At 73.0% G+C, this 110,419-nt stretch carries 110 protein-coding genes, 1 tRNA gene, 1 other RNA gene and 6 pseudogenes (2 of these 118 only partly in view); 39 read left to right on the top strand and 79 right to left on the bottom strand.

The annotated features are described in order from the left end of the window. On the bottom strand, positions 1-605 hold the 5' portion of the coding sequence (locus E4198_RS17510; RefSeq protein WP_136183987.1) for a helix-turn-helix transcriptional regulator. Its footprint begins 220 nt before the window's first position; the window shows 605 of its 825 coding nt (coding positions 1-605); its start codon is at positions 603-605; the stop codon falls past the left edge of the window. A gap of 82 nt (positions 606-687) precedes the next feature. Between E4198_RS17510 and E4198_RS17505 the strand changes: the two genes are divergently transcribed. The 9 genes from E4198_RS17505 (at position 688) to E4198_RS17465 (ending at position 9,796) form a co-directional block, all read left to right on the top strand. Continuing rightward, positions 688-1,113, top strand: coding sequence for an ATP-binding protein (locus E4198_RS17505; RefSeq protein ID WP_136183986.1), 426 nt, complete (start codon positions 688-690; stop codon positions 1,111-1,113). Positions 1,114-1,146: 33 nt separating this feature from the next. Beyond that, complete coding sequence (locus tag E4198_RS17500) at positions 1,147-1,386, top strand: ribbon-helix-helix protein, CopG family (RefSeq protein WP_136183985.1); 240 nt, start codon at positions 1,147-1,149, stop codon at positions 1,384-1,386. Next, on the top strand, positions 1,383-1,817 hold the full coding sequence (locus E4198_RS17495; protein WP_136183984.1) for a PIN domain-containing protein: 435 nt from the start codon (positions 1,383-1,385) through the stop codon (positions 1,815-1,817). The genes E4198_RS17500 and E4198_RS17495 overlap by 4 nt, the downstream gene beginning before the upstream one ends. 87 nt (positions 1,818-1,904) lie before the next feature. After that, a complete protein-coding gene (locus tag E4198_RS17490) occupies positions 1,905-2,180 on the top strand; it encodes a DUF6400 family protein (RefSeq protein ID WP_136183983.1) in 276 nt (91 codons plus the stop codon). Continuing rightward, positions 2,167-2,400: a hypothetical protein gene (locus tag E4198_RS17485; protein WP_136183982.1), complete on the top strand. Its 234-nt coding sequence runs from the start codon at positions 2,167-2,169 to the stop codon at positions 2,398-2,400. Before E4198_RS17490 ends, E4198_RS17485 begins: the two co-directional genes overlap by 14 nt. Before the next feature lie 176 nt (positions 2,401-2,576). After that, a complete protein-coding gene (lanKC, locus tag E4198_RS17480; RefSeq protein ID WP_136183981.1) occupies positions 2,577-5,264 on the top strand; it encodes a class III lanthionine synthetase LanKC in 2,688 nt (895 codons plus the stop codon). A 49-nt stretch (positions 5,265-5,313) separates the two neighbouring features. Continuing rightward, complete coding sequence (locus tag E4198_RS17475; RefSeq protein WP_023530017.1) at positions 5,314-5,448, top strand: SapB/AmfS family lanthipeptide; 135 nt, start codon at positions 5,314-5,316, stop codon at positions 5,446-5,448. Positions 5,449-5,607: 159 nt separating this feature from the next. Continuing rightward, positions 5,608-7,581, top strand: coding sequence for an ABC transporter ATP-binding protein (locus tag E4198_RS17470; RefSeq protein ID WP_136183980.1), 1,974 nt, complete (start codon positions 5,608-5,610; stop codon positions 7,579-7,581). Between the two features lie 292 nt (positions 7,582-7,873). Next, entirely contained in the window at positions 7,874-9,796 is a 1,923-nt protein-coding gene (locus tag E4198_RS17465; RefSeq protein WP_136183979.1) for an ABC transporter ATP-binding protein, read from the top strand. Between the two features lie 36 nt (positions 9,797-9,832). On the opposite strand, the gene E4198_RS17460 is transcribed toward E4198_RS17465, so the two are convergent. Next, complete coding sequence (locus tag E4198_RS17460; RefSeq protein ID WP_348771308.1) at positions 9,833-10,429, bottom strand: response regulator transcription factor; 597 nt, start codon at positions 10,427-10,429, stop codon at positions 9,833-9,835. A gap of 305 nt (positions 10,430-10,734) precedes the next feature. Here E4198_RS17460 and E4198_RS17455 point away from each other — a divergent pair, with 305 nt between their 5' ends. From E4198_RS17455 to E4198_RS17445, 3 genes are all read left to right on the top strand, one after another. Then, the gene (locus tag E4198_RS17455; RefSeq protein WP_136183978.1) at positions 10,735-11,565 is read left to right on the top strand and encodes a putative protein N(5)-glutamine methyltransferase; all 831 of its coding nucleotides are present in this window, start codon (positions 10,735-10,737) and stop codon (positions 11,563-11,565) included. A 59-nt stretch (positions 11,566-11,624) separates the two neighbouring features. After that, positions 11,625-12,248: a LysE family translocator gene (locus E4198_RS17450; RefSeq protein WP_136183977.1), complete on the top strand. Its 624-nt coding sequence runs from the start codon at positions 11,625-11,627 to the stop codon at positions 12,246-12,248. An 81-nt stretch (positions 12,249-12,329) separates the two neighbouring features. After that, positions 12,330-12,791 (top strand): ATP-binding protein, encoded by a 462-nt coding sequence (locus E4198_RS17445; RefSeq protein ID WP_247597721.1) that lies wholly within the window; start codon positions 12,330-12,332, stop codon positions 12,789-12,791. On the opposite strand, the gene E4198_RS17440 is transcribed toward E4198_RS17445, so the two are convergent. Beyond that, positions 12,765-13,694, bottom strand: coding sequence for a LysR family transcriptional regulator (locus E4198_RS17440; protein WP_136183976.1), 930 nt, complete (start codon positions 13,692-13,694; stop codon positions 12,765-12,767). The genes E4198_RS17445 and E4198_RS17440 overlap by 27 nt on opposite strands. 84 nt (positions 13,695-13,778) lie before the next feature. Here E4198_RS17440 and E4198_RS17435 point away from each other — a divergent pair, with 84 nt between their 5' ends. Together E4198_RS17435 and E4198_RS17430 are read left to right on the top strand one after the other, a co-directional pair. Further along, on the top strand, positions 13,779-14,474 hold the full coding sequence (locus tag E4198_RS17435; protein WP_247597720.1) for a nitroreductase family protein: 696 nt from the start codon (positions 13,779-13,781) through the stop codon (positions 14,472-14,474). 113 nt (positions 14,475-14,587) lie between these two features. Next, entirely contained in the window at positions 14,588-15,109 is a 522-nt protein-coding gene (locus E4198_RS17430) for a hemerythrin domain-containing protein (RefSeq protein WP_136183975.1), read from the top strand. A gap of 43 nt (positions 15,110-15,152) precedes the next feature. Here E4198_RS17430 and E4198_RS17425 read toward each other — a convergent pair whose 3' ends face one another. Both E4198_RS17425 and E4198_RS17420 read right to left on the bottom strand, forming a co-directional pair. Beyond that, a complete protein-coding gene (locus E4198_RS17425; protein WP_247597945.1) occupies positions 15,153-15,980 on the bottom strand; it encodes an amidohydrolase family protein in 828 nt (275 codons plus the stop codon). A gap of 197 nt (positions 15,981-16,177) precedes the next feature. Next, on the bottom strand, positions 16,178-16,771 hold the full coding sequence (locus tag E4198_RS17420; RefSeq protein WP_136183974.1) for a lytic polysaccharide monooxygenase auxiliary activity family 9 protein: 594 nt from the start codon (positions 16,769-16,771) through the stop codon (positions 16,178-16,180). Positions 16,772-17,009: 238 nt separating this feature from the next. Here E4198_RS17420 and E4198_RS17415 point away from each other — a divergent pair, with 238 nt between their 5' ends. Then, positions 17,010-19,016 (top strand): kelch motif-containing protein, encoded by a 2,007-nt coding sequence (locus E4198_RS17415; protein ID WP_136183973.1) that lies wholly within the window; start codon positions 17,010-17,012, stop codon positions 19,014-19,016. A gap of 28 nt (positions 19,017-19,044) precedes the next feature. On the opposite strand, the gene E4198_RS17410 is transcribed toward E4198_RS17415, so the two are convergent. The 4 genes from E4198_RS17410 to E4198_RS17395 all read right to left on the bottom strand — a co-directional run bounded on the left by E4198_RS17410 (position 19,045) and on the right by E4198_RS17395 (position 22,490). Continuing rightward, the gene (locus E4198_RS17410; protein ID WP_136183972.1) at positions 19,045-20,103 is read right to left on the bottom strand and encodes a glycoside hydrolase family 6 protein; all 1,059 of its coding nucleotides are present in this window, start codon (positions 20,101-20,103) and stop codon (positions 19,045-19,047) included. Further along, positions 20,090-20,794: a class F sortase gene (locus E4198_RS17405; protein WP_136183971.1), complete on the bottom strand. Its 705-nt coding sequence runs from the start codon at positions 20,792-20,794 to the stop codon at positions 20,090-20,092. Before E4198_RS17405 ends, E4198_RS17410 begins: the two co-directional genes overlap by 14 nt. A gap of 7 nt (positions 20,795-20,801) precedes the next feature. Beyond that, on the bottom strand, positions 20,802-21,584 hold the full coding sequence (locus E4198_RS24975) for a hypothetical protein (RefSeq protein WP_168711461.1): 783 nt from the start codon (positions 21,582-21,584) through the stop codon (positions 20,802-20,804). Between the two features lie 126 nt (positions 21,585-21,710). Then, a complete protein-coding gene (locus E4198_RS17395; RefSeq protein WP_027763502.1) occupies positions 21,711-22,490 on the bottom strand; it encodes an HAD-IIA family hydrolase in 780 nt (259 codons plus the stop codon). A 131-nt stretch (positions 22,491-22,621) separates the two neighbouring features. On the opposite strand from E4198_RS17395, the gene E4198_RS17390 reads away from it, so the two are divergent. Next, positions 22,622-23,692 (top strand): Gfo/Idh/MocA family oxidoreductase, encoded by a 1,071-nt coding sequence (locus E4198_RS17390; RefSeq protein ID WP_136183970.1) that lies wholly within the window; start codon positions 22,622-22,624, stop codon positions 23,690-23,692. 64 nt (positions 23,693-23,756) lie between these two features. On the opposite strand, the gene E4198_RS17385 is transcribed toward E4198_RS17390, so the two are convergent. Beyond that, positions 23,757-24,614: a fumarylacetoacetate hydrolase family protein gene (locus tag E4198_RS17385; RefSeq protein ID WP_136183969.1), complete on the bottom strand. Its 858-nt coding sequence runs from the start codon at positions 24,612-24,614 to the stop codon at positions 23,757-23,759. 190 nt (positions 24,615-24,804) lie between these two features. Beyond that, complete coding sequence (locus tag E4198_RS17380) at positions 24,805-26,088, bottom strand: DUF445 domain-containing protein (protein WP_247597719.1); 1,284 nt, start codon at positions 26,086-26,088, stop codon at positions 24,805-24,807. 227 nt (positions 26,089-26,315) lie between these two features. On the opposite strand from E4198_RS17380, the gene E4198_RS17375 reads away from it, so the two are divergent. Continuing rightward, entirely contained in the window at positions 26,316-27,635 is a 1,320-nt protein-coding gene (locus E4198_RS17375; protein WP_136183968.1) for an SGNH/GDSL hydrolase family protein, read from the top strand. Positions 27,636-27,695: 60 nt separating this feature from the next. On the opposite strand, the gene E4198_RS17370 is transcribed toward E4198_RS17375, so the two are convergent. The 3 genes from E4198_RS17370 to E4198_RS17360 are packed head-to-tail and all read right to left on the bottom strand — an operon-like array spanning position 27,696 to position 30,307. Beyond that, positions 27,696-28,658: an ATP-binding cassette domain-containing protein gene (locus E4198_RS17370; protein ID WP_136183967.1), complete on the bottom strand. Its 963-nt coding sequence runs from the start codon at positions 28,656-28,658 to the stop codon at positions 27,696-27,698. 16 nt (positions 28,659-28,674) lie between these two features. Further along, positions 28,675-29,439 (bottom strand): ABC transporter permease, encoded by a 765-nt coding sequence (locus E4198_RS17365; RefSeq protein ID WP_136185447.1) that lies wholly within the window; start codon positions 29,437-29,439, stop codon positions 28,675-28,677. Between the two features lie 55 nt (positions 29,440-29,494). Next, positions 29,495-30,307 (bottom strand): ABC-2 family transporter protein, encoded by an 813-nt coding sequence (locus E4198_RS17360; protein ID WP_136183966.1) that lies wholly within the window; start codon positions 30,305-30,307, stop codon positions 29,495-29,497. A 308-nt stretch (positions 30,308-30,615) separates the two neighbouring features. Here E4198_RS17360 and E4198_RS17355 point away from each other — a divergent pair, with 308 nt between their 5' ends. Together E4198_RS17355 and E4198_RS17350 are read left to right on the top strand one after the other, a co-directional pair. Beyond that, a complete protein-coding gene (locus tag E4198_RS17355) occupies positions 30,616-33,003 on the top strand; it encodes a transglycosylase domain-containing protein (protein WP_136183965.1) in 2,388 nt (795 codons plus the stop codon). Between the two features lie 145 nt (positions 33,004-33,148). After that, complete coding sequence (locus tag E4198_RS17350) at positions 33,149-33,469, top strand: multidrug efflux SMR transporter (protein ID WP_136183964.1); 321 nt, start codon at positions 33,149-33,151, stop codon at positions 33,467-33,469. Between the two features lie 91 nt (positions 33,470-33,560). Here the strand turns inward: E4198_RS17350 and E4198_RS17345 are convergent, their stop codons facing one another. After that, positions 33,561-33,863 carry a co-chaperone GroES gene (locus tag E4198_RS17345; protein ID WP_051308181.1) on the bottom strand — a complete coding sequence of 101 codons (303 nt, stop codon included), beginning with the start codon at positions 33,861-33,863 and terminating at the stop codon, positions 33,561-33,563. A 114-nt stretch (positions 33,864-33,977) separates the two neighbouring features. Then, on the bottom strand, positions 33,978-34,301 hold the full coding sequence (locus tag E4198_RS17340) for a DUF3618 domain-containing protein (protein WP_136183963.1): 324 nt from the start codon (positions 34,299-34,301) through the stop codon (positions 33,978-33,980). Positions 34,302-34,484: 183 nt separating this feature from the next. On the opposite strand from E4198_RS17340, the gene bcp reads away from it, so the two are divergent. The 5 genes from bcp (at position 34,485) to E4198_RS17315 (ending at position 37,196) form a co-directional block, all read left to right on the top strand. Next, positions 34,485-34,952 (top strand): thioredoxin-dependent thiol peroxidase, encoded by a 468-nt coding sequence (gene bcp, locus E4198_RS17335; RefSeq protein WP_136183962.1) that lies wholly within the window; start codon positions 34,485-34,487, stop codon positions 34,950-34,952. Positions 34,953-35,026: 74 nt separating this feature from the next. Then, positions 35,027-36,544, top strand: a complete 1,518-nt coding sequence (locus E4198_RS17330) for an MFS transporter (protein ID WP_136183961.1) — start codon at positions 35,027-35,029, stop codon at positions 36,542-36,544. A gap of 71 nt (positions 36,545-36,615) precedes the next feature. After that, on the top strand, positions 36,616-36,843 hold the full coding sequence (locus E4198_RS17325) for a hypothetical protein (RefSeq protein ID WP_136183960.1): 228 nt from the start codon (positions 36,616-36,618) through the stop codon (positions 36,841-36,843). Then, a complete protein-coding gene (locus E4198_RS17320) occupies positions 36,840-37,127 on the top strand; it encodes an HNH endonuclease signature motif containing protein (RefSeq protein ID WP_136183959.1) in 288 nt (95 codons plus the stop codon). Before E4198_RS17325 ends, E4198_RS17320 begins: the two co-directional genes overlap by 4 nt. Beyond that, positions 37,113-37,196: transfer RNA gene (locus E4198_RS17315), tRNA-Leu, on the top strand. Before E4198_RS17320 ends, E4198_RS17315 begins: the two co-directional genes overlap by 15 nt. A 48-nt stretch (positions 37,197-37,244) precedes the next feature. Here the strand turns inward: E4198_RS17315 and rdgB are convergent. The 5 genes and pseudogenes from rdgB to E4198_RS17290 form a co-directional block, all read right to left on the bottom strand. Further along, entirely contained in the window at positions 37,245-37,862 is a 618-nt protein-coding gene (rdgB, locus tag E4198_RS17310; protein ID WP_136183958.1) for an RdgB/HAM1 family non-canonical purine NTP pyrophosphatase, read from the bottom strand. A 55-nt stretch (positions 37,863-37,917) separates the two neighbouring features. Continuing rightward, positions 37,918-38,301, bottom strand: a complete 384-nt coding sequence (locus tag E4198_RS17305) for a hypothetical protein (RefSeq protein WP_136183957.1) — start codon at positions 38,299-38,301, stop codon at positions 37,918-37,920. A gap of 130 nt (positions 38,302-38,431) precedes the next feature. Further along, on the bottom strand, positions 38,432-39,175 hold the full coding sequence (gene rph, locus E4198_RS17300) for a ribonuclease PH (protein ID WP_136183956.1): 744 nt from the start codon (positions 39,173-39,175) through the stop codon (positions 38,432-38,434). Positions 39,176-39,286: 111 nt separating this feature from the next. Further along, positions 39,287-39,523 (bottom strand): annotated as a pseudogene (locus E4198_RS17295) (glucose PTS transporter subunit EIIB); the annotation flags it as partial. Between the two features lie 39 nt (positions 39,524-39,562). Continuing rightward, positions 39,563-40,324 (bottom strand): MBL fold metallo-hydrolase, encoded by a 762-nt coding sequence (locus E4198_RS17290; protein WP_136183954.1) that lies wholly within the window; start codon positions 40,322-40,324, stop codon positions 39,563-39,565. A gap of 188 nt (positions 40,325-40,512) precedes the next feature. Here E4198_RS17290 and E4198_RS24970 point away from each other — a divergent pair, with 188 nt between their 5' ends. Then, positions 40,513-40,671, top strand: a complete 159-nt coding sequence (locus E4198_RS24970; RefSeq protein ID WP_168711460.1) for a hypothetical protein — start codon at positions 40,513-40,515, stop codon at positions 40,669-40,671. Positions 40,672-40,675: 4 nt separating this feature from the next. On the opposite strand, the gene E4198_RS17285 is transcribed toward E4198_RS24970, so the two are convergent. From E4198_RS17285 to clpS, 7 genes are all read right to left on the bottom strand, one after another. Continuing rightward, entirely contained in the window at positions 40,676-41,626 is a 951-nt protein-coding gene (locus tag E4198_RS17285) for a cysteine synthase (RefSeq protein WP_136183953.1), read from the bottom strand. After that, complete coding sequence (locus E4198_RS17280) at positions 41,626-41,904, bottom strand: MoaD/ThiS family protein (RefSeq protein ID WP_027763483.1); 279 nt, start codon at positions 41,902-41,904, stop codon at positions 41,626-41,628. Before E4198_RS17280 ends, E4198_RS17285 begins: the two co-directional genes overlap by 1 nt. Before the next feature lie 137 nt (positions 41,905-42,041). Further along, entirely contained in the window at positions 42,042-42,152 is a 111-nt protein-coding gene (locus tag E4198_RS25820) for a putative leader peptide (protein WP_311671773.1), read from the bottom strand. An 85-nt stretch (positions 42,153-42,237) separates the two neighbouring features. Further along, complete coding sequence (locus tag E4198_RS17270; RefSeq protein ID WP_136183952.1) at positions 42,238-42,669, bottom strand: M67 family metallopeptidase; 432 nt, start codon at positions 42,667-42,669, stop codon at positions 42,238-42,240. Between the two features lie 98 nt (positions 42,670-42,767). Next, the gene (locus E4198_RS17265) at positions 42,768-44,354 is read right to left on the bottom strand and encodes an alanine/glycine:cation symporter family protein (protein WP_136183951.1); all 1,587 of its coding nucleotides are present in this window, start codon (positions 44,352-44,354) and stop codon (positions 42,768-42,770) included. A gap of 264 nt (positions 44,355-44,618) precedes the next feature. Beyond that, positions 44,619-45,224 (bottom strand): DUF2017 domain-containing protein, encoded by a 606-nt coding sequence (locus E4198_RS17260; RefSeq protein ID WP_136183950.1) that lies wholly within the window; start codon positions 45,222-45,224, stop codon positions 44,619-44,621. Continuing rightward, positions 45,224-45,535: an ATP-dependent Clp protease adapter ClpS gene (gene clpS, locus E4198_RS17255; RefSeq protein WP_136183949.1), complete on the bottom strand. Its 312-nt coding sequence runs from the start codon at positions 45,533-45,535 to the stop codon at positions 45,224-45,226. The genes E4198_RS17260 and clpS overlap by 1 nt, the downstream gene beginning before the upstream one ends. Positions 45,536-45,641: 106 nt before the next feature. On the opposite strand from clpS, the gene E4198_RS17250 reads away from it, so the two are divergent. Together E4198_RS17250 and E4198_RS17245 are read left to right on the top strand one after the other, a co-directional pair. Then, positions 45,642-46,970, top strand: coding sequence for a nicotinate phosphoribosyltransferase (locus tag E4198_RS17250; RefSeq protein ID WP_136183948.1), 1,329 nt, complete (start codon positions 45,642-45,644; stop codon positions 46,968-46,970). Between the two features lie 66 nt (positions 46,971-47,036). Beyond that, on the top strand, positions 47,037-47,633 hold the full coding sequence (locus E4198_RS17245; RefSeq protein ID WP_136183947.1) for an isochorismatase family protein: 597 nt from the start codon (positions 47,037-47,039) through the stop codon (positions 47,631-47,633). Positions 47,634-47,740: 107 nt separating this feature from the next. Here E4198_RS17245 and E4198_RS25550 read toward each other — a convergent pair. Both E4198_RS25550 and E4198_RS17235 read right to left on the bottom strand, forming a co-directional pair. Then, positions 47,741-47,962, bottom strand: a pseudogene (locus E4198_RS25550) (hypothetical protein); the annotation flags it as partial. A gap of 353 nt (positions 47,963-48,315) precedes the next feature. Continuing rightward, the gene (locus E4198_RS17235; RefSeq protein WP_168711459.1) at positions 48,316-50,676 is read right to left on the bottom strand and encodes an immune inhibitor A domain-containing protein; all 2,361 of its coding nucleotides are present in this window, start codon (positions 50,674-50,676) and stop codon (positions 48,316-48,318) included. Positions 50,677-50,998: 322 nt separating this feature from the next. Between E4198_RS17235 and E4198_RS17230 the strand changes: the two genes are divergently transcribed. After that, positions 50,999-51,283 carry a hypothetical protein gene (locus E4198_RS17230; protein ID WP_136183944.1) on the top strand — a complete coding sequence of 95 codons (285 nt, stop codon included), beginning with the start codon at positions 50,999-51,001 and terminating at the stop codon, positions 51,281-51,283. 21 nt (positions 51,284-51,304) lie between these two features. On the opposite strand, the gene E4198_RS17225 is transcribed toward E4198_RS17230, so the two are convergent. Together E4198_RS17225 and E4198_RS17220 are read right to left on the bottom strand one after the other, a co-directional pair. Beyond that, positions 51,305-51,976 carry an RDD family protein gene (locus E4198_RS17225; protein WP_136183943.1) on the bottom strand — a complete coding sequence of 224 codons (672 nt, stop codon included), beginning with the start codon at positions 51,974-51,976 and terminating at the stop codon, positions 51,305-51,307. A 132-nt stretch (positions 51,977-52,108) separates the two neighbouring features. Continuing rightward, complete coding sequence (locus tag E4198_RS17220) at positions 52,109-53,671, bottom strand: RDD family protein (RefSeq protein WP_136183942.1); 1,563 nt, start codon at positions 53,669-53,671, stop codon at positions 52,109-52,111. A 310-nt stretch (positions 53,672-53,981) separates the two neighbouring features. On the opposite strand from E4198_RS17220, the gene E4198_RS17215 reads away from it, so the two are divergent. After that, entirely contained in the window at positions 53,982-54,407 is a 426-nt protein-coding gene (locus E4198_RS17215) for an SsgA family sporulation/cell division regulator (RefSeq protein ID WP_210732840.1), read from the top strand. Positions 54,408-54,435: 28 nt separating this feature from the next. Here the strand turns inward: E4198_RS17215 and E4198_RS17210 are convergent, their stop codons facing one another. After that, on the bottom strand, positions 54,436-54,927 hold the full coding sequence (locus tag E4198_RS17210) for an Lrp/AsnC family transcriptional regulator (protein WP_136183941.1): 492 nt from the start codon (positions 54,925-54,927) through the stop codon (positions 54,436-54,438). A gap of 124 nt (positions 54,928-55,051) precedes the next feature. On the opposite strand from E4198_RS17210, the gene hppD reads away from it, so the two are divergent. Together hppD and E4198_RS17200 are read left to right on the top strand one after the other, a co-directional pair. Beyond that, a complete protein-coding gene (gene hppD / locus E4198_RS17205) occupies positions 55,052-56,197 on the top strand; it encodes a 4-hydroxyphenylpyruvate dioxygenase (RefSeq protein WP_136183940.1) in 1,146 nt (381 codons plus the stop codon). Between the two features lie 156 nt (positions 56,198-56,353). Further along, entirely contained in the window at positions 56,354-57,721 is a 1,368-nt protein-coding gene (locus tag E4198_RS17200) for an FAD-linked oxidase C-terminal domain-containing protein (protein WP_027763470.1), read from the top strand. A gap of 60 nt (positions 57,722-57,781) precedes the next feature. Here E4198_RS17200 and E4198_RS17195 read toward each other — a convergent pair whose 3' ends face one another. The 10 genes and pseudogenes from E4198_RS17195 to E4198_RS17150 all read right to left on the bottom strand — a co-directional run bounded on the left by E4198_RS17195 (position 57,782) and on the right by E4198_RS17150 (position 65,850). Beyond that, complete coding sequence (locus E4198_RS17195) at positions 57,782-58,588, bottom strand: S16 family serine protease (RefSeq protein WP_136183939.1); 807 nt, start codon at positions 58,586-58,588, stop codon at positions 57,782-57,784. Between the two features lie 88 nt (positions 58,589-58,676). Continuing rightward, positions 58,677-59,321 (bottom strand): helix-turn-helix domain-containing protein, encoded by a 645-nt coding sequence (locus E4198_RS17190; RefSeq protein WP_136183938.1) that lies wholly within the window; start codon positions 59,319-59,321, stop codon positions 58,677-58,679. Between the two features lie 353 nt (positions 59,322-59,674). Beyond that, positions 59,675-61,465, bottom strand: coding sequence for a DEAD/DEAH box helicase (locus E4198_RS17185; RefSeq protein ID WP_136183937.1), 1,791 nt, complete (start codon positions 61,463-61,465; stop codon positions 59,675-59,677). 195 nt (positions 61,466-61,660) lie between these two features. Next, positions 61,661-62,782 (bottom strand): putative sulfate exporter family transporter, encoded by a 1,122-nt coding sequence (locus tag E4198_RS17180; protein WP_136183936.1) that lies wholly within the window; start codon positions 62,780-62,782, stop codon positions 61,661-61,663. Further along, positions 62,782-63,370: pseudogene (locus E4198_RS17175) on the bottom strand (cysteine dioxygenase family protein). The gene E4198_RS17180 and the pseudogene E4198_RS17175 overlap by 1 nt, the downstream one beginning before the upstream one ends. Before the next feature lie 130 nt (positions 63,371-63,500). Further along, entirely contained in the window at positions 63,501-64,406 is a 906-nt protein-coding gene (locus tag E4198_RS17170; RefSeq protein WP_027763464.1) for a LysR family transcriptional regulator, read from the bottom strand. Between the two features lie 53 nt (positions 64,407-64,459). Further along, positions 64,460-64,837, bottom strand: coding sequence for a type II toxin-antitoxin system death-on-curing family toxin (locus E4198_RS17165; protein WP_136183934.1), 378 nt, complete (start codon positions 64,835-64,837; stop codon positions 64,460-64,462). Beyond that, entirely contained in the window at positions 64,834-65,034 is a 201-nt protein-coding gene (locus E4198_RS17160; protein ID WP_136183933.1) for a ribbon-helix-helix protein, CopG family, read from the bottom strand. The genes E4198_RS17165 and E4198_RS17160 overlap by 4 nt, the downstream gene beginning before the upstream one ends. Positions 65,035-65,125: 91 nt before the next feature. Next, on the bottom strand, positions 65,126-65,434 hold the full coding sequence (locus E4198_RS17155) for a YrhK family protein (protein WP_136183932.1): 309 nt from the start codon (positions 65,432-65,434) through the stop codon (positions 65,126-65,128). 20 nt (positions 65,435-65,454) lie between these two features. Next, entirely contained in the window at positions 65,455-65,850 is a 396-nt protein-coding gene (locus E4198_RS17150) for a DUF1992 domain-containing protein (RefSeq protein ID WP_136183931.1), read from the bottom strand. A gap of 231 nt (positions 65,851-66,081) precedes the next feature. Between E4198_RS17150 and E4198_RS17145 the strand changes: the two genes are divergently transcribed. Next, on the top strand, positions 66,082-66,315 hold the full coding sequence (locus E4198_RS17145) for a hypothetical protein (RefSeq protein WP_136183930.1): 234 nt from the start codon (positions 66,082-66,084) through the stop codon (positions 66,313-66,315). Positions 66,316-66,371: 56 nt separating this feature from the next. On the opposite strand, the gene E4198_RS17140 is transcribed toward E4198_RS17145, so the two are convergent. The 4 genes from E4198_RS17140 to E4198_RS17125 form a co-directional block, all read right to left on the bottom strand. Next, complete coding sequence (locus E4198_RS17140) at positions 66,372-67,130, bottom strand: hypothetical protein (protein WP_136183929.1); 759 nt, start codon at positions 67,128-67,130, stop codon at positions 66,372-66,374. A 156-nt stretch (positions 67,131-67,286) separates the two neighbouring features. Beyond that, a complete protein-coding gene (locus E4198_RS17135; protein WP_136183928.1) occupies positions 67,287-68,720 on the bottom strand; it encodes an FAD-binding oxidoreductase in 1,434 nt (477 codons plus the stop codon). A 301-nt stretch (positions 68,721-69,021) separates the two neighbouring features. Next, on the bottom strand, positions 69,022-69,531 hold the full coding sequence (locus E4198_RS17130; RefSeq protein ID WP_136183927.1) for an excalibur calcium-binding domain-containing protein: 510 nt from the start codon (positions 69,529-69,531) through the stop codon (positions 69,022-69,024). Positions 69,532-69,698: 167 nt separating this feature from the next. Beyond that, positions 69,699-70,046 (bottom strand): VOC family protein, encoded by a 348-nt coding sequence (locus tag E4198_RS17125; protein WP_136183926.1) that lies wholly within the window; start codon positions 70,044-70,046, stop codon positions 69,699-69,701. A gap of 195 nt (positions 70,047-70,241) precedes the next feature. Between E4198_RS17125 and E4198_RS24965 the strand changes: the two genes are divergently transcribed. Then, positions 70,242-70,385: a hypothetical protein gene (locus E4198_RS24965; protein WP_168711458.1), complete on the top strand. Its 144-nt coding sequence runs from the start codon at positions 70,242-70,244 to the stop codon at positions 70,383-70,385. 166 nt (positions 70,386-70,551) lie between these two features. Here the strand turns inward: E4198_RS24965 and E4198_RS17115 are convergent, their stop codons facing one another. Continuing rightward, positions 70,552-71,718: a helix-turn-helix domain-containing protein gene (locus E4198_RS17115; protein WP_136183924.1), complete on the bottom strand. Its 1,167-nt coding sequence runs from the start codon at positions 71,716-71,718 to the stop codon at positions 70,552-70,554. A 318-nt stretch (positions 71,719-72,036) separates the two neighbouring features. Between E4198_RS17115 and E4198_RS17110 the strand changes: the two genes are divergently transcribed. After that, positions 72,037-72,357, top strand: a complete 321-nt coding sequence (locus E4198_RS17110; protein ID WP_136183923.1) for a hypothetical protein — start codon at positions 72,037-72,039, stop codon at positions 72,355-72,357. Between the two features lie 60 nt (positions 72,358-72,417). Here the strand turns inward: E4198_RS17110 and E4198_RS17105 are convergent, their stop codons facing one another. The 9 genes from E4198_RS17105 to E4198_RS17065 form a co-directional block, all read right to left on the bottom strand. Beyond that, complete coding sequence (locus tag E4198_RS17105) at positions 72,418-74,757, bottom strand: molybdopterin cofactor-binding domain-containing protein (RefSeq protein ID WP_136183922.1); 2,340 nt, start codon at positions 74,755-74,757, stop codon at positions 72,418-72,420. A 94-nt stretch (positions 74,758-74,851) separates the two neighbouring features. Then, on the bottom strand, positions 74,852-77,605 hold the full coding sequence (locus tag E4198_RS25545) for a 2Fe-2S iron-sulfur cluster-binding protein (RefSeq protein ID WP_281727992.1): 2,754 nt from the start codon (positions 77,603-77,605) through the stop codon (positions 74,852-74,854). Next, the gene (locus E4198_RS17095) at positions 77,602-78,468 is read right to left on the bottom strand and encodes an FAD binding domain-containing protein (protein ID WP_247597943.1); all 867 of its coding nucleotides are present in this window, start codon (positions 78,466-78,468) and stop codon (positions 77,602-77,604) included. Before E4198_RS17095 ends, E4198_RS25545 begins: the two co-directional genes overlap by 4 nt. Before the next feature lie 341 nt (positions 78,469-78,809). Continuing rightward, complete coding sequence (locus E4198_RS17090) at positions 78,810-80,447, bottom strand: beta-N-acetylhexosaminidase (protein ID WP_281728012.1); 1,638 nt, start codon at positions 80,445-80,447, stop codon at positions 78,810-78,812. Positions 80,448-80,474: 27 nt separating this feature from the next. Next, positions 80,475-81,308, bottom strand: coding sequence for a carbohydrate ABC transporter permease (locus E4198_RS17085; protein ID WP_136185444.1), 834 nt, complete (start codon positions 81,306-81,308; stop codon positions 80,475-80,477). A gap of 92 nt (positions 81,309-81,400) precedes the next feature. Next, on the bottom strand, positions 81,401-82,303 hold the full coding sequence (locus E4198_RS17080) for a sugar ABC transporter permease (RefSeq protein WP_136183920.1): 903 nt from the start codon (positions 82,301-82,303) through the stop codon (positions 81,401-81,403). Further along, the gene (locus tag E4198_RS17075; protein WP_136183919.1) at positions 82,300-83,613 is read right to left on the bottom strand and encodes an extracellular solute-binding protein; all 1,314 of its coding nucleotides are present in this window, start codon (positions 83,611-83,613) and stop codon (positions 82,300-82,302) included. The genes E4198_RS17080 and E4198_RS17075 overlap by 4 nt, the downstream gene beginning before the upstream one ends. Positions 83,614-83,943: 330 nt before the next feature. Beyond that, entirely contained in the window at positions 83,944-84,240 is a 297-nt protein-coding gene (locus E4198_RS17070; protein ID WP_136183918.1) for a DUF3039 domain-containing protein, read from the bottom strand. Between the two features lie 11 nt (positions 84,241-84,251). Then, the gene (locus tag E4198_RS17065; protein ID WP_136183917.1) at positions 84,252-85,016 is read right to left on the bottom strand and encodes a YqgE/AlgH family protein; all 765 of its coding nucleotides are present in this window, start codon (positions 85,014-85,016) and stop codon (positions 84,252-84,254) included. A 260-nt stretch (positions 85,017-85,276) separates the two neighbouring features. Here E4198_RS17065 and murA point away from each other — a divergent pair, with 260 nt between their 5' ends. Continuing rightward, positions 85,277-86,602: a UDP-N-acetylglucosamine 1-carboxyvinyltransferase gene (gene murA / locus E4198_RS17060; protein WP_136183916.1), complete on the top strand. Its 1,326-nt coding sequence runs from the start codon at positions 85,277-85,279 to the stop codon at positions 86,600-86,602. Between the two features lie 107 nt (positions 86,603-86,709). On the opposite strand, the gene E4198_RS17055 is transcribed toward murA, so the two are convergent. Further along, complete coding sequence (locus E4198_RS17055) at positions 86,710-86,991, bottom strand: HU family DNA-binding protein (RefSeq protein ID WP_027763440.1); 282 nt, start codon at positions 86,989-86,991, stop codon at positions 86,710-86,712. Between the two features lie 271 nt (positions 86,992-87,262). After that, positions 87,263-88,717 carry an NAD-dependent malic enzyme gene (locus E4198_RS17045; RefSeq protein WP_136183915.1) on the bottom strand — a complete coding sequence of 485 codons (1,455 nt, stop codon included), beginning with the start codon at positions 88,715-88,717 and terminating at the stop codon, positions 87,263-87,265. Positions 88,718-89,013: 296 nt separating this feature from the next. Between E4198_RS17045 and E4198_RS17040 the strand changes: the two genes are divergently transcribed. After that, positions 89,014-89,220, top strand: coding sequence for a cold-shock protein (locus E4198_RS17040; RefSeq protein ID WP_136183914.1), 207 nt, complete (start codon positions 89,014-89,016; stop codon positions 89,218-89,220). Between the two features lie 309 nt (positions 89,221-89,529). Here the strand turns inward: E4198_RS17040 and E4198_RS17035 are convergent, their stop codons facing one another. The 9 genes and pseudogenes from E4198_RS17035 to E4198_RS16990 form a co-directional block, all read right to left on the bottom strand. Beyond that, positions 89,530-91,947 (bottom strand): UvrD-helicase domain-containing protein, encoded by a 2,418-nt coding sequence (locus E4198_RS17035; RefSeq protein ID WP_136183913.1) that lies wholly within the window; start codon positions 91,945-91,947, stop codon positions 89,530-89,532. 88 nt (positions 91,948-92,035) lie between these two features. Further along, positions 92,036-92,854 carry an anti-sigma factor gene (locus E4198_RS17030; protein WP_136183912.1) on the bottom strand — a complete coding sequence of 273 codons (819 nt, stop codon included), beginning with the start codon at positions 92,852-92,854 and terminating at the stop codon, positions 92,036-92,038. Beyond that, positions 92,851-93,390 carry a sigma-70 family RNA polymerase sigma factor gene (locus E4198_RS17025; RefSeq protein ID WP_281727991.1) on the bottom strand — a complete coding sequence of 180 codons (540 nt, stop codon included), beginning with the start codon at positions 93,388-93,390 and terminating at the stop codon, positions 92,851-92,853. The genes E4198_RS17030 and E4198_RS17025 overlap by 4 nt, the downstream gene beginning before the upstream one ends. 94 nt (positions 93,391-93,484) lie before the next feature. Then, complete coding sequence (locus tag E4198_RS17020) at positions 93,485-94,045, bottom strand: GNAT family N-acetyltransferase (RefSeq protein ID WP_136183911.1); 561 nt, start codon at positions 94,043-94,045, stop codon at positions 93,485-93,487. A gap of 124 nt (positions 94,046-94,169) precedes the next feature. Further along, positions 94,170-95,297, bottom strand: coding sequence for a uroporphyrinogen-III synthase (locus E4198_RS17015; protein ID WP_136183910.1), 1,128 nt, complete (start codon positions 95,295-95,297; stop codon positions 94,170-94,172). A 64-nt stretch (positions 95,298-95,361) separates the two neighbouring features. After that, positions 95,362-96,324: pseudogene (locus E4198_RS25535) on the bottom strand (MFS transporter); the annotation flags it as partial. A 189-nt stretch (positions 96,325-96,513) separates the two neighbouring features. Continuing rightward, complete coding sequence (locus E4198_RS17000) at positions 96,514-96,831, bottom strand: type II toxin-antitoxin system PemK/MazF family toxin (RefSeq protein ID WP_136183907.1); 318 nt, start codon at positions 96,829-96,831, stop codon at positions 96,514-96,516. Next, positions 96,828-97,028 carry a hypothetical protein gene (locus E4198_RS16995; RefSeq protein WP_136183906.1) on the bottom strand — a complete coding sequence of 67 codons (201 nt, stop codon included), beginning with the start codon at positions 97,026-97,028 and terminating at the stop codon, positions 96,828-96,830. The genes E4198_RS17000 and E4198_RS16995 overlap by 4 nt, the downstream gene beginning before the upstream one ends. A gap of 42 nt (positions 97,029-97,070) precedes the next feature. Then, positions 97,071-98,045, bottom strand: coding sequence for a LysR family transcriptional regulator (locus E4198_RS16990; RefSeq protein WP_136183905.1), 975 nt, complete (start codon positions 98,043-98,045; stop codon positions 97,071-97,073). Positions 98,046-98,047: 2 nt separating this feature from the next. On the opposite strand from E4198_RS16990, the gene E4198_RS16985 reads away from it, so the two are divergent. After that, positions 98,048-98,341, top strand: coding sequence for a M15 family metallopeptidase (locus E4198_RS16985; RefSeq protein WP_136183904.1), 294 nt, complete (start codon positions 98,048-98,050; stop codon positions 98,339-98,341). On the opposite strand, the pseudogene E4198_RS16980 reads toward E4198_RS16985, so the two are convergent. Then, positions 98,317-99,243: pseudogene (locus tag E4198_RS16980) on the bottom strand (virginiamycin B lyase). The gene E4198_RS16985 and the pseudogene E4198_RS16980 sit on opposite strands and share 25 nt — an antisense overlap. Before the next feature lie 277 nt (positions 99,244-99,520). Then, positions 99,521-99,673: pseudogene (locus E4198_RS25530) on the bottom strand (MerR family transcriptional regulator); the annotation flags it as partial. A gap of 230 nt (positions 99,674-99,903) precedes the next feature. Here E4198_RS25530 and E4198_RS16970 point away from each other — a divergent pair. Beyond that, positions 99,904-101,232 (top strand): MFS transporter, encoded by a 1,329-nt coding sequence (locus tag E4198_RS16970; protein WP_136183903.1) that lies wholly within the window; start codon positions 99,904-99,906, stop codon positions 101,230-101,232. Positions 101,233-101,273: 41 nt separating this feature from the next. Here the strand turns inward: E4198_RS16970 and E4198_RS16965 are convergent, their stop codons facing one another. The 6 genes from E4198_RS16965 to ftsE all read right to left on the bottom strand — a co-directional run bounded on the left by E4198_RS16965 (position 101,274) and on the right by ftsE (position 106,427). Next, positions 101,274-102,176, bottom strand: a complete 903-nt coding sequence (locus tag E4198_RS16965) for a glycoside hydrolase family 19 protein (RefSeq protein WP_281728011.1) — start codon at positions 102,174-102,176, stop codon at positions 101,274-101,276. Between the two features lie 222 nt (positions 102,177-102,398). Beyond that, positions 102,399-102,770, bottom strand: a transfer-messenger RNA (tmRNA) gene (gene ssrA / locus E4198_RS16960). 159 nt (positions 102,771-102,929) lie between these two features. Next, positions 102,930-103,439 (bottom strand): SsrA-binding protein SmpB, encoded by a 510-nt coding sequence (gene smpB, locus E4198_RS16955; RefSeq protein ID WP_027763427.1) that lies wholly within the window; start codon positions 103,437-103,439, stop codon positions 102,930-102,932. Positions 103,440-103,465: 26 nt separating this feature from the next. Then, positions 103,466-104,683: a S41 family peptidase gene (locus tag E4198_RS16950; RefSeq protein ID WP_136183902.1), complete on the bottom strand. Its 1,218-nt coding sequence runs from the start codon at positions 104,681-104,683 to the stop codon at positions 103,466-103,468. A gap of 68 nt (positions 104,684-104,751) precedes the next feature. Further along, a complete protein-coding gene (ftsX, locus tag E4198_RS16945) occupies positions 104,752-105,663 on the bottom strand; it encodes a permease-like cell division protein FtsX (protein ID WP_027763425.1) in 912 nt (303 codons plus the stop codon). A 74-nt stretch (positions 105,664-105,737) separates the two neighbouring features. Next, positions 105,738-106,427: a cell division ATP-binding protein FtsE gene (gene ftsE / locus E4198_RS16940; protein WP_027763424.1), complete on the bottom strand. Its 690-nt coding sequence runs from the start codon at positions 106,425-106,427 to the stop codon at positions 105,738-105,740. A 283-nt stretch (positions 106,428-106,710) separates the two neighbouring features. Between ftsE and E4198_RS16935 the strand changes: the two genes are divergently transcribed. Next, positions 106,711-106,905 carry a hypothetical protein gene (locus E4198_RS16935; protein ID WP_027763423.1) on the top strand — a complete coding sequence of 65 codons (195 nt, stop codon included), beginning with the start codon at positions 106,711-106,713 and terminating at the stop codon, positions 106,903-106,905. 151 nt (positions 106,906-107,056) lie between these two features. Here the strand turns inward: E4198_RS16935 and E4198_RS16930 are convergent, their stop codons facing one another. From E4198_RS16930 to prfB, 3 genes are all read right to left on the bottom strand, one after another. After that, the gene (locus E4198_RS16930; protein WP_136183901.1) at positions 107,057-107,815 is read right to left on the bottom strand and encodes a hypothetical protein; all 759 of its coding nucleotides are present in this window, start codon (positions 107,813-107,815) and stop codon (positions 107,057-107,059) included. Positions 107,816-108,051: 236 nt separating this feature from the next. After that, positions 108,052-110,007, bottom strand: a complete 1,956-nt coding sequence (locus E4198_RS16925) for an N-acetylmuramoyl-L-alanine amidase (RefSeq protein WP_136185440.1) — start codon at positions 110,005-110,007, stop codon at positions 108,052-108,054. Between the two features lie 290 nt (positions 110,008-110,297). After that, a protein-coding gene (prfB, locus tag E4198_RS16920; RefSeq protein ID WP_136183900.1) for a peptide chain release factor 2 crosses the window boundary here: on the bottom strand, positions 110,298-110,419 show its end. The gene runs 997 nt beyond the window's last position; the window shows 122 of its 1,119 coding nt (coding positions 998-1,119); the start codon falls outside the window, past its right edge; its stop codon occupies positions 110,298-110,300.

The raw sequence follows: 110,419 nt of genomic DNA, 5'->3' as shown, positions 1-110,419 counted from the left end.
TGCGCGCCCGCGCTGTACGGCAGGACCTGGACGACGACGCGGGGTGACTCGCGGTGGTCCAACAGACGGCGGAGTTGGGTCCGCATGACCTGCGGGCCGCCGACGGGGCGGCGGAGCGCGGCTTCGTCGAGGACCATCCACAGGCGGGGCGGGTTGGCGCCGCGCAGGATCTCCTGCCGCTTCATGCGGGCTTCGGTCAGGCCGTCCAGGTCCCCCGGGCGGGCGGGCCGCAGCACGGCGCGGGCGTACTCCTCGGTCTGGAGCAGGCCGTGCACGACCTGGGCCTGGTAGGTGCGGATGTCGACCGCGCGGGCCTCCAGTTCGGCGTAGTCCTGGAACCAGCTCGGCAGTCCGCTGCGGATGACGAGCGGCCACAGCCGCGTCAGCACGCCGGCGCCGCCGAGGGCGCCGTCGCAGCGGTCGGCGAAGTCGCGGCTGGGCGGGCGCTTCGCCATCTCGACCAGGCCGACGAGCGCTCCGGTGTAGTTGACGATCTCGCCCAGGCGCTCCTGGCTCAGACCGGCCTGGAGGCGGAGGCGGCGCAGTTCGCTGCCGAAGTAGTCCAGGGCCGAGGCCGAGGGGTCGAGTTCGCGGGGAGCCACCACGCGGCTACGCCTCCATCCGACTGCTTGCACGTTGGGTCACGGTCCATAGCCGAGGGTAGTTCCCGGCGTGCAGGCTGACCTCATGAACACCGAAATCCACGTGCTGGATCACCGGCCGCACCTGCTGGAGCCGTCGCACTACTACCGGATGCGGCTGACGCCCGGCGCTCACAGCGCGCGGCACGTGCGGCGCATCGTGCGCGCCTACCTCACAGCGTGGGGGATGGCGCCGGCGGCCGAGGTCGCCGAGCTGGGGGTGACCGAGCTGCTGGCGAACGTGGTGAAGCACGTGCCGGACACGGTCTGCACCATCATGCTGCGACGGCGCGCGGGCGGCGTGCGGGTGGAGGTGCACGACGCGGACCCGGCGCTGCCGACACGGCGGGAGGCGGGCGCACTGGACGAGGACGGGCGCGGCCTGGAACTGCTCGACCTGCTGACCGACGCCTGGGACGCGGAACGCACCGGCCCCTCCTCCAAGGTCGTCTGGTTCGACCTGAACGCATGACGCGCTCACATATGTCAGGGGTAGCATATGTGCATGACTCTCAAACGAACCATGGTCTACGCCGAAGCGGACGATCTGGCAGCTATCAAGGCCGCTGCGGCCCGGGAAGGCAGGAGCGAGGCGGAGATCATCCGGGAAGCCCTCCACCTGGCGGCACTCCGGGTCCGGCGCCGAGAGCGCCCCCTGGGACTGCGACGCTTCCACAGCGGAGACCCGACACTGGCAGACCGCACGGACGAGATCGTCAGGGAGTCCATGGGCGAGGACACGTGATCGTCATCGCCGACACATCCGCCACGCTGGCAGCGTTCGACACCGCTCACCCTCTCAGCGATCAGGCGTTCTCCGTCCTCGAGCAAGCCGGACTCGTCGTATTCTCACCGCTGGTGCTCGCGGAACTCGACCACGTCGGGCGTCGCGTACTGGGAACACGGCATGCCCGGGAGATGATCGAGGACATCACGGGCGCGGCGGAGCGGGGAGACTTCGCGATCGCTCACGTGGAGACCAGCCACCTGGTACGGGCACATCGCGTCCGGGCGACGTACGAGTCTCTGAAACTCGACCTGGCCGATGCGGTGAACGTCGCCCTGGCCGAGGAATACGAGACCGACACGATCCTCACGCTGGATCGCCGGGACTTCCGCGCCGTTCTGCCGCTTACCGAGCACGGCTGCTTCCGCGTACTGCCCGACGACCTCTGAGCCCGCTACGGGTGTGGGCCAGGACATACCGGGACGGGGCGGTCGTCTGATATGCACGGTGGGCACGAACCACCCCCGGAGCACGCCATGAGCCAGGACCACGGCCCGCGGAAGGCCGAGAAGGCCGAGAACGCCGACCACCACATATTCGCGCTGGACCTGACCGCGCACGAGGCGCAGCGCCGGGCCGAGGTGATGGCGGCGCTCGGTGACACCTGGGACCCGGTGGAGGCGCTGCGCGGCGAGGAAGAGGCGTACGCGGCCCTCTACTCCGGCCTGGACGAGGACCAGCAGCGCACGTACGACATGCTGCTGGCGTCCGGTGTGCTGCCGTCGCGGGAGCCGGGCCGTGCTGCCGATTGACCCGCACGCCGACAGGTCCCGCCGCGCGTGGGTGGACTGCCCGCGGTGTGCGGACAACCGCGGCTGCGTGCACTGCGCCGGGCCGCGCGCGTGCACCGAGCACTGGCGCTACCTGCTCGCGCACCGGGGCCGGCGCCTGCAGCTCCAGTGCCCCACGTGCGCGCACCTGTGGGAGCACGACACCGGCTTCGGCTACACCCCGCGCCGCCACCGGCGCTGATCCTCCGACGTACGCCGCCGACCAGCCCTTCTGACGCTCCACGGTCGCGCGTTCGGTGACTCTCCGCGTCGGAACATGTGCATTCTGCACGGGTGAGTCGTGACGCCTGCGACTGTTCCGTGCCCTTCCCTCGCTGACAGTCTCCATCCCGTCACCCGAACGCAACGGGAGGTGGGATGAGCAAGGGCTACGCCGTCTTCTGCGACGCAGACCGACGGTTCTACGACGCACCGCACCGTGTCACCGCCGGCCGTGCGGCCGCCGGTGAGCTGTACGCGGCGGCGCACCGTCCCGCTCCCGAGGGCTGGCAGCGGCACCGGTCCGGCGACTGGCTCGCCTACCGTCCGCTGGAGACGACGCTGCCGGCGCAGGGCTGGAAGATCCACGTCTCCGCCTGCCTGGACAACGCGGAAAGCGTCCTGGAGCGGGTGTGGGACTACTGCGTGGCGCGGTCGACGGCGTTCAAGTTCGTGCCCAGCCGCTACCTGCTGCACAACCGGAACGCCAAGTACGCCGACCGGGGCGCGAGCGGCAAGTTCATGACGGTCTACCCGCTGGACGACGCCGACTGCGAGCGGATCGCCGGCGACCTGGCCGCACTGCTGGACGGCGAACCCGGGCCGTACATCCTCAGCGACCTGCGCTGGGGTGCCGGGCCGGTGCACCTGCGGTACGGCGGCTTCACCGAGCGGAACGCCTACGACGACGACGGGAACCTCTGCCCGGCGATCGAGGAACCCGGCGGGCGGCTGGTCCCGGACCGGCGCGGGCCGGCCTTCCACCTGCCCGAGTGGCTGGACCTGCCGGACTTCCTGCGGCCGCACCTGGACGCACGGTCCGCCGCGACGTTCGAGGGCGTGCCGTACCGGGTCGAGCGGGCGCTGCACTTCTCCAACGGCGGCGGGGTGTACGCCGGGCGCGACACCCGCACCGACGAGGAGGTCGTGCTCAAAGAGGCACGCCCGCACGCCGGGCTGGCCGCGGACGGCGCGGACGCCGTGCAGCGGCTGGAACGCGAACGTGACGCGCTGGTACGCCTGTCCGGTGTGCCGCAGACCCCGGAGGTGCGCGACCACTTCACGGTCGGAGACCACCACTTCCTGGTGCTGGAGTACCTGCCGGGCAAGCCGCTGAACACCTTCTTCGCCCGCCGCCATCCGCTGATCGAGCCGGACCCGAGCGCCGAGACGCTCGCGGAGTACACCGACTGGGCGCTGCGCATCTACGGGCTGGTGGAGCAGGCCGTCGACGCGGTGCACGCGCGGGGCGTGGTCTTCAACGACCTGCATCTGTTCAACATCATGGTGTCCGAGGACGAGTCGTCGGTGGCGCTGCTGGACTTCGAGGCCGCCACCTCCGGCGCGGACGGACGCCGCCAGGTCATCGCGAACCCCGGGTTCGTGGCACCGGCCGACCGGCGGGGGTTCGCGGTCGACCGGTACGCACTGGCCTGCCTCAGACTGGCCCTGTTCCTGCCGCTGACCAGCTTGTTGGCGCTCGATCGGGGCAAGGCGGCGCATCTCGCGCAGATCGCCGCCGACCACTTCCCGGTGCCGCGCGCGTTCCTCGACGAGGCCGTCGCGGAGATCACCCGGGGTACGGAACCGGCCGCGGACACCGGCTCAGGCGGAAGCGGAAGAAGAAGCGGAAGCGGAACGGGCAGCGGAAGCTCCGGGACGTATCTGCCGGTGCAGCCGGCGGACTGGCCGCGCAGCCGCGACTCGATGATCCGCGCCCTGCTCGCCTCGGCCACACCGGACCGTGAGGACCGCTACTTCCCGGGCGACATCGCCCAGTTCGCCACCCCTTCCGGCGGCGCCACCTTCGGCTACGGCACGGCGGGCGTCCTGCACGCGCTCGCCGAGACCGGCGCCGACCGCGCGCCCGACGCGGAGGAATGGCTGCTGCGCCGGATGAAGGAGCCCGCCTCCGGCACCCCGCTCGGCTTCTACGACGGCCTCACCGGCATCGGCTGGGTCCTGCACCGCCTGGGCCACACCGACGAGGCCCTCGACCTGGCAGCCGTCGCCGCCGGGCACGACTGGCGGGTGCTGGGCTCCGACCTGCACAGCGGGCTGGCCGGCGTCGGACTCGCCCTCGACTCCCTCGCCGCCGGCACCGGCGACGCCGGACTCACGGACGCGGCCGCACGCTGCACCGCCCTGCTCGCCGACCGCGCCGCCGGACGCACGGCCACACCGGGTGCGTCACGCGGCGACGGCACCCCGCGCGCCGGGCTGCTGCGCGGCCGCACCGGAGAGGCGCTGTTCTTCGTGCGCCGCTACGAACGGACCGGCGACCCCGCGCTGCTCGACCTCGCCGCTGACGCGCTGCGGGCCGACCTGGACCAGTGCGTGCGCAGCGTCAGCGGGGCGCTCGCCGTCAACGAGGGCTGGCGCACCATGCCGTACCTCGGCGCCGGCAGCGTGGGCATCGGCATGGTGCTGGACGACTACCTGGCGCACCGCGACGACGCACGCTTCGCCGACGCACGGCGGGAGATCGTCCGCGCGGCGCAGGCGAAGTTCTACGCGCAGCCCGGCCTGTTCCGGGGGGCCGCGGGCATGGTGCTGTACCTGGCGCGGACCACCGCCGACGGGCCCGGCACCGACGCGGCGGACCTGCGGCGGCAGATCGACGCGCTGTCCTGGACCGCCATGCCCTACCGGGACGAACTCGCCTTCCCCGGCGAGCAGATGATGCGCCTCTCGATGGACCTGAGCACCGGCACCGCCGGCTGCCTGCTGGCGCTGAGCAGCGCGTACGGCGCCCCCCACCGGGACGAGGAGGGGCACGGTCGCACGACCGCGAGCCTCCCGTTCCTCCCGCCGCTGAAGCGGCGGCCTCAGAACCCGGTCCCGTGAGGGGCCGTGGAGAAATACCGTCCCTGAAACAGCTCAGAAAGGAAACGAGATGTCCCTTCTCGACCTGCAGACCATGGAGACGCCCAAGGACGAGGCCATCGGCGACCTCGAGACCGGTGGCGGCAGCCGCGCCAGCCTCCTGCTCTGCGGTGACAGCAGCCTGAGCCTGACCACCTGCAACTGAGGCTCGGCCCGCTCAGGGCGTGCCCCCGTCCGGTGCCCACCGGGCGGGGGCACGCCCCTGCCTGCTCGCCCCTGCAGACTCCCCCGCCTGCCTCGTCCCCCCGACCGGAGCAGGCGACGGAAACGGAACGAAACCGGGAACAGAACCGGAGGACCACGCATGGCCGCGCCGACGCGTGAGACCGTCCCTTCGCGCCTGTCACGCGGACGGGACGCGCAGGACAGGCCGCGAGCCGTCGGCCCCGTCCGGCTGCTGTGGCAGGCCGCCGCCGCGAGCAGGACCGGCACCGGCGTCCTACTCACGCTCGAACTCGCCGAGTCCGCCGTCGCCCTGACGCTGCCGGCCGTCCTCGGCCACACGCTGGACCGGCTGCTCGCCGGAGAACGGCCGGTCACCCTGCTCGCGCTCTGCGGGGTCCTGATCGCCGCCGAGATGCTGCTCGCCGCGGCGGGAGCGCTGCTCACCGGCGTGCTCGGCGCACGCGGCACCGCGTGGCTGCGAAGCCGCACGTTCACCCACCTGCTGGCCGTCGGGCCGCGCGGCGCCGCCCGGTTCACCCCCGGCGACCTGGTCACCCGCCTCGGCGCCAACGCCACCGACGCGGGCACCGCCCCGGCCGCCGGAGCTGCGGCAGTGGCGACCCTCGTCACGCCCGTCGGTGGACTCATCGCCCTCGCCGTCGTCGACCTCTGGCTGGCCGCCGTCTTCCTCGCGGGTGTACCGCTGCTCGTGCTGCTGCTCCGCGCCTTCGCCCGCAGCTCCTCCGAGAGCGTCGGGCGCTACCAGGAGACGCAGGGCCGGATCGCCGCGACGCTGGTCGAGACGCTGGGCGGCGCCGCGACCGTCGCAGCCGCCGGCACCGTCGGCCGTGAACAGGCGCGGGTGCTGCGTCCCCTGGCCGAACTCGGCGCCCACGGGCGGCGGATGTGGCACGTGTACGGGCGGGCCATGGTCGGCAGCGGCATCCTCGCGCCGCTGCTCACCACGGCGGTCCTCGCGACCGGCGGGCTGCGGCTGGCGGCGGACGCGGTCAGCGTCGGCGACCTGCTCGCCGCCGCGCGGTACTGCGCACTCGCCGCGGGCATCGGGGCGTTCGCCGGACGTCTGGACGCGCTGGTGCGCGGCCGCGCCGCCGCGACCCGCCTCACCGACGTGCTGGCCGTACCGGGGGTGCCGCACGGGAGGCGGCGGCTGCCGCCGACGCCCGGCGAGAGGCCGGAGCAGGGGCGTGCGCCGGGGAGGCTGGAGCTGCGGGACGTGGCGCTGACCCGGGACGGCCGGACGATCCTGGACGGCGTCGACCTGGTCGTGCCCGGGGGGACGACCATGGCCGTCGTCGGCCGGTCGGGCTCCGGCAAGTCGCTGCTCGCGGCCGTCGCCGGACGGCTGGAGGACCCGGAACGCGGCGAAGTGCTGCTGGACGGCGTGCCACTGCGCGACCTCGGCGCGGAGGAGCTGCGCGCGGAGGTGGGGTACGCGTTCGAGCGGCCTGCGCTCTTCGGGACGACGGTCGGCGACGCGGTCGGCTTCGGTCCCCACCCGCCGCCTCGCGACGAGGTCAGGGCTGCGGCACGTGCGGCGGGCGCCGACGGCTTCGTGCGGCGCCTCCCCGACGGGTACGACACGGCCGTGGCGACGGCGCCACTGTCCGGCGGCGAGCTGCAACGCCTGGGCCTGGCGCGGGCGTTCGCGCACGCCGGCCGCCTACTGGTACTGGACGACGCGACGTCCAGCCTGGACAGCGTCACCGAGATGCAGGTCGGCCGCGCCCTCGCGCACGAAGTCCGGCCCGGGACACGGCTGCTGGTCGCCCACCGCGTCTCCTCCGCAGCCCGTGCGGACGCCGTCGCCTGGCTCGACGCCGGAAGCATCCGGGCGGTCGGCCGCCACGCAGACCTGTGGCACGACCCGGTCTACCGCGCGGTCTTCGCCGCGGACGGCCCTTCCGGCGCCGCACCGGTCGACAACGGCCCCGCCGACACCGCGCCACCGAAGACCGGACCTGCGGAGACCGGGCCTGCGGAGACCCGTGCCGCGGAGACCGGTGCCGAGCCCTCGGCCCCCGCCTCGAGGGAGGCGCCGGGAACCCCGGCCGAGTCCGGCCCCGCCGGACAGAGCGGAGAGACGCGATGAGGATGCCGCAGCCCGGACGACCGTCGGAACGCCCACGAACCGGCGCGTGCCGAGGGCGGCGCACCGACGGCGCATCCCCTGCCCGCCGCCCGGTGAACGCAGGGGCCCTGCCGCCGTTCGGCCCGCGGCGCCGCCCCGCCCCGGCCCGCACCCACACCCGCACGGCCGAGCCGCACGACCGGCCCCGCCCCCGCACCGGCCACCGAGCCGCTCCGGGGGCTCGGGAGGCACGCGGTGCGGCGCCCGAGCCCCTCCGCTCCCCTGCCGCGCCCGACGAAGGGGAGGGCGGGCGATGAGTACCGACACGGAGACCAGGGCGCGCGACGAGGCCGAGGGCGCACGGACGACGCCCGGCGACCCGGCGGGCCCGCCGGCCGAAGCGCCCCTCGGCACGGGTGCCGCGGCCAACGACCTTCCGGGGCGGGGCGCGTGGCGGCGGGTCGCTCCGCAGGCGCGGACGTTCCTGCGGCGACGGCTGCGCCCGCTGGTGCGGCTCGGCGCGTGGTCGCTGCTGGAGTCCGGGCAGACGTTCCTCGGCGGGTACGGCGTGGCCCGCGCCATGGACGACGGCTTCCTCGCCGGCCGCACCGGTGTCGGCCTGGCCTGGCTCGCGGTCGGCGCACTGGCCGTGCTGGTCGGCGGTCTCGCCACCCGCGGCGTCTTCCGCCACCTGGCCGACCTGGTCGAGCCGTTGCGCGACGGCCTGGTGCGACGCGTGGTCGCCCGTACGCTGCACGTCGCCGTCGGCGCGCCCGCCCGGGTGGACACCACCGCGGTCTCCCGGCTCACCAGTCAGACAGAGATCGCCCGCGACGGCTTCGCCGGACTCGTCCTCGTCACCCGGTCGTTCGTCTTCACCGCGCTGGGCGCGCTGGTCGGCCTGGCCGCGCTCGCGCCGCTGCTGCTCCTCGTCGTGCTGCCGCCGCTGGCCCTGGGCATGGCGCTGTTCACCTGGACGCTCGCGCCGACCGCCGTACGCCAGCGGCAGTTCCTCGACGCGGACGAGGCGGTGTCCGGCCGCTTCGGGGCCGCGGCGGCGGGCCTGCGCGACGTCACCGCGTGCGGCGCGGAGGAGCGGATCGCGCGGGAGGCGGACGTGCTGATCGAGGACGGGCGGCGGGCGAGTACCGCCCTCGCCCGCTGGGCCGCCGCCCGCAACCTCGCCCTGGGCGTCGCCGGGCAACTCCCCGTAATGCTGCTGCTGGTGTGCACGCCGTGGCTGCTCGACGCGGGCGTCACCGCGGGCGAGCTGCTGGGGGCGCTCACGTTCCTCACCCAGTCGCTGCTTCCGGCACTCCACACGCTGATCAACGCGCTGGGGACGGCCGGTACGCGGCTGCTCGTCGTCCTCGACCGGCTCACCTTCACCGGAGACCGGCATCCGTCGGGCGGAGACCGGCGCCCCTCCGGCGCGTCGGGGGCACCGGCCGCGCCGCCCGCGAAGCCCGTGCCCACCCCCAACACGCACTCCCCCGACCCCGGCCCCGGCCCTCACGTCGCCCTGCGCGGGGTGACGTTCGCGTACGGGCCGAACGCGCGCCCCGTGCTCCAGGACCTCGAACTGGACGTGGAGCCGGGCCGGTTCCTCGCCGTCGTCGGACCGAGCGGCATCGGCAAGTCGACGCTCACCGGCCTGGTGGCCGGCCTGCTGGAGCCCGCGCGGGGAACGGTGCACGTGGACGGCGTGCCCGTGCGGCCCCCGCGCGGCCCGGAGGCATCGGGCGAACGGGTGCTGATCCCGCAGCAGGCGTACGTGTTCGGCGGTTCGCTGCGCGACAACCTCACCTACCTGTGCCCGGACGGCTCACTCAGCCACGACGCCGCCGTGCGGCGGTCCGCCGAGGCGGTCGGGCTCGGTGCACTGGTGGAGCAACTCGGCGGGTACGACGGGGAGGTCGATCCGGCGGCGCTGTCGCAGGGCGAGCGGCAGCTGATCGCGCTGGCGCGGGCGCACCTGTCACCCGCACCGCTGGTGCTGCTGGACGAGGCGACGTGCCACCTCGACCCCGTCGCCGAGGCCCGCGCGGAGCGGGCGTTCGCCGAGCGGCCGGGGACCGTGATCGTGGTGGCCCACCGCATCAGCTCCGCCCTGCGCGCGGACCGCGTGCTCGTCCTCGACGGAGACCGCGCGCTGTGCGGCACGCACGACGACCTGCTCGCCCGCTCCCCGCTCTACGCCGAACTCGTCGGCCACTGGCATCCGGCCCGGCCCTGAGCCGGGTTGTGAGCCGGGCAGCGTGAGGAACCCGGCTCAGAGCCAGCCCGCGGTCTGCGCGATTCGGATGGCGTCGACCTTGTTGCGCGCCCCTGTCTTGCGGACCGCCGCCGCCACGTAGTTGCGCACCGTGCCCTGCGAGAGGTGCAGGCGCGCGGCGGTGCCCGCGACGGACTCTCCGCTCGCCGCGATCTCCAGCACGCTCAGCTCACGCGGCGTCAACGGCATCTCGGCCGCCTCCAGAAATGAGAAGGCGAGCGACTCGTCCACGAATCGCTCGCCCCGGGAGACCCGACGGATGGCGTCGACTAAGCGCTGCGGGAGAGCGTGCTTGCTGACGTATCCCTGGGCGCGGGCGGCGAAGGCGCGGCGCAGCATGCCGGGCCGGTCCGGGTGCGCGAGCACCACGAGCCCCCGCTCCGGGCCGCCCACCTGCCCGGCGAGAGTGCCGCCCGGCGTCAGCCGGTCCACACCGGAACACTCCGCGTCCGCCAGGCACACCCGCGGGTCGGCCGACGTGAGGCCCTGCGCCGAGTCGTTCCACGAGGCCGAGGCGACGTCGAAGTCGCGTTCCGCCCCCAGGAGGGACGTGAGAGCCGACCTCATGAGGTGCGATTCGTGCAGCACCAGCACGCGTATCGCTCCTCCCCCCGGTGTGCGTGTCACAGTGTTACCTTCCGTTTGCGGAATGTGGCGGAAAGATGGTGACACGGAAACGATTCTGTCCCCAAGGGGGCGTACGAAGCACGCGGGTTGCGCGGTATGCGCCCCCTTGGGTGCGTCGGATAGTGTGGCGGGCACCAGCAGTGGACCGACCGAGGAGGTGAGCCCCATCCCCGCAGCAGCAGGCTGGGCGCTCCCTCCTCGCCGACGTGCCGGCAGCAGCCCGCACGGGTGAGGACGGGGCCCTCACCACGCGTCGAAAGGCCCCCACTTCGTTGCCCTCTCCGTCACCGCACTCCTCAGCACCATGCCCTCCCGGCCCCGCCTACCCCTCCGCCGTCGCCCGGCTCCGCGCCGCGGGCTGCGTCTACGCCGAGGACGAGGCGCGGCTCCTCCTCGATGCGGCGCCCACTCCCGACGACCTCGACCGCATGATCCGGCGGCGCGCGTCCGGCCTGCCACTCGAACACGTGCTGGGCTGGGCCGAGTTCTGCGGCGCACGGATCGCCGTCGACCCCGGCGTGTTCGTGCCGCGACGCCGCACCGAGTTCCTCGTCCGGCGCGCCGCCGACGGTGCGCCGGACGAAGCGGTGGTCGTCGACCTGTGCTGCGGCTCCGGCGCGCTCGGCGCCGCGCTGACGGCGGTCGCCGCCGCACGCGGCCGTGCCGTCGCCGCGGTGCACGCGGCCGACGTCGACCCCGCGGCCGTCGCCTGCGCCCGTCGCAACCTCGCCCCCTCCCGCGGACAGGTCCACTGCGGCGACCTGTTCGCCGCGCTGCCCTCCCGCCTGCGCGGGCGGGTGGACGTGCTGCTGGCGAACGTGCCGTACGTACCCACCGACGAGATCCCGCTGCTGCCCGCCGAGGCGCGGCTGCACGAGACGCGCACCGCACTGGACGGCGGCGCCGACGGCTTGGACGTGCTGCGCCGCGTGGCCGCCGGGGCGCCGTCCTGGCTGGCCCCGGGTGGGCGCCTGCTCTTCGAGACCGGCGAACGCCAGACCGGCACCGCCGCCGAAATCGTGGCGGCGGCCGGGCTGCGTCCGGAAGTCGCCGTCTGCGACGAGCTGTTCGCCACGGTGATCGAGGCTGTCGCACCCGCCTGAGAGGATGGCCGTCGGCGGGCGGACGCCCGCCGACGGCCATAGGGCGGGAGGCGGTGCGCATGGTCGGCGTCGAAGCACTGGTGGGGATCGCGGTCGTCGCGCTCGGACTGGTCCTCACACCCGGGCCCAACATGATCTACCTGGTGTCCCGTTCGGTCACCCAGGGCCGCAGGGCCGGGCTGGTGTCGCTGCTGGGCGTCGCCGCCGGGTTCCTGGTCTACCTCGTCGCGGCCGTGGCGGGCCTGACGACGCTCTTCACGCTCGTCCCCGGCGCGTACACGGCCGTCAAGCTGGCCGGCGCCGCCTACCTGGCCTACCTGGCCTGGCAGACCCTCCGGCCCGGCGGCGCCTCGGCGTTCGACCCGAAGCCGCTGCCGCCGGACCGGCCGCGGCGCCTCTTCACCATGGGCCTGGTCACGAACCTGCTCAACCCGAAGATCGCGATTTTGTACCTCTCCGTGCTGCCCCAGTTCGTGGACCCGGAACGCGGGTCGGTCGCCGCGCAGAGCCTGGTGCTCGGCCTCACCCAGATCACCATCGCGGTCACCGTCAACGCGCTGATCGCCCTCACCGCCGGATCCCTCTCGTCCTTCCTGCGCTCCCGCCCCCGCTGGCTCCGCGCGCAGCGCCGCGTCATGGGCACCGTCCTCGCCGGCCTCGCCGTCCACGTCGCGACGAGCTGACGACCGGCAACCAGCCACCAGTCACCAGTCACCAGTCACCACACGGTGAGTCACCAGGTGTCGCGGAGTGTAGTCTTCAGTGTGAGCGTCGCCAGGATGAACGCCGAGGTCCATGTGCTCGACTACGAGCCGCACATGGTCGCGCCGTCGCACTACTACCGGACGCGGCTCCGGCCAGGGGGCCACAGCGCGCGGCACGTACGGCGGATCGTGCGCGCGTACGTGACCGCGTGGGGGATGGCCCCGCTGACGGAGATCGCGGAGCTGGGCGTGACGGAGCTGCTGGCCAACGTCGTCAAGCACGTGCCGGACGGCACCTGCACGGTCATACTGCGGCGGCGCGCGCACGGCCTGCGGGTGGAGGTGCACGACAGCGATCCCGCACTGCCGCGCCCCGGCGATCCGGAAGGGCTGGCCGAGCAGGGTCGGGGGCTGGCGCTGCTGGACGCGCTCACCGACGCGTGGGACGCGGAGCGGACCGGGCCGGCCACCAAGATGGTGTGGTTCGAGCTGGTGTCACGGACGCCGGCCGGCGGGCCGTGACGACGCCGCGTCGGCCAGGGCGCCGAGGACGGCTCCGATCGCCGGGTGCCCGGCAGCGCCGCGCCGGACGACGGCCTCCACACTTCGCCCCACCGACGGCGCGCCCACGTCGTACGCCCGGACTCCCGGGGGAGGGGACGTCAGCGCGAGGCGGGGCACCAGGGCCACGCCCGCGCCCGCCCCGACCAGGGTGAGGGTGGCGCCGAAGTCGGCGCAGGTGTGGACCGTGCGGGGGGTGAAGCCGGCGTGGCGGCACGCCAGGAGGGTCGCGTCCCGGCAGCTGCCGCCTTCGGGGGCGGCGATCCAGTCCGCGTCCGCGAGGTCGCGCAGGTCCACCGGTGCGGTGGCGTCGGCTCCTGCCACCGGATGGCCGTCGGGAAGCACGACCGCCAGCGGATCGTCGAGCAGCGGCACGGTGTGTGCCCACGACGGCGCCTCTGCGCCGAGATGGGTGTAGTGGTAGACGACCGCCACGTCCGCCCGTTGCTGCCGGAGTGCGGGGAGGCTGTGCTCCGGTTCGGCCTCGTGCACGGCCGGCACCAGTTCCGGGTGCGCGGCGCGCAACGCGGCCGGAAGGGGCGCAGCCAGCGGGCCGAGTGCGCTGGTGAAGCAGGCGATGCGGACCGGCCCGGAGGGCCGGTCGGCGAGCCGGCGCAGCCGCGTCTCGGCACGTTCCAGTGCGGCGAAGACGTCCTCGGTGCCGGCGACGAGTGTGCGTCCGGCCGCGGTCAGCCGCACCGACCTGCCCTCGCGGTGCAGCAGTGCGACACCCGCTTCGTGCTCCAGCTGCCTGAGCTGCTGGGACACGGCGGAGGGCGTGACCCGGTGGACGTCCGCGACGGCGGAGACGGTGCCGTGGTCGGCGAGGTCGCGCAGCAGGCTGAGGCGCCGGACGTCGAGCATGCGACCAGCATAGTAGCCCTACTGAAAAGACGCTGTAGACGATGTAGCTGGACTGCACAGGGGCGGGCACGGGAGGGTGCGGGCATGGCAGCAGAAGCAGACCCGCCCGCACCGCACCGCTCCGCGATGACCGCCGAGGAGGTGCTGACCACCACCCGTTCCGTGCGGCGCCGCCTCGATCTGGACCGCCCGGTGGCGCTGGAGACTGTGCGGGAGTGTCTGAAGACCGCGCTCCAAGCACCGAGCGGCTCCAACGCGCAGCGGTGGCGCTTCGTGGTGGTCACCGACCCCGAACGGCGCGCCGCGATCGGCGCGACGTACCGCAAGGCCTGCGCCGCCTACCTGGACTCGCCCAGCGCCGCGGGCAGCCTGTTCGCGGACGACCCGGAGCAGGCGCAGGTGCAGCAGAGGGTGCACGCCAGCATCACGTACCTGGCCGAACGGATGGGCCGGGTACCGGTGCTGGTGATCCCCTGCCTCCAGCTTCCGGGGGCGGGGGCGCTGCCCGCCGGCAATCAGGCCGGGCTGTGGGGCTCGCTGCTCCCGGCGGCGTGGAGCTACATGCTGGCCGCCCGCACGCGCGGCCTGGCGACGGCCTGGACCACGTTGCACCTGACGTACGAGGGCGAGGTCGCCGACGTGCTCGGGCTGCCGGACGACGTGCGCCAGGGCGCGCTGATCCCCACCGCGCACCACACCGGCAGCACCTTCCGCCCGGCGCGGCGGCGGCCGCTGGACGAGGTGCTGCACGTCGACGGCTGGCGGCACGCGGACGGCTGACCCGACGCCGGGTGTACGTCGCGCCGCGCGGCGAGGCATACCGCGGGGCAGAGGGGACATACGGTCACCGTCGGAGCGTACTGTCACCGATCCCGAGGAGACCCGGAGAGATCATGTCGTCCGCGCACAACGATGTCGTCGAGCTGATCCTGAAGGACCACCGGCGGATGGAGGAGCTGTTCCGCACCATGCGGAACGCGGAGGCGGACCGGGCGGGGGCGCTCGCCGAGTTCGCGAACCTGCTGATCGCGCACGGCGAGGCGGAGGAGGAGAAGGTCTACCCGGACCTCGCCCGACGCGACCCGGTGGACGAGGATGACGTCGAGCACGGCGTGCACGAACACCAGGAGGGCAACGAGGCACTGCTCGCCCTCCTCGAGATCGCGGACACCTCCTCCGAAGCGTGGGACGAGAAGCTGGAGGACCTGGTCGCCGCCGTCACGCACCACCTCGACGAGGAGGAGCGCACGCTGCTCAACGACGCCCGGGAGCACGTGCCGGACGCCCGGCGCGCGGAACTGGCGGAGGCTTTCGTCAGGTCGCGCGCGGAACACCTCGAGGCGGCCTGCGGCAGCCCGGCGAACGTGCGGGCGGTCGTGGAGCGCGGGAAGCGCGAGGGGAAGAGCGAGGACTGAGCACGGGCCCCCGCCCGGGGGCCGCAGGCCCGGAGACCATGCCTCAGAGGCCGAAGAGCCGCGCCGCGTTGTACCAGCAGACCCCGCGCAGCCACGCGTCGCCGAGGTCCAGCGTCTCCAGGGCGTGCAGCGCATCCCGGTAGCCGTAGGGGATATTGGGGAAGTCGGAGCCGAAGAGGACGCGGTCGCCGAGGGCGGCGAGCTGCGGCAGCCGCTCACGCGGGAACGGCGCCTCCTCCTCGCTGAAGCGGGTGAACGCCATCGTGGTGTCCAAGTGCACGTGCGGGTACGTCTCGGCGAGGTCGAGGAAGGCGCCGTAGTCGGGCATGCCCATGTGGGCCACGATCATCGGCAGCCCGGGGTGGCGGGCGAGCAGCCTGGCCGCGCCCTCGGGTCCGGTGTGGGCGCCGGGCACGGGCGCGGAGCCGCAGTGGGTGACGACGGGCACGCCCGCGTCGGCGAGCATGCCCCAGACTGGGTCCAGCAGCGCGTCGCACGGGTCCCATGCGCCGACCTGGACGTGCGCCTTGAACACCCGGGCGCCCGCGTCGATCGCCTCGGCGACGTAGGCCGGAGCCTCGGGTTCGGGATGGAAGGTCGCGGTGTGCAGGCAGTCCGGCGTGCGGGTGGCGAAGTCGGCCGCCCAGGCGTTGAGCCAGGCGGCCATGCCGGGCTTGTGCGGGTAGACGAGCGAGGTGAAGTGCCGTACGCCCAGGTCGCGCAGGAGCGCGAGCCGGTGCCGCTCGTCGGTGCGGTAGGCGATGGGCCAGGGGCGGCCGGTGAGCGGCCCGGCGCTGTCGAAGTAGGCCCACACCTTGGCCATGACGCGGTGCGGCATGAAGTGCGTGTGCACGTCGACGAGTCCGGGCAGGCCGAGCCCCCGCCAGAACGCGGGGACCTGTGCGTCGCCCTCGGCGGTGCCGGCACCCGGTCGGGTCGCGTCGTCCGCCTCCTGATGCACGCCGTCATGGTGTCACCGCACGGCACCGGGGACGGCCCCGGCCCCCGCCGCCGTGGCGCGGGGGCCGGGGCCGTGCGGGCCCGCGGTGCGGGGCCGGAGCGTCCGGCCTACTGGAAGTTCACGTCCGAGCAGGCGTAGAACGCGTTGCCGGTGTCCGCGACCGTCCACACGGAGAAGATCATGTGACGGCCGGACTTGCCGGGCAGGCGCCCGGTGTGGCTCTCCTCGGCGGCGGGCTGACGCCCGTCCATCGGCACGACCAGGAACGGGTCGAGTTCCAGCGCCGACCGGGTCAGCGGCTGGGACGGGTCCCAGCCGTCCTTGGTCACGTAGTACCGGTAGTCGGTGGTGGAGTGCCGCGCGGTGTTCGTCCAGGTGAAGGTGAAGTCCTGTCCGGACGGCACGTTGCTGGTCGGCCAGTCGCCGCCGCGCGGGTCGTCGAGTTCGGAGAAGCGGCCGTTGCCGCCGGCGCAGAGGGTGCCGTCGCTGGGGCCGCCCTGCGGGAAGCCCTTCGGCCCTTCGACGCTCTGCGGCTCCCACTGGATGGCGCCGCAGCCGCTGACCGCGCCGTCGGCGCAGAACGCCTGACGGCTGGTGGGGCTGGAGGAGTACCCGTGGGCCTGGGCGCTGCCGCCGGTGGCGAGAACGGTGATCGCGGCCATGCCGATCGCCGCCGACGTCGTACTGATCCTTCGTCGCATGCCTGCTCCATCGGTGTGGGGGTGTGGGGAACGGGAGTCGCGCGCTTCTGGTCCAGACCAATTGCGAAACTAGCGCCACCACTTCGGCATGTCCAGACCAATCACAGAACCCGCGCCGCCCCGGCTCCGCAACCGCCCACCCGACACGTCCGACCGGACCCGCGTTCCGCGAAGCAGGCGGCATGGAGGAATATCGTGAAGCCGGACGAAGCGTCACCTATCACCCCGGACGTGACAGATGAGGTACCGCCCGAGCCGCAGGACCCGCCGTCTCGCCCTGGGCCTGGCGGCGGCGTGTGTGCTCGCCGGGCTCAACGGGCCGGTGCTGTACGACATCGCCGCCGACGCCTACCACGACCACCGCATCCGCCGGCCCGGCTACCTCGCGGAGAACGGCCGCTGGCAGACCGTCGACGTGCCCGAGCGGTACCGCATCAACACCATCCACGCCGCACTGCTGCACACCGGCAAGGTGCTGCTCGTCGCCGGCTCCGGCAACGACGCGCGAATGTTCGACGCCGGCACGTTCCGCACCGTGCTGTGGGACCCGGCAACCGGCACCTTCCGGAACGTCCCCACCCCCGCCGACCTGTTCTGCTCCGGACACGCCCAACTCCCCGACGGCCACCTCCTCGTGGCCGGCGGCACCCGGCGGTACGAGACCCTCGAAGGGGACGTGGAGAAGGCCGGCGGCCTGATGATCGTCTACAACGAGAACCCCGACCGGGCGAAGACCCTCGCCGAGGGCACCCTCTTCACCGGCCGTCGCAACGGGAAGACCTTCGCAGCCCAGGACAACCTGCTCGTCCCGCGCGCCGACAAGACCGTCGACCCCGACACCGGCGAGGTGACCGTCACCCCGGGCAGCGCCCGGGTCTACGTCGAGGCACGGAAGAAGGGCCGTGCACCCGCCACCGGCGCCCAGGACCAGTACCGCGTGCACGGCCTGCGCGGTGCGGAGCGGCGGAACGTCTACGGCATCGCGCAGAAGCTGTCCTTCGACAAGAAGGACTTTCAGGGCATCGACACCGCCTACGAGTTCGACCCGGTCGCCGAGCGGTACATCCCGGTCGACCCGATGGGCGAGGCCCGCTGGTACCCCACCCTCACCACGCTCGCGGACGGCCGCGTGCTGGCGGTGTCCGGCCTGGACGAAATCGGGCAGGTCGTCCCCGGTAGGAACGAGGTCTACGATCCACGCACCCGGAGCTGGGAGTACCTGCCCGACGCCCGCTTCCTGCCCACCTACCCCGCGCTCTTCCTCGCCGGGGACGGCCGGATCTTCTACACCGGCTCCAACGCCGGCTACGGGCCGGCCGACCGGGGCCGCACCCCCGGCGTGTGGAACCTGGAGACCGACGAGTTCACCGAAGTGCCCGGCCTCAGCCGGCCCGACGTGCTGGAGACGTCGATGTCCGTCCTGCTGCCGCCGGCGCAGAAGCAGCGGTACATGGTGCTCGGCGGCGGCGGAGTCGGCGAAAGCGCAAAGTCCACGGCCCGCACCGCGCTCGTCGACCTCGACGCGCCCCGGCCGCGCTTCACCGACGGCCCCGACCTGTACGCCGAGGTGCGCTATCCCACCGGCGTCGTACTGCCCGACGACACCGTCCTGGTCACCGGCGGTTCCGGCGGGTATCGCGCCCGGGGCACCGGCGACGTCCTCGCCGCCGCGCTCTACCACCCCGGCCGGCGCACGTTCGAGCAGGTCGCCGACCCGCTCGTGGGCCGCAACTACCACTCCGGCGGACTGCTGCTGCCCGACGGACGGGTGATGACGTTCGGCTCCGACCCGTTGTTCGCCGACACCGAGGAGACCCGTCCCGGCGACTTCGAGCAGCGCATCGGCGTCTACGAGCCGCCCTACCTGCACCGGGACGGCGACCGGCCGGCGCTGCACGACACCCGGCGCGGCAGGGAGACCGTCGCCCTCGGCGAGAGCGTGACCTACCGCACCGAGGACGCCCGCTCCCTCGCGCGGATGCGGCTCATCCGCCCCGGCTCCGCCACGCATGTCACTAACGTCGAACAGCGGTCGGTCGCGCTGGAGTTCACGCTCACGGCCGACGGCGTGCGCGTCACGCTGCCGGAGGAACCGTGGCTGGTGCCGCCCGGCTGGTACATGGTGGTCGCGGTGGACGAGCGCGGCGTCCCGTCGGAGGCGGTGTGGCTGCGGGTGCCGGCCGACCCCGACGCGCCGTCACCCGCCACCACCCGACGGCCCCCGCCGCCCGACCCGGGGTACTGACCCTCCGGCCCGCTCCGCGGCCTCACGGTCAGGGGCGGGCCTGGCGGGCCAGCGCGAGGGCGTACCGGGGGAACCACTCCCCCGCCTCCGGCGCCCCGCCGCAGCTCCCGTCCGACTCGCCGGGGCGCTTGATCCACAGGTAGGCGTCCACCCGCTCGTGCCCGGTGCGGGTGGTCGGGGGCGTGCCGAGCGCCCGCCCCGGGGGGTTGCACCAGGCGGCCTCGCCCGTCCCGTCGGCCGGGCCGTTGCCGTTCCGGCTGGTGTCGACGACGAAATGCGCCCCGCCGAGCTTCCGGGACAGCTCCCGGCCGTAGGCGACACTCGCGGCGGTGGTCCGGAAGTTGGCGACGTTCAGTGCGAAGCCGTCCGCCGCGCCGACGCCGGCCTTCCGCAGCGGCTCCACCAGCGCGCCGGGGTCGCGGATCCAGCCGGCGTTGCCGGCGTCCAGGTAGACGTCGGTGTCGGCGAGCGCGGCCAGCGACGTCACCGCCTCGTGCAGCAGCCGGTACCGCTCGTCGTGGAAACGGTGCGGGGTGCAGCCCTCCTGGAGCAGGTGCGGGAGCGCGTCCGGCTCCACGATCACGGTGGCCGGCCGGCCGCCGATACCGCGCACCACGCCCGCCAGCCACTCCCGGTAGGCGGCGGCGTCGGGGGCGCCGCCGCGCGAGTACTGGCCGCAGTCCCGGTGCGGGATGTTGTACAGCACGAGCACCGCTCGCCGTCCTGCCGCACCGGCGGCCGCGGTGTGGGCACGCGCCTGTTCCTCGGCCTCGGCGCGCTCGGCGCCGAGCCACTCGGCCACCGGGCGGTCCGCGATCCGTTCGATCAGCTCCGCGTCACGGTGCCGCCCGGCGGCGCGGTAGGCGGCGGCCTGCCGTTCGGCCGGGCCCGCCGGGTTGTTCCAGAACGGCGCCCCGTCGCCGTGGCCGCCCGAGCCGTCCGTCGCCGCCCGGGACGGCCCGCCTCCGGTACCGGCGCAGCCGCCGAGCACCGCCGCCGCGACGAGCACGGCCGCGACCCGCACTCCGGCGACGCGCACCGCCGTGGCACGTGGAGCCGTCCGCCGCTGCCGCTCAGGCCGTCGCATGCGTGCCCGTCAGGTAGGCGGACACCACGACGTTGGAGGTGTAGGCGCGCTCCTGCCGGTCGTAGGTGCCGCCGCAGGTGAGCAGCCGCAGCTCCGCACGACCCCTCTCCCGCTGCCCGTAGGCGCGTTCGGCCTCGAAGCCCTCGCCCTGGACCACCTCCGCGGACTCGACGGTGAATTGGGCGACCCGGCCGTTCTCGCCGGTCACCCGCACCTCGGTGCCGCGTTCGACCGTGCTCAGCCCGTAGAAGACCGCTCGGCGGGTGTCGGTGTCGACGTGGCCGACGACCAGGGCGACGCCCCGTTCGCCGGGCTTCGGGCCCTCCCGGTACCAGCCGACCGCCCCCGCGCGTGCGTACGGCGGGGCGGCGACGCCGCCGCGGTCGTCGAGTCCGGTGGGTTCGATGCGGGCCCGGATGTCGAGCGAGGGGATCTCCAGGCGCACCGGGCGGCCGACCTCGTCCAGCGGCGCGTGCGCGGCGGGCAGCGGCTCGCCGCCGCCGAACTGCCGCCCGGCCGCGGAGACGTCGCCGTGTGCCGGGCCGTCGAGCCCCCCGTCGGTGGCGGCCCGCCCCCAGATCCACAGGCCGAGGATGAGCAGCGCCCAGATCGTGCCGGTGGTCAGCCGCCCCCGGCCGGAGGGCCGCCCGTCCTCCGGCGCCTGCGGCTGTCCCGCGCCGTCCGCCGTCACCGCGGGTTCACCCGCCCGGCTGGGCGCGGGCGCGGCGCCGGCGTACCGCCCAGGTCACGGCACCCGCGACGGCGGCGCCCCCGGCCAGGGCGAGACCGGCCCGCTCGGCGGTGTCCGTCGCCGCGGAGGCGTGGTCGCCGGCCGTCCCGCCGCCGCCCGCGCGCACGGGAGCGACGGGCGACGCATGCGGGTCGTCCGGCTCGTACGGCCCGCCCTCCTCCGACTCCCACGGCGGCCGGTCGTGGCCGCCGGGGTCCCGGCCCGCGTGCGGCTCGCCCCCCGGGCGGCCGTCCTCGTACCCGGCACCGGCCTCCTCGCCATCGCCGCCCTGGCCGCCGTCGCGGCCCTGACCGCCGTCGTCGCCCGCCGGGACGACCTTGAACGAGCCCTCGCCCCGCTTCTCGTCCTCCCCGCACACCACGGTGAGCCCGTACGTCCCCAGCTCCGCGTCCCGGCTGATCACCGCGTAGCCGTGGAAGGCGGCGCCGTCCTCAGTGCGTTGCAGATCGACGTCCGCCTCGAAGGCGACAGACGTGGCGAACGCGGTGCGCTCCACCTCGCAGAAGTCCGTCCGCAGCTCGACCTGGCTGCCGGGCTCGGCGTGCCGGGGCGTCACCTCGACGGGCCCGCCGGCGCCCGGCTCGGCGGGCGCGGCGGCAGCCACGGCCGGGGCGGCGAGCGTGCAGGCCGCGACCGCCGCCACCGCACCCGCGGTGACCGAGGCGGCCCGCGCGGCGGCGGAGAGTGAGCGTCCGCGGGCGCGGGCGGGCGGAGCGGGTGAGCGGTGCATGGGGAACCTCCGGGTCGCTGCCTCGAAGATCACCCGCTCCGGCGCGGCCCGCATCCCGGGAGCGCCGGTGCTACGCCGCGCGGGTGGCGCACGGCCGTCCGGGCGGGCGGCGGTCCGGACGGACCGTCAGACGCGCTGGACGAGGTCCGCGATGGAGTCGACCACGGTGGACGGCCGGTACGGGAAGAGGTCCACCTCGTGCGGCCGGGTGACACCGGTGAGCACCAGGAACGTCTCCAGGCCGGCCTCCATGCCGGCCCGCACGTCGGTGTCCATCCGGTCGCCGATCATCGCCGTCGTCTCCGAGTGCGCACCGATGGCGTTCAGCCCGGCGCGCATCATCAGCGGGTTCGGCTTCCCGACGAAGTAGGGCTCGCGTCCGGTCGCCTTGGTGATCAGTGCGGCGACCGCGCCCGTCGCGGGCAGCGCGCCCTCCATGGAGGGCCCGGTCTCGTCGGGGTTGGTGGCGATGAACCGTGCGCCGTCGTTGATCAGCCGGATCGCCTTGGTCAGCGCCTCGAAGGAGTAGGTGCGGGTCTCGCCCAGCACGACGTAGTCCGGGGCGTGGTCGGTGAGGACGTAGCCGATGTCGTGCATCGCCGTCGTCAGACCGGCCTCGCCGATGACGTACGCGGTGCCGCCCGGCCGCTGGTCGTCCAGGAACTGGGCGGTCGCCAGGGCGGACGTCCAGATGTTCTCGATCGGCACCTCCAGACCGATCCGCGACAGCCGGGCGTGCAGGTCGCGCGGCGTGTACATCGAGTTGTTCGTCAGCACGAGGAAGGGGCGCTCGGACTCCTTCAGGCGCTTGACGAACGCGTCGGCGCCGGGCACCGGCACGCCCTCGTGCATCAGCACACCGTCCATGTCGGTGAGCCAGGACTCGATCGGCTTGCGCTCTGCCACGTTGACGGCTCCCTGCTGGTGGGTTCGGTCCGTGCGCCGGTTTCACCCTACCGGGGCATACGCCTGCGCCCCCGGCCCCGGGGCCCGGACCTGCACATGGAGCCCGCGGCGACCGTTGGGAGACTGGCCCCATGAACGCATCGCTCCGCGTCGGCCTCCTCGGCTACGGCCTCGCCGGCTCCGCCTTCCACGCCCCGCTGATCGCCGCGACCGACGGTCTCGTCCTCGACACCGTGGTCACCGCGAACCCCGAGCGCCGGGCGCAGGTGGCCCGCGACCGCGGCGCGGACGTCCGTACCGTCGCCACCGCCGACGAGCTGTTCGCCCGGGCCGACGCGCTCGACCTGGTCGTCGTGGCCTCCCCGAACAGGACACACGTGCCGCTGGCCGAACGCGCCCTGCGGGCCGGGCTGCCCGTCGTCGTCGACAAGCCGCTGGCCGCGACGGCGGCCGAGGCCGAGCACCTCGCCGCGCTCGCGGAGGAGCGCGGGCTGCTGCTGTCCCCGTTCCAGAACCGCCGCTGGGACAACGACTTCCGCACCGTGCGGGCGCTGGTCGCCGAGGGCGCGCTCGGCGAGGTGCTGCGCTTCGAGTCCCGCTTCGAGCGGTGGCGGCCGGAGCTCAAGGGCGGCTGGCGCGAGTCGGGCGACCCCGGCGAGGTGGGCGGCCTGCTGTACGACCTCGGCAGCCACCTCGTCGACCAGGCCCTGGCGCTCCTCGGACCCGTCACGTCGGTGTATGCGGAATCCGACGTCCGGCGTGCCGGGGCGGAGGCGGACGACGACGTGTTCGTGGCGCTGACCCACCGGAACGGGGCGCGCTCGCACCTGTGGATGAGTGCGACCGCAGCACAACTCGGGCCGCGCTTCCGGGTCCTGGGGACGAAGGCGGCCTACGTGAAGCACGGCCTCGACCCACAGGAGGCGGCTCTGCGGGCGGGCGCCCTGCCTGAGCCCGGCACACCGTGGGGAGTGGAACCGGAAGCGGCATGGGGAACCCTGGGGGACCTGGACGCGGCGGCACGGGTACCGAGCGAGGCCGGCGACTACCCCGCGTACTACGCCGGGGTGGCGGCGGCACTCCGCGACGGCGGGCCGGCTCCGGTCACGGCCCGCGAGGCCGCGGAGGCGCTGCGCGTGCTGGAGGCCGCACGCACCTCAGCCCGGGAGGGCCGTACCGTCGCCCTCGCCGCCGGGGTGTGAGAGTCCCCCGCCACCGGCCCGCGACCACTCCCGCCGGGGGCGAGGCCCCGGCGGGAACGGAACCTCAGGCCGCGGTGAGGACCTGGCGCTGACGCCCGAGGCCGTCGATCTCGAGGTCGACCACGTGGCCGGGCCTCAGGTACGGCTTGGGCTCGGGCCGGCCCATCGCCACGCCCGCCGGGGTGCCGGTCAGGACGACGTCGCCGGGCCGCAGCACCATGAAGCCGCTGAGGTAGCGGAGGACCTCCGCCACGGGGAAGATCTGGTCGGCCGTCGTCCCGTCCTGCATCAGCCGGCCGTCGACGCGCAGCCGCAGGCCGAGCGCCTGCGGGTCGGGGACCTCGTCGGGGGTGACCAGCCAGGGGCCCAGCGGGCTGAACGTCTCGCAGTTCTTGCCCTTGTCCCAGGTGCCGCCGCGCTCCAGCTGCCACTCGCGCTCGGACACGTCGTGGGCCACGGCGTACCCGCCGACGCACGCGCGCGCCTGTGCGTCGGTCTCCAGGTACCGCGCGGTGCGGCCGACGACGACGGCGAGTTCGACCTCCCAGTCGGTCCTCGTGCTGCCCCGCGGCACCAGGACAGGGTCGTCGGGGCCGACGACGGTGTCCGCCGCCTTGAGGAAGACGATCGGCTCCGCCGGGACCGCGGCGCCCGTCTCCCGCGCGTGATCGTGGTAGTTGAGGCCGATGCACACGACCTTGCCGACCCGGCCCACCGGCGGGCCGATCCGCAGAGCGCCGGGGTCGAGGCGGGGCAGGCCGCCGCCGTCGACCGCCGCCCGTACCCGGGCGAGGGCCGCGTCGTCGGCGAGCAGCGCGCCGTCGATGTCCGACGTCACCGCGGCAACATCCCGCAGCACCCCGTCGGTGTCCAAGGCGGCTGGGCGCTCCGCGCCAGGCGGTCCGACACGCAGCAGCTTCATGGTCGTCTCCCGTGGTCGTGGCGCGCCCCGCAGCGGGCGGGATACGCGGGCGATCACGGTGGGGACGGCCACCGCACAGCGTGTTGGACGATCCTCCAAGGAGGTGTGCCGCAGCGCAACCCGCGTCCCACCCAGTGGGACGCGGGCCCGGGAGCGGGACGCGGATGCCGCGCCGCCGGGGCCGTCGTGCTCAGGCGCCCGCCGCGTGCGCGACGGTGTGGATCACCAGCCCGGCCAGCGCACCCACCACCGTGCCGTTGATGCGGATGAACTGCAGGTCCCGGCCGATGTGCGCCTCGATCTTGCGGGAGGTGTGCTCCGCGTCCCAGCCGGCGATGGTCTCGCTGATCAGCGAGGTGATCTCGTCGCGGTAGGTGGTGACGACGTGCGTCGCCGCGCCCTCCACCCAGGAGTCGACCTTGCCCTGCAGCCGGTCGTCCTCCGCCATCCGCCGGCCCAGCGACAGCAGCGACGCCCGGGCCCGCATGCGCAGTTCGCTGCGCTCGTCCTCGGCGGCGGCCACGATCATCGCCCGCACCGAGGACCACGCCGAGGCGATCAGGTCCTGCACCTCCGACCGCCCCAGCACGTCACGCTTGAGCCGCTCGACGCGCTCCCGCGTCTCCTCGTCGGTGCGCAGGTCCCGGGCGAAGTCGGTGAGGAAGCGGTCGAGAGCACCGCGCGCCGGGTGCCCGGGCATGTCCCGCATCTCGGTGACGAAGCGCAGCAGCTCCTTGTAGACGCGCTCGCCGACCTTGCGGTCCACGAAACGGGGCGTCCAGCCGGGCGCGCCGCCGCTGACCGCCTCCATCACGGAGTCGCTGTGCCGCTCCAGCCAGTCCCGGGCCCGCACGCACACCAGGTCCACCACGCGGCGGTGGCCGCCGTCGGCGACGACCTGCTCGAGCAGCCGGCCCAGGCCGGGCGCGATCTCCTGCGCCTCCGCCCGCCGCGTGATGGCCTCGCCGACGACGGCCTGCACGTCGTCGTCGCGCAGCACCGTGAGCGCGCCGCGCAGGGCGGTGGCCAGTTCGGCCGTCACCCGGTCCGCGTGCGCCGGCTCGGAGAGCCAGCCGCCGAGCCTGCTGCCGATGCCCACGGAACGCAGCCGGGCCCGCACGACCTCCTCGGAGAGGAAGTTCTCCCCGACGAAGTCGCCCAGGCTCCGGCCGAGTTGGTCCTTCTTGGTGGGGATGATCGCGGTGTGCGGGATGGGAAGACCCATCGGGCGTTTGAAGAGGGCGGTGACGGCGAACCAGTCGGCGAGCGCACCGACCATGCCGGCCTCGGCGGCCGCCGCGACATACCCCGTCCAGGCGCCGGCGCCGGACTCGCCCGCCCACGTGGCGAGGGCGAAGACGACGGCCATCGCGGCCAGCGCCCCGGTGGCGATCAGCTTCATCCGGCGCACGCCGCGCTGACGCTCCTCGTCGGCGGCCGTGAACGCTCCCGGACCCCGTGTGAGTGCTCTCACACCGGACCGTTCCGCCGTGGCGGTTCCACCCCGTTCCGACTGGTCCATCCGCTCCACCCGCTCCGCTGGCCTCGGCACATTCTCTCCTCGCGTTCCCCACCCGCCATACGCGGGGAACGCCCCAGGGGTTCCCCGCGTCTGACGATTCGAGTCCACACGGGGCACCGTGGGATCATGAGAGACCCGACCGCCGGAGCCCGCTCCGACAGCCCGAGGAGACACCGCGCATGACCAGAAACCTGGGTTATGCCCTGCTGGCAGCACTCGCCGCCCTCGTGGTCCTGGTGTCCACGGCTGTCTTCGTCGGCTTCGGCAAGGCGTCCGGACGGGACGAGGGCGCGGACGGCCCGCAGTCCGGCGCCGGCGGCGCCCGGCCCGCCTCCTCCGGCAGCTGGATCGGCACCTGGGCCGCCGCCCCCGCCGCAGCCGAGCCCGGCACCCGGAACGCCTTCGCCGACATGTCGGTCCGCAACGTCGTGCACACCTCCGTGGGCGGCACCCGCGCCCGCATCCACCTCTCCAACCTCTTCGGCGAGAGGCCGCTGACCTTCACCCGGGCCGGCATCGCCCTCGCCGCCGCGCCCAGCAGCCCCACCGCGAAGGCCGGCAGCCTGCGCCGGCTCACCTTCGACGGCCGCCCCTCGGTGACCATCCCGCCCGGCGAGAAGGCCGTCAGCGACGCCGTACGGCTGAACGTGCCGGCCGCCGGCGACCTGCTGATCACCACGTACACGCGCCAGGCGTCCGGCCCGGTGACCTTCCACAACCACGCGCGGCAGACCAACTACGCCGGGCCGGGCGACCTGACCCGGTCCGTCGCCGGCACCGACTTCACGCAGCAGAGCCCGTACTGGCGGTGGGTGACAGCCGTCGACGTGTGGACCACCGAGGCCGACGGCGCGGTCGCGGTGCTCGGCGACTCGATCACCGACGGCATCACCTCGTCCACCGGCGCCAACCACCGCTGGACCGACTTCCTCGCCGAACGGCTGCGCACCGAGCCCGACGCCCCCCGGTACAGCGTCCTCAACGCGGGCATCAGCGGGAACCGGGTGCTGATCGACGGCCTCGACTACTCGCCGAACAACGGACCCTCCGCCCTGAACCGCCTCGACCGTGACGCACTCTCCCGGACCGGCGTCGAAGTCCTCGTCGTCGAACTGGGCCTGAACGACCTCCTCAAGCACCCGCAGCAACTCGACTCCGCCCGCATCGTCGCGGGCCTCCAGGAGATCACCCGGAGAGCCCACGCGCGGGGCGTCCGGGTCGTGGGCGGCACCCTCACCCCGTCCGGCGGGCACCGCGGCTACGAGCCGCGGGAGGAGGCCGTGCGGCAGGCCGTCAACGACCGCATCCGGTCCGGTGACGTCTTCGACGCGGTGATCGACTTCGACGCGGCGCTGCGCGACCCGGCCGCACCGCAGCGGCTGCGCGGCATCTACGACTCCGGCGACCACCTGCACCCGTCCGACAACGGCTACCGAGCGATGGCCCACGCGGTGGAGCTCGGGCAGCTCGCCGGCGACCCCGACCCGGCACGCCTCTGAGCATCCCGGCGCCTCCCCGCCGGGGCCCGCCTCCCCGTCCCCTCCGGCACCGCCGCGCCCCTACGCACGCCCCGCGTACATCGCGGCGATGACCGACTCGATGTCCGGCTCCCGCACCGACAGGTCGACCAGCGGATAGTGGGCCGCCACCGCGGCCACGACCGGCGCCGCACTCGCCGACGCCGGGAACGCCAGCCACTGCCGCGGCCCCTCCGTCCGCACGGTCCGCGCCCCCGGCACCCCGCTGATCGGCGCCAGCTCCCGCTCGAGGTCCACCACCAGCGTCCGCTCGCTCTCCCCCACCTCGTGCAGCCCGCCCAGCGCCCCGTCGTACATCATCCGCCCGTGATCGATCACCATCACCCGCTCGCAGAGCTGCTCGATGTCGGTGAGGTCGTGCGTGGTGAGCAGCACCGTGGTACCGCGCTCGGCGTTCAGGTCGCGCAGGAAGCCGCGGACCCGTGCCTTGCTGACGACGTCCAGCCCGATCGTCGGCTCGTCCAGGTAGAGCACCTCCGGGTCGTGCAGCAGCGCCGCAGCGATGTCCCCACGCATCCGCTGTCCCAGCGAGAGCTGACGCACCGGCACGTCCAGCAGGTCGGCGAGACCGAGCAGTTCCACGCACCGGTCGAGGTTCACGCGGAAGCGGTCCGCCGGCACCCGGTACATGCGCCGCACCAGCGCGTACGAGTCGCGCAGCGGCAGGTCCCACCACAGTGTCGTGCGCTGGCCGAACACCACCCCGATGCGCCGCGCGAGCCGCGTACGCTCGCGCGCCGGGTCGAGACCGGCGACCCGCAGCCGCCCGCCGCCGGGCGTCAGGATCCCGGTCAGCATCTTGATCGTCGTCGACTTCCCCGCCCCGTTCGGGCCGATGTAGCCCACGACCTGGCCGCGCGGCACCGAGAAGGTGATGCCGTCGACCGCCCGCACCTCGCTCGTCTCCCGGCGCAGTCGGCGCCCGGTGCGCCGCCGCACCCGGAACACCTTCTCCAGCCCCTCCACCTCGATGCACGCGTCCATCCGTCCCGGCTCCCTCTCAGCTTCCCGTACTCACATAGCCCCGCAGCCCGGCCCGCCACACCAGCCCCGCCACCGCAACGGACACCAGCGCCACCGCGGGCGAGGCGAAGTCCGCCCACCACGGCAGCCCCAGGACGTCGCCCCGGCCCAGCACGTACAGCGCCGGAACCCAGTTCACGAACGCCAGCGGCACCACGAACGTCGCCCCCCGCACCAGCTCGCGTCCGAATACCGTCGGCGGATACTGGAGCATCGTCTGACCGCCGTAGGTGAAGGCGTTCTGCACCTCCGACGCGTCCCGCGCCCAGAACTGGAACGCGCCCCCGACCGCGAGCACCGCGGCGAAGATCAGCGCGCCGCTCACCACCATCACCGGCACCATCAGCACCCGACCCGGCGTCCACGCCACGTCCAGGTGCCACAGCGCCCAGCCCAGCAGCAGCCCCGCCTGGATCAGCCGCCCCACCCGGTGCAGCGCGAACCGGTCGGCGGCGACCTGCGCCGAGACCGGCACCGGACGCACCAGCAGCACGTCCACCGTCCCGTCCCGCACCCGGCCGCCCACCCGCCCGAACGACCCGGCCAGCAGGTCCGCCAGCCCGAACGACGCGCTGGACGCGCCGTACAGGAACGCCACCTCCGGCAGCGAGAAGCCGCCCAACTCCTCGATGTGGGTGAACATGATCACGATTGCGACGAAGTCCAAGGCCGTCATCGCGATCCCGCCGAGCGTCATCATCAGGAACGACGCGCGGTACGCCAGCGCCGAACGCACCCACATCCGCACGATGAAGCCGTACGCCCGCAGACCCCAGAGAATCCGCACGAGCAGCCCCTCAGCCACCCTGGACCACCACCTTCCGGATGGCGACCGCCTGGAGCGCGCGCCCCAGCGCCAGCACCACCACCGCCCACCCGGCCTGGAACGCCAGTGCCGACACCACCGCGGCCGCCCCCCGGTGCTGCTCCAGCAGCACGTCCGCCGGCACCTGGAGCATCGCCGCCCACGGCAGCGTCCGCACCGCCTCCCCGAACGCCCCCGGGAAGACCGTCAGCGGCAGCAGCATCCCCGAGAAGAACGTGTTCAGCAGCGTGGACAGGGTGTTCAGGCCGGTGCCCTCCATCACCCAGAACGTGGCCAGCGCCAGCAGATAGCGCAACCCGAACCCCACCACCACCGCCAGCCACGTCGACACCAGGAACAGCAGCCAGGTCACCGGCGACGACGGCAGCGCCAGCTCGAACGCCAGCGCCCCCACCGCCACCGGCACCACCCCGCGGCCGACCAGCTGGAACGCCGCCCGCCCCAGATCCGCCGCAAGCCACCACAGCTGCAGATCCACCGGCCGGTACAGGTCCACGGCCACGTCGCCGCTGCGGATACGGGCCTGGAGGTCCTCCAGCGCACCACCGCCCATCAGCGCCACCGCCGCCAGCAGGGCCTGCCCGGTCCACACGAAGGTCAGCGCCTCCGCCTGGTCGTACCCGCCCAGCCGGGGCCGCTCCGACCACAGCGCCAGATAGGTGTGGGCGAGGACGAAGCCGAAGACCGTGTTGGTGAACACACCCGCCGCCGTCGCGACCCGGTAGGTGGCGTAGCGCCGGAACGAGCCCGCCGTCACCGTGAAATAGACCCCGCCGCGATGCATCCTTCCCGGCCCCTCCCCCGTCTGTATCTAAAGCGGCTCCACAGCCGCCGCCCGGCACGCAGGCGCGGACGACCCCCGCGGCAGCGAGCCGGGGAGCCGGAACGAAGCGAATCCACCAGCCTACGGGCGCGCACCCGCCCCGGGCGAAGGGTTTTCCGCCCCACGCCCGGGTACGCCGTACGCCATGCGGCAACACGCCACGCCGCAGCGGCGCGTGGCCGGTCACCGGAGGCCGGTGCGGAGGATGCGAGAGTGGATCCGGACGGCTATCCGAACGCCCGGACGTGGACGGGGAGTGCCTGCAGACGATGAGTGACGAGCCGAACCGTGACACCGGGCCGTACGCGGCGGACGGCGACTGGACGCCCCGCGAGGAACCGGGCGGGGAACCGGACGCGGAACACAACGGCTCCCGGCGCACCGGGGCGCGCCGGCTGATCCCCACCTGGCGCATGGTGGTCGGCACGGTGCTCACCGTGATCCTGGTGATCTCCGGCGGCATGGTCGCCGGCTACCTGCTCGTCGACATCCCCGAGCCCAACCCGCACGCCGTCTCGCAGTCCAACGTCTACCTGTACTCCGACGGCAGCCGCATCGCCGTCGACGGCGACTACAACCGGGAGAGCGTCCCCCTCGACGAGATCTCCCGCGGCGCGCAGCACGCCATGCTGGCCGCCGAGGACCGCAACTTCTACAGCGAGCCCGCCGTCAACCTCAAGGCGATGTCGCGTGCGGCGTGGAACATGATGACCGGCGGCTCGACGCAGTCCGGTTCCACGATCACCCAGCAGTACGTGAAGAACTACTATCTGACACAGGAGCAGACCGTCACCCGCAAGGTGAAGGAGTTCTTCATCGCGATCAAGCTGGACAACGAGGTCAGCAAGGACGAGATCCTCCAGGGCTACCTCAACACCAGCTACTTCGGCCGCAACGCCTACGGCATCCAGTCGGCCGCCCAGGCCTACTACGGCAAGGACGCCGACGCCCTCACCATCGCCGAAGGCGCCTACCTCGCCGCCCTGGTCAACGCCCCCAGCGCCTACGACGTCAAGGCCCACCCGGAGAACACCGACCGCGCCGAGACCCGCTGGAGGTACGTGCTGCGCGGCATGGTCGAGGAGGGCTGGCTGAGCAAGCAGAAGCGCAAGGCCATGGATTTCCCCGAGCCCGACCCGGTCAAGCCGTCGACCAGCCTCTCGGGCCAGCGCGGCTACCTCGTCAACGCGGTCAACGACCACCTGATCGACAGCGGCATCATCTCGGCGGGCCGGCTGCGGTCCGGCGGCTTCACCATCCGCACCACCATCGACCGCGAGAAGCAGGACGCCCTGGTCGACGCCGTCGACGCGGAACTCGTCTCCCGCCTCGACGAGGAGAACCGCAAGGTCGACACCTACGTCCGCACCGGCGGCACCTCCGTCGACCCGCAGACCGGCGAGGTCGTCGCCATGTACGGCGGCGAGAACTTCGTCGAGCAGTACACCAATACCGCGACCGCCCGCGAGTACCAGGTCGGCTCCACGTTCAAGCCGTTCGTCTTCACCTCCGCACTCGACCACGACTCCACCACCCAGGACGGACAGCCCGTCAGCGCCCGCACCGTCTACGACGGCACCAGCGGGCGTCCGGCCGAGGTCGACGGCCGGCCCACGGACTTCGCCCCCGAGAACGAGGACCAGGTCGACTACGGTCCGGTCACCGTCTCCGAGGCCATGGACAAGTCGATCAACGCCGTCTTCGCGCAGATGGGCGTCGACGTGGGCGTCGAGAACGTCCGGGAGACCGCCACCGCGCTGGGCATCCCCGACAGCGTCATCGACCCCAAGGTCGGCGCATCGATCTCGCTGGGCGTCTCCCCCGCCTCCACCGTCGACATGGCCGAGGCGTACGCCACCCTCGCCAACCACGGCATGCACCGCGACGCCACCCTGGTGACCAAGGTGACCCGCGGCGCGGAGACCGTTGACCTGCCGGAGCGGAAGGAGAAGCGGGTCGTCCCGCGCGACGCCGCCGACACCACCACCGCCGTGCTGGAGAGCGTCGTCGAGGGCGGCACCGCCACCGCCGCCCAGTCCGCGGGACGCCCCGCCGCCGGCAAGACCGGCACCGCCGAGGAGGACAAGGCCGCCTGGTTCGCCGGCTACACCCCCGAACTGGCCACCGTGATCAGCGTCGTGGGCAAGAACCCCGAGACCGGCGCGCAGGAACCGATGTACAAGGCTCTCGGACTGCGCCGCATCAACGGCGGCGGCCCGCCCGCCGAGATCTGGGGCGCCTACACCGCCGCCGCCCTCGAAGGCGAGCCGGTGAAGGACTTCGACCTCGACACCCGCGGCCCGGTGCTGCCCACCGCGCCTCCCAGCGAGGACACCGACCCCAGCGGACCGCCCGCCACCGACGTCCCCACCGAGGAACCCCCCACCCAGCCCACGGACCCCGGCATCCCCACCCCGCCCACCGAGACCCCGGACCCCACCGGCGGCCCGTCCATCCCGCCGGACCCGACCACGGGCGGCACGGACGGCGGCACCACCGACGGCGGCACCACGGACGGGGGCACCGCCGACGGCGGCGCGACCGACGGCGGCACCACGGACGGCCCCGGCGGCGAAGCCTGGGGCGGCACCTCCAGCGGCTACGGCGGAGGCCAGAGCACCGGAGAAGTGGGCGCCGGAGAGGACGGCGGCGGCTGACCGGCCGCCGCACCGCCCCGGCACACGCCCGTTTGCTAGCCTCGGAACACCCCGACGAGACGCGCCGTACCGGGCGGCCTGGCCCCACGGGAGCCGACCGAGGCAAAGACGACGCACCCCCGCACACGGACACGGAGGTGCCGTCATGGCCTGGATCATGCTCACCGTCGCCGGCCTGCTCGAAATCGCCTGGGCGATCGGGCTCACCTACACCGAGGGCTTCACCCGGCTCTGGCCCAGCGTCCTCACCGTCGCCGGCTTCGCCGCCAGCATGGTGCTGCTCGCCCAGGCCGCCCGCACGCTGCCCATCGGCACCGCCTACGGCGTCTGGGTCGGCATCGGCGCCGCCGGCGCCGCCGTCATCGGCATGCTGGTGCTGCACGAGCCCGTCACGGCGGCGCGGATCTTCTTCATCTGCCTGCTGCTCGTCGCCGTCGTCGGCCTCAAGGCGACCTCGGGCCACTGACCGCCTCCGGCTCTACCGCCCCGGCCGTAGGCCGTCCACCGCCCCGGGGCGGCTCCGGGCCCCACGGCCGCACCGGGCAGGGCGGGCGGCGCTACAGGTACAGGCCGGTGGAGTCCTCGGACCCCTGCAGCCGCTCGGCGGCCACCGCGTGCAGGTCACGCTCGCGCATCAGCACGTACGCCACCCCGCGCACCTCAACCTCGGCCCGGTCCTCCGGGTCATAGAGCACCCGGTCGCCGGGCTCCACCGTCCGCACGTTCTGCCCCACCGCGACGACCTCGGCCCAGTTCAGCCGGCGGCCCACCGCGGCCGTGGCGGGAATGACGATGCCGCCCGACGAACGGCGCTCGCCCTCCGGGATGTCGGTGCGTACCAGCACCCGGTCGTGCAACATCCGGATCGGAAGCTTGTCGGGGTGCTGTGGGGTCTCGGAACTCACGCCCCCGACCGTATCCCAACCACCCGCCCGCGGGCCGGACCCCGGACCCGCCCGCAGGCGCCGCCGGAGTCAGCGGCGGCGACGGCGCAGCGACAGGACCAGCAGACCGCCCACCACCGCCACCGCCACCACGGCCACCGGCACCACGCGCTCCAGCCGCGGCGCCCCCTCCTCGTCCGTCATCGACGCGCGCGCACCCGACACCTTCGCGTTCACCGCCACGTACGCCCGTCCGGCCGTCCGGTCCACGGTCGCGGCGACCTTGGACTTCGCCCCCGCCATGATCGTCTTCGGGTGCACCCGCATCGCGATCTCGTCCAGCGCCGCGGCGAGCTCCTCCCGCCGCCGAACGATGTCCGCCTCGATGTCCGCAGGGGTCCTGGCATCCGACACCGCGTCGCCTCCGTCACTCGTCCCGTCGTGGTCCGGCTGCCTCCGGCAGCCGGTTCCGGTACTGGTTACCGGACAGTCTTTCAGCTCCGCCCCCCGCCCCGCCCCACGGCACCCCGCCCCCGCCTGCTCTGGTTAGGCTCGACCCAGCAGACAGCCCCGCCCCACCAGCCCCGAGGAGCACAGATGAGCGAGCGGCTCACACCCGGCGACCCCGCACCCGCCTTCACCCTGCCCGACGCCGACGGCAACGAGGTCTCCCTCGCCGCCTACGCCGGACGCAAGGTCATCGTCTACTTCTACCCCGCCGCGCTCACCCCGGGATGCACCAAGCAGGCCTGCGACTTCACCGACAACCTGGACATCCTCGCAGGCGCCGGCTACGACGTCGTCGGTGTCTCCCCCGACAAGCCGGAGAAGCTCGCGAAGTTCCGCGAGAAGGAGGACCTGAAGGTCACCCTCGTCGGCGACCCGACCAAGGAGACCCTCCAGGCCTACGGCGCCTTCGGCGAGAAGAAGCTCTACGGAAAGACCGTCACCGGCGTCATCCGCTCCACCGTCGTCGTCGACGAGAACGGCACCGTCGAACGCGCCCTCTACAACGTCAAGGCGACCGGCCACGTCGCCAAACTCCTCAAGGACCTCGGCATCTGACGCACCGCCACCGACCCCGGGGCACCCCGCCGATATGCCGGATGAAGATCCCGCAAGCGGGTACAAAGGGCGCCATGGACCGAGGCCGAGAGGACCGCGCACCCGACCTGGCCGCACTGAGGCGGCACCGCACGCTGTTCCGCGCCATCGACCGCCGACGCGAACCGCGCGTGCGACGCAGCGACGTGACCGTCACCGACGAGCGCGTCGTCAAACGCGCGGTCAAGGCCGCCGCCCTCGGCAATGCCATGGAGTGGTTCGACTTCGGCATCTACGCCTACCTCGCGGTCACCCTCGGCAAGGTCTTCTACTCCGGCGCGGGCGAGGGCGTCCAGACCCTCGCCTCCTTCGGCACCTTCGCCGTGTCCTTCCTTGTACGGCCGCTCGGCGGCACCTTCTTCGGGCCGCTGGGCGACCGCATCGGGCGGAAGAAGGTCCTCGCCCTCACCATGATGCTGATGGCCGCCGGCACCTTCGCCATCGGCCTCATCCCCAGCTACGCCACCATCGGCGTGTGGGCGCCGATCCTGCTCATCGTCTGCCGCCTCGTACAGGGCTTCTCCACCGGCGGCGAGTACGGCGGCGCCGCCACCTTCATCGCCGAGTACGCGCCCGACAAACGACGCGGCTTCTTCGGCAGCTTCCTCGAACTCGGCACCCTCGCGGGCTACACCGGCGCCGCCGGAATCGTCCTGCTGCTCACCTTCTGGCTGGGCCCCGACGGCATGCGCGAGTGGGGCTGGCGCATCCCGTTCCTCATCGGCGGCCCCCTCGGCATCGTCGGCCTCTACCTCCGGATCAAGCTGGACGAGACCCCGGCGTTCAGGAAGCTGGAGTCCGACAAGGCCGCCGCACACGCGGGGGCAGCACCGAACGGCAACGGCCCGGCGCTCTCCGAGGACGTTCCGCAGAAGGAAGTCAAGAGCATCTTCGTCGACCACTGGCGCACCATGGTCCAGTGCATCAGCCTGGTCGCCGCGTACAACGTCGCGCACTACATGCTGCTCACCTACATGCCGACGTACATGAAGGAAGTCCTCGACCGGCCGCAGTCGTTGGAGCTCATCGCCACCATCGTCACGATGGCGCTGATGATGACGGTCATCTTCCGCATCGGCCGCCGCAGTGACCGGGTGGGCCGAAAACCCCTCCTGATGGCCGGCATGATCGGCTTCCTCGTCCTCACCGTGCCCGCCTTCGCGCTCTTCCAGCAAGGCAGCACCTGGGCCATCTTCGCGGGACTGTTCCTCCTCGGCGGATGCCTGGTGTGCCTCCTCGGCACCATGTCCGCCACGCTCCCGGCCCTCTTCAGCACCGACGTCCGCTACGGCTCGCTCGCCATCGGCTACAACCTGTCCGCCTCCCTCTTCGGCGGCACCACCCCGGTCGTCATGGAGGCCCTGGTCGACGGCACGGGCAACGCGCTCTCCCCTGCGATCTACACCACCCTCTTCGCCGTGGTCGGCATCGTCTCCGTCGCCACGCTCAAGGAGACCGCCCGCGCACCCCTGGAGGGCTCCCCGCCCTCCGTCTCCACCGACGAGGAGGCCCGCGCCCTCACCCGCGAAGGCGTCCGCACCCCCGCCTTCTGACCACCGGCCGTAACCTCTCCCCCACCTGCTCGTTCACCAGTACGAAGCGCGTGCGAGCAGGGGAAGGGACCATGGCCGTCGTCTACACGGAAGAACGTCTCGCCGACGCCGTTGCGGAGTCCACCACGTTGCGGGAGGTGGCCGTACGGCTGGGTGCCCGGCCGGCGCCCGGGACGCACCAGCTGGGCCTGGACACCGGGCATTTCACCAGGCGGCCCGCGAAGGCGGCTCGCCCAGCGGTGGCGCGGCGCACGCCGAGACGGCTCTCCGGCAGCTCCCGGAGCGAGCAGCCAGGATGAACCGGGCGCGGCTCAAGCGGGCGCTGGACGAAGTGGGAGAGCCGTACCGCTGCGCCGAGTGCGGCAACGAGGGCGCCTGGCGCGGCGTTGCCATGACGCTGCAGATCGACCACGTCGACGGGGACTGGCGGAACAACAACCGCGAGAACCTTCGCTACCTGTGCCCCAACTGCCACGCGATCACCAGTACCTGGTGCCGGAAGAAGGCCGCGCTCGCCTCGCGGTGTGACTCGGCCGCGGGAGTCGTTCGTCTACGATGCATGCAGGAGGCGGCCGTGGCGTAACTGGCAGCCGCGCTGGGTTTAGGTCCCAGTGGGAGAGATCCCGTGGGGGTTCGAGTCCCCCCGGCCGCACCGCGCAGCGGGGAGGCCCGGCGTCAGGCGCCGGGCCTCCCCGCACGTTCAGCCCAGGGCCTCGCGGATGTGGGGGGCGAGGGCGCGGAAGGCGCGGCCGCGGTGGCTGACGGCGTTCTTCTCGGCGGGGGTGAGCTCGGCGCAGGTGCGCGTCTCGCCGTCGGGCTGGAGAATCGGGTCGTAGCCGAATCCGCCGGTGCCGGCGGGGGCGTGGCGGAGGGTGCCGGGGAGGCGGCCCTCGACGACGTGTTCGGTGCCGTCGGGGAGGGCGAGGGCGGCGGCGCAGGCGAAGTGGGCGCCGCGGTGGGCGTCGTCGATGTCGACGATCTGGGACAGCAGCAGGGCCAGGTTGGCCTGGTCGTCGCCGTGCCGGCCGGACCAGCGGGCGGAGAAGATGCCGGGGGCGCCGCCGAGGACGTCGACACAGAGGCCGGAGTCGTCGGCGACGGCGGGGAGGCCGGTGGCGGAGGCCAGGGCGTGCGCCTTGAGCAGGGCGTTCTCGGCGAAGGTGACGCCGGTCTCCTTGACGTCGGGGATGTCGGGGTAGGCGTCGGCTCCGAGGAGTTCGAGGCCGGGGCCGAGTCCGGCGTCGGTGAGGATGGCGCGGAGTTCGGTGACCTTGTGGGCGTTGCGGGTGGCGAGGATCAGCCGCTGTTCACTGCTCATGCGGCGATTATCCCCGCCACCCGCGGTGCCGTGGTGGGGCCCGGGCGGGCCGGGGTCACGCGGGCGAGCAGACCTCGGTGAGATTGCTCGCTGCGTCGTTGACGGCACTCATGTCGGGGGCGCGGCCCTCGTTGACGGCGGTGCGGGCGTCCCCGACAGCGGTGTTGAGGTCGCCGACGGCACTCTTGACGTCGGCGCTGTCGGTGGACTTCTCGATCTCGTCGAGGTTCTTCTCGATGCTGTCGAGGGCTTCCTTGGCCTGCGTGGGGTCTTCGCCCACGGAGGAGGCGGCGTTCTGGAGGTCTTCGACGCTCTCGGCGACGGTGACGGCCGTGTTGGCGCAGTCGAGCGCCTTGTCGATGGCGCCGCAGCCCACGGCGAGCGTGGCCGTGGCGGCCACGACGACAGCTGTGACGGCGGTGGACAGAGTGCGACGCACTGGGTTCCCTCCCGAGAGCTTGGACGGGCCGCACGGATCGACCCGTACGGCCCGTACCTTCTCAGACGCGTAAAGCGCTCGCAAAGTTCCGTCCCGGCGGGCGGTTTTGCGGGCGGTGCCGCCCGTGGGTTCAGTCGGCGGCGAGGGCCTGGCGCTGGCCGCCGTCGAGCTGGGCGCAGCCCTTGACCGCGAGGTCGAGGAGAGCGTCGAGTTCGGTGCGGGCGAAGGGGACGCCCTCGGCGGTGCCTTGGACCTCGACGAAACGGCCGTCGTCGGTGCAGACGACGTTCATGTCGGTCTCGGCGCGGACGTCCTCCTCGTAGCAGAGGTCGAGCATGGGGGTGCCGTCGATGATGCCGACGCTGACGGCGGAGACGGCTCCGGTGAGGGGCTGGGCCTTGGAGCGGATGAGCTTCCTGCCCTGGGCCCAGGTGACGGCGTCGGCAAGCGCGACGTAGGCGCCGGTGATGGCGGCGGTGCGGGTGCCGCCGTCGGCCTGGAGCACGTCGCAGTCGAGCACGATGGTGTTCTCGCCGAGGGCCTTGAAGTCGACGACGGCGCGCAGGGAACGGCCGATGAGGCGGGAGATTTCGTGGGTGCGTCCGCCGATGCGGCCGCGGACGGCTTCGCGGTCGCCGCGGGTGTTGGTGGAGCGGGGCAGCATGGAGTACTCCGAGGTCACCCATCCCTCGCCGGTGCCCTTGCGCCAGCGCGGGACGCCTTCGGTGAGGCTGGCGGTGCAGAGCACGCGGGTGTCGCCGAAGGAGACGAGGACGGAGCCTTCGGCGTGCTTGCTCCAGCCGCGTTCGAGAGTGACGGGGCGCAGCTGGTCGGGTGTCCTCCCGTCGATGCGGGTGACGTCGGTGTCAGACATGGGGGCGAGCCTAGTCGCATGGGGGCGGGGCCCGTACGGCGGCTGCGGGGCGGGCGGGGTCCGTGCGGCCGCGGGCGGGGGCCCGTGCGCGGGGCGGCGCCCGGGCGACGCTCACATGAGGTCTTCGATCTCCTCGGCGATCGGGTCGGCGTCGAGGCCGAGCACGACCTGGATCATGCTCCCCATGCGGACGACGTCACTGGCCCCGGCGCTCTTCAGTGCGGCGACGTCGACGAGTGCGGCGTCGCCGACCTCGGTGCGCAGGCGGGTCACGCAGCCCTCGACGACTTCGATGTTCTCGATGCCGCCGAGTCCGGCGACGATCCTCTCCGCCTTGCCGGCCATGGCGTCCTCCTCTGCCGTGCTCCGAGAGTACGCCGGGGGCGGTCAGATCTCGTGGACGGCGCCGGCGCGGGCCAGCTCGACGGGGCCGGGGAAGGCGGCCTTGGCGTCGCGCAGGTTGGCCTGGGGGTCGGTCCACGGGGGGACGTGGGTGAGGAGCAGCTTCCGGGCCTTGGCGCGTTCGGCGCACTGGCCTGCCTGGAGGCCGTTCAGGTGGAGTTCGGGGATGTCCTCCTTGCCGTGGGTGAAGGAGGCTTCGCAGAGGAAGAGATCGGCGCCGGCGGCGAGGGCGTCGATCTCGTTGCACGGGCCGGTGTCACCCGAATAGGTGAGTACGCGTCCGGTGTCGCGGTGCGTGATGCGGAAGCCGTAGGCCTCGACGGGGTGGCGTACGAGGGCGGTGCGCACGGTGAAGGGGCCGGTCTCGAAGGTGCTGCCCGGGGTGAGGGTGCGGAAGTCGAAGACTTCGCTCATGGAGGAGTCGGTGGGGGTGTCGGCGTAGGCCGTGGTCAGCCGGCGTTCAGTGCCGTCGGGTCCCCAGACGGGGAGGGGGGCGCAGCGGCCGCCCTCGTGCCGGTAGTAGCGGGCGACGAAGTAGCCGCACATGTCGATGCAGTGGTCGGCGTGCAGGTGGCTGAGCGCGATGGCGTCGAGGTCGTAGAGGCCGCAGTGCCGCTGGAGTTCGCCGAGGGCGCCGTTGCCCATGTCGAGGAGCAGCCGGAAGCCGTCGGCTTCGAGAAGGTAGCTCGAGCAGGCCGATTCCGCGGAGGGGAAGGACCCCGAGCAGCCGACGACTGTGAGCTTCATGGAGCGGGAACCTCCGTGGGCGGCCGGTCTTCTGCTCCCCACGCGTGGTGGTCGCGACCGCCGCGTCGGTGAGGAGGTGGTTTTCCGAGCGTAAGGCGCGCCGGGCCCGGTGACTCCTCGGGACGTGCGTGTGTGGGCGGAATCACCAGCGCGGGGTAGGTGTGACCACGGAGGGAGAGTGATGACGGTTGAGCACGGGATGGTGGCTGATGTTGGGGCTGGTCGTGGTGTTCGCGCTGGTCGCGGCCTATGTGGACGGGACGGGCCGGTTGCGGAGGCGGCGTCGGGGCACGGCGCGCTCCCGGCGTGACGCGTCGCGCCGGGAGCCGCCGCCGGAGGAGGGCTGAGCGGTCAGGCCCAGAGCTGGCCGTGGAGGGTGTCGACGGCGGCGTCCGTGGACGCGGCGGTGTACACGCCGGTGGACAGGTACTTCCAGCCGCCGTCGGCGACGATGAAGACGATGTCGGCGTTCTCGCCGGCCTGGACGGCCTTGCGGCCGACGCCGAGGGCGGCGTGCAGGGCGGCGCCGGTGGACACCCCGGCGAAGATGCCCTCCTGGGAGAGCAGCTCGCGGGTGCGGGCGACGGCGTCCTCGGAGCCGACGGAGAACCGCGAGGTGAGGACGGAGGCGTCGTACAGCTCGGGGACGAAGCCCTCGTCGAGGTTGCGGAGGCCGTAGACGAGGTCGTCGTAGCGGGGTTCGGCGGCGATGATCCGGATGTCTGGCCGCTGTTCGCGCAGGTAGCGGCCGGCGCCCATGAGGGTGCCGGTGGTGCCGAGGCCGGCGACGAAGTGGGTGACGGACGGCAGGTCGGCGAGGATCTCCGGGCCGGTGCCGGCGTAGTGCGCGCCGGCGTTGTCGGGGTTGCCGTACTGGTAGAGCATCACCCAGTCCGGGTGTTCGCCGGCGATTTCCTTGGCGACGCGGACGGCGGTGTTGGAGCCGCCGGCGGCGGGTGAGGAGATGATCTCGGCGCCCCACATGGCGAGCAGCTGGCGGCGTTCTTCGCTGGTGTTCTCGGGCATGACGCAGACGATGCGGTAGCCCTTGAGCTTCGCGGCCATGGCGAGGGAGATGCCGGTGTTGCCGGAGGTGGGTTCGAGGATGGTGCGGCCGGGGGTGAGCCGGCCGTCCTTCTCGGCCTGTTCGATCATGTGGAGGGCCGGGCGGTCCTTGATCGAGCCGGTGGGGTTGCGGTCCTCCAGCTTGGCCCAGATCCGCACGTCGGGGGACGGGGACAGCCGCGGCAGCCGTACGAGGGGGGTGTTGCCGACGGCTGCCAGCGGCGAGTCGTAGCGCATCAGCGTGCGCCGCCGGCGACGGCGGGCAGGATGGTGACGTTGTCGCCGTCGGTGAGCGTGGTGGTGATGCCGTCGAGGAAGCGGACGTCCTCGTCGTTGAGGTAGACGTTGACGAAGCGGCGGAGTTCGCCGCCGTCGACGAGGCGGCCCTGGATGCCCGCGTGGCGCGACTCGAGGTCGGTGAAGAGCTCACCCAGCGTGGCGCCCTCTCCGGTCACGGTCTTCTCGCCGTCGGTGTAGGTGCGCAGGATGGTCGGGATACGGACCTCGATGGCCATGGATGCTCCTGGTGAGGAAGGAAGGGGGCAGGCTGTGGCGTGCGTGGTGCGTGCGTGCGGGTCGTGCGGACCGTACGGGCGGGCGCGTCGGCGCGGGCACCGTCCCGGGTGGGGCACGGTGTGCCGCGGGCGCGGGCTCAGCGCGAACAGATGGCGCTGGCGAGGCGGCACAGGTCGACGTGCAGGCGCGCCACGAGCAGCGTCGTGCCCGGGCCCTTCTCTTCAGCGCTCACGTCGTGGACAACCATGGCCTCATCGTAGCGATTCCCGGGGCGGGAATCGGATGTCGGTATCACCATACGGACGTTCTCGTCTCATCTCCGCCGTGCCGGTTCAAGCGTCGTAGGCGGGGACGACGCCTACTTCCTCCTCTTCCACGGTTCCGTCCACGATGCGGAAGGAGCGGAAGGAGAACGGGCCCTCGTCGTTGCCGCAGTCGGCGGTGGAGACCAGCACGTAGTGGGCACCGGGCTCGTTGGCGTAGGAGATGTCGGTGCGCGAGGGGTAGGCCTCGGTGGCGGTGTGCGAGTGGTAGATGACGACGGGCTCCTCGTCGCGGTCGTCCATCTCGCGGTAGAGCTTGAGCAGGTCGGTGGAGTCGAACTCGTAGAACGTGGGCGACCGGGCCGCGTTCAGCATCGGGATGAACCGCTCGGGGCGGCCGGAGCCGGCGGGGCCGGCGACGACGCCGCACGCCTCGTCGGGGTGGTCGGCGCGGGCGTGGGCCACGATCGCGTCGTGCAGCTCCTGTGTGATGGTCAGCATGATATGCAGGATAAGCACAGGCCCGGTGGGCTCCCCGCGGGGTGCTCACCGGGCCTGTGCCTGGTGGGGACGTCCTCCCGGCAGCGCCGGGCGGGCGGTCAGACCGACGTGGCGCCGGCGAGTCCGGGGCCGCCCTGGCCGGGGACGGAGTCCCGGGGCTCGGAGGCCTCGATCTGCTCGTCGGTCTCCCCGGCGTCGCGCCGGCGGACGTACTCCAGGACCCGGCGCAGCTCGCGCTTGACGACCGGGGCCAGGAAGTACAGGCCGATGATGTTGAACACGGCGGCCAGGAAGAGGAACGAGTCGGCCATCGTGACCAGCGAGCCGAGGGACATCAGCGCACCGGAGACGACGATGGTGCAGAAGAAGATCTTGTAGATCAGCTCACTGGCACGGCTGCGGCCGAAGAGGTAGGTCCAGGCCTTCAGTCCGTAGTAGCTCCACGTGATGATCGTGGAGATGGCGAACAGCAGGACCGCGACGGTGAGGACGTACGGGAACCAGGGGATCACCGTCTCGAAGGCGTCCGAGGTCAGGGCGACGCCGGACTCGGGAGCGGCACCGGTGGCGGCCTTCTCGCGGGCGTCCAGGAAGCTCTGCGGCTGGGCGATGACGATGGTCAGGGCCGTCATGGTGCAGATGAAGACCGTGTCCAGGAAGGGCTCGAGCATGGCCACGAGACCCTCGGTGGCGGGGCGCTTGGTCTTCACCGCGGAGTGGGCGATCGGCGCGGAGCCGATGCCGGCCTCGTTGGAGAAGGCGGCGCGGCGGAAACCCTGGATGATCGCGCCGATGATGCCGCCGACGACCCCCTCGGGGCTGAACGCGCCCTGGAAGATCTCGCCGAAGGCGTCCGGGACCGCGGTGATGTTGAAGGCGATGACGATGACGCAGGCGGTCACGTAGAGGAGCGCCATGCTCGGGACGAGCTTGCTGGTGACCGCGCCGATGGACTTCATGCCGCCGATGAGGACGAGTGCGACGACCGCGGCGATGAGGAGACCGAAGAAGAAGGCGCCGCCGGAGCTGGTGAAGACGCTGTCGTCCTTGCCGGTGACCGACTGGAGCTGCTCGAGGCTCTGGTTGACCTGGAAGAGGTTGCCGCCGAAGAAGGTGAAGAACAGCAGCGAGACGGCGGAGCCGACGGCGAGCACCTTGCCGACGCCGGCGAAGCCGCGCTCGGCCATGCCCTTACGCAGGTAGTGCATCGGGCCGCCGGAGACGGTGCCGTCGGCGTGGATCTCGCGGTACTTCACACCGAGGGTGCACTCGACGAACTTGGTGGCCATGCCGAGGAGGCCGCAGAGGATCATCCAGAAGGTGGCGCCGGCGCCACCGATGGTGACGGCGATGGCGACACCGGCGATGTTGCCGAGACCGACGGTGCCGGACACCGCGGAGGTCAGCGCCTGGAAGTGGCTGACCTCGCCCGGTGCGTCCTTCTGCTCGTACTTGCCGCGTACGAGCTTGAACGCCACCTTCAGGTGGCGCAGCTGGGCGAAGCCGAAGTAGGTGGTGAAGACCAGACCCGCCACCACGAGCCAGGCGACGATCCAGGGGAAGTCGTGTCCGAAGAGGTGGACCTCGTAGAAGACGACCTCGGCCATCCACGTGGCTATGGGCTCGGTGAAGTCGCTGATCGCCTGGTCGACGGACTCGAGGAACGAGGAGTCAGTGTTGGCCATGGAATTCCTCTGGCAGTTTCGGCCGCCTGGGGGTGCGGGCTGCGTGCGTGCGGAGTTCACCGGGGGCTGGTAAATCTCGCGTGTGTTGGGGGAGTTCCTACCACGCAGAGCGACACACGTCGCGTGACCCACGTCACACTTGTGGATAACAGCCGGATACACTCCCCGCGAACCATGCCAAAGCGGACATGATGCGCCGGATAATCGTGTAGGTGGCACGATTATCGGGCGCCTCGGGTCACCCAGCGTGGCAGTGCGCGCCGCTCAGCCGGGCAGCGTCTCCACGAGGGTCTCCTGGAGCGCGCCGAGCCACAGGTAGGCCATGACCATGGGCTTGCGCGGGTCGGAGTCGGGGAGGGTGTAGAGGCCGCCGCCGTCCTCGTCGTCGGTGACCTCCAGGCGGGCGCCGATGGCCAGCCGGAGGTCGTTGAGGGCCCCGAGCCACTGACGGGAGTCGTCCGGGGCGAGGCGCAGCACGGCGCCGCCGTCACCCTCCGGAGTGAGGGCGTCCAGGGCGCGGACCACCGCGAGGGCGTCGCCCCGCTTGCGGGCCCGCAGGTCCAGTTCGGTGAAGCGCCGGAACTCGGCGGAGGCGGCCCGCGCCTCGGTCGCCGCCTCGGCGCTCGCGGGTTCGGCTCCGGGGTCACCGTAGGCGTCAGGGAAGAGCCGCGCGAGCGCGGGGTCGGTGGGCGGCTCGCTGGGTCCCTCGGCGAAGAGTTCGGCGAGGGGGTCGCCCCCCTGGGCCGGTTCGTCGCCGGGGCCGACGAGTTCCATGAGCTGAACTGCGAGGCTGCGGAGGATGGAGATCTCCACCTCGTCCAGCGCGACCGCGGCGCCGCCGTCGGCGGTGGGCTCGAACTGTCCGGCCATCAGCGGTCCTGGGTGAGGGTGGCCCACAGGCCGTACCCGTGCATGGCCTGCACGTCGCGCTCCATCTCCTCGCGGCTGCCGGTCGAGACCACGGCCCTGCCCTTGTGGTGGACGTCCATCATCAGCTTCTTGGCCTTGTCCTTCGGGTAGCCGAAGTAGCTCTGGAAGACATAGGTCACGTAACTCATCAGGTTGACCGGGTCGTTGTGCACGAGCGTCACCCAGGGGACGTCCGGCTCGGGTACCTCGACGGGCGCCTCGCGTGACTCCGGGCGTTCGATCTCCGTGGGTGCGACGCTCACGTGTCCCATGCTGCCACCCCCCGGGGGCCGTCGCGCAAACGGCTCCCCGGACGAGGCGGCGCGACACCGCTCCCGGATATCGTCACTCTGACGAGATATGGGGTAGCATCATCGTATGGACACAGGGGATCTGGGACTGCCGGTGCCGGTGCCGTCCACGGCGCTCTTCACCGACCAGTACGAGTTCACGATGCTTCAGGCCGCGCTGCGGGGCGGCACCGCCGACCGCCGCTCCGTCTTCGAGGTCTTCACCCGGCGGCTGCCGGAGGGCCGCCGCTACGGCGTCGTCGCCGGCACCGGGCGGGTGCTGGACGCCATCGAGAACTTCCGGTTCGAGGAGAAGGTACTGCGCTTCCTCCGCTCGCACGGGGTCGTCGACGATCCCACCCTCGACTGGCTCGCGGACTACCGCTTCCGTGGCGACGTGTACGGCTACCCGGAGGGCGAGGTCTACTTTCCCGGCTCGCCGATCATGCGGGTGGAGGGCACCTTCGCGGAGTGCGTGCTGCTGGAGACGGTGATCCTCTCCATCCTCAACCACGACTCGGCGGTCGCCGCCGCGGCCTCCCGCATGGCCGTCGCCGCGGGCGGGCGGCCCCTGGTCGAGATGGGCGCCCGGCGCACGCACGAGCTGGCCGCCGTCGCCGCCTCGCGCGCCGCCTACCTCGGCGGCTTCGCCTCCACCTCCGACCTGGCCGCCGGCTTCCGGTACGGCATCCCCACCGTCGGCACCAGCGCGCACTCTTTCACGCTGCTGCACGACACCGAGCGGGACGCCTTCACCGCGCAGGTGAAGTCGCTGGGCAGCGGCACCACGCTGCTGGTCGACACCTACGACGTCGCCGAGGCCGTCCGCACGGCCGTGGAGGTCGCCGGTCCGGGACTCGGCGCCGTGCGCATCGACTCCGGCGACCTGCTGCTGGTCGCCCACCGGGTACGGCAGCAGCTCGACGAGCTGGGCGCCACCGACACCAGGATCGTGGTCACCAGCGACCTGGACGAGTACGCCATCGCCTCGCTGGCCGCCGCACCGGTGGACAGCTACGGCGTCGGTACCCGCCTGGTCACCGGCAGCGGACACCCCACCAGCTCGATGGTCTACAAGCTGGTCGCCCGGGCGGACGGGGACGGGCCGGACGCCCCGATGCGCTCCGTGGCGAAGAAGTCGACCGGCGGCAAGACCTCCATCGGCGGCGCGAAGTGGGCGGCCCGGCCGCGCGACGCGGCCGGCGTCGCGGAGGCGGAGCGCATCGGCACCGGCCCGGTCCCGGAGGAACTGGCCGGCGTGACGCTGCAGGTGCCGCTGGTGCGCGGCGGCGAGACGGTCGGGCGCGAGCCGCTCGACGCCGCGCGCGATCGGCACCGGCGCGCCCTGGCGGGGCTGCCGATGTCCGCCACACAGCTGTCGCGCGGCGAGCCGGTGCTGCCGACCGAGTACGTCTGAGCAACCGCAGGGTCCGTTTCGGCCGAGGAGACTCGAGGGCCGAGGAGATTCGAGGAGGGTGCACTGATGCACAGGGCACTGATCGTCGTGGACGTGCAGAACGACTTCTGCGAGGGGGGCAGCCTCGGCGTGGCCGGCGGCGGGGACGTCGCCGCCGCCATCACCGAGCTGGTCGGCGACACCGCCGCGGGCTACCGCCACGTGGTGGCCAGCCGGGACATGCACATTGATCCGGGGGACCACTTCGCGGAGAACCCAGACTTCGAGCGCTCCTGGCCGCAGCACTGCGTGGCCGGCACGGAGGGCGTCGGCTTCCACCCGCACTTCGCCCCCGCCGTCACGGCCGGCGGGGTCGACGCGGTCTTCGACAAGGGGCACTACACCGCCGCCTACAGCGGCTTCGAGGGCGCCGACGAGCACGGGACGTCGCTCGCCGACTGGCTGCGGGCACGGGAGGTGACCGAGGTCGACGTCGTGGGCATCGCGACGGACCACTGCGTCCGGGCGACGGCGCTGGACGCGCAGGCGGCGGGGTTCCGGACGCGGGTGCTGCTGGAGCTGACGGCGGGAGTGGCCGCCGGATCGACGGAACGGGCCCTCCAGGAGCTGCGCGCCGCCGGCGTGGACCTCTCCGGAACGCCCGTCCTGCGGAGCAGCCGGTAGGACCTGTCCGGCCGCCGCCCCGACGGCCGGGAGGGCCGCCAGGGGGCCGTCTCCGGCTTCCTGGAGCCGGGACCGGTCCTCAGGGGCATCCCGGGCCGTCGGGGAGGTCAGGCGGCGCGGAGGAGGGCGGCTATGGGCTGCCAGGACTCCGTGTCGTCGTGGGGCCGGGCGCGCCAGACGAGGCCGTCCGGGTGGTGCAGGACGGCGGTGACCTCGTCGGGCGTCGGCGGCTCCGCGTTGCCCCGCAGGTACACCGCGCGCATGCCGAGGTTTCTGAGCCTGGTCAGCGCCCTGGCCCGGTTGACCGCGTGGACCAGCACCCGCACGCGCGGCTCGTCCTCGCCGCCGGGGTGCCAGCCCGCCGCCCGTACGGTGTGCGCCGCGTCGGCGTGGGCGGACCAGCGCTGCGGCCACCCGTCGGTCTCCTCGACGGGGGCGGGCCGCTGCCGCCAGGGCCAGGCGCCCGCGGCCGCCGGGAGCCCGCTGGGGCGCGGCACCGGCAGGGACAGCGCGACGATCACGCTGCCGTCCGGCAGCCGTACGAATCCGCCTCCGGCCATGATCAGGTTCTCCCCCGTTGTCGTGGTCTTCCGATGGGCCTACAGGAGGCATCTATAGCGCGGATCGGCCGCTGCCCGCCAGGGGCAACGGCCGATCATGTTTTGACCTGCAACGATGCAAATCAGCGCGTGGACGGACCCACCTGGACGGTCATCGTCTTGCCGCTGAAGGGCTGCTCGACGATGGCGATGCGGGTGTTGGTGTCGGGCACCTTGACGCTCGACTCCGGGTTGGTCTCGTACCAGTACTTGCCCTTGTGGTCGTCGAAGACCGGCTTGCCCCACTTCGGCCAGACGAACGTACGTTCGCCGTCGTTGTGGAGGGCCATGCCGCCCGACGGGTACCAGCTGAAGGCCGAGTCGTAGCCCTGGATGCGCGGACGCATCAGGGTGTCGTCGCCCCAGCGCTCCGGCTTGGCGTGCGCGTCGATGGGGAGGATCAGGCCCTCACCTGCGTGCTGACCGACGTTGTTGTCCTTCTGGGAGGTGTCCCAGAGCCAGACGAGCATGCCGCGCTGGTAGGCGTAGCGCTCCACCCAGTCCGGCTTGTCGGTGGCCCAGCCGAAGTTGTACGGACCGGTACGCAGCGACTCGTCGTAGCTGACGTACTGGCGGTTCTCGACGATGTAGAACTGCGGGTACGACTTGGTGAAGGACTCCTCGATGCGCGAGAAGCCGTCCGTCGTCCAGCCGTTGTCGCCGTCCTCCGCGCCGTCCTCGAACACCACGGCGCCGTCGGCGGTGATGCTGAGAGCGTCGGCCGCGAAGCCCTTGGGGGCCACGCCGCCGTCCGTCTGGTAACGGAAGCGAAGGTCGAACTTCTGGCCTGCAAAGGCGTCGAGGGAGTACGTGAGGTCCTTGTACGCGCCCGACTGACCGTGCAGCGCCGGACGGTCGCCGCCGTCCCGCGGGATCGGCTCACCGTCGACGGTGCCGTCCAGCACCGTCCAGTTGTCGCCGCCGTCCGTGGACACCTCGGTGTAGAGGTAGTCGTAGTTGGCCTCGATGTCGTACCAGCCCTTGAAGTCCAGCGAAGCGCTGGTCTTCCCGGTCAGGTCGACACCGCGGGTGAGCGTGTTGCTCAGGTCGTCACCGCTGCCGCTCCACCACTGCATGCTGCCCTCGGCGGGCTTCACGATGGTGGTCGTCTTCTCCTTGTCCGGGAGTTCGACGATCAGCGCCTGCGGGTTCTTGGTGTTGTAGTTGTGCACGCCCAGCTTGTGGGTGGACTTCGTGGCCGCCTTCGCGGTCTCGTAGTCCAGCCAGCCCAGCTGGAACTTGTCCCAGGCGTTCAGGTCGCCGGCCCAGTCGCCGATCGAGTCCTCGCCCTTGTTCAGCCAGGAACCCGACGACATCAGGGACCAGAAACCGACCGAGTTCTCGCCGGTGCCGGAGGTGTCGTAGTGGTCCGGCAGACCGAGGTCGTGACCGTACTCGTGCGCGAAGACGCCGAGGCCGCCGTTCTCCGGCTGGACGGTGTAGTCGCCCACCCAGATGCCGGTGTCGCCGATCTGGGTGCCGCCGGCCTGGTTGTACTCGGGGCCAGTGCTGCCGACGTCGTGACCGTAGGCGTACCAGCGGTGGGCCCAGATGGCGTTCTCGCCCTGCGCGCCGCCGCCGGCCGACTCGTCCTCACCGGCGTGAATCCACTGGAAGTGGTCGATGTAGCCGTCACGCTCGTTGAAGTTGCCGTCACCGTCGTAGTCGTAACGGTCCCACTTGTCGTACTCGGCGAGCATGTCGGCGATCTCGGCGTCCGTCTTGCCGGAGGCCTTCTGGCCCTCGACCCAGGCGGTCACGCCGTGCTTGATCGCGTCCCACACCGTGGAGCAGGTGGTGGCGCCGCAGTAGTTCGAGCCGTAGCGGGCCTCGTTGTACTCGACCTTGACCCAGTCCGAGACGTGGCCCTCGACCGAATAGCGGCCCGAGGACTGCTTCTCGTAGAAGCTCTTCAGGGAGCCTTCGCCCTCGCCGAAGTAGACGTCCTCGAAGTGCTCCCGGTTGAAGTCCTCCTGCCAGTAGGTGGAGTTGTCCTTCGACCGGTCCGGCTCGGCGATCTCGTTGTGCCCGGGACCGGCTTCGCCGCCGTACTCCGGGTCGACCTTGTCACCGAACTCGATGAGCACGGTGAAGATCTTGTCGGTCTTCTCCCGCTGGAGTTCGACGTACTTGTTGTCGTCGAGCTTCATGACCCGGGAGCCGTTGCGCTGGAAGGTCTCGGCCTTGCCCTTGTCGCCCTCCCCGGCGGCCAGCTTCTCCAGGGCGACCTGCTTGCTCTGGCGCTGCTGCTTGCTGAACGGACCGTCCAGGTTGTGCGGGTGCTCATGCCCCTCGACCTTGGCCGGCTTGCTCTGGGCGTCCGGGTTGGCTTCCGGCTGTGCCTGAGCCGATGTGGCTGGCATCAGAACGGCCGCGCCGAGCGCGGCAACCGTGGTGACCAGGGCAGCCGACCTCGATCTTGTGGATCTCCGTCTGCTGTTCACTCGCTTGTGTCCTCCCCTGCAAGCGCTGAGACTTGACGACGGTATTCGACCGGAGTATCGCGGAAAAAGACAGCCCTTGATTCGTTATCGACCGCACAGTAGGTTGCTGTGCTCTGTGTTGGCATGGACGAGACACTGGGACAGCCGTGCGCCCGTGCGCCCCTCGTGCACCGCGGCGTGACCGAGGTCATGCTTCGCCGGGGTGCGGGAGGGGCATCTCGCCGTAGGAGCCGTTCTGTGGCACGCACTTCGGGCCGAAGGGGCGTTCGCCGGGCGGCCCGGACGGACCCCGACCACGATCTCCCCTCAGGACGGACACGCCATGCCGCGCCCGACTGCCGCACAGTTCGCCTACGGTGCCCTCACGGTCGTTCTCGCGACCCTCGCCATGCTGCTCCTCTCCCAGACCCGTTCGGGAACGGGCATCGTGGTCATCGCCGTCGCCGCCCTGAGCCTCGGCCTCCTGGTCTCCTGCACGGCTGCGGCCCGCGCCCCGTCGGGCCGTTCCGTCCCCGCCCGTACGGCTCCCGCTCGGGCTCACGTTCCCGAGCGGACCGCCGCCCGCTCCGAGCCGGCCCACCGGACGCCCGCCTCGCTGCGCCGGTGACGCCCGCCCGCCCCCGCCACGTCAGTCCGCGACGACCACGACGGTCTTCGCCGCCTTGTCGTGCAGACACTGGTGGTAGGGCTTGTCCCAGGTGCAGTACAGGACGTTGATCAGCCAGAAGAGGAAGCCCAGACAGGGCACCAGCGCGGGAATGCTGTAGACCGCCGCGCGCACCCAGCCGGGCGTGCCGTGCGGCGCCGCACCGTCCTGGAGCACCGCCACCCGGATCTTCATCAGCTTCTTCCCGACCGTCTGGCCCGAACGCGTCAGCATCAGACCCTCGTAGAGGAAGTACACCAGCGTGTAGAAGCCGCCCTGCCAGTACTGCGTGCCCGCGTCGTCGTAGGAGTCGAAGCCGGACATGAGCCCGGAGACGATGCCGACCGGGATGCCGACGATCAGGGCGTCGACGATGCGGGCGAGCAGGCGTTTGCCGCGCGAGCCGAGCGGCGGCATGCCGGCGAGGGGATCGGCGCCGGCGCCGCCGTAGGGATCGCTGTACGGAGCCCCCGGCGGCGGCCCGCCCTGCGGGGACGCGTACGGGCCGCCGACGCCGCCGGGTGGCGGCGGGGGCGGCCGGTCGGGCGGAGGTTCGCCGGGACGCTGCTCACCGGGGGGCGGACTGCCGGACCCCGGCTCGTCCGGCTGCGGCCTCTTGCGGAAAGGGTCGTTCTCCGGCTGCTCCGTGCTCATGGCACGAGTCGACCCCGCACCGGACGCCTCCGCATCCGGCGCGTGGCCGTTCGGGGGTACCGCGCTACTCCGAAGGGATGGCGGGCCGTTCGCCGGAGGCACCCGCAGCAGACGCCTCCGGCGCGCCGGGCGTCAGCGGCCGGCGACGAAGGTGCGGGCCGCCTTGTCGTGCCAGCACTGCCGCCAGGGCCGGTCGAAGAGGCACCACAGCACGTTCACCACGCCGAGCACCACCAGGGACAGCAGGCTGTACGTCAGCCAGCGCCGCAGCGCCGCCCCCGTGCCCGGGGTGTCCTGCCCTTCGACGTCGAGCACCTGGAGACCGAAGAGCTTCTTGCCCGCCGTGCGGCCCCACTTCGCGGTGGGCAGCGCCTCGTACAGCAGGCCGAACAGCAGGAAGGCGCCCAGCACGACGGCGAGGTGGACGCCGGTGGTGCCGTCGATCAGCCAGACGGTGCGGGTGACGCCGGCCTGGTTGGTGGCCTCGATCTTGTCCTGGATGTGCTCGGTCGCCTTACCGACGAAGGGGAACGCCACGGCACCCGTCACGGCGGAGACCACCAGCCCGTCGACGATCCGTGCACCGAGCCGTTTGCCCAGGCCCGCGGGCCGGGCCTCCTGCACCGCGTCGGCGAACGGGTTGGCCGCCGGGGGCCGCCAGGGCGCGACGCCGTACTGGCCGGACGCGGCCCCGCCGGGCTGCTGCTCCCAGGGCGGCCGCTCCGCACCCGGCGAGGCGTGCTGGGTCTGCGGGGCCTGGACGCCGTACTGCTGCGGGACACCCTGTTGCGTGTGCGGCGCCTGATACGCCTGGGCCTGCTGGGCCTGCTGCTGCGCGTGCGGGGCCTGTTGCTGGACCTGCTCGTACGCAGGGGCCTGGTGCTGGGGGTGGGGGTGCTGGTGCTGGTGCTGGGGGTGGTGCTGGTGCTGCAGGGGGTGGCTCTCGGCCGGGGCCGCCTGCCGGGCGGCGTCCGCGACAGCGCCGTACTGGAAGACGTCGGAACGACGCAGGCCGACGGTGTGCTCCGGCTGGGCCGCGGGGCGGGCGCCCTCCTCCTGCTGGGGGCGCGGCATCCGGATGCCCACCGTGTGGTCGGGAGCCGCTTGGCCTCCGCTCCCGGCCGGAGGCGGCGTTCCCCCGGTCTGCTCCTGCGTCTCCCACGCGGCGCGCGGGTCCTGCCCGCCGTGCGCGGATTGCGCGGGCTCCTGCGGTGCCCCCCAGGAGAGGTCCTGCTGGGAGAGATCCTGCTGGTCGGCGCCGAACCCGGACTGCCGGCCGGGGTCCGCCTGCCAGGCCGTGGCGGCCGCCGGCTGGGTGCCGTGCAGGCGGCGCGGATCGTTCCAGTCGGCGTGCGGCGCCGCGTCCGGTCCGGGCGCGGCGACCTCGCCACGGCGGCGCACCTCGGGCAGCGCCGAGGAGCCGCTGCTCGCACGGCCGAGGTCGATCTCGTCGCTGTCGTCCTCGTCCTCGGCAGGCGCCTCCGGCTCGGGTTCGGCGCCGCGCGGGGCGGGAACGTTCCCGCCGGTCTCGGCGGGCGGGGCGGGCGGGGGTTCGCCCGGCCCCGGCGCGGGCCGGCTGGTGCCCGCCACCCAGGCGGTGCCGTTCCAGTAGCGGATGTACCCGGGGATGGAGGGATCCGGGTAGTAGCCCGGCACCGGGCTGCCGTTGGCGGATCCTGCGGAGGGGGCACTCATCTGTCCGGGTCCCGTATCTCTTCGACCGATCTGGCGGTATGTGGACGTGGGCGGCGACTTCGTCCATGCGCGCGCGTGCGTGCGTGAACGGCGTTGCGCGGAGTCCACATCTACCAGAAGCCGCCGACGGCGTGGCCCCGCCCTCATGGACCTGTGAACGTTCCGGCGGAAGTCTTCCGGGCGAATCTCGAGATTTCTCGCCGAAGTCGCGTAACGATACGCGCTCCACGTTCTCTCATCAGTGCGGGCTTCGTACGGTCGCCGCCGGAGGAGGCCGCCACCGCCAGGCGTGAGAGAGGGAGCAGACGACATGGACGACAGGGAAGCGATGATCGAACGGGAACTCGACCTGCGGCTGGTGCTGTCGCCGGACGACGGCGCCACGGTGCCCGCCCGGCTGCGCTACCGCACCGACGACCCGTTCGCGGTGCACGTCTCCTTCCACATCCACTCCGACGCACCGGTCCACTGGACCTTCGCCCGCGAGCTGCTGATCGAGGGCCTGTTCCGGCCGTGCGGCCGGGGCGATGTACGGGTGTGGCCGACGCGGGCCGACGGCCGGCAGGTGGTGTGCCTGGCCCTGTCGTCGCCGGACGGCGACGCGCTACTGGAGGCACCGGCGCACGTGGTCTCGGCCTGGATGGAGCGGACGCTGCGGGCGGTGCCGACGGGTTCGGAAGCGGAACGACTTGGTCTCGAACAGGGCCTGGAGGCGCTGCTCTCCCCGGAGTCGTGAGCCACGCGGCGGGCGCCGGGCGGCCGGCTCAACCCGCGGACGCCGTCTCCGGCCCCCCGGAGGCGGCCTGGCGGACGAGCGGGATGATGCGCAGCGGCACCGGGTTCTCCATCACGATCGCGGTGGAGGCGCGCACGATGCCCTCGATACCCACCACCCGGTCGATGACGCGCTGGAGGTCCGCGTTGGACTGGGCCACCAGGCGGCACAGCATGTCCCCGTGCCCGGTGGTGGTGTGCAGCTCGAGCACCTCGGGGACGGTGGCCAGGTGGGCCCGCACGTCGGCGCCCTGTCCCTGGCGGATCTCCAGGGTGGCGAAGGCCGTCACCGGATAGCCCACGGCGGCCGGGTCGACGTCCGGGCCGAAGCCGCGGATCACTCCGGTGGACTGCAGCCTGTCCAGCCGGGCCTGTACCGTGCCGCGGGCGACGCCGAGCCGGCGGGAGGCCTCCAGCACGCCGATGCGGGGTTCCTCGGCCAGCAGTTCCAGCAGCCGTCCGTCCAGCGGGTCGATCGCCATGTCCCCTCCTCGCGCTGCGCATCGTGTACAGATACCCGCCTGATACCGCCGCTCGACTGTACATGTTGTTTAGTGATTGCGTGAACTATTGCGCACCTTGTGGATCAGCGGGACGCTTTCGCACATGACTGAGACCACGCATGCAACCCCGAACACCGCCCGGCAGGCCGACCCCTTCCCGGTGAACGGCATGGACGCGGTCGTCTTCGCCGTCGGCAACGCCAAGCAGGCCGCCCACTTCTATTCCTCCGCCTTCGGCATGAAGCTGGTGGCGTACTCCGGGCCGGAGCACGGCAACCGCGAGACCGCCTCCTACGTGCTGGAGTCGGGCGGCGCCCGCTTCGTCCTGACCTCGGTCATCAAGCCGGCCACCGACCACGGCCGGTTCCTCGCCGAGCACGTCGCCGCGCACGGCGACGGCGTGATCGACCTGGCCATCGAGGTGCCGGACGCCCGCGCCGCCTACGCGTACGCGGTCGAGCACGGCGCCACCGGCCTGGAGGAGCCGTACGAGGTCAAGGACGAGAACGGGGTCGTGGTCCTCGCCGCCATCCGCACCTACGGCAAGACCCGGCACACCCTGGTCGAGCGCAAGGGCTACCAGGGCGTCTACCTGCCCGGTTTCGTCGAGGCCGCCCCGATCGTCGCCCCTCCGGCCAAGCGCACCTTCCAGGCCATCGACCACTGCGTGGGCAACGTCGAGCTCGGCCGGATGAACGAGTGGGTCGCGTTCTACAACAAGGTCATGGGCTTCACGAACATGAAGGAGTTCGTGGGCGACGACATCGCGACCGAGTACTCGGCGCTGATGTCCAAGGTGGTCGCGGACGGCACCAAGAAGGTGAAGTTCCCGATCAATGAGCCGGCGATCGCGAAGAAGAAGTCGCAGATCGACGAGTACCTGGAGTTTTACGGCGGCCCCGGCGTGCAGCACATCGCGCTGGCCACCAACGACATCGTCTCCACCGTGCGCACCATGCGTGCGGCGGGCGTCGAGTTCCTGAACGTGCCGGACTCGTACTACGACACCCTCGGCGAGTGGGTCGGCGACACCCGCGTGCCGATCGACGAGCTGCGCGAGCTGAAGATCCTCGCCGACCGCGACGAGGACGGCTACCTGCTGCAGATCTTCACCAAGCCGGTCCAGGACCGCCCGACCGTCTTCTTCGAGATGATCGAGCGCCACGGCTCCATGGGCTTCGGCAAGGGCAACTTCAAGGCCCTCTTCGAGGCCATCGAGCGCGAGCAGGAGAAGCGCGGCAACCTCTGAGCCGACGTGACCGCGGCCCGAGATGGGAAGCGGAGACGCGAACGGGGCCCGGACCGTGGCGAACGGTCCGGGCCCCGCCGTCGTGCGACCGCGGCGGTTCCGGCAGTCTCCGGCGGCGTCGTTGCCGCGACCGCACACGGGTGCGACGCTTCGGGTATGAGCGCCCTCAGCGAACGGCTCCGGGACGGACTCCCCGCCGAAGCGGTGGTCACCGACCCCGACGTCGCCCGGTCCTACGCCCACGACATGGCGAGCTTCTGCGACGCGGGCGCCCCCGCCGTGGTCGTGCTGCCGCGTACGGTCGAGCACGTCCAGCACGTGATGCGCACGGCCACCGCGCTACGGGTGCCGGTGGTGCCGCAGGGCGCCCGTACCGGCCTGTCCGGCGCGGCCAACGCCACCGAGGGCTGCATCGTGCTGTCGCTGACCCGTATGGACCGCATCCTGGAGATCGACCCGGTCGAGCGGATCGCCGTCGTCGAACCCGGCGTGGTGAACGCCGTGCTGTCCCGTGCGGTGGGGGAGCACGGGCTCTACTACCCGCCGGACCCCTCCAGTTGGGAACAGTGCACGATCGGCGGCAACATCGGCACCGGCTCCGGCGGCCTGTGCTGCGTGAAGTACGGCGTGACGGCGGAGTACGTGCTGGGGCTGGAGGTGGTGCTCGCCGACGGACGGCTGATGACCACCGGACGCCGCACCGCCAAGGGCGTCGCCGGCTACGACCTGACCCGGCTGTTCGTGGGCTCCGAGGGCAGCCTGGGCATCGTCGTACGGGCCGTGCTGGCACTGCGCCCCCAGCCGCCGCGGCAGCTCGTGCTGGCCGCCGAGTTCCCCACCATGGCGGCGGCCGGAGACGCGGTCTGCCGCATCATGGAGCGCGGTCACGCCCCCTCGCTGCTGGAGATCATGGACCGCACCACGCTGCGCGCGGTCAACGCGATGGCCCAGATGGGCCTCCCGGAGTCCACCGAGGCGCTGCTGCTGGCCGGCTTCGACACCCCCGACCCGTCCGCCGATCTGGCCGCCGTCGGCGAGGTCTGCACGGCCGCCGGCGCGACGGAGGTGGTGCCCGCCGACACCGTCGCCGAGTCCGAACTGCTCCTCCAGGCGCGGCGGCTCGCCCTGGTGGCGCTGGAGAAGATCACCGGCACCACGCTGATCGACGACGTGTGTGTGCCCCGCGCGCGGCTGGCCGAACTCCTGGACGGCGCGCAGAAGATCGGCGCCGAGTACGGGCTGACAGTGGGCTCGTGCGCGCATGCCGGCGACGGCAACGCGCACCCCCTGGTCTGCTTCGACCCCACCGACGAGGACGAGGCGCGGCGGGCCCGGGAGTCGTTCGACGACATCATGGCCCTGGGGCTGGAACTGGGCGGCACCATCACCGGCGAGCACGGCGTCGGCGTGCTGAAGAAGGACTGGCTCGCCCGCGAACTCGGGCCCGTCGGGCTGGAGATGCAGCGCGGCATCAAGCAGGTCTTCGACCCGCTGGACCTGCTCAACCCCGGCAAGCTGTTCTGAGGGGTCCGCCCCTTCGGGGCGTACCGTCGAGCGGAACTGCCCGGTGAGGCGGCTACGCGGTCACGCGGGGCAGGCCGGCACGGACTCGCCGTCGGCGAGGGCCTCCAGCGCGTCGAGGGCGCCGTCGAGATCGCCGACGGGGATCAGGCGCAGCCCTTCGGGCAGGTCGACGCGGGCGTCGTCGCACTCCGCCTCGGGGACCAGGAAGACCGTCGCGCCGTCCCGGGCGGCGGCCTGCGTCTTCAGCGGGACGCCCCCGACCGGGCCGACGTCGCCGTCGACGTCGATGGTGCCGGTGCCCGCGATCGTGCGGCCGCCCGTCAAGCTGCCGCCGCGGCCGTCGCCGTCCAGCTTGGCGATCACCCCGAGGGTGAACAGCAGCCCGGCGCTCGGGCCGCCGACGTCCTCCAGCCGCAGGTCGACCTCGACTCCGTCCGGCGACCGGTTCAGCTCGTTCAGCGCGGCGGTGACGGCCTCGTTCTGCGACTGCTCCATCTGCGCCGAGGTGTGCTCGCGAATCTCCTCCGGGGTGTCGCCGACCGGATACACGGAGTCGCGCGGCATCACGGCGCGGTCGGTGGAGAACCAGCTGCGCACCACGTCCGGCAGACGCACGGTGGTGTCCGGCGAAGTGGCCGCGATCGTCGTCATCAGCAGCTCCCCCTCGCTGCGGCGCGGTTCCGCGCCGCCGACCGTGATCACCCGCTCGCCCTGGTACGTCCCCAGCACGTTCGCCGTGATGCCGGGCTGGGCGACGGAGAACGGCAGGGGGGCGAAGGCCGTGACGGCGAGCAGCGCGGCGACGGGGACCGCGCACAGCGCCAGCACCCGGCGCCGCGAGCGGAGGAGGTGGCTGAGGGAGGGCATGGGGTGAATCTAGTTCACCACCCGGGCGGTCGGCGCAGGGCGTCGGGCCGTCGCGGGACGCACGGCCGGTCGCGGGACGCGCACGTGCTCAGCGCAGGGCGTCGGCGACCTCCTGGGCCGCGTGCACCACGCGGTCGCCGACCTGCGTCGGCACGGAGTCCGTCAGCATCACGACGCCCACGCTGCCCTCGATGCCGGTCACTCCCAGCATCGGCGCGGCGGCGCCGCTCGCGCCCGCCTCCAGTTCGCCGTGGGTGAGGATGTAGCCGGGGCCCAGTTCGACGTCCGGGCCGCGCCCGGCCAGGATGGCCCGTCCCGCCGCCCCGCGGTCCAGGGAGTGACGGAAGCCGGGCCGGTAGGCGACGTGGTAGTCGGTCCAGCTGGGCTCGACAACGGCTACGGCGAGCGCGTCGTTGCCATCGACGAGGGTGAGATGCGCGGTGGCGCCCACGTCCTCGGCGAGGGAGCGCAGCGCGGGCAGTGCGGCCTCCCGCACCAGCGGGTGCACCTGGCGGCCCAGCCGCAGCACCCCCAGGCCCACGCGGGCCCGCCCGCCGAGGTCGCGCCGCACCAGGGCGTGCTGCTCGAGGGTGGCCAGGAGTCGGTAGACGACGGTCCGGTTGACGCCGAGCTTGTTGGACAGCTCGGTCACGGTGAGGCCGTGGTCGGTGTCGGCGAGGAGCTTCAGCACTCTGAGCCCTCTGTCGAGCGTCTGCGAGGTCTCCGCGGTCACGACGCCCCCTTCTGATGTTCTCTGGCGCGGCAGCCGCACGCGGGGAGGGGCGGGTCACCGGCGTCCGTCGGCGGCTTCGCTCGTCCACGCAGAGTGCTGCCGGCGGCAGTGGCACTGGTCAGCACGCACTTCGGCACCGGCTGCGCTCCGAGGCGACGCTGCCACGGGGCGTGTGCGTGAGCGGAAACCTAGCCCCGGATACCCGCTGACCGGAAGGGTCCGTCCAGAATCCGGGCACAGGTCGTCCGTTTTGCGCCTTTTATGACGGGCGCACGGGCTCTATCGGCGCGCCCGCACGGCCCCGCCCCCGCAGCGGCGGACGGACCGAGAGAGGAGGAGTGCGACGCCGCGCGTCAGCGCATGCGGGTGGCCCACTCGCGCACCTTCGCGATGCGCTGCTGCAGCTGGTTCGCCGTGGACTCCGCCGCCGGCGGTCCTCCGCAGGAGCGCCGCAGCTCGGTGTGGATGACGCCGTGCGGTTTCCCGCTCTGGTGGGAGTACGCGCCGACCAGCGAGTTGAGTTCGCGCCGCAGCTCCATCATCTCCCGGTGGCTGACGACGGGCCGCCGGTCGGCGGGCAGTTCGAGGAGGTTCGCCTCCTGGTCCGGCTTCTTCCGGCTGTGCGAGATCTGCCGCGCCTGCCGCTTCTGGAGCAGCATCTGCACCTGGTCCGGTTCGAGGAGGCCCGGGATGCCCAGATAGTCCTGCTCCTCCTCACTGCCCGGATGCGCCTGCATGCCGAATTCGGCGCCGTCGTACATCACGCGGTCGAAGACGGCGTCCGACTCCAGTGCTTCGAAGGGGAGTTGGTCCTGGTCGCCGGTGTCCTCGTCCTGCTGCCTCTCGGCCTCCTGAAGGAGGTCCGCCTCCTCGGCGTACGGGTCGGCGTCGTCGCCGTCCTTCTTCGGCTTGTCCAGGACGTGGTCGCGTTCGACCTCCATCTCGTGGGCGAACGTCATCAGCATCGGAATCGTCGGCAGGAAGACAGACGCGGTCTCGCCCCGCCTCCTCGACCGCACGAAGCGGCCCACGGCCTGGGCGAAGAACAGCGGGGTGGAGATCGTCGTGGCGTAGACCCCGACCGCGAGCCGCGGCACGTCGACGCCCTCGGACACCATGCGGACGGCGACCATCCAGCGGTCCTCGCTGCCGCGGAAGTCCTCGATGCGCTGCGAGGCGCCCGCATCGTCGGAGAGCACGACGGTGGCGCCGTGCCCGGTGATCTCGCGGAGCAGCTTGGCGTACGCACGGGCGGAGTCCTGGTCGGCAGCGATGACCAGTCCGCCGGCGTCGGGGATCGCCTTGCGGACCTCGGTCAGCCGCTGGTCGGCGGCGCGGAGCACGGCGGGCATCCACTCTCCGCGCGGGTCCAGCGCGGTACGCCAGGCCTGCGAGATCGCGTCCTTGGTCATGGGTTCGCCGAGCCGCGCCGCGACCTCGTCGCCCGCCTTGGTCCGCCAGCGCATGTTGCCGCTGTAGGAGAGGAAGATGACGGGCCGGACGACGCCGTCGCCCAGCGCACTGCCGTAGCCGTAGGTGTAGTCCGCGACCGAGCGGCGGATGCCGTCGTTCCCCTCCGCGTAGCCGACGAACGGAATCGGGTTGGTGTCGGAGCGGAAGGGCGTGCCGGTGAGCGCCAGTCGGCGGGTCGCGGGCTCGAACGCCTCCAGACAGGCTTCGCCCCAGGAGCGGCTGTCGCCAGCGTGGTGGATCTCGTCGAGGATCACGAGGGTCTTGCGCTGTTCGACGCGGTTGCGGTGCAGCATGGGCCGGACACCGACGCCCGCGTACGTGAGCGCGATGCCGTCGTACTCCTTGCCGAGCGGACCGGCGCTGTATTCGGGGTCGAGCTTGATGCCTATGCGCGCGGCCGCGTCCGCCCACTGCTTCTTCAGATGCTCGGTGGGCGCGACGACGACCACCTGCTGCACCACGTGGTGGTGCAGCAACCACGACGCGAGCGTGAGCGCGAAGGTGGTCTTCCCGGCGCCGGGAGTGGCGACCGCGAGGAAGTCCCGGGGCTGGGCCTGCAAGTACGCGTCCATGGCCCCCTGCTGCCAGGCGCGCAGCTTGTTCGCCGTACCCCAGGGGGCGCGGCCGGGGAAGGCCGGGGACAGGTGGTGGCTGGAGGTGGTGGTAGACACGGTCCTCGTCGCGGGTCGCGGTCGCGGGCTGGTCGTCGTCCGGCGCTGTCTCGCACACTGCCGGAGCGACCGCGTCAGCGTACCGGCGACGCGACGGCGGTATGCCGCGGACACCGGCGGGTCCCCCTCAGGTGGGATCCAGGTCACACCGCCGGACGGCCGCCTGCGGGCGGGAGCCCACCACCGCACGCCCGCCTACGTGGTGAGCAGCACCCCGCCGTAGGAGGCCGCACCGATCACGAGCCAGGCGCCGAGGCCGAGCGCCGCGACGCGGGGGCCGGTGCGCGCCAGCGTCGGCAGGTGCACGGCGCTGCCGAGGCCGAACAGGGCTGCAGCGAGCAGCACCTCCTTCGCCAGATCCGCCGCGTGCAGGGCGGTGCCGGGCACCAGCCCGGTGGTGCGGAGAGCGACCATGGCAAGGAAGCCGAGGACGAACAGCGGTACCAGCGGCGGCCGTTCGCCCCGGGTCCGCCGGGCGGTCCGGGTCCCCCCGGCCTCCCCCGCGCGACGGGCGTCCCGCCTGCCCCGGGCACCCCGCAGCGCGCCCAGCGCCACCAGGGCGACCAGCGGCGCCAGCAGGGCCACGCGCAGCAGCTTGACCAGCACCGCCTCTTCCAGCGCCGCCGGTCCGGCGGTCTGCGCGGTGGCGACGACCTGACCCACGTCGTGCACCCCGGCGCCGACCCAACGGCCGAACTGGACGGCGTCCAACCCCAACGGGCCCTGCAACAGCGGTAGGACGCCGATCGCCAGGGTTCCGCAGAGCGTGACCAGCGCGACCGACGTGGCGATGTCCCGGTCCTCGCTCCGGCGCACCTCGCCGACGGCACCGATCGCGGACGCCCCGCAGATGGAATAGCCGGTGGCGATCAGCAGGGGCTGGTCACCGGGCAGGCCGAGGCGGCGGCCGAGCCAGACCGTGCCGCAGAGGGTGGCGGCAACGACGGCGACCACCATGGCGACGGTGTCCCCGCCGAGTCCGAGCACGTCGCCGAGCCCGAGCCGGAGACCGAGCAGCACGACACCGATCCGCATCAGCCGCTTGGCGGCCAGCGTCAGGCCGGGGCGACAGGCCCCGCGGACGAACCGGCGCACACCGGGCAGGTGCGCGGCGAGGACGCCGAGCACGATGGCGGCGCTGAGCACCGGTACCGCCGGCACCAGCAGGTGGACGCCCCAGGCGGCCCCGACCCCGGCGGCGGCGAGGGCGAGTCCGGGCAGCGGCCCGGCCCCTCCCCCGCTGTCCTCGCCACGCGTCGGGTGGTGCTCGGCGACGGCCTTCTGCCGCGCCGCGAGCCGTGCCCCGAGCAGGGCCATCAGCGGTCGGCCGGCACGTCGTAGACGCGGCGGACGCTGGTGCCCAGGCGGGAGATGTCGGCGCCGTAGACGTGCAGGGATATGGCGGTGTCGTCGCAGCCGTTCCACACCCGGTGGATGTCGCCTGGCGGCGCGAACCCGCAGACCGCGCCCCGGGGGTTGACCACGTCCTCGGTGGCGACCAGCCGGGCCGGCTCCCCCGGCCCACCGGCGGGCACCAGCCGGTAGCGGCGTTCGCGCTCCTCACCCTCGTGGACGCCGGTCACGCACCACGAGACGTGGTCGTGCACGGCGGTCCGCTGGCCGGGCAGCCACACCAGGCCGACGACGGAGAAGCTGCCGTCCGGCTCGGCGTGCAGCAGGTGCTGCCGGTAGTGGTCCGGGTCGCCCTCCCGCTGCTCCTGGGTGAGCAGGTCGGCGGCGCCGAGGTGCGGAGCGACCTTCTCGCCGACCAGGTACGCCGTGACGTCCGGGGGGGAGCCCCCGGCCCACGGCCGCGCGCACGTCCGCCACGAGTGCGGCCATGCGCTCCGTCGTTCTGCGTGTCGTGGTGCTGCGCGCATCGGCGCGGATGTCCGTCGGGGCCATGCTCAGCAGCGTGGCGCCGCAGCCCGGACCGCGTCCAACGACGATTGCTTGGGCCTCCGCCAAGCCCGGGTTATGGGCGGGCACACAGGGGCGGGGCAGGACCGTGCGGGAGCGGGACGGGCCGGTGCCGTCAGCACCCGACGCGGTCGGCGGCGACCGCCTTCAGCTCGTCCAGCACCATCGCGGTGGCCGGGATGCTCAGGTGCTCCCGCAGCACGTACGCGGAGACCTGCCGCCGCGAGGCCGGGTCCAGCGCTCGGCCGGCGACCCGGTCGTGCACCAGGAACGACAGCACCAGCCCGGGCATCATCGCGATCCCGAGCCCCTTGGCGACGAGGGACTGCACCACGAGGATGTCGTCGGTGGTGAAGACGATGTCCGGCGCGAAGCCCAGCTCCGCGCACTCGTGCAGGAAGTTGGTGCGGCAGCGCAGACAGCCGGCGATCCACCGCTCCTCCGCGAGGTCCTCCAGCTTCACCGCGCGCCGCTGCGCCATGGCGTGCCCGGCGGGCATCACCACGGTGAGCTGGTCCTCCAGCAGCGGGATCTCCACCAGTTCGTCGGGGACCTGTTCGCGGAGGCCGGGGTAGGTGAAGGCGAGGGTGATGTCCGCCTCGCCGCGCACCACGCGCTCCAGCGACTCCGGCGGCTCGCTCTCCTGGAGCTCCACGCGCACGCCGGGGCTGTCCGTCGCCAGCCGGGCGAGCGCCTCCGGCACCAGGGTGGCGCCCGCGCTGGGGAACGAGCACACCCGCACCCGCCCGGAGTGCAGCCGGGTCAGCGCGGTCATCTGCTCCTGCGCGACGGACAGGTTCTCCAGGATGATCCCGGCGTGCCGGGCCAGCGCCTCCCCCGCCTCGGTGAGCCGCATCCGCCGGCCGACCCGCACGAACAGCGGCGTGCCGACGGAACGTTCCAGCGCCTTCATCTGCTGGGTGATCGCGGGCTGCGTGTACCCGAGGGCCCGCGCGGCCGCCGAGTACGACCCGGCCCGCACGACCTCGTCGAAGGTCCTCAGCAACCGCGAATCGAACACGCTTCACACATAAGCAGATTTTGGACCACCAGGGCAATCGAGGGTCTGCGCTTCTACCGAAGCCGCCGCAGACAGTCCGCGATCACCTTGATCTCCTCCAGTTCGCCGGTGGCAACGGAGACGATCAACTGCTCGGCCGCATCAATATCGGGCCGCAGCTCGATTCCGTTGATACGGAGAAAGACCACGGTCGATAGCCATGCGGTGCGCTTGTTGCCGTCGACGAAGGGGGGGTTGACCGCGAGGGACTGCATGAGCGCCGCCGCCTTCTCGAAGAGATCGGCATACGCCTCCTCACCGAACATCGACGCAGCCGGTCGCGCCGCCGCCGACTCCAGAAGGCCAAGGTCACGAACTGCGACCCGCATGTCGTCGCACGCGTGGTCGGCGATGACGAGGACTTCTTCGGCCGTCAGGTAGAACACGGTCACTTGAGCCGCTCCAGCAGCTCGTGCCACTTGGCGGCCTCCTTGATCGCCGACTCACGGACCATCGCGTCGCGGGCGTTCCGCGCCAGATAGTCGTCCACCGCCCGACGCACTACGGCCTGCATGCTGCGCCCTTCACGCTCGGCCTGCTTCTTGAGCGCCTGCGTCTGGTCGTCGTCGAATCGCACGTTCATGGCCATACCAAAACGGTACCATAGTGGTGGTGCCATTGTGGTACCACTCTGAGGCGGCGGTGGGTGCGACGCACGCCCCGCCGGTCGCGGCACGCGGTCAGTAGTCCTGGGCGGACTCCGCCCCCGCCGACACCGGCTGCGCCCTCCGGCCCCGCACGCGCTGCAGGTGGAGCTGGCGGGTGAGCCGGATACCGGGCCGGACCAGCAGCTGGAGGCTGCCCAGCAGGAAGCACCAGGTGCCCAGGACGGCCCAGGACGCATAGAAGAACATCACGCTGCCCGCCACGAACCACAGCGCGATGCACACGTCGTTGAGGATGCTCGCGGTCTCGTAGCGGCGGCGCACGACGAGTTCGTCGTGGCCGATGCGGATGGTCAAGGACGACGGCCTGCGCTGGTCACTCATGCCGTCACCGTAGGGGGCCGTCAGCCGCCGGCCCGCCATTCCCGGACGGCGTCGTCGACGTCGTACTGCGCGAGGCTGACGGTGGGGCCGCTCACGCCGTCCAGCACGGCCCGGCGGAGGCGGTCGTTGAGCGCCGCGACGCGCCGCCGCACCTCGTCCTCGGTACGGGCGCGCAGCGCCGCCGCGTACTCCTCGTCGGCCTCCTTGCGCAGCACCAGCGACGGCGGCAGATACGAGACGCCCTCGCGGCGCATCTTCTCCTTCACCCACCACATCTCGTCGTACGGCGCGCCCTCCCCGCTCAGCGGCTTCCCCGCACCGGGCAGGTCCGCGAAGGCGCCGCGCTCGGCGGCCTCGCGGATCTGCCGGTCCACCCAGGACTCGAAGGGGAGCCCCGGTGGCTTGCGCTCCGTCATGTCCGTCACTCCCGTCCGCCGGCGCCGCCGGCCGCCGTCGTCAGGGGCCGCGCGCTCCCAGCGTGGCACAGGTCCGCGCGGGTACGGCGCGCGGCGCCGTTTCCGCAGAACCGGCGGGGGCACCCGCCGCAGAGGTGATGTCGCCGCGGCCGCCCGGCCGTGTGCGTTGCACGGCGGCCACGGCGTGCGTTGTGCTGCCGTGGCGAACCCCGAACCGAAGGAGTGGGACCCATGGCCATGTGCGAGGTCTGCGGCAACGACTACGCGATGTCCTTCGAGGTGCGTGCCGCCGGCGAGGTGCACGTCTTCGACTGCTTCGAGTGCGCCGCCCACAAGATGGCCCCAGTCTGCGAGCACTGCGAGTGCCGCATCCTCGGGCACGGCCTGGAGAGCGACGGCCACTTCTTCTGCTGCGCCCACTGTGCACGGATGAAGGGGCACGCGGAGCTGGTGGACCACGCCTGACGGACAGCCCCGGGCCGTACCTCACGGCTGGCGGCCTCGGCCCTCCGTGAGCCGCGTCAGCCGTCCGTGGGCGGCTTCGTGGCCGCCTCCAAGACGGCGGCCTGGAATTCGGTCATCCTGATCCGCCGGTCCTCGGGCGGCAGGGTGACCGGGTACCGCCCCCCGTATCCGCCGTAGGCCATGGTCGTCTCCATGCCCTCCAGCTCGGCGTCCCACTTCAGCAGGCGGGGCTCACCGGACCGGGCGAGGTGGTAGACGTCGGCGCCTCCCGGGCTCTGCACCGCGAGCGCCCTGGACTTCCGCCCGTCGACCGTCGCGTCCCGGTCCGGGTCGCGTTCGGCGGACTCCGGCACCGCGAAGTAGGCGTCGCAGCTCCTGCCCTGCACGGTGACGTAGGACCCGGCGAGACCCTCCGGGACGCTGACCTGCTGCCCACGCTGCCCGAGGGTCTCCACCAGCAGGGGGGCGCTGATGTAGCTCGTCCCGTCCCGGCAGTACATGTCGGTCTCTTCGCCGTCGTCCGCGCGCACGGTCATGTGGAAGCCCTGTGCCGGGTCCCAGGTGATCTCCTGCTCAGCGCCGCCGAAGGCGCTGTTGGTGCCGGAAGCGCTGAAGGAGGTGCCGGCCATCGTCGCGTTCGTCTTCTTCACCAGGGCCACGGTCTTCTCGTCCGGGCCGCTCTGCTCCGGGGTCCGCGGCGGCGGGTCGTCGCCGCAGGCCGCGAGCCCGGCGGCGAGGACCAGCGCGACGGCGGCAGCCCGCGCTCCGCGCGCCGCCTGGGTGTGGCGACCCGTACGCCGTGTGCCCGCCCGCATCCGTACTCCCCGTCCTCGGCGTCCCTACGGCCGGCATGGGGCCGCTCGGTCCGGCCACCGTAACGGCTCGAGGCGGCCGGCGGTCGCCGGGGTGCGGGATTCACAGGGTCTCCCCCACCCGGGCGCCCCCTGCGCACGCAGGGGGCGCCCGGGTGGTCAGGCCGCGAGGCGCTGCGGGGCAGGGAGGATGTTCTGGTTGGCGTGGAAGAGGTTGTACGGGTCGTAGGCGTGCTTGATCTCCGCGAGCCGGTCGTAGTGGTCCCGGTACGTGGCACGCACCCGGCCCGCCTGCTCGTCGGCACCGGCGAAGTTCACGTAGCCGCCGCCCATCGAGTACGGCTGCATCTCCTCCCAGTAGTCCAGGCACCAGCGCGTCACGACCTCGGCGTTGGCCGGATCCGGGTCGACTCCGCCGAAGATCCCGGACCAGATCGCGTGGCGGTAGCTCCACGGCGTCTCGTCCGCGCTCACCCGGCCGGCGGCGCCGTCGACGGGGTAGAGGTGCATCGTGCACAGGTCGGTGGGCAGCGCCTCGCCGTACCGGCGGTGCACCTCGGCGGCTGCGTCCGGGATGCCGTCGAAGAAGGAGCCGCGCCAGTACCACTGCATGCCGGGCGGGATCACCGCGTCGAAGCTCGACTGGAGCACGGGGTAGGGCATGGGCGTGGTGAAGTGGAACGCGGGTGGCCCGGCCTCGTTCACGACGTTGAACGTCTCCTCCAGACGGTCGAGTTCGCCCGTCCAGCACCAGATGATCCCGCACATCTTCTGCCCGTGGATCTCGGGCGGGAAGGGCGGGGCGGGCGGAACGGACAGCACCGCGAGGAAGCCGTAGACGTCGTCGGGCGCCTGCGGCAGGTACTCGCGGTACCACTTCACGACCTCGACGGTGCGTTCCACCGGCCACATGGTGAGCGCGACGCCGACGACGTCCACGGGGTGCAGGCGGTAGGTGAACGCGGTGGCGACGCCGAAGTTCCCGCCGCCGCCCCGCACGGCCCAGAAGAGGTCCGGGTGCTCGGTCTCGCTCGCCGTGACGAAGCTCCCGTCGGCCAGCACCATGTCGACGGCCAGCAGGTTGTCGACGGTCAGCCCGTACTTGCGGGTCAGGTAGCCGTGGCCGCCGCCGAGCGTCAGGCCGCCGACGCCGGTTGACGACACGATGCCCGCGGGCGTCGCCAGGCCGAACGCGCCGGCCGCGTGGTCGAGGTCGCCGATCAGGCTGCCGCCACCGACACGGGCCGTCCGCGCCGCGGGGTCGACGTGCACCCAGCGCATCGGCGACAGGTCGAGGGTCACACCGCCGTCGACCAGGCAGAGGCCGGGGCCGCTGTGGCCGCCGCCCTTCACCGCGAGTTCCAGGCCGTCGTCGCGTACACGGTTCACGGCCGCGATCACGTCGCCGGCGTCGGCGCAGCCGACCAGGGCCGCGGGGCGCCGGTCGATCATCGCGTTGTAGATCCGCCGCGCCCCGTCGTACGCGGCGTCCCCAGGGCCGGTGACCGGTCCGCGCAGCGCAGCGCGCAGATCTTCCAGCAAGGCGGGGTCCTGGGTGGGGAGGGAGGGGGTGGGGGTACCAGGGGTGCTCATGATCATTCCCTTGTCGGACGGGGCGTCGTCCCACCGGGTCGGATCGAGGCGGTCGGGCGGGGCCGCGCCCCGCGCATGTGTGCTGCGTGTCCGTACGCGCGTCGCGCGTGCGGCACCGGCCGCTGCCCCTCGTCGTGCGCCCCGTCGCATCGCGCCGGGCCGGCTCCGCAACGCGCCGACACTTCCAGGGTCTCCCCACCCGGAGGCGGCCGCAATGTCTCCGCGGGCGTTCCGGCGGACCGCCCACGCGAGCGAGGCCGGCGGCGGCCCGCCGGAGCGGCGAGGTGCGGCCGTGCGCCGGTCAGCCGCGTCCGCGACGGCGGGCGAGGGCGAGCACGCCGCCGGCCACCGCGGCGGCCGTGAGGCCGAGACCGAGCGGGAGCACGCCGCCTGCGCCGCCCTCCGCGTCCGCGGTACCACCGGCTCCGGCGGGCGGCGCGCCGCTGGGGCGCATCGTCGAGGGCGGTGACGCGGTGGGCGTGAGGGTGGGCGCTGTCCGGGGCGTGGTGGTGGGCGGGGCCGGGGCGCCCGATGTCGAGGCCGGCGGGTTCGGCAGGGCCGAGGCGCTAGGGCTCGTGCTCGCCGCCACCGGTGTGCCGGGCAGCGACTCGCAGGCGATGCCGTCCTCGTCGGTGTCCAGGCGGAAGAAGTCGAGGGGGTCCCCGTCCAGCACCTGCTGGGCCTCCAGCTGCGTCTCGAAGTCCGAACAGTCCTTGTCCTGACCGCCGGGCTGTGCGTGCGCGGCGCCGACCGCTGGCAGCAGGGCGGCGCAGGCCAGGGCCGCGGTGACGGCTGCGGTGCGGAGGTGCATGGTCGGCCTCCCGACGTTCACGGTGTCGCGTCGTTCGAACGTAGGCGCGGTCGCACCCGCACGGTCAGCCCGACACCCCCGTTCGGGTGACCCCACCCCGTCACCTCCCGGGCACGGCGGCTGGTCCGCAACCGTGCCCGGCCGAGGCGAAGGTCGGCCCGGAGGGGTCAGCGGTGGGAGAGGACGTTGATCACCCGGCCGTCGGGGTCCCGGACGAAGAAGCGCCGCACGCCCCACTCCTCGTCCTGCAACGGGTGCACGATCTCGGCACCGCGTTCCCGCAGGAGGGCGTGGACCGCGTCCACGTCGTCCACCTCCACGCTCATGTGCGGCGTGACGGGCGCTGTCCTGTCGGCGGTCATCACACTGACCTGTGCCGCGGGGGTGGACGGCGAGGCGAGGGTCGTGATCCAGCCGAGGTTCATGACCTCCTCCATGCCGAGGATTTCGTAGAACTCGCTGTTCTCCTCCGTCGCGTCGGACTGGAGGACGGGCATGACGCGGCGAACGGACATCGGTGAACTCCCGTGAGGAGAAGTGGGGTCGGACTCCACAGGAGTACTACGGAAACCCGGCCTCCGCACGCACCCCGGAGGCGCAGGGGCCGACGGCGGCGATGTGTTCCGTTGAGCGGACCGGGTACGCGGGGCAGCCAGGCCGAACTGACGGTGCACACCGTCGTCGTCGTGACGACACGAGAGGCAACAGCCATGAACGGAACGCCGGATGCTCCGGCCGCCGGGCGTCGGGAGGCCCCCGTCGGAGACCTGGTGAAGCCGGCCTCCGAGAAGGCGGCCGTGGACTGCGGCGGTGCCGCGGCCGTGCACCGGCTGACGGGCACCTGGCCCGACTGACGCCGGTCGGCGCCGGACCCCCACGGCCCCCGCCCCCACGCCTCGGGGCCGGACTCCCGCGAGGAGTCCGGCCCCGAGGCGTGCGCCGACAGGTTCGCGATGAGGTGGTGAGGCGGTGAGGTGGTGAGGCGGTGACGTGGCACTTCTGGAGTGCGCGCCCGGCCGGTCACTCGGGGAGCACGTCGAGCCGTGCGGCGCAGACCGCCGTCCGGAGGACCTGGATGCCGTGGGGCGTCGCGGGATCGAGACCGGTCAGCTCCTTGATGCGGCCCAGCCGGTAGGCGAGCGACCGCCGGTGCAGGTGCAGCGCCGCGGCCGTACGCTGCCGGTCCAGGCCGCAGGCGAGCAGGGACTCGAGCGTGCGGCGCAGGTCCGGGCCGCGGTCGAGCGGCTCCAGCAGCCGGGTCAGGCGCAGGCGTACGTCCGGCTGCCGCGCCACCGCGAGTTCCACGAGGAGGTCGTCCTCGCGGTACGGGCGGTCCCCCGCGTCCGGCAGCGCCGTCACCAGCCGCAGCGTACGCCGCGCCTCCCGGAGGGCGGCGGGCACTTCGGCGGGCGAAGCCCCGAACGCCTCCGCGGCGTGCAGTCTGCTCCGCCAGGCCCCGGCGAGATCGACGGCCAGCTCCCGCGCAACCTCCCGGGCCCGCTGCACGGTGCTCTCCACCGGCACCGTCACCAGGAGTTCGCCGGTGGCCGGATCGCCGCGCCAGAGCAGCCCGGAGCGTTCGCCGAGCAGGCGTTCCACCGCGGCGGTGGTCCCCGCCGCCACGGCCGCGTCACGCTCCTTCGGGCGGAACACCAGCACCAGGTGTCCGGCGTCGGGCCCCGGGCCGGGTACGCGCCCGGCGAGCAGCGCGTCGAGCAACAGCGCCCGTGCCGCCGGGGCGTTGCCCCGGGAACGGTGCACGTCCAGGTAGGACTCGGTCACCGCGTCGAGCACGCGCGGCAGTTCCCGTACGCCCCAGGCCGTGAACGCCACGGGCTGCACCGACTCGCCGGGTTCGGCCACGGCGAGGCACGCCCGGAGCCCCGCGGTGTGCGCCACCTCGAAGCCGGCCCGGAAGTCGGCGAACGGAAAGGCATGGAGGGCCCGGGAGCGCGCGAGCTCGCGGTAGACGGCGAGGTCGTCGCGGTGCAGCGGTCCGCCTCCCGGCGCACGGCACAGGACCGGGCGCCACGTCTCGTGCACCTCGTGCAGCAGGGTGATCCGTGCCGTGGAAGCCTGTTCGCCGTAGGCCCGCACGTGGCGCACCAGCGCGTCGCGGATCGCGAGCGCGGTGGCGTCACGTCGTGCACTCACACGCTCGAAGAAGCCCTGCCGCATGCTGCCCATCGTCTCTCCGGAGTCCCTGTCGCCCGCCGCGACGGCGACCGAAGCGCGGGCAGGCAGCCCAACACGGCCCGGCCGCCGCGGCCATGGTGGTTGCCCGCGACACGGGTGTCCCGCGCCCCCCGGGGAACGGTGACCGCCCCTGTCTCCGGCGGTCCCGGCCATGCGCCGGACGGGAGGATTCCACCCCCGGGTTCACCCACGCGGGAGAGGTTCGGGGCCTCTCCCGCCCTCCGGCGCGCTCACGTATTGAGACGCCACAGGCGCTCTGCTCGGATGTGCTGCCGGCGGCGAAGGACGCCGCCGCGAAAGGAACCCTCGATGAGAAAGCTGCGCACAACGCTGATCACGTCGGCCGTGACCCTGATGGCCGCCGGCGGTCTGAGCCTCGGCACCGCCGCCCCCGCGCACGCCGCCTGGCAGTGCTCGGTGCCGCCGGGCATGACGTACACGTGGAAGACGTGGGACGCCGGCTGCGGCGTGCCCAACGGCATGAGCTACAACGTCGTGGCGCCCTCGGAAGGGCTGTGGGCCTGCCTGGTTCCGGTGGGCTGGAACTGGACCGACTCCCGGTCGAGTTCGCTGTGCAGCGCCAACGGCGGCTTCCCCACGACGGAGTACCGGCTGACCCGCGCCGGCTGACGCCGACCGCTCCCGCCGGGGCGCCGGGCCGGCGCCCCGGCGCGTGACGGCGTCCTCGCGTCAGGTCTCGGTGACGGCGGCCTGCGGCCGGATGGGCAGCCGGTTGACAGGACGGCCGGTGGCGGCCCGTACGGCGGAGGCGACCGCCGCCGGGGAGGCCACGACCGGCACCGCCGAGACCGCCTTGGCGCCGAACGGCGCCACCACGTCACGCTCCTCGACGAGTTTCACGATCCGGATCTCCGGCGCGTCGAGCGAGGTGGGCAGCGCATAGGCGGTCAGGTCGGGGTGGCGTACGACGCCCTTCGCGACGCGCAGGTGCTCGGTGAGTGCCGCCCCGATGCCCTGGGTGACGCCGGCTTCGATGCGGGCCCGCAGCTGCTGCGGGTTGAGGACGCGGCCGACGTCCTGCGCGACCGCCATCTCCACGACGCGGATCGAGCCGAGTTCCACGTCCACGTCGACCACGGCGCGCACCGCGGCGAAGGCGAGACCGACGAACGCGTCGCCCTGCCCGGAGTCGTCGAGCGGCTCGGTGGGGTGCGGGCGGCACTGCGCGGTCGCCCAGAGCTCCTTGCCCTCCAGCTCCTCCGCGACCGTGGTGGACAGCACCCCGTCGTACGAGGTGATCTTCCCGTCGGCGACGGTCAGCAGCTCCGTGGACATGCCGAACTTGGCCGCGAGCGGCTGGAGGAGCTGGGTGCGGACCATCTTCGCGGCGCGTTCCACCGCGCCGCCGGAGACCCAGGTGTGGCGGCTGCGCGCACCGGCACCGGCCGGGGGCTGGTCGGTGTCGACGGAGGCGACGTGAACGTCCTCGATGCCGAGGGTCTCCTGCACGATCTGCCGGGCGAGGGTGGAGAAGCCCTGGCCGGTTTCGACGGCCGCGCACAGCACGGTCGCCACCGTGCCCTCGACCTTCACCGTCGCCGTGCTGACCTCGTCCGTGCCCTCGGCCCCGAGCATGTGCACCATGCCCAGCCCGTAGCCCACGCCGCGCCGCACGGCGCCCGGTTCGCCGGCGCCCTCGGGGCCGCCGGGCAGCAGCCACTCCGAGGCGGGGCTGTCCTTGGGCAGCGCCGGCAGCGGCGCGTCCCGTACGGCGGTGAGGAGTTCGGCAACGGGCGCGGGACAGGTGACGGTCTGGCCGGTGGGTAGCAGGTCGCCGGTGGCGAGGGCGTTGCGCAACCGCAGTTCGGCGGGTTCGACGCCGAGCCGGGCGGCGAGCTTGTCCATCTGGCCCTCGTACGCGGCGCAGACCTGCATGGCCCCCTCGCCGCGCAGGTGCCCGGAGGGCGGGTTGTTGGTGCGCACGGCCCAGCCGTCGACGACGGCGTGCGGGACGACGTACGGGCCGGCGGCGAAGGACACGGCGGCGGCCAGCGCCTCGGAGGAGGTGTCGGCGTAGGCCCCGGCGTCGAGCAGGATCTGCGCCTCGACCTTGAGGAGCCTGCCGTCGGCGTTCGCGTGATGTCGGTAGCGCAGCAACGTGGGGTGGCGGTGGGCGTGGCCGAGGAAGGACTCCTCGCGGGTGGCGGCGATCTTCACCGGGCAGCCGGTGCGCAGCGCGAGCAGGCCCAGCGGCACCTGCATGCCGGTGTCCTCGCGGTCGCCGAGCGCGCCGGGCACGCCGGTGACGACGACCTTGACCTGCTCCGGCGGCAGGCCGAAGCAGGCTGCGACCTGGTCGCGGTCGGAGTGCGGGTCGGTGGAGGCGGTGTAGATCTCCACGCCGCCGTCCGGGCGCGGCACGGCGAGGCCCGCCTCGGCGCCGATGGGCGCCGGGTCCTGGCGGCCGATGCGGTACAGGCCCTCGACGACGACCTCCCCGGTGACGTCCGGGTCGCCGTAGCGCAGCGGGATGTGGCGGATCAGGTTGCCGTCTGGGTGCAGCGGCTCGGCCTCGAAGGACTGCTCCGGGTCGGTGACCGGGTCGAGCACCTCGTACTCGACGGCGATGGCGGCCGCGGCGAGCCGGGCGGTGTCGGGGTGGTCGGCGGCGACGGCGGCGACCGGTTCGCCGTGGTAGCGGACCACGTCGCGGGCGAACGCGGGCCGGTCGGCGACACGCCGGCCGTACGCCGGGTCGCCTGGCACGTCCTCGTGGGTGACGACGGCGCGGACGCCGGGCAGGGCGGCGGCCCGCGAGGTGTCGATGCCGGTGATGCGCGCGTGCGGGTGCGGGGCGCGCAGGATCGCCGCCCACAGCAGACCCTCGGCCCACAGATCGGCGGCGTACGGAAAGCTGCCCTCGGCCTTGGCTGCCGCGTCGACGGAGGGCAGGGAGGCGCCGATGCCGAGCGAGGGCTCGGGCGGTGCGGCCGGACCGCCCGGTCCGACGGGCGTGCCGTGGGAGGGGGTGCCCGGCACCACGCCCGGGCCGTCGGCCGTGCTGGTCATGCCGTCGCCTTTCGCGTGCGCGGGCGCGCGGTGCCGCGCGCGGTTTCGCGGGGTGCCCGGGGGCGGGAACGGGGGCGGCGGACCGGCGGACGTGTCACGCGTCGCCTCCCTCGGGCTGCTCCTCGAGGGCGGCGGCCCGGTCGGCTCGGTCGGTGACGACCGTATCGACCGCGTCCAGGACGCCGCGGTAGCCGGAGCAGCGGCAGAGGTTGCCGCAGATCGCCTGCCGGGTCTCCAGCTCGGTCGGCGCGTGGTTGCCCTCGAGCAGGTCGTGGAGGGCCATGGCCAGGCCGGGCACGCAGAAGCCGCACTGGACGGCGCCGCAGGCGGTGAGCGCGCGCTGCACGTCGGACGGCTCACCGTCCTCGGCCAAGCCCTCGACGGTACGGACCTCGCTGCCCGCCGCGGTGGCCGCGGGCACCAGGCAGGAGGCGACCAGCCGGCCGTCCACCTGTACCGAGCAGGCGCCACACTCGCCCTGCGAACAGCCGTCCTTGGCGCCGGCGAGGCCGAGGCGTTCCCGGAGCACGTAGAGCAGCGACTCGCCGATCCACGCCTCGCTGACCGGCCGGTCCACGCCGTTCACCCGCAGCACGTACGAGACGTGGGGGTGGTCGCTGTGCGCGAACCCGGCAGGGGCCGGATCGGGCTGGTCCGCGGGAGCGGGGCCGGCGGGGTCCCCCGTCGGGTCCGGCGGGACCGGGTCCGCAGCTTCGGGGGGGCCCGCGGCCTCGACGGCCCCGACGGGCTCCGCGGTCTCGGCGGGGTCCGCGGCCGCTGCGGCACGGGCGGCGGGGTGGGTGACGTACTCGCCGGAGTCGTCCGGGCCCGGCCCCGAGCCGTGGTGCGGCCACCCGTCGGTCCCCGCGGGTGCCTCGGACGCCTCAGCCGCCCCGTCGCCCTCGGCCGTGGCGGGCTCCGTGTCCGAAGCGGCGGCCGGGGGCTCGGTGCACACGGTCGCGGGCGGGGTGGGCACGCCGGCGCCGGGAGTGGACTCCACGAACGGGATCTTGCTGATCGATACGGCCCCCGCTCCTGCGGCGGCCGAGGACGGGGCTGCCGGGGGCGCCGGCGAGGACGGCGCGGGCGAGGAGGGCTCCGGTGCAGTCGCAGGCTCGTCCGTTCCGGCGGCCTCCGGGCCCCCGGCCGGCTCCGCGTGCTCGCCGGGCGCGTGGTGCCCCGGTGCTTCCGGACTCGCCGGCTCGCCCGAGGATTCCTCCGCCGGGGGAGCATCCGGAGCCGGCCCCGGCCGACCGGCCTCCTGCGTGGGACCGGGGAAGGGCGCGGCACCGGCGGACAGGAGAGGGTCGTCGCCGGTCGCGGGCAGAGAGCCGGGCTCGGGCCAGGTGGGCGTCCGGGGCTCCGTCGCCGGCCCTCCGGCGGCCGGGGCGGGTGCGGGCGGTCCCGCGTCGTCCGGGCCCCCGGGGAAGGCGCCGACGTCGTTCCCGGACGCGGCGCCCCGAGCGCCGGAGGGCGTGGAGTCGGCGTACGGGATCGCGCTGGACGGCGAGACGGTGGGCAGGCTCTCCGGGTCGAACGGGCCGCCCTGGTGGGGCACCTGCCCGGCGCCGTACCCGTCCGGTCCCGCACCGGGGTGCGTATCGCCACCGGGGGGCGGCCCGGCGGCATGCGCCAGATCCGGCCGAGGGCCGCCCGGATGCGGCACCTCCGGCTGCGGCACGTCCCCGGGTTCCGGCCAGTGCACGGCGGGCGGGGCGTCGGCTCCGGGCGTACCGGCGAAGGGCACCTGGCGGCGTGCGAGGGCGTCGGCGAGCTGCGTCTCCTGTCCGGCGGCGCCCACGCCGTGCCCCGGGGCCTCAGCCGTGGCGGGACCGGAGTGCGGCCACTCCCCCGGCCCGTGCGGCGGCTCGACCGCGCCGGGAGCCTGCCGGGCGTGGGGTACTGCGGTGGTGTCGGGCCCGTGAGGGCCGTAGGGGTCGGGGCCGTCGCCGGGTGCGGACTCGTCGGGGCGGCCGGCGCCGCCGCCCGACCCGAGCGGGCGGCGCTGGGTGCGGGCCTCGTGCGAGCCGGCGAGGGCGGCCGCGGCGCCCTGGCCCATCGCGGCGGCCATTCCGCCGCCCTGCGGGTGGGCGTCGGCGTCGTCCGCCGCGGTGTCGGCACCGAAGGTGGCGTCGTGGGGGCCGGGCTGTTGCCCCGGCTCGGGGTGACCGCCGTGCGGCAGGGGATCGGAGACCGTGGCGAACGGCAGGGTCCACTGCCCGGCCGCCGAGGGGTCGGTGCTCGCGGCCGGAGTCATCGGCGAGCCGCCGAGGTGGTGGCCCCCTCCGCCGTGTACCGGCTCGCCGCCGGGGCCCGTGGCCATGGGCACGGCGTGCCCGTCCGTCCCGTAGTACCCGCTGCCGGAGTAGTCGGCTCCGGAGGAGTGGCCGGTGCCCGCGTACCCGGTGCCGGAGTGGCCGCCGGCCGCGCCGGGCTCGAAGTCGCCGAGTGCGGGCGGGGTGTAGCCCTGGCCGGTGCCGGGGGCTGCCAGCGGGTCGGCGCCGGGCAGGCTGCTGCCGGGGCCGGGGAGCTGCACGAACGCCGTGGCGTCCGCGTCGTACTCGCCGCCCCAACTCCCCGGCGCGGGCGCCGGGTGGCCGGCGTGCGGCGCGGCGCCGTACCCGCCGTACTGTGCCCCGCCCGCATCGTAGGGGGTGCCGTAGTCGCCGTACCCGGCGGCGTCCGGGGGGTATCCGGCGTCCGCGTGGCCGTAGCCGCCGTGCCCGTCGCCGTACCCCTCGTGCGTGCCCGCTCCTCCGTTGCGGCCCTCGGGGCCGTACGGGTCCTGCGGGTCGTACGGGTCCTGCGGGTCGTACGGGTCCTGCCGGTCGTGCGGCTCGTGGGTCATGCCAGCGCCCTCCCGAGTCCTCGGCGGGCCAGCGCCGCCACGGTGCGCCGCAGGTGCAGGGCGGCGGCCGGAAGTACGGGGGTCTCCCCGCCGTCCTCCGGAGGCGACGGGTCGGGGATGCACGCCATGGCCACGTACTCCCCGAACGCGTGCAGCGCCTCCGGGGCCAGGCCGCGGTCGCCGTCCCAGTCGATGAGCGAGGCGACCCAGCGTTCGGCCTCCAGCGGCCGCAGCGGCATCGGGGCGACGGCACCGACGGCGCAGCGCACCCCGCGCCGCGCCGGGTCGAGCACGACCGAGGCGGAGGCCAGGGCACGGCCGGGGCCGGTGCGGCCGGTGGCCTTGAGGAAGGTCTGGGGGGCGTGCAGCAGGGGCACCCGGACATAGCCGACGATCTCGCCGGGGCGGAGCATCTCCCTGCCGGAGAGCAGGTGGCCGACGGGGATCTCCCGCCGCACGACGCCGCCCTCCCCCGGCCCGGCGACCAGCACCGCCGCCTCCAGGGCGGCGAGCACGGGCAGGGTATCGCCGGTGGGGGCGGCGCTGACGATGTTGCCGCCGAGCGTGCCGACGTTGCGGATCTGCGGCGGGCCGGCCGCGCGCGCGGCGGCGGCGAGCGCGGGGATGAGCGCGGCGAAGTCGGGGCGGCCCATGCGGGCGAGGGTGAGTCCGGCTCCGAGGAGGGCGTGGCCGTCCTGGTACTCCCAGCCGCGGATCTCGCTGATCCGCGCCAGGCCGACGAGGGCGGCGGGGCGCAGCCGGCCGGAGTTCACGGCGGCCATCAGGTCGGTGCCGCCGGCGACGGGCACGGCCGCGGGTACGGCGGTGAGCGCGGCGACCGCTTCGTCGAGCGTGGCCGGCAGGGTGACCGGCGCGCCCGGCTGCGCAGCGGACTGCGCCGCCTGTGGTGCATGCGGTGCGTGCGTGCTCAATCCAGCTGCCCCTTCCCCGGCCGTCCCGGCTGCCCTGCCGTACGGTACGTGCTCACAGCCCGGACGTGGCAACTCTGGCACATCTCACTCGACTGCCGCTGCGAGGGTCCACAAGGGGAGAGCTGTGCCGATCCCCTTCCTCAAGACCGGATCGCGGCGGTTCCGGCGGTACGTTCGGTTGCGTTCCGCATGCCGGGACGGATGCCGTTCGTCGCGTTCACGCCTTCACGGTGGCAGTCCGCGCCCGGGTACGGGGGCCGCTCGCGCACGCCTCACACGATCGGGGGTGGTCCCTCGATCGGGCGTCCGAGCACCCCGGGACGACGCTGCCACGGCCGGGGGCCGGCGGGCGGCCGGTAGTCGACGCCGAGGGCGTCGAGACGGGCCAGGTGCGCGCCCTCCAGCCGGTCGCGGAAGTCGTCGAACAGCCGTGCAGCGGGCGGCGGGAGGTCGGACCACACGACCTCGGCGAAGGCCGCGAGCCGGGGGTGGGTCTGGTAGTCGACGCGCTGCCGGGTCTCCGCAGCCTCGGTCCACATGTTCGCCTGGGCGCCCAGCACCCGGGCCGCCGCGGGCGTTCCGGCCAGTCGCGGCGGCACGGGTTCGAAGCGGTAGACGTCCTCCAGGGTGCGGACGTAGCCGAGCGGCACCGGCTCGACCTCGCCCGGGTGCTGGCGGTGGTCGAGGTACACCTGCTGCTCGGGGCACATCACCACGTCGTGTCCGGCCTCGGCTGCGGCGATGCCGCCCGCGTAGCCGCGCCAAGAGGAGACGACGGCGTCGGGCGGGAGGCGGCCGGCTCCGGCGTCGAGGATCTCGTCCCAGCCGACCGCACGGCGGCCGCGTGCCGCCAGGTGGCGTGCGAAGTGGCTCACGAACCAAGCGTGCAGGGCGGGTTCGCCGGAGAGGCCTTCCGTGCGGATGCGGTCCTGGGCGGCGGGCGAGGCACGCCACTCGCCGGTGGGGACCTCGTCACCGCCGACGTGGATCCAGGGCGAGGGGAAGAGTTCCAGGACCTCCTCCAGCACCTCTTCGTAGAAGCGCAGCGTGCGGTCGGTGGGCGCGAGCACGTGCGGGCTGACGCCCCAGTCCGTCCAGACGCCGAGAGCCGCGGTGTCGACGGCGTCGGCGTTGCCGAGTTCGGGGTGGGCGGCGACGGCGGCCTGGGAGTGGCCCGGGACGTCGATCTCGGGGACGACGGTGATGTGGCGCTCGGCGGCGTACGCGACGATCTCGCGGATGTCGTCGTGGGTGTAGAAGCCGCCGTGCGGGCGCTCGTCCCACAGCGGGGAGGCACGGTGGCCGAGGCGGGTGCGGGGCCGCCAGGCGCCGACCTCGGTGAGCCGGGGGTGGCGGCGGATCTGCAGACGCCAGCCCTGGTCGTCGGTCAGGTGCAGGTGCAGCACGTTGAGCTTGTGCAGGGCGAGCAGATCCAGACAGCGAAGCACGTCGTCCTTGGGCTGGAAGTGCCGTGCCACGTCCAGGAGGTGGCCGCGCCAGCGGAAGCGGGGCGCGTCCTCCACATGCACGGGCGGCACGGTCCACGGGCCGCTGCGGACCGGGGCGCGCCGGTAGGCGGCGGGGGGCAGGAGTTGCCGCAGGGTCTGCACCCCGTGGTGGACGCCCACCACTCCGCCGCCCGTGATCCGCACACCGCCCGCGTCGACGTCCAGCCGGTATGCCTCCAGGCCGGGCCCGGCGGCGAAGCCGTCGTCGTCCACGGCCAGCGCGACGTACGGGCCCTCGTCCCCGCTGCGGCGGGGCGGGAGCGGCAGCCCTGTGGCGGCGCCCAGGGCGGAGCGCAGCAGCCGGGCCGCGCCGGCGGTGCCCGGCCCCGCCTCGACGGCGGTGGTGCCGGTGAACGTGAACGGGCCGCCGCCGACGGCTTCCAGGACACGCGGGGCAGGGATCAGCCGGGGCTCGTCCGGCACGGGGCATCAGTCCTTCACGGCGCCGCCGAGGCCCGAGACCAGGCGGCGCTGTACGGCGACGAAGAAGACCAGCACGGGCACGGTCATCACGGTGGAGGCGGCCATCACGCCTCCCCAGTCGGGGGTTTCGGTGTCGAAGAAGACCAGCAGTGCCATCGGGAGGGTGGAGTTCTCGGTAGCGCTGATGAGGAACGACTTGGCGAACAGGAAGTCGTTCCAGGTGGAGATGAAGGAGAACACGCTGGTGGCCACCAGCCCGGGGAGCACCAGCGGAAAGAGGATCTGCCACAGGAAACGGCTGCGGCTCGCGCCGTCGAGGTACGCCTGCTCCTCCAGGGACGCGGGAACGGCTTTGACGAATCCACGCAGCATCCACACTGCGAACGGCAGGGAGAAGGCGAGGTGCGGAAGGATCAGGGAGATCAGCGAGTTGAGCGCGCCGACGTCCCGCATCAGGAAGAACACGGGAATGGTGAGCGCCTCGATCGGGACCATCTGCGCGGTGAGGAACATGATCAGCACAGTGGTGCGGAAACGGAACCGGAATCGGGCGACCGCGGTGGCTGCGAGAAACGCGATGAGCGCGGAGGCGACCACGACGGTCCCGGCGACCAGCAGGCTGTTGAGGAAGTAGCGGCCGAAATCCTGCTGGGTGAAGACCCGTTGGAAACTGTCCAGGGCGGGGCTCGTCGTCCACGGCACGGGCCGGTCGGACTGCACCTCGGCCTGCGGCTTGAACGCGGAGAGCACCATCCAGTAGAGGGGAAAGGCGACCACCAGTGCGGTCACGAGCGCCCCGGTCTCGGCAAGCAGCCGCCAGGGGCGCCGAAATCGCGGCAGGCGTACGGCGCGGGACGCGGTCGGTCGGGTCGGCGCGTTTCGCTGGACCGGCACCTTCGCGGCCTGTGCGGTCCTCGTGGTCGGTGTGGTCGTCACAGGTCCTCACCCCGGCGGCGCAGCACGCGCAGATAGACGAGCGTGACGCCCAGCAGGATCAGCAGCATCACGATGCCGATCGCGGAACCCAGGCCGTAGCGGGCGGACGCGAACGCCTTCTGGTAGGCGTACACGTTGAGCACGAGATTCTGGCCGGCGACGCCCCCGCCGCCGGTCATCACATAGATCTGCGTGAATATCTTGAAGTCCCAGATGATCGACTGGATGGTCACCACAACCAGCAGCGGCCGCAGCATCGGCGCCATGACGCTACGCCAGATCCGCGGTGCCCGCGCGCCGTCGAGCGCGGCGGCCTCCAGCACCTCTGCGGGAATGGCGCGGATTCCGGCGTAGACCGTCACCATCACGAGCGGGAACGAACACCACACGACCTCCAGGAGCACCAGGAGGAAGGCGCTCCACCGGCCGTACGTCCAGGAGAAGTCGCTCAGTCCGAACACCCGGTTGACCGGGCCGAAGTCGGGGTGGAAGAGGAACACCCAGACGGTGGACCCGGTGATGGCCGGGGTCGCCCAGGCGCCGAGCGAGGCCAGCATCAGCGCCAGCCGCGGCACCGCCCGCACCCGGGTCAGCAGGACGGCCAGCGCGCAGCCGACGGCCAGGGTGCCGAGGACGCAGACGGCGGCGAAGCCGACGGTGACCAGCAGCACGTCCCAGAACTTCGGGTCGCGCGCCAGCTCGGCGTAGTTGCCCAGGCCCTGGAACGTGGTCGGCTGCCCGCCGCTGACCTGGGCCTGGGTGTACTCGTAGAGGGAGATCAGGCCGAGCTGGTAGATCGGGTACGCGAGCAGCGCCGCGATCACCAGCAGCGCGGGGGCGAGGTAGAGCCAGGGCGTCCACCCGCCCCCGCGGCGCGCGGCGACGGCCGGGGCGCTCACCGCGCGAAGGCCTCGTCCATCGTGCGCGCGGCGGCCCCGGTGGCCCCGGGCACGTCCTGCTTGCCGCTGACGACACGCTGGAACATGGTGGGCAGCACCTGGCTCGCATCAATCGCCGACCACGCGGGCGTGGCGGGCACGAACTTCGCGCCGGCGTCCAGCGTCCGCACGAAGGGCTCGACGAACGGCTCCTCGGCGGCGACCTGCTGCCGGGTGTCGGTGAAGGTCGGCAGGAAGCCCATCTCGGCGAACAGCCGCTCCTGCGTCTCCTTGCCCGCCAGCCGCCGCATCAGGTCGACGGCCAGACCGCGGTGGCCGGTGCCGCGCATGACGCCGAGATTGTTGCCGCCGGCGAAGGCGGGCGCGATCTCGCCCTCCCGGACACCGGGCAGCGGCACCACGTCGTAGCTGCCGGCGACCTCGCTGTTCCCGACGGCCTCGCGGTTGAAGTCGCCGCCGATCACCATGCCGGCCTTGCCGTTGGCGAAGGCTTCGACCGTGTCGTTGCCGCCCATCTGCGCGCAGGTGGCGGGCGGGCAGTTGCCGGGGCCGAAGAGGTCGGTGTACGCGGTGACGCCCTTGCGTGCGGCCGGGTCGTCGATCGTCGCCGTCCACGCGCCGCCGCGCTTCTCGGCGACCTCGCCGCCGTGCGCCCAGACGAAGGGCAGGGCGCCGTAGGTGTACGAGCCGCCGACGGCGATGCCGTACATCTGCGGGCGCTCCTGCCGTATCCGTCGTGCGGTGTCGGCGAGTTCGTCGAGGGTGGCGGGCGGTTCGAGTCCGAGGTCGTCGAACACGTCCGTGCGGTAGTACAGGGCGCGGACGCCGACGAACAGCGGAGCGCCGTACACGCGGCCCTGGACGGTGACCGACTGCCGTGCGGTGGGATCGGTGTCCGCGGCCTCGCCCCACCCTTCGAAGGCGTCGGTGACGTCGAGGAGGGCGCCGTTCTCGACCAGGCCTGCGGTGTCGGTGTTGCCGAACTCGACGACGTCGGGAGCGGAGGAGGGGGCGTTCAGGGCGCCCTTCATCTTCTCCGCGCGGCTGTCGACGGGGATGTACTGCACGTCGACGGTCACGCCGCCGTGCTGCTTCTCGAATCCGGCGACGACGTCGTCGACGATCCGCTGCTTCGGCGCGTTGTCGACCTCGCGGAACAGCCAGACGCGCAGCGTGCCCGTCCGGTCGTCGCCGCCCTGCTCCGCGCCGCCGGACGAGGTGGACGGCGCGCAGCCGGTGAGGGCCAGGGCGGCGGCCAGACCGAGGACGGCGGCCGTCCGGGAGAGGAGTCGGAGTGCGGACGGTCTCATGGCGTGCCCCCTGGCGGGTCGACGACGAACGACACAGCGTTGCAACATGCGCAATGCACGTTTCGCACTGCACAACCGAGCCGGGCAGGAGGCTAGAGCCGACCGTCGCGGCCCACAAGAGGTCTCGACCAATCGGCTGCGGCCCAGCGGCGGGAACGGCCGGAGCACGGAGCAGCGGGCGCGGGCGGCGCGGGACGCCGGGCGGGCACGGGTGGCCGCCGCGCACAGCACGGCGCGCCCCGCCGGGCCCTCGTTCGAGAGGGAGCCCGGCGGAGCGCGCCGTGTGAGCCCTGCGCGGTGTGCGGCGTCAGGTGTGCGCCGCGGCGGGCGCTACTTCTTGCCGCCCTTGCCGTCGCCGTCCTTGCCGTTCTTGCCGCCGGCACCCATGGTCTCGTAGATCTCCTTGCACATGGGGCACACCGGGTACTTCTTCGGGTCGCGACCCGGCACCCAGACCTTGCCGCAGAGCGCGACGACGGGCGTCCCGTCGAGCGCGCTGGCCATGATCTTGTCCTTCTGGACGTAGTGGGCGAACCGCTCATGGTCGCCGTCACCGTGCGATGTCTGCGGGGTCGGCTCGACGAGAGTGCCGGTACCGGTCCCGCGCTCGGGCTCGAGAGTGCTCATGTGACCCAAGCCTAATTCAGCGAGGCGTCGTCCGGGTACGTCGCGACCATGGCCAGTTCGCTGCGCTGCCTCCGCAGTACGGAACGCCACAGACCCTCGGGGGCGGGCGAGGACACGTCGCCCGGCTCGGACTCCACGACGTACCAGGCGCCTTCGGCGAGCTCGTCCTCGAGCTGGCCCGCGCCCCAGCCGGCGTACCCGGCGAAGATGCGCAGCGAGCCGAGTTCGGCCGCCAGCAGCTCGGGCGGCGCGTCCAGGTCGACCAGGCCGATCGCGCCGAAGACGCGGCGGAATCCCAGCGGGCCGTCCCCGGGGCCGCGCGGGGCGTCCGGGCCGGTGACGCCGCCCAGCACGTCCGCGGCCTCGGCCGCCGCGTCGCCCGCGAGGTCCGCTCCGGGCGCGGGGTCCGCTCCCCCCGCGGCGTCCGGCGCCCCGTCGAGGACCGGCCTCTCCGGGCCCGTGCGGGGACCGGCCGCGCCGGTGAGGGGGCCGTTCGGGCCGTGGTCGCCGTTGCCCGTGGGGACCACGGCCAGCCCCAGCGCCGCGTCCAGCGACACCGGCCCTCCTTGGAACACCACCCCGGGGGCGCCCGCGAGATCGCCCCAGCCCTCCAGGATGTCGTCGACGTCCACGGGCGTCGGGCGGTTCAGGACCACGCCCAGCGAGCCCTCCTCGTCGTGGTCGAGGAGCAGCACGACGGCGCGGTCGAAGTTCGGGTCGGACAGCACCGGGGTGGCGACCAGCAGCCGCCCGGTGAGGGAGGACACCTCGGTCATGCCGCAATGATCCCACTCGTGGCACCGACAGGGATACCTTCCGGCCGCACTCCGGCCCCCCGAAAGGCGCGAAACCGCCGGTCACCCCCGTGGGCACGCGGTGGCCGGGGACCTGCGCCGGCCGGTGGTCCGGGCATCTCCCGCACCGGAAGAAAAGGTTCCGGAAGCACGCGGGCCCGCACAGGGCGTACGGAAAGCGGCCTGTGGGCCATTAGTCTTGAGTGCTGTCCCCTGAAACCCCGTTCGAAACGCGGAGCTCCATGTCCGGCACCGAAGATGTCCTGCTCGTCCACGGCGGTAGCCCGCTGGAGGGCGAGATCCGTGTCCGCGGCGCGAAGAACCTCGTGCCCAAGGCCATGGTCGCGGCGCTGCTCGGCAGCGGCCCGAGCCGCCTGCGCAACGTGCCCGACATCCGCGACGTGCGGGTGGTGCGCGGCCTGCTGCAGCTGCACGGCGTCACCGTGGGCGCGGGCGAGGAGCCGGGCGAACTCGTGATGGACCCCTCGCGGGTGGAGAGCGCCGACGTGGGCGACATCGACGCGCACGCCGGCTCCTCCCGCATCCCGATCCTCTTCTGCGGCCCGCTGCTGCACCGCCTCGGCCACGCCTTCATCCCGGGCCTCGGCGGCTGCGACATCGGCGGCCGCCCGGTGAACTTCCACTTCGACGTGCTGCGCGAGTTCGGCGCGACCATCGAGAAGCGCGCCGACGGCCAGTACCTGGAGGCGCCGCAGCGACTGCGCGGCTGCAAGATCAGCCTGCCGTACCCGTCGGTCGGGTCCACCGAACAGGTGCTGCTCACCGCGGTGCTGGCGGAGGGGGTGACCGAACTCTCCAACGCGGCGGTCGAGCCGGAGATCGAAGACCTCATCTGCGTGCTGCAGAAGATGGGCGCGATCATCTCCGTCGACACCGACCGCACCATCCGCATCACCGGCGTCGACCGGCTGGACGGCTACACCCACCGGGCCCTCCCGGACCGGCTGGAGGCCGCGTCCTGGGCGAGCGCCGCGCTCGCCACCGAGGGAAGCGTCTACGTCCACGGCGCCCGGCAGCGCGAGATGATGACGTTCCTCAACACCTACCGCAAGGTCGGCGGCGCCTTCGAGATCGGCGACGAGGGCATCCGCTTCTGGCACCCCGGCGGCCCGCTGAAGGCCATCGCGCTGGAGACGGACGTCCACCCGGGCTTCCAGACCGACTGGCAGCAGCCGCTGGTCGTGGCGCTCACCCAGGCATCCGGGCTGTCGATCGTGCACGAGACGGTGTACGAGTCGCGGCTGGGCTTCACGGAGGCCCTGAACCAGATGGGCGCGCACATCCAGCTCTACCGCGAGTGCCTGGGCGGCATGCCGTGCCGCTTCGGGCAGCGCAACTTCCTCCACTCCGCGGTCGTGTCCGGGCCGACGAAGCTCCAGGGTTCCGACCTGGTCATCCCGGACCTCCGGGGCGGGTTCTCGTACCTCATCGCGGCACTGGCCGCGCAGGGCACGTCGCGCGTACACGGCATCGACCTGATCAACCGCGGCTACGAGAACTTCATGGAGAAGCTCGCCGAACTCGGCGCCAACGTCGAGCGCCCATAGGGGCGCACCCGCGCCGGACGGCAGGCAGGCCGCCGGCGCTTCGGACGCGACGAGGGGCGGCCACCCTGGGAGGGTGGCCGCCCCTCGTACTCGGAGGGCATCAGCCCTTACTTGCCCTTGGCGGCTTCCTTCAGCTTGGAGCCGGCCGACACCTTGACGCTGTACCCGGCCGGAATCTGGATCGGCTCACCGGTCTGCGGGTTGCGCGCCTGGCGGGCGGCGCGGTGCGTGCGCTCGAAGGTGAGGAAGCCGGGGATGGTGACCTTCTCGTCGCCCTTGGAGACGACCTCGCCGGTCACCTCGGCCAGAGCGGCCAGAACGGCGTCGGCGTCCTTGCGGGTCACCTCGGCACGATCGGCCAGAGCGGCCACCAGCTCACTGCGGTTCATAGTTCGTTACTCCCGTGTTCTTCTTGCCGTTGAGGCGTGAGTCGAAGCCGATGCTGCCAGGGCTCTCGGACAGTCCCCGGACCCGGGTCCTAAGGTTCAGACCCTCGCGCCCGAAGACGCATCCTGCCCCCACCTGCGGCGGGAACGCCAATCCGACACCCTTCCGGCGCCCTTCCGGCTTCTCAAACCCTACGGGCCACACGGGTGCCGACACCCGCGACGCGCCGGGCGGGCGCGGGCCGGGACGCGTGAGAGGTGTCACCCATCCGGGTCACTCCCCCGACGAGCCGGCCGCCTCCGTCGCCGGCTGCGTCGCGGATTCCCCGGCGGCCCTGACGGCCTTGCGGACCGCGCCGGCCACCGCTCCGGAGACCTTCTCGTTGAAGACGCTGGGGATGATGTAGTTCGCGTTGAGCTCGTCCTCCAGCACCACGTCGGCGAGCGCGCGCGCCGCCGCCAGCATCATCTCGGTGTTGACCGTACGCGACTGCGCGTCGAGCAGGCCGCGGAAGACGCCCGGGAAGACCAGCACGTTGTTGATCTGGTTCGGGAAGTCGGAGCGTCCGGTGGCGACGACCGCCGCGGTACGGCGCGCCTCGCCCGGGTCGATCTCCGGGTCGGGGTTGGCGAGCGCGAAGACGATCGCGCCGTCGGCCATCGTGGCGACGTCCTCACCGGCCAGGACGTCGGGAGCGGACACGCCGATGAACACGTCGGAGCCGACCACCGCGTCCTTGAGGGTGCCGGTGACGCCCTCGGGGTTGGTGTTGCGGGCGATCCAGCTCAGCGGCGAGTCGGGGGCGGCGTCCACCAGGTCCTCGCGTCCGCCGTGCACGACGCCGTGGATGTCGGCGACCACCGCGTGCTTGACGCCGGCGGCCAGCAGGAGCTTGAGGATCGCCGTACCGGCCGCTCCGGCGCCGGACATGACGACACGCACGTCCTCGATGTTCTTGCCGACCACGCGCAGCGCGTTGTGCAGCGAGGCGAGGACGACGATGGCGGTGCCGTGCTGGTCGTCGTGGAAGACGGGGATGTCCAGGGCCTCGCGCAGCCGCGCCTCAATCTCGAAGCAGCGCGGCGCCGAGATGTCCTCGAGGTTGATGCCGGCGAAGCCGGGAGCGACCGCCTTGACCACCTCGACGATGGTGTCGGTGTCCTGCGTGTCCAGGCAGATCGGCCAGGCGTCGATGCCGGCGAACGTCTTGAACAGCGCGGCCTTGCCCTCCATCACCGGAAGCGCGGCCTTGGGCCCGATGTTGCCCAGACCGAGGACGGCGGAGCCGTCGGTGACGACGGCGACCGAATTGCGCTTGATGGTGAGCCGCCGGGCGTCCTCGGGGTTCTCCGCGATCTGCGTGCAGACGCGGGCGACGCCCGGGGTGTAGACCATGGAGAGGTCGTCGCGGTTGCGAATCGGGTGCTTCGACGACATCTCGATCTTGCCGCCGAGGTGCATCAGGAACGTCCGGTCGGAGACCTTGCCGAGCGTGACGCCCTCGACGCCGCGCAACTGCTGGACGATGGAGTCCGCGTGCGCGGTGGAACTGGCGGCGATGGTGACGTCGATCCGGAGCCGTTCGTGGCCGGAGGCCGTCACGTCCAGACCGGTGACCGAGCCGCCGGAGGACTCCACGGCAGTGGTGAGCTGACTGACCGCGGTCCCGCCCGCGGGGACTTCCAGACGGACCGTCATCGAGTACGAGACGCTGGGCGCCGTTGCCATGGCCGACTTCCTCTGCTTTCCCTGTGCTACCGGGCGCCGGCCCGGTCCACCGGGGACCGTTGCGCGCGGCGCGTCACCAGATAGTCCCACCTACCGACTGGTACGCAGAAACCTGACCCCTGCAGTGGAATCATTCTTCCACCATACGAGAGAAAGTGCCTCGCGAGGAACCCCCGGGCACTCCGCAGAAACGGGAGCGACATGCACCCTTGACGGCATCAATCAGTCGAAAACGGTACGAATCGTTCTAAGATCCTGCCCGCACACGCTCATGTACGTACACAGGAGACCGAACAATGGCTCAGGGCACGGTCAAGTGGTTCAACGCGGAGAAGGGCTACGGCTTCATCGCCCAGGAGGACGGTGGGCCGGACGTCTTCGTCCACTACAGCTCGATCAACGGTGACGGATACCGGAGCCTGGAGGACGCCCAGCGCGTGGAGTTCGAGATCGCTCAGGGCCGGAAGGGTCCGCAGGCCGAACAGGTGCGCGTTCTCGGCTGACGAGCGGAGCCCGGCGGCGCGGGGCGACGAGAAGAAGGTGGCACCGACCCGCCAGCTCGCCTCGCGGCAAGTGGTCGCTCGAAGCGACGATGGTTGGGCCCGGGGGCATGGATCGGGCCGGTGCCACCCTCAGGCTAACAAACAGGGCCCGTTCGGCCATCCCTCCTTCCGGGCCCTGTACGTTCGGCGGGACGGGAAGCGGCGTTCGGACGCCGCGGGGACGTACGGTCGGCAGACTGGGGCGCCCGGTGCCGCGTGGCGGGCCGACGAGCCCACGGGGTGACGGCGGGGCGTGCGGCCCCGGCAGGTTCAGTCCCGCAGCAGGTCCGGCACCCCGTCGGCGTCGGGCAGGTCGCGGGGGCCGGAAACGAGGGTGAGTCGCTGCGTCGCGCGCGTGAGCGCGACGTACAGCACCCTCAGCCCCGCTCCGCCCGCGCCCGGGCCGCCCTCGGCGAACTCGCGCGGGGACAGGCCCTCCGCGATCTCGGCGGGTGAGACGACCACGGTGGCGTCGTACTCCAGTCCCTTCGCCTCCAGACTGCCCAACGCCACGGCCCGGTCGCCCAGGCCGGCCAGCCACTGCCGTGCTTGGGTGCGCCGCCCCATCGCGACCACCACGCCGACCGTGCCGTCCACCTCCGAGAGCAGCCGCTCCGCCTCGGCCCGTACGGTCCGGCCCAGCCGGTCCTCCCCCTCCTCGCCCTCCGCACCGTCACGGCCGTTCGCGCCGTTCGCGCCTGCGGCCGCGACGAAGCGCGGGGTGAGGCCCGTGCTGCGCACGGCCTCCGGCGGAGTGCTGCCCGGCATAGCCAACGCCAGCACCCGGTCGGCGAGTTCGGCGATCTCCGCCGGGTTGCGGTAGTTGACGGTGAGTTCGAAACGACGGCGCGGACGGCCGCCCAACGCCTCGGCGCGCGCGGCGGCGGCCTCGTCGGTGTCCGTCCAGGAGCTCTGCGCCGGGTCGCCGACCACGGTCCAGGTGGCGTGGCGGCCGCGCCGTCCCACCATCCGCCACTGCAGGGGCGTCAGGTCCTGCGCCTCGTCGACGATGACGTGGGCGTAGTCGCGGCGCTCCTCCTCCACGTCGGGCCGCCGCCGGCGCGGGCCGCTGCGGTCGGCGGCGGTGGTCACCTCCTCCAGCCCGGTGAGCTGGTCCAGCGGATCGGCCTCCTGCCTCCGCGGCCGGGCGGCGGGGGGACCGAGGAGCTGTCGCAGCTCGTCCAGCAGCGCGACGTCGTGCACGGACAGCGGCCCCGTGCCGTCCACGCCCAGCCGGCGCAACGAGCGGGCCAGCAGCCGCACCTCGCCGCCGCGGAGCATCCGGCGTGCCCAGCGGGCGAGCCGCTTCTCGTCGGCCAGCGCCGCGAGCACGCGGCGCGGGGTCAGTTCCGGCCACCAGGCGTCGAGGAAGTCGGTGAAGTCCGTCTCCTCGTCGAGGTCCTCGTCGAAGCCCTGCCGCACCTCGGCGGCGAGTTCGGGATCGTGGGCGTGCCGGCGGGCGGCGCCGGACTTCTCCCACAGCGCATCGAGCAGCAGCCGCCGGGCCCGGGGCCGCATCAGGTTCACCGGCGCGGTGCCACCGAGCACCTGGCGGCGTACGGCCCGCAGTTCGTCCGCGCCCAGCTCGACGCGGGAGCCGAACGCCACCACGCGCAGCCGCTGCGGGACCTCGCCCAGCTCCAAGGCACCCCGCGCGGCCCGACGCAGCACCCCGACCATGCGGGCGGAGCCCTTGACGCGGGCCACCGGCTGGTCGTCGTACGCGCTCGCCTCGACGCCGTCGACCAGCGAGCCCAGCGCGCGGATGGCGACCTGCCCCTCCTCGCCGAGGGAGGGCAGCACGCCTTCGGTGTACGACACCAGCAGGGGGGTCGGGCTGACGACCAGGATGCCGCCCGCGTACCGGCGCCGGTCCCGGTAGAGCAGGTAGGCCGCGCGGTGCAGGGCGACGGCGGTCTTGCCCGTGCCGGGGCCGCCCTCGACCTCGGTGACGGAGGCGGCGGGGGCGCGGATCACCTCGTCCTGCTCGGCCTGGATGGACGCCACGATGTCCCGCATGGCGTGACCGCGGGCCCGGCCCAGAGCGGCCATCAGAGCGCCGTCGCCGACGGCGGGCAGTTCCTCGCCGTCCAGGGTGGCGCGGATCTCCGGGCGCAGCAGGTCGTCTTCGACGCCGAGCACACGGCGGCCCTTGCTGCGGATGACGCGGCGGCGCACCACCCGGCCGGGGGTCACGGGAGTGGCCCGGTAGAAGGGGGCGGCGGCGGGTGCCCGCCAGTCGATGACCAGCGGGGCGTAGTCGGCGTCCAGCACGCCCAGGCGTCCGATGTGCAGGGTCTCGGCGATGTCGGCGCCGCCGTCCGGGCGCACCGCGTCGTCGGCCGGCTCCACGGACGTGTAGGCGCCGTCGGGGCCGCGTTCGCCGGTCTTGCCGTCGAGCAGGTCGATGCGGCCGAAGAGGAAGTCCTCGAACTCGCTGTTCAGCCGGTTGAGGTGGATCCCGGCCCGGAAGACCTGCGCGTCGCGTTCGGCGAGCGCGCCGGGTGTGCCGACCTGCCCCCGCTTGGCGGCGTCGTCCATGAGGAACTCGGCCTCGTGGATCTTCTCCTCCAGACGGCGGTACACGGCGTCCAGATGCGTCTGCTCGCGACGCGTCTCCCGTTCGCGCACGCCCTCGGCGTCCGCTGCCCGGCCGTCTGCTCTGTCCACGGTGTCCTGCGCTCCCATGCGGCCCCCTTCTCTCTCACAGGGCAGCCGTCCACCGTACGCGACCTGCGGGGGTCGTGCGGGCGTGTCCGGTGCGTGGTGCCGCGGGTCACAGCCCCTCCGCGGGGGTTTCCATCCGGATGGCGGCCAGCTTCTCGCCCTCCAGCGTGCGAACCTCGAAGTGGTCGATCCGGTCGGGCGTGAGACCGGCGCCGCCGGCCACGTACAGCGGCTCCTCGTACGCGGTGCCCTCGATGCCGTAGCCGTACCCCGGCACCGACCAGGTCGCGACCGTCTGCCGGCCGCCGTCCCCGCCGACGGCCACCAGGTCGCAGGCGCGCGGGCCGGTGAGGTTCCCGATCCGGAGGGTGACGTGGGTGCCCCAGGGCCGTTCCTGGAGCGACACCGTGGCCTCGACGCTGGTGGACGGGTCCTGGTCGGAGAACTTCTCCCCCTGCGCGAAGGCGGCACGTGCCGCCTCGGCCGTGGTGGGCGGCGGCCGGTCGGCGTCGTCGTCACCGGCGAGGGGGCCGACGGCCACGCCGCCGAGTGCTCCGGCGGCGAGCAGGACCGCCGCGACGGCGCCCGCCAGGGCGTGGCGGCGCCGCCGCGCGCGGCGCCGTTCGGAGGCCGCGGCGGCGAGCGCCCGGTCCAGCGGGCCCCCGGCCTCCTGCGCACCGGTCCCCGGAACGCCTCCGGAGGACGGCACGGGCCCGGAAGACGCGCACGAGGCCACCTCTTGGAGGAGGGGACGCAGGCCCAGATCGGCCTCCAGCTCCTCGGCGCACCGGGTGCACCCGGCGAGGTGGTCCTCGAAGCGGGACGCCTCGGCGTCCGTGAGCAGGCCGAGGGCGTAGGCCCCGACGTCGGTGTGCGGCGACGGCGGCGGAGCGGGGGTGTCCGGCGTGCCGAGAGGGTCGCCCGTCATGACGTCACCCCCCGTTCCTCCAGGGCCAGGCGCAGCGAACGCAGCGCGTAGAAGACCCGCGACCGCACGGTACCGGGCGGCACCCCGAGCGCCTCGGCGGCCTCGGCGACGCTGCGGCCCCGCAGATACGTCTCGACGAGCGCTCGCCGGTGTGCGGTGGTCAGGTCGGCCATCGCCTCGGAGATCACCATGGCCCGCAGCGCCCGGTCGATCTCGTCGGCGGCGGGCACGGACTCCAGCGGCCCGGGGTCCACCTCGTGCGGGCGGGCCTGGCGGCTGCGGTGACCGTCGATGACGATGCGGCGGGCGACGGTGACCAGCCAGGGGCGGAGCGCGGCCGGGCTGCCGCGATGCAGCTTCTCGGCGTTGCGCCAGGCACGCAGCAGCGTCTCCTGCACCACGTCCTCGGCGCGGTGCCGGTCGCCGCCGACCAGGCGCAGCACGAACGCGTACAGCGGCACGGCGTGCGCCTCGTACAGGGCGCGCATCAGCGCGTCGTCGTCGTGGGCGTCGTCGTGAGCCGCGCCGTCCTTCACTCGCGCATCGTCCCGCACCCTGCGACCTCCGGTCGAGCCTCCACCCCCGGGTACGCCCACCGGGTCCGCGGCGTTCACCGGCCGCGGAGCGCCGTCAGCGGGCCCGCTCCCACGCGGTACGGGTGAGCGCGTACTCGACCTCGCCGTGCTCGGATCCCTCGATCGCGTCCGGCCAGTCCCCGTGGAAGGCACGGACGAAGACCAGGCCGCACTTCTCCATCACGCGCCGGGAGCGGGCGTTGACGGCCATGGTGTTGGCGATGACGCGCTCGACGCCGAGGTCCGCGAACCCCTTGCCGATGAGCGCACGGGCCCCCTCGGTGGCGTAGCCGCGCCCCCAGGACGCCCGGTTCAGCCGGTAGCCGAGCTCGACCACGGCGGGGCTGTCGTCGGTCGGCGGGCGGAACTCGAACCAGCCGAGGAACGTGCCGGTGCCCTTCTCCTGCGCGGCCCAGTAGCCGCGCGTCCCGGTGCAGGGGTGGACGTGCAGCAGCCGCGACATCGTGCGCGTGCGGATCGCCTCCCGGTCGGCGGGGCGGCCGCCGTTGAGGAACCGCATCACCTCGGGGTCGTCGTCGAGCGCGAACAGGTCGTCGGCGTCGTCGGCGGTGAACGCGCGCAGCACCAGCCGCTCGGTCTCGAGGAAGGCGCCCATGCGGCGATCCTCCCCGCACACGACCCGCCCGGCCACCGGTTTGCGTGCCTCCGTGGCTGCGGCAGCAACAGCGGCAGCGGCACCACCGCAGCCACGGAGACTCCCCGGTGACGTGCGGACCGGTTCAGCGCCCGTCCGGTTCGACGGCGAGGCGGTAGCCGCGCTTGACGACGGTCTGGACGACGCCGCGCACGCCGAGCGCGGCGCGCAGCCGGGTCATGGCGGTTTCGACGGCGTGCTCGTCCGCCCCCGCTCCGGGGAGCGCGCGGAGCAGGTCGGCGCGGGAGACGACCCGGCCGGGGCGGCGGGTCAGTTCCCGCAGCAGGGCCATGCCCGCCGGAGGCACCGCCCGCAGCCGCCCGTCGACCACCACGGCGTGGCCGCGGATCTCCACCCCGTGGCCCTCGACCTCGAACGTGGCGGCGGCCTCCGGCAGCCGCGCACATAGCAGTTGGACCAGCGGGCCCAGCCGGAAGCGTTCGGGGCTGGCGGTGGGCACCCCTGCCGCCTCGAGCGGGGCCGCCGTGACCGGCCCGACGCAGGCGGCGAGCACCCGTCCGCCGCGAAGCTCCGCCAGCAGCGGGTCCCGTACGCCCCGCTCCCCCGCCCGTTCCAGCAGCGAGACCGCGGCAGGGGCGCTGGTGAAGGTGAGCGCGTCCACGCCCCCGGCCAGCACTGCGTCGGTGAGGCGGTCGACGGGCGCCAGGTCCTCCGGCGGCAGCCACCGGTACACCGGGACGCCCACCACCTCCGCACCGTCCGCGCGCAGCGCCGCGACGAGGTCCGACAGCGGATCGCCGTGCAGCTGCACGGCGATCCGGCGCCCGCGGACGCCCTCCCCCAGCAGCCGGTCGCGCACCTCGGCCATCGACTCGGACTCCGGAGACCAGGACTCGCGCAGTCCGGCGGCGCGCACGGCGCCGCGCACCTTGGGGCCGCGGGTGAGGATCTCGGCACCGGCGAGCGCGGCGCGCAACTCGTCGCCCAGGCCCCAGCCGTCGGCGGCCTCCAGCCAACCGCGGAAGCCGATGCCCGTCGTCGCGACGGCCAGGTCGGGCGGCTCGGCGATCAGGCGTTTCGTTCCCACGAGCAGTTCCGCGTCGTCGGCCAGCGGCACGATGCGCAGCGCGGGAGCGTGCTGGACCACGGCGCCGCGCCGCTCCAGCAGCGCGCTCAGGTCATCGGCGCGGCGCGCGGCGGTGACGCCGACGGTGAAGCCGTCCAGCGGCCTGACGGGTTCGTGCTCGCTCATCGTCCCTCGTCCCTGTGGTGCGGGGTTCTGCGGGTGCCCCGGGGCATGGCGGGCGACCCGCGTGTCACCGCCGGTTCACCGGCGTTTCTCCAGTGTTACGCGCCCGCTCGGCCGGCGCCGGGCCCGGCCGCGGCGGACGCACGTACACCGCCCACACGAGGGCGCCGCACAGCACGTAGTAGGCGGCGAAGACGGCCAACGCCGCCGTTCCGGAGCCCGTGCCGGCGAAGGAACGGCTGAGGGCCGGATTGATGCCGACCCCGACGAACGCCCCCACCGCACCGATCAGCGACATCGCCGCCCCGGCCATGCGCCGGGCATACGCAGCCGCCGCCTCCCCCACCAGGCCGCGGGACCGCGCGCCGGCCTCGTGGATGCCGGGCAGCAGGGCGTACACGGAGCCGTTGCCCGCCCCGGTCAGCACGAAGAGCAGCACGAATCCGGCGACGAACAGGGGCAGCGACCCTCGTACGGACGCCCCCGACCAGTACGGTGGCGCCCGTCATCAGCGCGAAATCCGCCAGCGTCACGCGGGCGCCGCCCCACCGGTCGGCCAGGTGGCGGCCGACCGGGCGCAGCAGCGAGCCGAGCAGCGGCCCGACGAACGTGAGCGAGGCCGCCTCCAGCGGCGTACGTCCGAACCAGCCCTGAAGCACCAGCCCGAACGCGAAGCCGTAGCCGATGAACGAGCCGAGGGTGCCGAGGTAGAGGGCGGCGACGATCCAGGTGTGCCGGTGCCGGGCCGCCTAGGCGACGGCGCCGTGTCGTCGCGCACCGGGCCCAGGTTGTCCCTCCGCCGCAGCGCCCACACGGTCGCCGCGACGACCAGCGGTACGTACAGCGCGGGCAGCGCCCACGGGTGCCCGGCGCCGCCGAGGGCGATCAGCGCCAGCCCGGCGAGCTGCACGACGGCGACGCCGATGTTGCCGCCGCCCGCGTTGACGCCGAGGACGCGGCCCTTGAGACGCAGCGGGTAGAGGGCGTTGACGTTGGCCGTGGAGGAGGCGAAGTTGGCGCCGCCGACCCCCGTGGCGACGGCGACGCGCTCCCCCCGCTCCACCCAGCGCCGCCGCGCGCGCATCCGGCCCTCCTCCGACTCGCCCTGCTGGACGTTCCGGACGCTAGGCGTCGCGCGTTTCACCCCCGTGGCGGCGCGTCACACCGACGCAACGACGCGCTCACGCCGCAGACGGAGCCGGGGTGAGCAGCTGGGCGGTCAGAGGCCCAGATAGCGACTCACGGCGCGCTCGACCTCGGCCAGGTCGTCACGGGTGAGGTAGTCGACCGGCTCACCGTGGATGAACCGGACGTCGATGGATCGAAGCTGGTCGACCAGCAGGCGCGTCCGAGCGCCGGCGATGGACAGCTCGGGCCGGAAGACGGCCGGTTGCGCCCGCGTGGACGTGGGCACCACCGTGGCGAGGCTCCACGGCATGGACGTCGGGGACAGCACCAGGCCATGGCGACGCCCGCCCTGCTCGTGACCGCGCTTCGCCTGACCGAGGTCGATCCGGTAGACGGCTCCGCGGATCACCAGTCGTCCTCGTCGGCCGACAGGTCTTCCGCGTGGAGCCGCTGCGCATCCTTGCGTGCCTGCTCCAGCCAGACCTCTCGTTCCAGAAGGCGCAGCGCGCGCCTGATGACGTCGCTGGTCGCCTCGCCCTCGCGCGTTGCCGCCTCGATGATGCGAGCGTCCTCATCCGTAGGGCGAAACCCTATGGTCCCTGCCATACCGCTCAGGGTAGCCAGTGTCACACTCCTGTGCAACACCCGTTACACAGAAGTGTGACTGTGTGCGATGTTCCGGTCCGGTTCCGGGAGCCAGGCGCCGGGCGGGACGGCGAGCCGGCCGGAGGTGCGGGACAGGTCGGCGGCGGCGAGCAGGGCGTCCAGGCCCGGGTGGCGCAGACCGCGGCGCCACACGACCGAGACCGGCGCGAGCGGCACCGGGTCGGTGAGCGGTCGCAGCACCATGCCGTCCACCCCCGTGAACACCTCGGTGGCCAGCACCGACCAACCGCGCCCCCGCACGACGCGACGGAACTCCTCCTCGCCCTCGATCCTCGGGAACGGCGGCGCGAGGCGGATGCCCCGCCCCGCGAAGAGCGCGCGGGCGTAGTCGGTCCACTCGGCGGTGTCGTCGTTGCCCGCCCCGGCGTACAGGGTCTCGCCGTCCAGCCGGCCGAGCGGCACCTCGGGGAGCGCCGCGAGCGGGTGGTCCTCGGGCAGCAGCACGGCGACCCGCTCGTACCGGACGAGCCGGTGCTCCAGCCCGGCCGACGCCTCTGCCGCGAGCCCGGCGACACGGCCGAACGAGACGTCCAGCCGGCCGGCGAGGATCTCGGCCGCCGCGCCCGCGAGGCCCGCACGGTAGCGGGCCACGAACTCCGTGCGCGGTGCCCGTCCGCGTGCCGCCTCCAGCACCTCGCGCCCGGTGCTGACCGGCGCGGCGACGTCCACGGTCAGCGGACGTCCGGCGGGCGCGAACGCGGCGGCCAGTTCGTCGTGCGCGGCCAGCACCGCCCGCGCGTACGGCAGCAGCCGCTCACCGTCGGCGGTGAGCGTCACCCGCCGCGTCGACCGGACGAACAGCGTCGCGCCGACCTCCCGTTCGAGGCGCGCGACGTCCCGGCTCAGCGCCTGCTGCGCCACGTACAGCCGCGCGGCGGCCCGCGTGAAGTGCAGCTCCTCCGCCACGGCCACGAACCCGCGCAGCAGCCGCGGCTCGACATCCCGGGACGTGTTCATCGGTGCATTCTCCCCCGCGGGGGGTGTGCGTCCGCCGCCCGGCTCTCGAACGCGAACTTGACCTGGGCGCCCCGGTCAACGCCTCACCGGAGAAGAGCACGGGCGGCTGCTGCACAGCGGCCGGGAACATCAGCCCCGAGGCGCGTGCGCTGCGCGCAGTGCCGGGCACCGCCCTGGAGGGGGCCGGCTTCGTCAACTACCCCACGGGGTGGTGGCACTGGTCGTACGGGGACCGCTACTGGGCGCTGCACACCGGCGCGGCGGCCGCCTGCTACGGGCCCGTCCGGCCGGGCTGAGCGGCGCGGGCCGCCACGCGGGTGACGGAACCGGTCTCCAGGGCAGCCCATACCGCGCCGTCGGGGCCCACCACGAGGCCGTGGGGCTCGCAGGACGGGGAGGGCAGGGCGTACTCGGCGAGGTCGCCGTCCGCCGTGATGCGGCCGACGCGGCCCGCGCCCCACTGCGTGAACCAGCACTCGCCCTCGGACGCGGCCACGATCGCGTGCGGCCTGGCCGTCCGGTCGGGCAGCGGGAACTCCTCGACCGTGCCGTCCACCGTCATCCGGCCGACCTGACCGGCCGCGATCTCGACGAACCACAGGGCGGTGCCGTCGCTGGTGATGCCGACCGGCGCGGCGCCGGGCGTCGGCAGGGGGTGCACGGTCACGTCGCCGTGCACGTCGATGCGGCCGACGGCGTTCGCCTGGTTGAGGGCGAACCAGAGGGCGCCGTCCGGTCCGGCGGTGATCGCGGAGGGATAGCCGCCCTCGACGGGCAGAGGGAACTCCGTGACCTCGCCCGCGCCGTCGATGCGTCCGACACGGTCCGCGTGGGTCTCGGTGAACCACATCGCCCCGTCCGGTCCCGCCGTGATGCCGAAGGGCCCGCAGCCGGGCGTGGGCACGGCCCAGCAGCGCACGTCGCCGTCGACGGTGATCCGGCCGATCCGGTGGTCCTGGAGCCGGGTGAATCAGAGGGCGCCGTCGTCCGGTCCGGGAGCGATGACCGTGGGACGGCAGTCGGGGGCGCCGAGGTCGTACTCGCGCACCGTGCCGTCCAACGCCAGCCGTGCGATGCGGCCGCCGTGCACGAGGGTGCACCACAGCGCACCGTCCGGCCCGGCCGCGATGCCGTACGGTCCGGCTCCCGGGCCTCCCACGGCGAACTCCTGGACGATCGGATCTCCGAACCGCCGCACAGCCGCTCCCCCTTCCGGACGGCATCGCCACCGTTCACCCCCGCACGGTGCCTGGCGCCGGACGGCCGCGGCAACTCCTTTTCACCCGCGGGCGCGGAGGTACGCGTCCAGTTCGGCGGCGCCGGCGAGGGCCCGGGCGATCTGCGGGGCGATCTGCTCCAGCAGGTAGCCGCCCCGCCTCAGTTGGCCGCCCGGTCCAGGCCCGGCCGCGTCGGGACCGGAACCGGGGGCGGTGGCGGGGCCGGAACCGGGGGCGGGTTAGGCCGGTTCGCGGAGGGCGCTCCACTGCCTGCAGCGTGCGCCGGTCCTCGAGGAGCTGAACGTGGCTCTCGTCCACGAGGCGGAAAGCCTCCTCGGCCGCGCCCTCGTTGACGGCCCGCATGATCAACGTCGCGATCGGGTGGCCGTGGCCGGGCAGAAGAGCGATGAACGTGAGGAAGTCTCCACAGAAGTGTGCGCGTTGGCGTGGAACGCCTGACGACCGGCACGGCCACCGGCGGCGGGCGGGCGTACAGAACGTCGCCCGCGCGGTCGGTGCCGCCGCCCGGATGCGGCTGCTGCCCTCCGCACGGCCCCGACCCGCATGCACAACGCAGGTGCGTGAACGGGACCGCAACGGGTGTTGGACCGCGGGGCTTTCGCGCCGCGAGGGTGGTCGCCATGCCGACAGCCTCTCCTGCCCCGGTCACTCCTGCCCGCCGCTGGACCGCGCCCTACGTGCGGCTGTTCGCGCCGCCCGGCGCGGTGGCGTTCACGGTGGGAAACCTCGTCGCCCGGCTGCCGATGGGGATGTTCACCGTGGCCGCCGTGATGATGATCGCAGGGCAGCGCGGCAGTTACGCCCTCGCCGGTGCGGTCACCGGGACCGGGCTGGCCGCGACGGCCGTCGTGGGGCCGCTCACCGCGCGGCTCGTGGACCGCTGCGGACAGGCGCGGGTGGCCGTGCCCGCCGCCGCGTTCGCCGCCTGCGGCGCGCTCGCGCTGGTCGCGTGCGTACGCCTGCAGGCCCCGGACTGGACGCTGTTCGCCGCGTACGCCGCGACCGCGACGACGCCGAACACCGGCGGCATGTCACGGGCCCGCTGGGCCCATCTGCACCAGGACGACCCGGATGCGCGGCACACCGCGAACTCCTTCGAGCAGGTCGCCGACGAACTGTGCTTCGTGTGCGGCCCTGTGCTGGCGGCCCTGCTGTGCACGGCGCTGTTCCCGGAGGCCGGCACGCTCACGGGGGCGGTGCTGCTGCTGACCGGCGTCCTGCTGTTCGCGGCGCAGCGGCGCACCGAGCCGCCCGTCGCGCCGCCCGAGGCGGGGCGCGGCCGGGCGCCCGTACGACTGCCGGGGATGCCGCCGCTGCTGGCCACCTTCGTGTGCACGGGCGCGGTGTTCGGCGCGCTGGAGGTGGTCACCCTCGCCCACGCGGACGCACTGGGGCACGGCGCGGCGGGCGGCGCCGTCCTGGCGGTGCAGGCGGGCGGTTCGGCGGTGGCGGGGCTGGCCTTCGGCACGTGGGCGCCGTCCGGCTCCGTACGGCGCCGCTTCCGGGGATGCGTGGCGGCGATGGCGGCGCTGATGACGCTGCCGCTGCTGGGGGCGGCGTCCGGGAGCCTGCTCGTGCTGGCGGCGACGCTGCTGGTGGCCGGCATGGCGACCGCGCCGACGATGGTGACGGGGATGACGCTGATCCAGCGCCGCGCTCCGGCAGCCCGCCTGAACGAGGGCATGACCCTCGCCGTGACGGCCCTGCTGGCCGGGATCGCCGCCGGCTCGGCGGCGGGCGGCTGGGCGGCCCAGCACCTGCCGGGCGGCCCGGCGCTCGCCTACCTCGTGCCGGTCGGCACCGCGCTGCTGGCTGCCGTGGTCGCCCTGGTGACCATGGGTGGCACGGTAGGGATCGCGCGACGGCATATGCCGAAGGCGCAGCATCCACCCGTTCGGGTGACAGCAGGACGGGCCGCCCCGCGCGGCGGCCTTCCGCCGCCGGCGTGAGACGGGCACGACCGGCGGCGGAAGGTGGTACGGAGAGCGTCTCAGCAGCTGAGGTTGCCTCCCGGGGTGGTGCCGAGGATCTGCGTGAACGCCCGGTACTTGTCGATGCGGCTCTGGACCTGGGCGGGGTTGCCGCCGTCGCACTCCAGGGCGCCGTTGATGCTGCGGATGGACTCGCCGAATCCGTGGCCGCCGGTGATGGCCTCGTGGCCGGTGTAGGTGCCGGGGCCGGACTGGGTGTTCCAGTACCAGAGCGCGGTCTTCCACGCAGTGGCGGCGTCGTTCTCGACCTGCCAGGGGTTGTTCAGCAGGTCGATGCCCAACGCGTCGCCGGCGGCCTTGTAGTTGAAGTTCCAGCTGAGCTGGATGGGCCCGCGGCCGTAGTAGGCGTCGTTGCCCGCGGGGCAGCCGTACGGCTGCGACTCGTCGCAGTAGTGCGGGTAGTTGGCCTCGTTCTGCTCGACGATGTACCGCAGTCCGCCCGTCTCGTGGCTGACATTGGCGAGGAACGCGGCCGCCTCCTGGCGACGTACGGTCTCGCTGCCCGTGTTGGTGAACGCCGGGTAGGCGCCGAGCGCGGCGACCAGGCCGTCGTAGGTGTAGAAGGAGTTCCTGCTCGGGAACATCTGGTCGAACTGCGCCTGGTTGACGAGGAAGCCGGACGGGTCCGGGTCGGGATCCGGGTCGCCGCCGTCACCGCAGATGCCCTGGTCCGCCCACACGCCCCACTGTCCGGTGGTGCCGGGCGTCTCGCCCTGCGTCCACCACTTGGCCTCCCAGTTGTGGCCGCCGTGGGAGACGACGTCGCCGCCGGTGTAGGCGGTGCCGGAGTTCCAGGCCGCCTCGCAGGCGGGCGCCGCGGTGGCGGTGGACATCGGGAGGGCCACGGCCAGCGCGCCGGCCAGGCCGGCGGCGGCGAGGAGGGCCTTGAGCCTGGTGGTCAAGCTGCGTCTACGCGTGCTGCTGGACACTGCTCACTCCTTCGCGCGCGGCCCTGCGGTGGGCCGCGAGGTGGGGGAAGGTTGATGGAGTGCAGTCAAGCTGTTTGGTCCAGACCAGTCAAGGTATGGACCAATGTTTTTCCGTCGCCGCCCGCGACCCCGCACGCAGAAGAGCCCCTGACCGGCGGTGGTACCGCCGGTCAGGGGCTCTTCGACACATGGTGATGGTGGAGATGGCGGGAATCGAACCCGCGTCCAACGGAGCAGAAGGAGGGCTTCTCCGAGCGCAGTCCGCTGCGATTTTCTCAGCCCCGGAGATCTCGCGGACACGTCTCCGACGGGCTCAGTCACTGTGAAATGTCCCTGCAGGCCCCGTGACCGGGCCTACGCGGTGAGTCCCCTGGCTGATGCCGGACACCGGGTCGGGAACATCCCCGGGCCGACACTTCGCAAGTCGCTACTTAGGCAGCGAGGGCGAAGGAATCGCGCTTGGAATTGGCGATTATTTTTTTGCGGCACATGGTTAACGAGATCATTGCCGCGTTCCTCGGCTCGCTTCCCCTGCTTCGACATCCGCTGTCGAAACCGATCATCCCCATGTTGAGTTGAGAACCTCCGCACCCGATGCGCCGCAGCGCCCGGGTACGGGACCATCGTACGGGATGAGCGCCGTGGGCTGCCACCGTATTCCCGGCGGCCACCCGGTCGGCTCAGGCCGCCCGGCGCGGCCCCGCCCCGCCCGCAGCGCAGGCGCGGTCACGCCCGCTGGCGGCGGCGGACCGCCGAGATCACGCGCTCCGCCTCGCGCCGGTCCTGCTTCTCGCGCAGCGTGTGCCGCTTGTCGTACTCCTTCTTGCCCTTCGCCAGCGCCAGCTCGACCTTCGCGCGGCCCTTGACAAAGTAGAGCTGGAGCGGCACCAGCGTGTGCCCGGTCTCCTGCGTCTTGCCGATCAGCCGGTCGATCTCCGAGCGGTGCAGCAGCAGCTTCCGCTTGCGCTTCGCACTGTGGTTCGTCCACGTCCCCTGGGCGTACTCGGGGATGTGCACGTTGTGCAGCCAGACCTCGCCGTCGTCGACCTGGCCGAAGCCGTCGACCAGCGAAGCCCGGCCCTGCCGCAACGACTTGACCTCGGTGCCGGTCAGGACGATGCCGCACTCGTACGTGTCCAGGATCAGGTAGTCGTGCCGCGCCTTCTTGTTCTGCGCGACGAGCGTCCGGTCGGAGCCGGCGCCCTTGGCCTTCTTGCCGGCCCTCTGGGTCTTCATCTTCGCCATAGCCAGGCCATTCTTCTCTACGATCCGGCTGCGAGGCCACTCAATACCCGGCGGGCCCGCTCGGCGGCGCGGTCCCCGGAGCGTACCTCCAGGTCGGGCAGCAGTCCCCGGCCGTGGACCCGGCGGCCCGACGGTGTGGAGTAGTGGCCGACGGTCAACTCGGCTACCGACCCGTCCGGCATCCGGTGCGGCACCTGGACCGAACCCTTGCCGAACGTCCGGCTGCCGACGACGACCGCGCGCCCACGGTCCTGGAGCGCTCCGGTGAGCAGCTCCGCGGCGCTCATCGTGCCGCCGTCCACGAGAACCACCAGCGGCGCCGCGGTGTTCCCGGTGCCCTCGGCGTACAGCGCCTGCTGCTCGTCGTCGTAGTCGTAGGTGGCGACCAGCCCGCCGTCGAGGAAGGCGGAGGCGGACTCGGTGGCCTCGGCCACCAGGCCGCCGGAATTGCCGCGCAGGTCGAGCAGGAAGCCGCTGCCCTCGGGCGCCTCCGCCACGGCCCGGCGCACCCGGGCGCCGACCCCCTCGGTGAAGGAGGCGATCTCGATACGCGTGACGCGCGGAGACGGCTGGGAGACGGAGACCGAAGCGGCCGCGAGCCGGGCCCGCTTCAGGGTCTCGCTCCACTGGTGGCCGCCGCGGCTGAGCGTGAGGTCGACGGCCGTACCGGGGTCGGCGGCGCGGCCCGGGGACGCGTCGGCGGCACCGCGCAGCAGCGCGACCACCTCGGTGACCGGCTCGCCGGTCACGGGCACGCCGTCGACGGCCTGCAGCCGGTCCCCCGGCCGGAGGCCGGCCCGGTCCGCGGGACTGTCCGGCAGCACGTCCTCGACGCGCACGACCTCGTCGCCGCCGGGGACGTCGGACCGCTTTACGGAGACGCCGACGCCGACGTACGCGCCGCCCATGCGACGCTCGAAGCCCTCGTACTCGTGGGCGCTGTAGGCGGCCTCCCAGCGGTCACCGCTGCGGCTGACCAGCTCTTCGGCGGCGACCTTGGCCTCGGCGGCCTCGGCCGCCTCCGCCGGCACCGCACCCGCGCCGCCCGGCGTACGGCCGGCGGCGCCGTTCAACTCGTGGCGTGGCCCCGGCACTCCGGGTGCGCCCGGCCCTCCCGGCACGCCGCCCCAGGAGTTGGTGGCGGCACCGGTGGCCAGGGCGCCCGCGAAGACCAGGGTCAGCGCCGCCCCCCGCCGTACCCGGCGAGGAGGCGCATTTCTCCACGTGCCCGACATGCTGCGGAGTCTAGGGCAGTCACGGCCCGATGAAGACGCGATGTCGGAACAGTCACGCGCGTCGTGTGTCACACCTTCAGGTACTTGCGCAGAGCGAAGAAAGCTGCAAAGGCGGGCATCAGCGCACCGACCGCCAGGATGAGCGGCAACACCTTCACCACCGCGTCCCAGCCCACGAAGTTGATCAGGACGATCTCCTGCTGGAGCCAGTTGTCGATGAGGAAGAACTTCCCGCCAGCCAGCAGCACGCAGGCGAACCCGGCGCCGATCAGGCCGGCGATGGCCGCCTCCAGGATGAACGGCATCTGGATGTAGAAGCTGGACGCGCCGACCAGCCGCATGATGCCCGTCTCCCGCCGGCGGCTGAACGCCGACACCCGCACGGTGTTGATGATCAGCAGCAACGCGACGACGAGCATCATGCACATCACGAAGAGCGCTGCGATCTTCATCCCGTTGAGCAGCCCGAAGAGGTTCTCCAGCAGGTTCTTCTGGTCCTGCACCTCCTGGACGCCCTGCCGCCCGGAGAACGCCGTGTTGATCACGTTGAACTTCGTCGGGTCCTCCAGCTTCACGCGGAAGGACTCCTGCATCTGGTCCGCCGTCAGGGAGTCCGCGAGCGGAGAGTCGCCGAACTGCTCCTGGTAGTGCTGGAACGCCTGCTCCGCGGACTCGTGGTAGACCTTCTCGACGACGCCGAGGTCCTTCAGGTCTCCCTCGATCTCGTCCTTCTGCTGCTGGGTCACGGCGCCCTTGGCGCAGTTCGGGTCCGACTCGGCGTCGTTCTCGTTGCAGAGGTAGATCGACACCTGGACCTTGTCGTACCAGAAGCCCTTCATCGCGTTCACCTGCTCGGTCGCGAGCAGCGAGCCGCCGAGCAGCGCCAGCGAGAGGGCGACCGAGACGATCACCGCGAACGTCATGGTGAGATTGCGGCGGAGACCGACGCTGATCTCCGACATTACGAACTGGGCGCGCATGGCGTCCTTCCTGCTTCCGTGCGGGGGCGAGCTGAGCGGGTTGCCGCGGGGACGGCGGGCGGGCCGCCCGGGGGTCAGTGCTGGTAGCCGTAGACGCCGCGCGACTGGTCGCGGACCAGGCGACCCTTCTCGAGCTCGATGACCCGCTTGCGCATCTGGTCGACGATCGCCTGGTCGTGGGTCGCCATCACCACGGTGGTGCCGGTGCGGTTGATGCGGTCCAGCAGCTTCATGATGCCGACGGAGGTCTGCGGGTCGAGGTTGCCCGTCGGTTCGTCGGCGATCAGCAGCATCGGCCGGTTGACGAACGCCCGCGCGATCGCGACGCGCTGCTGTTCACCGCCGGACAGCTCGCCGGGCATCCGGTCGCCCTTCCCGCCGAGACCGACGAGTTCGAGGACTTCGGGCACGGTCTTGCGGATCTGGCCGCGCGACTTGCCGATCACCTCGAGCGCGAAGGCGACGTTCTCGCCCACGGTCTTGTTGGGCAGCAGCCGGAAGTCCTGGAAGACGGTGCCGAGCTGGCGGCGCATCTGCGGCACCTTCCAGTTCGAGAGCCGGGCCAGGTCCTTGCCCAGAACGTGGACCTGACCGTGGCTGGCGCGCTCCTCGCGCAGGATCAGCCGCAGGAAGGTCGACTTTCCGGAGCCGGAGGAACCCACCAGGAAGACGAACTCGCCCCGTTCGACCTCCAGCGAGACGTCGCGGAGCGCGGGACGGTTCTGCTTGGGGTAGGTCTTGGAGACGTTGTCGAATCGGATCACGGTTTTCGCACCACGTTGGCCTGGGTAGGAGGAGGGGAAGCCCATGACCGGCTCCCCCCAGGTTGAGGCGACACTACGCGACGCGCTGCGCGCTGCGCAGTGGCCGTCCGGTACAGGTGGGTTTCTTCACGGGACGTATCGCCGCATAACAGGCAGCACGCCTGCCTGCTTTTCTGCACCGGTCGCCGACACCTGGCACAGTGGAGGAGAAGGGAATGCCCGGTGAGCCGTCGGGGAACCCGTCCCCCGTTGACGGCGACGGCGGGCAGAGGAGGAGGATCGCATGACATGCGACCGACTGGTGTGTGCCAATTGCGCGGGTCCCGTCAGCGAGGGCCGGTGCTCGGTCTGCCGTGCGCAGCGTGAACGTCTCCAGCTCAGCGGGCCGCTGGGCGCCCTGAGCCCCGCCCTGATGGCGCTGCTGCTCGCGCTGGCCGCGCTGGTCGCCTTCCTGGCCCAGCGGATGGCAACGGCGTAGAACTCCACCCCCGCGTGAGCGCGCGACCGCGCTCCGCACACCGTGATCGGACGCACGAGGGCCCGGAACGCGTACGCGTTCCGGGCCCTCGTCTCTCGTGCCTGGTGCGACCGCCGTCACCGGAGGTGACGCAGCGCTACGGCGCCTGGAGTCAGGCGGCCGCGGCACCGCCACCACGGTTGAGCAGGCGCGGCATCAGGCGGAAGCCGACGCCACCCGCGATCATGGTCGCGGCACCGACCAGCAGGAGAGCGGTCTCGGCGGAGCCGGTCTCGGCCAGCTCGTCCTGAGGCTGCTCCTGGCCGACCGGGGTGCTGCCGCCACCCTCCGGGGTGGTGTCGCCACCGGTGCTGCCACCGGAGCTGCCGCCCACAGTGGCCGGCTCCTCGCCGCCACCGCTGCCACCGACGGTGTTCGGCTCCTCGCCGCCACCGGTGGAGCCGGTGTCGCCGCCGGTGGAGCCGTTCGAGGTGCCGCCGTCGGCGGTCGTGCCACCGTCGGTGCCCTCGGAGGTGGTGCCGCCGTCGGTGGTCGTGCCACCGTCGGTGCCCTCGGAGGTGGTGCCGCCGTCGGTCGTCGTGCCACCGTCCGTGGTGGTCCCGCCGTCGGTGGTGGTGCCGCCGTCGGTGGTGGTGCCGCCGTCGGTCGTGGTGCCGCCCTCGGTGCCCTGGATGGCACCGGCGATGGTGCCCTCGGTCTGGCCCTCGGTGACGCCGACCGCCGTGCCCTCGGTGGAGCCCTCGGTCACGCCGGCGACGGTGCCGTCCTCCCCGCCGACACCGACCTGGATGATGCCCAGGTCGATCCCGACGGCCGACGCCGCACCGCTCGCGGTCAGCGACAGGCCGGCGGCGAACACCGCACCGGCCGCCACCCGCGCGACGCGCACACGCGTCTTGGATTTGCTCATCTGCCAACTACCCCCAGTAGATGCTCGTCAGAAGGTGCCGAAATGTGAGGGGCCGTCATGGCGCCGGGCGTCAAGTCGTCGTCGTTCACATCGATTCCCGCCCGAACGCGCCCCGTTCACACGCCCGCCGAGCGAACAGCTTTCCCAGTTTTCACACCATCGTCAAGCGAAGACCTGCCCCACCCGAGTGAAGAGAGTGTGAGTCTCCCGACACCCGGGTAGACAGCAGGGCTGCGTCAGCGCGCGCGGCGCACGTCGACGTCCGAAGCCTTCACGAATGCGACGCGATGTCCGAACTGGATCTGGTAGTACGTCTCCTCGCCCCGCACCACCTGGTGACCGGACGGGTCGAATTCGACGGCGTAGTAGTACTCGCCCTTCGTCCGCAGTCCGGCGACGTACTCCTGACCCGCCTTCAGCTCGTACGGGTGCGGTACGACTGCCTGCACGGGCACGTCCTCCGGGTAGGCGCCCGCCTCGGGGTAGGCGCGGCCGTAGACCGGGATCGAGTCCTCACCGTCCTCCGGGGTGACGACCCAGCCGCGGGCCGGGACCGCAGTCCGCTCGTCCGCGGGGTTGTGGAACCAGGCCTTCTGGCCGAGGTACCAGATGGCGGTCCAGTCGCCGTCGCGGCCGGCGAGGGCGTACTGCTGGCCCGTGGTGGCCCGGGCGCCGGTGTCGTTGACGCCGGTGGTCGACGGGTCGCCGTCCGGGCGCAGGCCGATGTCCTTCACCAGCGGGGCGTCCGGGTCGGGGGCGGTGTGCAGGCGGACGGCGGCGGAGCCGTGCGGGGCGCACGGGTCGCCGGAGTCGTCGCAGCGGGTGTAGACCGGCCGGTGCGCGTCGTAGTCGGGCAGGATCGTCACCATGTCCGCGTCGCGCCAGGAGCCTTCGCGGTGGAAGGGGGCGCCGAGCAGGCGGAAGTAGTGCGCCCAGTCCCAGTACGGGCCGGGGTCGGTGTGCATGCCGGGGATGGTGGCCGGCACGGTGCCCGGCACGTTGTCGTGGCCGAGGACGTGCTGACGGTCCAGCGGGATGTCGTACGTGCGGGCGAGGTGGCGCACCAACCGCGACGACGTCCGGTACATCGCCTCGGTGTACCAGGCGTCCGGGTTCGTCAGGAAGCCCTCGTGCTCCAGGCCCACCGACTTGGCGTTGACGAACCAGTTGCCCGCGTGCCAGCCCACGTCCTTGAGGTTCAGGTGCTGCGCCACGTGTCCGTCGGAGGAGCGCAGCGAGTAGTGCCAGGAGACGTAGGTCGGGTCCTGCACCAGGTCGAGTGTGGTGTCCCAGGTCGCCTCGGTGTCGTGGACGATGATGTAGTCCACGTCCTGGGTGCGCGGGCGGTCGCCCTTGTCGTGGTTGCCGTAGTCCGTGGAGCCGTCCGGGTTGGTCCACTCCTCGTACGGGGCGGGCATCCACGTGCAGGAGATGCTGCGCGGGCACTCCAGGTTCGGGTTCCGCTCACCCTTCTTCAGGCCGAGCTTCCGGACCTGCCGCACCTCGGGCTCGACCTTCTCGTGGGCGTTCAGCGTCACCCGCTGGCCGGAGTCCGTGGTGCGTGCGGCGCCGTTCCGGATGACGTCGAAGACGTCGCCCGCGTACACCGCGGCGGTCGTGGCGTCGTCCGCTCCGGAGTAGGCGGCGACCGCGCCGAACCAGTCCGCGGGGTCCTCGCTCGCCGGGAGTCCCAGCTCCCGCTGCGCCTGCGCCAGCAGCGCCGCACCGCCCGCGATGTTCGCCGCCGGGTCCTCCCGCAGCCGCTCCGCCGCGATCCCCGTAAGCTCCGCCGCCTCCGGCAGCGTCCGCAGCCGCTCCGGCACCCGCCCGGCCTCCCGGCCCTCGCCCGCCCGGGCGGTCTGGGACAGCCCCGCCACGTCCAGCGGCCGCGCCGTGTCGCCCCGCGGATCCTCCGCACCCCCGTGATGGTGCTCCCCGGCCTCCGCCAACGCCGTCCGCAGATCCGTCAGATGCATCGGCCCGTACCCGCCCGACACGCTCGCCGCACCCGCATGCCCGTCCCACCGCGACTGCAAGTACGACACCCCCAGCAGCACACTCCGCGGCACCTCGTACCGCTCCGCCGCCCGCTGGAACGCCCCCTGCAGGGAACGGGACGCGGTCTCGTCGGTCGATGCGGGTACGGCGGTGACCAGTGGCGCCAGCAGCGCCGCCGCGGCGGCGCCGGCCACCGCGTACGCGGTGCGGCGTCTGCCGGTTCGTCGGGGGATCGTCCCTGCCACGGTGCAGCCTCCTCGAAGTGGTTCCGAGTGAACCGCCTCAGGTGAACCGACCCCGTGCCCGATGGTCAACTACCGCGCACGACTTCGCCGCACCGCATGTCGGAGCGCGGACGTGCGTTTTGCGCGGGGCACGTGCGGGGCCTGCGGTGCGGCACTGGCCCAGACCACTGGCGCGGCCGGACGCCGGGAAATCGTTACCGTTCGGAGATCGCCGGGACGGGTGTTGCGTGGGACGCGGATCAGTTCTGCCCGGCCTGTTCCTGCTGCTTGCGCCAGCGGATGCCCGCCTCGAGGAACGCGTCGATGTCGCCGTCCAGCACGCCCTGCGGGTTGCCGACCTCGTGCTCCGTCCGCAGGTCCT

Origin of the sequence: Streptomyces sp. RKND-216, from assembly GCF_004795255.1 — a bacterium.
Classification (GTDB): Bacteria; Actinomycetota; Actinomycetes; order Streptomycetales; family Streptomycetaceae; genus Streptomyces; species Streptomyces hazeniae.
The sequence above is the reverse complement of the archived record's forward strand: the minus strand, read 5'-3'. Positions and strand labels throughout refer to the sequence as shown.

What these genes read in the sequence shown, in the direction of transcription:
- E4198_RS17505 (WP_136183986.1), top strand. Translation starts at nt 688, where the DNA reads ATGAACACCGAAATCCACGTGCTGGATCACCGGCCGCACCTGCTGGAG.
- E4198_RS17500 (WP_136183985.1), top strand. Translation starts at nt 1,147, where the DNA reads ATGACTCTCAAACGAACCATGGTCTACGCCGAAGCGGACGATCTGGCA.
- E4198_RS17490 (WP_136183983.1), top strand. Translation starts at nt 1,905, where the DNA reads ATGAGCCAGGACCACGGCCCGCGGAAGGCCGAGAAGGCCGAGAACGCC.
- lanKC (WP_136183981.1), top strand. Translation starts at nt 2,577, where the DNA reads ATGAGCAAGGGCTACGCCGTCTTCTGCGACGCAGACCGACGGTTCTAC.
- E4198_RS17475 (WP_023530017.1), top strand. Translation starts at nt 5,314, where the DNA reads ATGTCCCTTCTCGACCTGCAGACCATGGAGACGCCCAAGGACGAGGCC.
- E4198_RS17470 (WP_136183980.1), top strand. Translation starts at nt 5,608, where the DNA reads ATGGCCGCGCCGACGCGTGAGACCGTCCCTTCGCGCCTGTCACGCGGA.
- E4198_RS17465 (WP_136183979.1), top strand. Translation starts at nt 7,874, where the DNA reads ATGAGTACCGACACGGAGACCAGGGCGCGCGACGAGGCCGAGGGCGCA.
- E4198_RS17450 (WP_136183977.1), top strand. Translation starts at nt 11,625, where the DNA reads ATGGTCGGCGTCGAAGCACTGGTGGGGATCGCGGTCGTCGCGCTCGGA.
- E4198_RS17440 (WP_136183976.1), bottom strand. Translation starts at nt 13,694, where the DNA reads ATGCTCGACGTCCGGCGCCTCAGCCTGCTGCGCGACCTCGCCGACCAC.
- E4198_RS17435 (WP_247597720.1), top strand. Translation starts at nt 13,779, where the DNA reads ATGGCAGCAGAAGCAGACCCGCCCGCACCGCACCGCTCCGCGATGACC.
- E4198_RS17430 (WP_136183975.1), top strand. Translation starts at nt 14,588, where the DNA reads ATGTCGTCCGCGCACAACGATGTCGTCGAGCTGATCCTGAAGGACCAC.
- E4198_RS17420 (WP_136183974.1), bottom strand. Translation starts at nt 16,771, where the DNA reads ATGCGACGAAGGATCAGTACGACGTCGGCGGCGATCGGCATGGCCGCG.
- E4198_RS17415 (WP_136183973.1), top strand. Translation starts at nt 17,010, where the DNA reads ATGAGGTACCGCCCGAGCCGCAGGACCCGCCGTCTCGCCCTGGGCCTG.
- E4198_RS17410 (WP_136183972.1), bottom strand. Translation starts at nt 20,103, where the DNA reads ATGCGACGGCCTGAGCGGCAGCGGCGGACGGCTCCACGTGCCACGGCG.
- E4198_RS24975 (WP_168711461.1), bottom strand. Translation starts at nt 21,584, where the DNA reads ATGCACCGCTCACCCGCTCCGCCCGCCCGCGCCCGCGGACGCTCACTC.
- E4198_RS17390 (WP_136183970.1), top strand. Translation starts at nt 22,622, where the DNA reads ATGAACGCATCGCTCCGCGTCGGCCTCCTCGGCTACGGCCTCGCCGGC.
- E4198_RS17385 (WP_136183969.1), bottom strand. Translation starts at nt 24,614, where the DNA reads ATGAAGCTGCTGCGTGTCGGACCGCCTGGCGCGGAGCGCCCAGCCGCC.
- E4198_RS17375 (WP_136183968.1), top strand. Translation starts at nt 26,316, where the DNA reads ATGACCAGAAACCTGGGTTATGCCCTGCTGGCAGCACTCGCCGCCCTC.
- E4198_RS17370 (WP_136183967.1), bottom strand. Translation starts at nt 28,658, where the DNA reads ATGGACGCGTGCATCGAGGTGGAGGGGCTGGAGAAGGTGTTCCGGGTG.
- E4198_RS17365 (WP_136185447.1), bottom strand. Translation starts at nt 29,439, where the DNA reads ATGTGGGTGCGTTCGGCGCTGGCGTACCGCGCGTCGTTCCTGATGATG.
- E4198_RS17360 (WP_136183966.1), bottom strand. Translation starts at nt 30,307, where the DNA reads ATGCATCGCGGCGGGGTCTATTTCACGGTGACGGCGGGCTCGTTCCGG.
- E4198_RS17355 (WP_136183965.1), top strand. Translation starts at nt 30,616, where the DNA reads ATGAGTGACGAGCCGAACCGTGACACCGGGCCGTACGCGGCGGACGGC.
- E4198_RS17350 (WP_136183964.1), top strand. Translation starts at nt 33,149, where the DNA reads ATGGCCTGGATCATGCTCACCGTCGCCGGCCTGCTCGAAATCGCCTGG.
- E4198_RS17345 (WP_051308181.1), bottom strand. Translation starts at nt 33,863, where the DNA reads ATGTTGCACGACCGGGTGCTGGTACGCACCGACATCCCGGAGGGCGAG.
- bcp (WP_136183962.1), top strand. Translation starts at nt 34,485, where the DNA reads ATGAGCGAGCGGCTCACACCCGGCGACCCCGCACCCGCCTTCACCCTG.
- E4198_RS17330 (WP_136183961.1), top strand. Translation starts at nt 35,027, where the DNA reads ATGGACCGAGGCCGAGAGGACCGCGCACCCGACCTGGCCGCACTGAGG.
- E4198_RS17325 (WP_136183960.1), top strand. Translation starts at nt 36,616, where the DNA reads ATGGCCGTCGTCTACACGGAAGAACGTCTCGCCGACGCCGTTGCGGAG.
- E4198_RS17320 (WP_136183959.1), top strand. Translation starts at nt 36,840, where the DNA reads ATGAACCGGGCGCGGCTCAAGCGGGCGCTGGACGAAGTGGGAGAGCCG.
- rdgB (WP_136183958.1), bottom strand. Translation starts at nt 37,862, where the DNA reads ATGAGCAGTGAACAGCGGCTGATCCTCGCCACCCGCAACGCCCACAAG.
- rph (WP_136183956.1), bottom strand. Translation starts at nt 39,175, where the DNA reads ATGTCTGACACCGACGTCACCCGCATCGACGGGAGGACACCCGACCAG.
- E4198_RS17290 (WP_136183954.1), bottom strand. Translation starts at nt 40,324, where the DNA reads ATGAAGCTCACAGTCGTCGGCTGCTCGGGGTCCTTCCCCTCCGCGGAA.
- E4198_RS17285 (WP_136183953.1), bottom strand. Translation starts at nt 41,626, where the DNA reads ATGCGCTACGACTCGCCGCTGGCAGCCGTCGGCAACACCCCCCTCGTA.
- E4198_RS17280 (WP_027763483.1), bottom strand. Translation starts at nt 41,904, where the DNA reads ATGGCCATCGAGGTCCGTATCCCGACCATCCTGCGCACCTACACCGAC.
- E4198_RS25820 (WP_311671773.1), bottom strand. Translation starts at nt 42,152, where the DNA reads ATGGTTGTCCACGACGTGAGCGCTGAAGAGAAGGGCCCGGGCACGACG.
- E4198_RS17270 (WP_136183952.1), bottom strand. Translation starts at nt 42,669, where the DNA reads ATGCTGACCATCACACAGGAGCTGCACGACGCGATCGTGGCCCACGCC.
- E4198_RS17265 (WP_136183951.1), bottom strand. Translation starts at nt 44,354, where the DNA reads ATGGCCAACACTGACTCCTCGTTCCTCGAGTCCGTCGACCAGGCGATC.
- E4198_RS17260 (WP_136183950.1), bottom strand. Translation starts at nt 45,224, where the DNA reads ATGGCCGGACAGTTCGAGCCCACCGCCGACGGCGGCGCCGCGGTCGCG.
- clpS (WP_136183949.1), bottom strand. Translation starts at nt 45,535, where the DNA reads ATGGGACACGTGAGCGTCGCACCCACGGAGATCGAACGCCCGGAGTCA.
- E4198_RS17250 (WP_136183948.1), top strand. Translation starts at nt 45,642, where the DNA reads ATGGACACAGGGGATCTGGGACTGCCGGTGCCGGTGCCGTCCACGGCG.
- E4198_RS17245 (WP_136183947.1), top strand. Translation starts at nt 47,037, where the DNA reads ATGCACAGGGCACTGATCGTCGTGGACGTGCAGAACGACTTCTGCGAG.
- E4198_RS17230 (WP_136183944.1), top strand. Translation starts at nt 50,999, where the DNA reads ATGCCGCGCCCGACTGCCGCACAGTTCGCCTACGGTGCCCTCACGGTC.
- E4198_RS17225 (WP_136183943.1), bottom strand. Translation starts at nt 51,976, where the DNA reads ATGAGCACGGAGCAGCCGGAGAACGACCCTTTCCGCAAGAGGCCGCAG.
- E4198_RS17220 (WP_136183942.1), bottom strand. Translation starts at nt 53,671, where the DNA reads ATGAGTGCCCCCTCCGCAGGATCCGCCAACGGCAGCCCGGTGCCGGGC.
- E4198_RS17215 (WP_210732840.1), top strand. Translation starts at nt 53,982, where the DNA reads ATGGACGACAGGGAAGCGATGATCGAACGGGAACTCGACCTGCGGCTG.
- E4198_RS17210 (WP_136183941.1), bottom strand. Translation starts at nt 54,927, where the DNA reads ATGGCGATCGACCCGCTGGACGGACGGCTGCTGGAACTGCTGGCCGAG.
- hppD (WP_136183940.1), top strand. Translation starts at nt 55,052, where the DNA reads ATGACTGAGACCACGCATGCAACCCCGAACACCGCCCGGCAGGCCGAC.
- E4198_RS17200 (WP_027763470.1), top strand. Translation starts at nt 56,354, where the DNA reads ATGAGCGCCCTCAGCGAACGGCTCCGGGACGGACTCCCCGCCGAAGCG.
- E4198_RS17195 (WP_136183939.1), bottom strand. Translation starts at nt 58,588, where the DNA reads ATGCCCTCCCTCAGCCACCTCCTCCGCTCGCGGCGCCGGGTGCTGGCG.
- E4198_RS17180 (WP_136183936.1), bottom strand. Translation starts at nt 62,782, where the DNA reads ATGGCCCTGCTCGGGGCACGGCTCGCGGCGCGGCAGAAGGCCGTCGCC.
- E4198_RS17160 (WP_136183933.1), bottom strand. Translation starts at nt 65,034, where the DNA reads ATGGCCATGAACGTGCGATTCGACGACGACCAGACGCAGGCGCTCAAG.
- E4198_RS17155 (WP_136183932.1), bottom strand. Translation starts at nt 65,434, where the DNA reads ATGAGTGACCAGCGCAGGCCGTCGTCCTTGACCATCCGCATCGGCCAC.
- E4198_RS17150 (WP_136183931.1), bottom strand. Translation starts at nt 65,850, where the DNA reads ATGACGGAGCGCAAGCCACCGGGGCTCCCCTTCGAGTCCTGGGTGGAC.
- E4198_RS17145 (WP_136183930.1), top strand. Translation starts at nt 66,082, where the DNA reads ATGGCCATGTGCGAGGTCTGCGGCAACGACTACGCGATGTCCTTCGAG.
- E4198_RS17140 (WP_136183929.1), bottom strand. Translation starts at nt 67,130, where the DNA reads ATGCGGGCGGGCACACGGCGTACGGGTCGCCACACCCAGGCGGCGCGC.
- E4198_RS17135 (WP_136183928.1), bottom strand. Translation starts at nt 68,720, where the DNA reads ATGAGCACCCCTGGTACCCCCACCCCCTCCCTCCCCACCCAGGACCCC.
- E4198_RS17130 (WP_136183927.1), bottom strand. Translation starts at nt 69,531, where the DNA reads ATGCACCTCCGCACCGCAGCCGTCACCGCGGCCCTGGCCTGCGCCGCC.
- E4198_RS17125 (WP_136183926.1), bottom strand. Translation starts at nt 70,046, where the DNA reads ATGTCCGTTCGCCGCGTCATGCCCGTCCTCCAGTCCGACGCGACGGAG.
- E4198_RS24965 (WP_168711458.1), top strand. Translation starts at nt 70,242, where the DNA reads ATGAACGGAACGCCGGATGCTCCGGCCGCCGGGCGTCGGGAGGCCCCC.
- E4198_RS17115 (WP_136183924.1), bottom strand. Translation starts at nt 71,718, where the DNA reads ATGGGCAGCATGCGGCAGGGCTTCTTCGAGCGTGTGAGTGCACGACGT.
- E4198_RS17110 (WP_136183923.1), top strand. Translation starts at nt 72,037, where the DNA reads ATGAGAAAGCTGCGCACAACGCTGATCACGTCGGCCGTGACCCTGATG.
- E4198_RS17105 (WP_136183922.1), bottom strand. Translation starts at nt 74,757, where the DNA reads ATGACCAGCACGGCCGACGGCCCGGGCGTGGTGCCGGGCACCCCCTCC.
- E4198_RS25545 (WP_281727992.1), bottom strand. Translation starts at nt 77,605, where the DNA reads ATGACCCACGAGCCGCACGACCGGCAGGACCCGTACGACCCGCAGGAC.
- E4198_RS17075 (WP_136183919.1), bottom strand. Translation starts at nt 83,613, where the DNA reads ATGAGACCGTCCGCACTCCGACTCCTCTCCCGGACGGCCGCCGTCCTC.
- E4198_RS17070 (WP_136183918.1), bottom strand. Translation starts at nt 84,240, where the DNA reads ATGAGCACTCTCGAGCCCGAGCGCGGGACCGGTACCGGCACTCTCGTC.
- E4198_RS17065 (WP_136183917.1), bottom strand. Translation starts at nt 85,016, where the DNA reads ATGACCGAGGTGTCCTCCCTCACCGGGCGGCTGCTGGTCGCCACCCCG.
- murA (WP_136183916.1), top strand. Translation starts at nt 85,277, where the DNA reads ATGTCCGGCACCGAAGATGTCCTGCTCGTCCACGGCGGTAGCCCGCTG.
- E4198_RS17055 (WP_027763440.1), bottom strand. Translation starts at nt 86,991, where the DNA reads ATGAACCGCAGTGAGCTGGTGGCCGCTCTGGCCGATCGTGCCGAGGTG.
- E4198_RS17045 (WP_136183915.1), bottom strand. Translation starts at nt 88,717, where the DNA reads ATGGCAACGGCGCCCAGCGTCTCGTACTCGATGACGGTCCGTCTGGAA.
- E4198_RS17040 (WP_136183914.1), top strand. Translation starts at nt 89,014, where the DNA reads ATGGCTCAGGGCACGGTCAAGTGGTTCAACGCGGAGAAGGGCTACGGC.
- E4198_RS17035 (WP_136183913.1), bottom strand. Translation starts at nt 91,947, where the DNA reads ATGGGAGCGCAGGACACCGTGGACAGAGCAGACGGCCGGGCAGCGGAC.
- E4198_RS17030 (WP_136183912.1), bottom strand. Translation starts at nt 92,854, where the DNA reads ATGACGGGCGACCCTCTCGGCACGCCGGACACCCCCGCTCCGCCGCCG.
- E4198_RS17020 (WP_136183911.1), bottom strand. Translation starts at nt 94,045, where the DNA reads ATGGGCGCCTTCCTCGAGACCGAGCGGCTGGTGCTGCGCGCGTTCACC.
- E4198_RS17015 (WP_136183910.1), bottom strand. Translation starts at nt 95,297, where the DNA reads ATGAGCGAGCACGAACCCGTCAGGCCGCTGGACGGCTTCACCGTCGGC.
- E4198_RS16995 (WP_136183906.1), bottom strand. Translation starts at nt 97,028, where the DNA reads ATGGCAGGGACCATAGGGTTTCGCCCTACGGATGAGGACGCTCGCATC.
- E4198_RS16990 (WP_136183905.1), bottom strand. Translation starts at nt 98,045, where the DNA reads ATGAACACGTCCCGGGATGTCGAGCCGCGGCTGCTGCGCGGGTTCGTG.
- E4198_RS16970 (WP_136183903.1), top strand. Translation starts at nt 99,904, where the DNA reads ATGCCGACAGCCTCTCCTGCCCCGGTCACTCCTGCCCGCCGCTGGACC.
- smpB (WP_027763427.1), bottom strand. Translation starts at nt 103,439, where the DNA reads ATGAAGACCCAGAGGGCCGGCAAGAAGGCCAAGGGCGCCGGCTCCGAC.
- E4198_RS16950 (WP_136183902.1), bottom strand. Translation starts at nt 104,683, where the DNA reads ATGTCGGGCACGTGGAGAAATGCGCCTCCTCGCCGGGTACGGCGGGGG.
- ftsX (WP_027763425.1), bottom strand. Translation starts at nt 105,663, where the DNA reads ATGCGCGCCCAGTTCGTAATGTCGGAGATCAGCGTCGGTCTCCGCCGC.
- E4198_RS16935 (WP_027763423.1), top strand. Translation starts at nt 106,711, where the DNA reads ATGACATGCGACCGACTGGTGTGTGCCAATTGCGCGGGTCCCGTCAGC.
- E4198_RS16930 (WP_136183901.1), bottom strand. Translation starts at nt 107,815, where the DNA reads ATGAGCAAATCCAAGACGCGTGTGCGCGTCGCGCGGGTGGCGGCCGGT.